This is a genomic window from Streptomyces sp. Z423-1 (assembly GCF_013009255.1).
Lineage (GTDB): Bacteria > Actinomycetota > Actinomycetes > Streptomycetales > Streptomycetaceae > Streptomyces > Streptomyces gossypiisoli.
This window is the reverse complement of the sequence record NZ_CP053109.1, coordinates 7,663,273-7,775,028: the sequence shown is the minus strand read 5'-3', so window position 1 is coordinate 7,775,028 and position 111,756 is coordinate 7,663,273. Positions and strand designations below refer to the sequence as shown.

General features: G+C 71.5%; 108 protein-coding genes and 1 pseudogene (1 of these 109 only partly in view). 28 read left to right on the top strand and 81 right to left on the bottom strand.

The features are described from left to right. Positions 1–1,025 carry the 3' portion of a serine/threonine-protein kinase gene (locus HJD23_RS35035; RefSeq protein WP_171117477.1) on the top strand. 403 nt of this gene lie to the left of the window's left edge, so only the last 1,025 of its 1,428 coding nucleotides appear in the window; its start codon lies beyond the left edge, outside the window; it ends in the stop codon at positions 1,023–1,025. Between the two features lie 3 nt (positions 1,026–1,028). On the opposite strand, the pseudogene HJD23_RS35030 reads toward HJD23_RS35035, so the two are convergent. The 10 genes and pseudogenes from HJD23_RS35030 to HJD23_RS34985 all read right to left on the bottom strand — a co-directional run. After that, positions 1,029–1,148, bottom strand: a pseudogene (locus HJD23_RS35030) (rRNA methyltransferase); the annotation flags it as partial. 799 nt (positions 1,149–1,947) lie between these two features. Beyond that, positions 1,948–2,781, bottom strand: a complete 834-nt coding sequence (locus HJD23_RS35025) for an RNA methyltransferase (protein ID WP_171117475.1) — start codon at positions 2,779–2,781, stop codon at positions 1,948–1,950. A 64-nt stretch (positions 2,782–2,845) separates the two neighbouring features. Continuing rightward, complete coding sequence (cobA, locus tag HJD23_RS35020) at positions 2,846–4,078, bottom strand: uroporphyrinogen-III C-methyltransferase (protein ID WP_171117473.1); 1,233 nt, start codon at positions 4,076–4,078, stop codon at positions 2,846–2,848. Positions 4,079–4,215: 137 nt separating this feature from the next. Continuing rightward, on the bottom strand, positions 4,216–7,845 hold the full coding sequence (gene cobT / locus HJD23_RS35015) for a nicotinate-nucleotide--dimethylbenzimidazole phosphoribosyltransferase (protein ID WP_171117471.1): 3,630 nt from the start codon (positions 7,843–7,845) through the stop codon (positions 4,216–4,218). A gap of 365 nt (positions 7,846–8,210) precedes the next feature. Then, the gene (gene cbiE / locus HJD23_RS35010) at positions 8,211–9,422 is read right to left on the bottom strand and encodes a precorrin-6y C5,15-methyltransferase (decarboxylating) subunit CbiE (protein ID WP_171117469.1); all 1,212 of its coding nucleotides are present in this window, start codon (positions 9,420–9,422) and stop codon (positions 8,211–8,213) included. 115 nt (positions 9,423–9,537) lie between these two features. Beyond that, positions 9,538–10,176 carry a GNAT family N-acetyltransferase gene (locus tag HJD23_RS35005; RefSeq protein ID WP_171117467.1) on the bottom strand — a complete coding sequence of 213 codons (639 nt, stop codon included), beginning with the start codon at positions 10,174–10,176 and terminating at the stop codon, positions 9,538–9,540. Positions 10,177–10,311: 135 nt separating this feature from the next. Continuing rightward, positions 10,312–11,139: a MetQ/NlpA family ABC transporter substrate-binding protein gene (locus tag HJD23_RS35000; protein ID WP_171117464.1), complete on the bottom strand. Its 828-nt coding sequence runs from the start codon at positions 11,137–11,139 to the stop codon at positions 10,312–10,314. A 61-nt stretch (positions 11,140–11,200) separates the two neighbouring features. Then, positions 11,201–11,938 carry a methionine ABC transporter permease gene (locus tag HJD23_RS34995; protein WP_171117462.1) on the bottom strand — a complete coding sequence of 246 codons (738 nt, stop codon included), beginning with the start codon at positions 11,936–11,938 and terminating at the stop codon, positions 11,201–11,203. Beyond that, positions 11,935–12,969: an ATP-binding cassette domain-containing protein gene (locus HJD23_RS34990; RefSeq protein WP_171117460.1), complete on the bottom strand. Its 1,035-nt coding sequence runs from the start codon at positions 12,967–12,969 to the stop codon at positions 11,935–11,937. Before HJD23_RS34990 ends, HJD23_RS34995 begins: the two co-directional genes overlap by 4 nt. Before the next feature lie 316 nt (positions 12,970–13,285). Then, positions 13,286–13,936, bottom strand: coding sequence for an HAD family hydrolase (locus HJD23_RS34985; protein WP_171117458.1), 651 nt, complete (start codon positions 13,934–13,936; stop codon positions 13,286–13,288). Positions 13,937–14,005: 69 nt separating this feature from the next. Between HJD23_RS34985 and HJD23_RS34980 the strand changes: the two genes are divergently transcribed. Both HJD23_RS34980 and HJD23_RS34975 read left to right on the top strand, forming a co-directional pair. Further along, positions 14,006–14,365, top strand: coding sequence for a hypothetical protein (locus HJD23_RS34980; protein ID WP_171117456.1), 360 nt, complete (start codon positions 14,006–14,008; stop codon positions 14,363–14,365). Next, the gene (locus tag HJD23_RS34975) at positions 14,346–14,780 is read left to right on the top strand and encodes a hypothetical protein (protein ID WP_171117454.1); all 435 of its coding nucleotides are present in this window, start codon (positions 14,346–14,348) and stop codon (positions 14,778–14,780) included. Before HJD23_RS34980 ends, HJD23_RS34975 begins: the two co-directional genes overlap by 20 nt. Before the next feature lie 44 nt (positions 14,781–14,824). Here HJD23_RS34975 and HJD23_RS34970 read toward each other — a convergent pair whose 3' ends face one another. From HJD23_RS34970 to HJD23_RS34960, 3 genes are all read right to left on the bottom strand, one after another. Further along, the gene (locus HJD23_RS34970) at positions 14,825–15,322 is read right to left on the bottom strand and encodes a GNAT family N-acetyltransferase (RefSeq protein WP_171117453.1); all 498 of its coding nucleotides are present in this window, start codon (positions 15,320–15,322) and stop codon (positions 14,825–14,827) included. 44 nt (positions 15,323–15,366) lie between these two features. After that, positions 15,367–15,873 carry a sigma-70 family RNA polymerase sigma factor gene (locus HJD23_RS34965; RefSeq protein ID WP_171117451.1) on the bottom strand — a complete coding sequence of 169 codons (507 nt, stop codon included), beginning with the start codon at positions 15,871–15,873 and terminating at the stop codon, positions 15,367–15,369. A gap of 75 nt (positions 15,874–15,948) precedes the next feature. Continuing rightward, entirely contained in the window at positions 15,949–17,121 is a 1,173-nt protein-coding gene (locus HJD23_RS34960) for a glycerophosphodiester phosphodiesterase (RefSeq protein ID WP_171117448.1), read from the bottom strand. Positions 17,122–17,453: 332 nt separating this feature from the next. On the opposite strand from HJD23_RS34960, the gene HJD23_RS34955 reads away from it, so the two are divergent. Further along, positions 17,454–18,128, top strand: a complete 675-nt coding sequence (locus HJD23_RS34955) for a lysophospholipid acyltransferase family protein (RefSeq protein WP_171117447.1) — start codon at positions 17,454–17,456, stop codon at positions 18,126–18,128. A gap of 142 nt (positions 18,129–18,270) precedes the next feature. Here the strand turns inward: HJD23_RS34955 and HJD23_RS34950 are convergent, their stop codons facing one another. The 9 genes from HJD23_RS34950 to HJD23_RS34910 form a co-directional block, all read right to left on the bottom strand. Continuing rightward, the gene (locus HJD23_RS34950; RefSeq protein ID WP_171117445.1) at positions 18,271–19,506 is read right to left on the bottom strand and encodes an ATP-binding protein; all 1,236 of its coding nucleotides are present in this window, start codon (positions 19,504–19,506) and stop codon (positions 18,271–18,273) included. Continuing rightward, a complete protein-coding gene (locus tag HJD23_RS34945) occupies positions 19,503–20,411 on the bottom strand; it encodes a DUF58 domain-containing protein (protein ID WP_171117442.1) in 909 nt (302 codons plus the stop codon). Before HJD23_RS34945 ends, HJD23_RS34950 begins: the two co-directional genes overlap by 4 nt. Next, entirely contained in the window at positions 20,408–21,382 is a 975-nt protein-coding gene (locus HJD23_RS34940) for an AAA family ATPase (RefSeq protein WP_346770347.1), read from the bottom strand. Before HJD23_RS34940 ends, HJD23_RS34945 begins: the two co-directional genes overlap by 4 nt. Positions 21,383–21,390: 8 nt before the next feature. Continuing rightward, positions 21,391–21,612 carry a hypothetical protein gene (locus HJD23_RS34935; protein WP_171117441.1) on the bottom strand — a complete coding sequence of 74 codons (222 nt, stop codon included), beginning with the start codon at positions 21,610–21,612 and terminating at the stop codon, positions 21,391–21,393. A gap of 92 nt (positions 21,613–21,704) precedes the next feature. Then, positions 21,705–23,234: an MFS transporter gene (locus tag HJD23_RS34930; protein ID WP_171117440.1), complete on the bottom strand. Its 1,530-nt coding sequence runs from the start codon at positions 23,232–23,234 to the stop codon at positions 21,705–21,707. Next, positions 23,231–23,782 (bottom strand): TetR/AcrR family transcriptional regulator, encoded by a 552-nt coding sequence (locus HJD23_RS34925; protein ID WP_221751094.1) that lies wholly within the window; start codon positions 23,780–23,782, stop codon positions 23,231–23,233. The genes HJD23_RS34930 and HJD23_RS34925 overlap by 4 nt, the downstream gene beginning before the upstream one ends. Before the next feature lie 82 nt (positions 23,783–23,864). Further along, complete coding sequence (locus HJD23_RS34920) at positions 23,865–24,836, bottom strand: aldo/keto reductase (protein WP_171117436.1); 972 nt, start codon at positions 24,834–24,836, stop codon at positions 23,865–23,867. A gap of 162 nt (positions 24,837–24,998) precedes the next feature. Beyond that, positions 24,999–26,435, bottom strand: coding sequence for an argininosuccinate lyase (gene argH / locus HJD23_RS34915; protein ID WP_171117434.1), 1,437 nt, complete (start codon positions 26,433–26,435; stop codon positions 24,999–25,001). A 101-nt stretch (positions 26,436–26,536) separates the two neighbouring features. Further along, positions 26,537–27,730 carry an argininosuccinate synthase gene (locus HJD23_RS34910; RefSeq protein WP_171117432.1) on the bottom strand — a complete coding sequence of 398 codons (1,194 nt, stop codon included), beginning with the start codon at positions 27,728–27,730 and terminating at the stop codon, positions 26,537–26,539. Between the two features lie 206 nt (positions 27,731–27,936). Here HJD23_RS34910 and HJD23_RS34905 point away from each other — a divergent pair, with 206 nt between their 5' ends. The 6 genes from HJD23_RS34905 (at position 27,937) to HJD23_RS34880 (ending at position 33,293) form a co-directional block, all read left to right on the top strand. Beyond that, on the top strand, positions 27,937–28,770 hold the full coding sequence (locus HJD23_RS34905; protein WP_171134104.1) for a hypothetical protein: 834 nt from the start codon (positions 27,937–27,939) through the stop codon (positions 28,768–28,770). Between the two features lie 113 nt (positions 28,771–28,883). Beyond that, the gene (locus HJD23_RS34900) at positions 28,884–29,468 is read left to right on the top strand and encodes a pyridoxamine 5'-phosphate oxidase family protein (protein ID WP_171113527.1); all 585 of its coding nucleotides are present in this window, start codon (positions 28,884–28,886) and stop codon (positions 29,466–29,468) included. Positions 29,469–29,541: 73 nt separating this feature from the next. Continuing rightward, positions 29,542–30,243, top strand: coding sequence for a L,D-transpeptidase family protein (locus HJD23_RS34895; protein WP_171113525.1), 702 nt, complete (start codon positions 29,542–29,544; stop codon positions 30,241–30,243). 79 nt (positions 30,244–30,322) lie between these two features. Then, positions 30,323–31,705, top strand: coding sequence for a ferredoxin reductase family protein (locus HJD23_RS34890; RefSeq protein WP_171113523.1), 1,383 nt, complete (start codon positions 30,323–30,325; stop codon positions 31,703–31,705). A 27-nt stretch (positions 31,706–31,732) separates the two neighbouring features. Beyond that, complete coding sequence (locus HJD23_RS34885; protein ID WP_171113521.1) at positions 31,733–32,500, top strand: FMN-binding protein; 768 nt, start codon at positions 31,733–31,735, stop codon at positions 32,498–32,500. Positions 32,501–32,555: 55 nt separating this feature from the next. Further along, positions 32,556–33,293, top strand: a complete 738-nt coding sequence (locus tag HJD23_RS34880) for an FAD:protein FMN transferase (protein ID WP_171118662.1) — start codon at positions 32,556–32,558, stop codon at positions 33,291–33,293. Positions 33,294–33,354: 61 nt separating this feature from the next. Here the strand turns inward: HJD23_RS34880 and HJD23_RS34875 are convergent, their stop codons facing one another. After that, the gene (locus tag HJD23_RS34875) at positions 33,355–34,191 is read right to left on the bottom strand and encodes a class I SAM-dependent methyltransferase (protein ID WP_171113519.1); all 837 of its coding nucleotides are present in this window, start codon (positions 34,189–34,191) and stop codon (positions 33,355–33,357) included. 76 nt (positions 34,192–34,267) lie between these two features. On the opposite strand from HJD23_RS34875, the gene HJD23_RS34870 reads away from it, so the two are divergent. Then, positions 34,268–34,753 carry a helix-turn-helix domain-containing protein gene (locus HJD23_RS34870; protein WP_171113518.1) on the top strand — a complete coding sequence of 162 codons (486 nt, stop codon included), beginning with the start codon at positions 34,268–34,270 and terminating at the stop codon, positions 34,751–34,753. Here the strand turns inward: HJD23_RS34870 and HJD23_RS34865 are convergent. From HJD23_RS34865 to HJD23_RS34840, 6 genes are all read right to left on the bottom strand, one after another. Next, on the bottom strand, positions 34,683–35,228 hold the full coding sequence (locus HJD23_RS34865) for an arginine repressor (RefSeq protein WP_141309301.1): 546 nt from the start codon (positions 35,226–35,228) through the stop codon (positions 34,683–34,685). The two genes, HJD23_RS34870 and HJD23_RS34865, sit on opposite strands and share 71 nt — an antisense overlap. Positions 35,229–35,235: 7 nt before the next feature. Then, positions 35,236–36,435 carry an acetylornithine transaminase gene (locus tag HJD23_RS34860; RefSeq protein WP_171113516.1) on the bottom strand — a complete coding sequence of 400 codons (1,200 nt, stop codon included), beginning with the start codon at positions 36,433–36,435 and terminating at the stop codon, positions 35,236–35,238. Continuing rightward, positions 36,432–37,340 (bottom strand): acetylglutamate kinase, encoded by a 909-nt coding sequence (argB, locus tag HJD23_RS34855; RefSeq protein ID WP_171113514.1) that lies wholly within the window; start codon positions 37,338–37,340, stop codon positions 36,432–36,434. Before argB ends, HJD23_RS34860 begins: the two co-directional genes overlap by 4 nt. Next, the gene (argJ, locus tag HJD23_RS34850; RefSeq protein WP_171113512.1) at positions 37,337–38,488 is read right to left on the bottom strand and encodes a bifunctional glutamate N-acetyltransferase/amino-acid acetyltransferase ArgJ; all 1,152 of its coding nucleotides are present in this window, start codon (positions 38,486–38,488) and stop codon (positions 37,337–37,339) included. The genes argB and argJ overlap by 4 nt, the downstream gene beginning before the upstream one ends. After that, the gene (gene argC / locus HJD23_RS34845; protein ID WP_171113510.1) at positions 38,485–39,513 is read right to left on the bottom strand and encodes an N-acetyl-gamma-glutamyl-phosphate reductase; all 1,029 of its coding nucleotides are present in this window, start codon (positions 39,511–39,513) and stop codon (positions 38,485–38,487) included. Before argC ends, argJ begins: the two co-directional genes overlap by 4 nt. A gap of 112 nt (positions 39,514–39,625) precedes the next feature. After that, a complete protein-coding gene (locus HJD23_RS34840; protein ID WP_171113508.1) occupies positions 39,626–42,100 on the bottom strand; it encodes an alpha-L-arabinofuranosidase C-terminal domain-containing protein in 2,475 nt (824 codons plus the stop codon). A 147-nt stretch (positions 42,101–42,247) separates the two neighbouring features. On the opposite strand from HJD23_RS34840, the gene HJD23_RS34835 reads away from it, so the two are divergent. Further along, on the top strand, positions 42,248–42,691 hold the full coding sequence (locus HJD23_RS34835; protein WP_171113506.1) for a DUF6314 family protein: 444 nt from the start codon (positions 42,248–42,250) through the stop codon (positions 42,689–42,691). Here HJD23_RS34835 and HJD23_RS34830 read toward each other — a convergent pair. From HJD23_RS34830 to HJD23_RS34820, 3 genes are all read right to left on the bottom strand, one after another. Then, the gene (locus HJD23_RS34830) at positions 42,673–43,266 is read right to left on the bottom strand and encodes a histidine phosphatase family protein (RefSeq protein WP_171113504.1); all 594 of its coding nucleotides are present in this window, start codon (positions 43,264–43,266) and stop codon (positions 42,673–42,675) included. The two genes, HJD23_RS34835 and HJD23_RS34830, sit on opposite strands and share 19 nt — an antisense overlap. 103 nt (positions 43,267–43,369) lie before the next feature. Beyond that, positions 43,370–43,807, bottom strand: a complete 438-nt coding sequence (locus HJD23_RS34825; protein ID WP_171113503.1) for a GNAT family N-acetyltransferase — start codon at positions 43,805–43,807, stop codon at positions 43,370–43,372. Positions 43,808–43,892: 85 nt separating this feature from the next. Continuing rightward, positions 43,893–45,329 carry a PLP-dependent aminotransferase family protein gene (locus HJD23_RS34820; RefSeq protein WP_171113501.1) on the bottom strand — a complete coding sequence of 479 codons (1,437 nt, stop codon included), beginning with the start codon at positions 45,327–45,329 and terminating at the stop codon, positions 43,893–43,895. On the opposite strand from HJD23_RS34820, the gene HJD23_RS34815 reads away from it, so the two are divergent. Beyond that, entirely contained in the window at positions 45,328–46,242 is a 915-nt protein-coding gene (locus HJD23_RS34815) for a DMT family transporter (RefSeq protein WP_171113498.1), read from the top strand. The two genes, HJD23_RS34820 and HJD23_RS34815, sit on opposite strands and share 2 nt — an antisense overlap. Positions 46,243–46,332: 90 nt before the next feature. Then, positions 46,333–46,533 carry a DUF1918 domain-containing protein gene (locus HJD23_RS34810; protein WP_171113496.1) on the top strand — a complete coding sequence of 67 codons (201 nt, stop codon included), beginning with the start codon at positions 46,333–46,335 and terminating at the stop codon, positions 46,531–46,533. A gap of 1 nt (position 46,534) precedes the next feature. Here the strand turns inward: HJD23_RS34810 and HJD23_RS34805 are convergent, their stop codons facing one another. Further along, a complete protein-coding gene (locus HJD23_RS34805; RefSeq protein WP_171113494.1) occupies positions 46,535–47,758 on the bottom strand; it encodes a family 10 glycosylhydrolase in 1,224 nt (407 codons plus the stop codon). A gap of 170 nt (positions 47,759–47,928) precedes the next feature. Between HJD23_RS34805 and HJD23_RS34800 the strand changes: the two genes are divergently transcribed. Further along, entirely contained in the window at positions 47,929–48,804 is an 876-nt protein-coding gene (locus HJD23_RS34800) for a 3-hydroxybutyryl-CoA dehydrogenase (RefSeq protein WP_171113492.1), read from the top strand. On the opposite strand, the gene HJD23_RS34795 is transcribed toward HJD23_RS34800, so the two are convergent. From HJD23_RS34795 to infC, 10 genes are all read right to left on the bottom strand, one after another. Further along, positions 48,805–49,347, bottom strand: coding sequence for an NUDIX hydrolase (locus HJD23_RS34795; protein ID WP_171113490.1), 543 nt, complete (start codon positions 49,345–49,347; stop codon positions 48,805–48,807). Positions 49,348–49,402: 55 nt separating this feature from the next. Continuing rightward, complete coding sequence (locus tag HJD23_RS34790; RefSeq protein ID WP_171113488.1) at positions 49,403–50,743, bottom strand: transcriptional regulator; 1,341 nt, start codon at positions 50,741–50,743, stop codon at positions 49,403–49,405. Between the two features lie 231 nt (positions 50,744–50,974). Then, positions 50,975–51,898, bottom strand: coding sequence for a PP2C family protein-serine/threonine phosphatase (locus tag HJD23_RS34785; RefSeq protein WP_171113486.1), 924 nt, complete (start codon positions 51,896–51,898; stop codon positions 50,975–50,977). A gap of 167 nt (positions 51,899–52,065) precedes the next feature. After that, a complete protein-coding gene (gene pheT / locus HJD23_RS34780) occupies positions 52,066–54,579 on the bottom strand; it encodes a phenylalanine--tRNA ligase subunit beta (RefSeq protein ID WP_171113484.1) in 2,514 nt (837 codons plus the stop codon). Further along, on the bottom strand, positions 54,579–55,700 hold the full coding sequence (pheS, locus tag HJD23_RS34775; protein WP_171113482.1) for a phenylalanine--tRNA ligase subunit alpha: 1,122 nt from the start codon (positions 55,698–55,700) through the stop codon (positions 54,579–54,581). The genes pheT and pheS overlap by 1 nt, the downstream gene beginning before the upstream one ends. 129 nt (positions 55,701–55,829) lie before the next feature. Next, a complete protein-coding gene (locus HJD23_RS34770) occupies positions 55,830–56,966 on the bottom strand; it encodes an ATP-binding protein (RefSeq protein ID WP_171113480.1) in 1,137 nt (378 codons plus the stop codon). A 53-nt stretch (positions 56,967–57,019) separates the two neighbouring features. After that, positions 57,020–57,868: an RNA methyltransferase gene (locus tag HJD23_RS34765; RefSeq protein ID WP_171113478.1), complete on the bottom strand. Its 849-nt coding sequence runs from the start codon at positions 57,866–57,868 to the stop codon at positions 57,020–57,022. A 192-nt stretch (positions 57,869–58,060) separates the two neighbouring features. Continuing rightward, a complete protein-coding gene (rplT, locus tag HJD23_RS34760) occupies positions 58,061–58,444 on the bottom strand; it encodes a 50S ribosomal protein L20 (RefSeq protein ID WP_141309279.1) in 384 nt (127 codons plus the stop codon). A gap of 96 nt (positions 58,445–58,540) precedes the next feature. Continuing rightward, positions 58,541–58,735 carry a 50S ribosomal protein L35 gene (rpmI, locus tag HJD23_RS34755; protein ID WP_007829094.1) on the bottom strand — a complete coding sequence of 65 codons (195 nt, stop codon included), beginning with the start codon at positions 58,733–58,735 and terminating at the stop codon, positions 58,541–58,543. A 109-nt stretch (positions 58,736–58,844) separates the two neighbouring features. Next, positions 58,845–59,483 (bottom strand): translation initiation factor IF-3, encoded by a 639-nt coding sequence (infC, locus tag HJD23_RS34750; protein WP_141309452.1) that lies wholly within the window; start codon positions 59,481–59,483, stop codon positions 58,845–58,847. A gap of 386 nt (positions 59,484–59,869) precedes the next feature. On the opposite strand from infC, the gene HJD23_RS34745 reads away from it, so the two are divergent. Beyond that, on the top strand, positions 59,870–60,217 hold the full coding sequence (locus tag HJD23_RS34745) for a DUF1844 domain-containing protein (RefSeq protein ID WP_232107523.1): 348 nt from the start codon (positions 59,870–59,872) through the stop codon (positions 60,215–60,217). Between the two features lie 13 nt (positions 60,218–60,230). Here HJD23_RS34745 and HJD23_RS34740 read toward each other — a convergent pair whose 3' ends face one another. Further along, positions 60,231–60,965: an SseB family protein gene (locus tag HJD23_RS34740; protein WP_171113474.1), complete on the bottom strand. Its 735-nt coding sequence runs from the start codon at positions 60,963–60,965 to the stop codon at positions 60,231–60,233. Positions 60,966–61,114: 149 nt separating this feature from the next. Between HJD23_RS34740 and HJD23_RS34735 the strand changes: the two genes are divergently transcribed. After that, a complete protein-coding gene (locus HJD23_RS34735) occupies positions 61,115–62,077 on the top strand; it encodes a serine hydrolase (RefSeq protein ID WP_171113472.1) in 963 nt (320 codons plus the stop codon). Positions 62,078–62,270: 193 nt separating this feature from the next. Here the strand turns inward: HJD23_RS34735 and mycP are convergent, their stop codons facing one another. Together mycP and HJD23_RS34725 are read right to left on the bottom strand one after the other, a co-directional pair. After that, positions 62,271–63,443, bottom strand: a complete 1,173-nt coding sequence (gene mycP / locus HJD23_RS34730; RefSeq protein WP_171113471.1) for a type VII secretion-associated serine protease mycosin — start codon at positions 63,441–63,443, stop codon at positions 62,271–62,273. After that, the gene (locus HJD23_RS34725; RefSeq protein ID WP_240980881.1) at positions 63,440–64,786 is read right to left on the bottom strand and encodes a hypothetical protein; all 1,347 of its coding nucleotides are present in this window, start codon (positions 64,784–64,786) and stop codon (positions 63,440–63,442) included. The genes mycP and HJD23_RS34725 overlap by 4 nt, the downstream gene beginning before the upstream one ends. Before the next feature lie 179 nt (positions 64,787–64,965). Between HJD23_RS34725 and HJD23_RS34720 the strand changes: the two genes are divergently transcribed. Then, complete coding sequence (locus tag HJD23_RS34720; protein ID WP_171113469.1) at positions 64,966–66,168, top strand: amino acid deaminase/aldolase; 1,203 nt, start codon at positions 64,966–64,968, stop codon at positions 66,166–66,168. A 4-nt stretch (positions 66,169–66,172) separates the two neighbouring features. On the opposite strand, the gene HJD23_RS34715 is transcribed toward HJD23_RS34720, so the two are convergent. Genes HJD23_RS34715 through HJD23_RS34700 form a run of 4 tightly spaced genes read right to left on the bottom strand, consistent with a single transcriptional unit; the run spans position 66,173 to position 70,648 of the window. Then, entirely contained in the window at positions 66,173–67,075 is a 903-nt protein-coding gene (locus HJD23_RS34715) for a DUF2510 domain-containing protein (RefSeq protein ID WP_171113466.1), read from the bottom strand. A 44-nt stretch (positions 67,076–67,119) separates the two neighbouring features. Then, a complete protein-coding gene (locus HJD23_RS34710; RefSeq protein WP_171113464.1) occupies positions 67,120–67,911 on the bottom strand; it encodes a 3-oxoacyl-ACP reductase in 792 nt (263 codons plus the stop codon). Next, a complete protein-coding gene (locus HJD23_RS34705; RefSeq protein WP_171113462.1) occupies positions 67,908–69,281 on the bottom strand; it encodes an aldehyde dehydrogenase family protein in 1,374 nt (457 codons plus the stop codon). Before HJD23_RS34705 ends, HJD23_RS34710 begins: the two co-directional genes overlap by 4 nt. Before the next feature lie 8 nt (positions 69,282–69,289). Continuing rightward, positions 69,290–70,648: a glutamine synthetase family protein gene (locus HJD23_RS34700; RefSeq protein WP_171113458.1), complete on the bottom strand. Its 1,359-nt coding sequence runs from the start codon at positions 70,646–70,648 to the stop codon at positions 69,290–69,292. 110 nt (positions 70,649–70,758) lie between these two features. On the opposite strand from HJD23_RS34700, the gene HJD23_RS34695 reads away from it, so the two are divergent. Continuing rightward, a complete protein-coding gene (locus tag HJD23_RS34695) occupies positions 70,759–71,493 on the top strand; it encodes an FCD domain-containing protein (RefSeq protein WP_141309270.1) in 735 nt (244 codons plus the stop codon). A 49-nt stretch (positions 71,494–71,542) separates the two neighbouring features. Continuing rightward, positions 71,543–72,226 (top strand): gamma-glutamyl-gamma-aminobutyrate hydrolase family protein, encoded by a 684-nt coding sequence (locus HJD23_RS34690; protein WP_171113456.1) that lies wholly within the window; start codon positions 71,543–71,545, stop codon positions 72,224–72,226. A 47-nt stretch (positions 72,227–72,273) separates the two neighbouring features. Here the strand turns inward: HJD23_RS34690 and HJD23_RS34685 are convergent, their stop codons facing one another. Next, entirely contained in the window at positions 72,274–73,239 is a 966-nt protein-coding gene (locus tag HJD23_RS34685) for a LysR family transcriptional regulator (protein ID WP_171113454.1), read from the bottom strand. 70 nt (positions 73,240–73,309) lie between these two features. Between HJD23_RS34685 and HJD23_RS34680 the strand changes: the two genes are divergently transcribed. Beyond that, complete coding sequence (locus HJD23_RS34680; protein ID WP_171118658.1) at positions 73,310–74,449, top strand: TDT family transporter; 1,140 nt, start codon at positions 73,310–73,312, stop codon at positions 74,447–74,449. On the opposite strand, the gene HJD23_RS34675 is transcribed toward HJD23_RS34680, so the two are convergent. From HJD23_RS34675 to HJD23_RS34665, 3 genes are all read right to left on the bottom strand, one after another. Beyond that, entirely contained in the window at positions 74,361–75,080 is a 720-nt protein-coding gene (locus tag HJD23_RS34675; RefSeq protein ID WP_171113452.1) for a helical backbone metal receptor, read from the bottom strand. The genes HJD23_RS34680 and HJD23_RS34675 overlap by 89 nt on opposite strands. Beyond that, positions 75,080–75,646, bottom strand: a complete 567-nt coding sequence (locus tag HJD23_RS34670) for an XRE family transcriptional regulator (protein WP_141309266.1) — start codon at positions 75,644–75,646, stop codon at positions 75,080–75,082. Before HJD23_RS34670 ends, HJD23_RS34675 begins: the two co-directional genes overlap by 1 nt. 317 nt (positions 75,647–75,963) lie before the next feature. Beyond that, on the bottom strand, positions 75,964–76,263 hold the full coding sequence (locus HJD23_RS34665) for a hypothetical protein (RefSeq protein WP_171113450.1): 300 nt from the start codon (positions 76,261–76,263) through the stop codon (positions 75,964–75,966). A 1-nt stretch (position 76,264) separates the two neighbouring features. On the opposite strand from HJD23_RS34665, the gene HJD23_RS34660 reads away from it, so the two are divergent. The 3 genes from HJD23_RS34660 (at position 76,265) to HJD23_RS34650 (ending at position 79,154) form a co-directional block, all read left to right on the top strand. Continuing rightward, positions 76,265–77,194 (top strand): 5'-3' exonuclease, encoded by a 930-nt coding sequence (locus tag HJD23_RS34660; protein WP_240981009.1) that lies wholly within the window; start codon positions 76,265–76,267, stop codon positions 77,192–77,194. A 127-nt stretch (positions 77,195–77,321) separates the two neighbouring features. Continuing rightward, positions 77,322–78,170, top strand: a complete 849-nt coding sequence (locus tag HJD23_RS34655; RefSeq protein ID WP_171113447.1) for a siderophore-interacting protein — start codon at positions 77,322–77,324, stop codon at positions 78,168–78,170. 36 nt (positions 78,171–78,206) lie between these two features. Continuing rightward, positions 78,207–79,154, top strand: coding sequence for an RluA family pseudouridine synthase (locus HJD23_RS34650; protein ID WP_171113445.1), 948 nt, complete (start codon positions 78,207–78,209; stop codon positions 79,152–79,154). On the opposite strand, the gene HJD23_RS34645 is transcribed toward HJD23_RS34650, so the two are convergent. The 17 genes from HJD23_RS34645 to HJD23_RS34565 all read right to left on the bottom strand — a co-directional run bounded on the left by HJD23_RS34645 (position 79,148) and on the right by HJD23_RS34565 (position 96,417). Continuing rightward, the gene (locus HJD23_RS34645) at positions 79,148–80,653 is read right to left on the bottom strand and encodes a cytochrome P450 (RefSeq protein ID WP_171113443.1); all 1,506 of its coding nucleotides are present in this window, start codon (positions 80,651–80,653) and stop codon (positions 79,148–79,150) included. The two genes, HJD23_RS34650 and HJD23_RS34645, sit on opposite strands and share 7 nt — an antisense overlap. Positions 80,654–80,713: 60 nt before the next feature. Further along, a complete protein-coding gene (locus HJD23_RS34640; RefSeq protein ID WP_171113441.1) occupies positions 80,714–81,334 on the bottom strand; it encodes an ATP/GTP-binding protein in 621 nt (206 codons plus the stop codon). Then, a complete protein-coding gene (locus tag HJD23_RS34635) occupies positions 81,315–81,764 on the bottom strand; it encodes a DUF742 domain-containing protein (protein ID WP_171113439.1) in 450 nt (149 codons plus the stop codon). The genes HJD23_RS34640 and HJD23_RS34635 overlap by 20 nt, the downstream gene beginning before the upstream one ends. Continuing rightward, positions 81,761–82,168, bottom strand: coding sequence for a roadblock/LC7 domain-containing protein (locus HJD23_RS34630; protein WP_141309447.1), 408 nt, complete (start codon positions 82,166–82,168; stop codon positions 81,761–81,763). Before HJD23_RS34630 ends, HJD23_RS34635 begins: the two co-directional genes overlap by 4 nt. Then, positions 82,165–83,766 (bottom strand): ATP-binding protein, encoded by a 1,602-nt coding sequence (locus HJD23_RS34625; RefSeq protein ID WP_171113437.1) that lies wholly within the window; start codon positions 83,764–83,766, stop codon positions 82,165–82,167. Before HJD23_RS34625 ends, HJD23_RS34630 begins: the two co-directional genes overlap by 4 nt. A gap of 368 nt (positions 83,767–84,134) precedes the next feature. Beyond that, entirely contained in the window at positions 84,135–86,939 is a 2,805-nt protein-coding gene (locus HJD23_RS34620) for a DEAD/DEAH box helicase (protein WP_171113436.1), read from the bottom strand. Between the two features lie 85 nt (positions 86,940–87,024). After that, positions 87,025–87,915, bottom strand: a complete 891-nt coding sequence (locus HJD23_RS34615; protein ID WP_171113434.1) for a diacylglycerol kinase — start codon at positions 87,913–87,915, stop codon at positions 87,025–87,027. 58 nt (positions 87,916–87,973) lie between these two features. Then, positions 87,974–88,936 (bottom strand): twin-arginine translocase subunit TatC, encoded by a 963-nt coding sequence (gene tatC / locus HJD23_RS34610; RefSeq protein WP_171113432.1) that lies wholly within the window; start codon positions 88,934–88,936, stop codon positions 87,974–87,976. 48 nt (positions 88,937–88,984) lie between these two features. Further along, entirely contained in the window at positions 88,985–89,272 is a 288-nt protein-coding gene (gene tatA, locus HJD23_RS34605; protein WP_171113430.1) for a Sec-independent protein translocase subunit TatA, read from the bottom strand. A gap of 260 nt (positions 89,273–89,532) precedes the next feature. Next, complete coding sequence (locus HJD23_RS34600) at positions 89,533–89,727, bottom strand: hypothetical protein (protein WP_141309252.1); 195 nt, start codon at positions 89,725–89,727, stop codon at positions 89,533–89,535. Positions 89,728–89,783: 56 nt separating this feature from the next. Then, a complete protein-coding gene (locus HJD23_RS34595) occupies positions 89,784–90,074 on the bottom strand; it encodes a hypothetical protein (protein WP_171113428.1) in 291 nt (96 codons plus the stop codon). Further along, complete coding sequence (locus tag HJD23_RS34590) at positions 90,071–91,120, bottom strand: WYL domain-containing protein (RefSeq protein WP_171113427.1); 1,050 nt, start codon at positions 91,118–91,120, stop codon at positions 90,071–90,073. Before HJD23_RS34590 ends, HJD23_RS34595 begins: the two co-directional genes overlap by 4 nt. A 19-nt stretch (positions 91,121–91,139) precedes the next feature. Then, positions 91,140–92,093: a WYL domain-containing protein gene (locus tag HJD23_RS34585; RefSeq protein ID WP_171113425.1), complete on the bottom strand. Its 954-nt coding sequence runs from the start codon at positions 92,091–92,093 to the stop codon at positions 91,140–91,142. 130 nt (positions 92,094–92,223) lie between these two features. Next, complete coding sequence (locus HJD23_RS34580; protein ID WP_004002537.1) at positions 92,224–92,595, bottom strand: FKBP-type peptidyl-prolyl cis-trans isomerase; 372 nt, start codon at positions 92,593–92,595, stop codon at positions 92,224–92,226. 61 nt (positions 92,596–92,656) lie between these two features. Beyond that, entirely contained in the window at positions 92,657–93,658 is a 1,002-nt protein-coding gene (locus HJD23_RS34575; protein WP_171113423.1) for an FKBP-type peptidyl-prolyl cis-trans isomerase, read from the bottom strand. 128 nt (positions 93,659–93,786) lie between these two features. Beyond that, a complete protein-coding gene (pafA, locus tag HJD23_RS34570; RefSeq protein WP_141309247.1) occupies positions 93,787–95,148 on the bottom strand; it encodes a Pup--protein ligase in 1,362 nt (453 codons plus the stop codon). A 9-nt stretch (positions 95,149–95,157) separates the two neighbouring features. After that, on the bottom strand, positions 95,158–96,417 hold the full coding sequence (locus HJD23_RS34565; protein WP_171113421.1) for an MFS transporter: 1,260 nt from the start codon (positions 96,415–96,417) through the stop codon (positions 95,158–95,160). Positions 96,418–96,533: 116 nt separating this feature from the next. Between HJD23_RS34565 and HJD23_RS34560 the strand changes: the two genes are divergently transcribed. After that, entirely contained in the window at positions 96,534–97,544 is a 1,011-nt protein-coding gene (locus HJD23_RS34560; protein ID WP_171113419.1) for a LacI family DNA-binding transcriptional regulator, read from the top strand. 65 nt (positions 97,545–97,609) lie between these two features. Here HJD23_RS34560 and prcA read toward each other — a convergent pair whose 3' ends face one another. The 6 genes from prcA to arc all read right to left on the bottom strand — a co-directional run bounded on the left by prcA (position 97,610) and on the right by arc (position 103,755). Beyond that, on the bottom strand, positions 97,610–98,359 hold the full coding sequence (prcA, locus tag HJD23_RS34555; protein ID WP_171113417.1) for a proteasome subunit alpha: 750 nt from the start codon (positions 98,357–98,359) through the stop codon (positions 97,610–97,612). Positions 98,360–98,419: 60 nt separating this feature from the next. Then, a complete protein-coding gene (gene prcB, locus HJD23_RS34550; RefSeq protein WP_171113415.1) occupies positions 98,420–99,265 on the bottom strand; it encodes a proteasome subunit beta in 846 nt (281 codons plus the stop codon). After that, positions 99,217–99,810 (bottom strand): endonuclease VII domain-containing protein, encoded by a 594-nt coding sequence (locus tag HJD23_RS34545; RefSeq protein ID WP_171118656.1) that lies wholly within the window; start codon positions 99,808–99,810, stop codon positions 99,217–99,219. Before HJD23_RS34545 ends, prcB begins: the two co-directional genes overlap by 49 nt. 38 nt (positions 99,811–99,848) lie before the next feature. Beyond that, entirely contained in the window at positions 99,849–100,067 is a 219-nt protein-coding gene (locus HJD23_RS34540) for a ubiquitin-like protein Pup (protein WP_171113413.1), read from the bottom strand. A 181-nt stretch (positions 100,068–100,248) separates the two neighbouring features. After that, the gene (gene dop / locus HJD23_RS34535) at positions 100,249–101,760 is read right to left on the bottom strand and encodes a depupylase/deamidase Dop (protein ID WP_171113411.1); all 1,512 of its coding nucleotides are present in this window, start codon (positions 101,758–101,760) and stop codon (positions 100,249–100,251) included. A 228-nt stretch (positions 101,761–101,988) separates the two neighbouring features. After that, positions 101,989–103,755, bottom strand: coding sequence for a proteasome ATPase (arc, locus tag HJD23_RS34530; protein WP_171113409.1), 1,767 nt, complete (start codon positions 103,753–103,755; stop codon positions 101,989–101,991). A 244-nt stretch (positions 103,756–103,999) separates the two neighbouring features. Here arc and HJD23_RS34525 point away from each other — a divergent pair, with 244 nt between their 5' ends. Continuing rightward, positions 104,000–104,305, top strand: coding sequence for a ferredoxin (locus HJD23_RS34525; protein ID WP_171113407.1), 306 nt, complete (start codon positions 104,000–104,002; stop codon positions 104,303–104,305). 58 nt (positions 104,306–104,363) lie between these two features. On the opposite strand, the gene HJD23_RS34520 is transcribed toward HJD23_RS34525, so the two are convergent. From HJD23_RS34520 to HJD23_RS34510, 3 genes are all read right to left on the bottom strand, one after another. Further along, the gene (locus tag HJD23_RS34520) at positions 104,364–104,933 is read right to left on the bottom strand and encodes a hypothetical protein (protein ID WP_171113405.1); all 570 of its coding nucleotides are present in this window, start codon (positions 104,931–104,933) and stop codon (positions 104,364–104,366) included. 210 nt (positions 104,934–105,143) lie between these two features. Next, the gene (locus HJD23_RS34515; protein ID WP_171113403.1) at positions 105,144–106,046 is read right to left on the bottom strand and encodes a tRNA (adenine-N1)-methyltransferase; all 903 of its coding nucleotides are present in this window, start codon (positions 106,044–106,046) and stop codon (positions 105,144–105,146) included. Between the two features lie 52 nt (positions 106,047–106,098). After that, complete coding sequence (locus HJD23_RS34510; RefSeq protein WP_171113401.1) at positions 106,099–107,886, bottom strand: site-2 protease family protein; 1,788 nt, start codon at positions 107,884–107,886, stop codon at positions 106,099–106,101. Positions 107,887–108,061: 175 nt separating this feature from the next. Here HJD23_RS34510 and HJD23_RS34505 point away from each other — a divergent pair, with 175 nt between their 5' ends. Both HJD23_RS34505 and HJD23_RS34500 read left to right on the top strand, forming a co-directional pair. After that, positions 108,062–109,120 carry a RecB family exonuclease gene (locus HJD23_RS34505; RefSeq protein WP_171113400.1) on the top strand — a complete coding sequence of 353 codons (1,059 nt, stop codon included), beginning with the start codon at positions 108,062–108,064 and terminating at the stop codon, positions 109,118–109,120. Positions 109,121–109,356: 236 nt separating this feature from the next. Then, on the top strand, positions 109,357–110,028 hold the full coding sequence (locus tag HJD23_RS34500; protein ID WP_141309237.1) for a response regulator transcription factor: 672 nt from the start codon (positions 109,357–109,359) through the stop codon (positions 110,026–110,028). Between the two features lie 78 nt (positions 110,029–110,106). On the opposite strand, the gene HJD23_RS34495 is transcribed toward HJD23_RS34500, so the two are convergent. Then, positions 110,107–111,687, bottom strand: a complete 1,581-nt coding sequence (locus tag HJD23_RS34495; protein WP_171113398.1) for an ABC transporter substrate-binding protein — start codon at positions 111,685–111,687, stop codon at positions 110,107–110,109. Positions 111,688–111,756: the final 69 nt, after the last annotated feature.

Sequence of the window (111,756 nt, the reverse complement as noted above, 5' to 3'; positions counted from 1 at the left end):
CCGGGGTCGTCCACCGGGACCTGAAGCCCTCCAACATCCTGCTCTCCCCCAAGGGCCCCCGGATCATCGACTTCGGCATCGCCTGGGCGACCGGGGCCTCCACGCTCACCCACGTCGGCACGGCCGTCGGCTCCCCCGGCTTCCTCGCGCCCGAGCAGGTGCGCGGCGCCGCGGTCACACCGGCCACGGACGTGTTCTCGCTGGGCGCCACCCTGGCGTACGCCTCGACCGGCGACTCGCCCTTCGGGCATGGCAGTTCGGAGGTGATGCTGTACCGGGTCGTCCATGAGGAGCCCCAGCTGCAGGGCGTACCGGACGCGCTCGCTCCGCTCGTACGGGCGTGCCTGGCGAAGGACCCCGAGGAGCGGCCCAGCACGCTGGAGCTGTCGCTGCGGCTGAAGGAGATCGCCGCCCGTGAGGCGCACGGCCTGATCGAGGGGCGGCCGCCCGCGCCACGCAGCGGCGAGGCGGACCGGCCCACCGGGCGGCTCGCCGACACCTATCCCGACCGCGCCGCCCCGCGCCGGCAGCAGGGCGGGCCGGTGACTCCGGCGCCTCGCAGTGCGGGCAGCTCGCGCGGTCCGGCGCCGGTACGGGGCGGGGCTCAGGGCCGGGGTGGCGGTGCCCCCTCCCGCAACGGCGGTACCCCGTCGCGGTCCGGGGCGCGGCCCACGCCCGACTCGCGGAACACGCCGGCGCGCAGCACGACCCGCTCCGGCAGCGGCAGCCGTACGACACCGCGCGGCGCCGCCGGTCGTCCGGCGCCCCGGACCTCCGGGACCGGGCGGCGGCCGGCCAATCCGCGACTGCTGCGGCAACGGCTGTTCGTGTTCGTGGTCGTGACGCTGCTCGTGGCGCTGGGCATCGGTGTGGTGCAGGGCTGCCAGGGGTCGGCGCGCGGACTCGGCGACGAGCGGGGCCGCGTGGGCGAGCGGCAGGAGCACGTGCAGCCGGACCACCGGCCGCTGGATAAGGGCGCGATGATGTCCGAGCGGTACGAGTCGACGATGAAGGCGTCCTTGTAGGGCCTACCGCTGCGGGCGGCCCGTCGCGACCGCGTAGAACGCGACAGCGGCGGCCGCGCCCACATCGAGAAAGTCGACGCCGTGAGACATCGGGATGCGGACCCACTCGTCGGCGGCGATGAGCTGAGCCGCCGGCAGCAGTGGCCACACGCTGGGCATCTCGGCCACCGAGGCCTCGATGAGCGAGGGTCTCGGACCGAACCGCGGGCAGTAGCCGGGCGTGAGGAAGGATCGGCGAGTTCGCCGGGTGACCACCCGGACTCCGGCCCTGAGAGGGGTGGCTCCGCCCGGGCAGAGGTGAGCGCGGCCCGCAGGGTGAGGTCGGCCCGGCGGGGCGGCCCGAGGTCGGCCGGGTCCGCGTTGACGAGGACGACGGCCGCTCCGGGGGCCGTCGGGCAGGGCCGTACCGCGTGGGGACACGAAGCGGCTGCCCACGGCCAGCACCACGTCCGCCGACGGCAGCAGCCGCCGTGCCGCGAGGCTGGAGAAGGCCAGCCGGTGGTGGGCCGGGACGGCGCCGCCCGCGTTGCGGCTCATGACGACCGGAGCGACAGGTTCCTCGGCCCCTGCTCTGCGCCGGCGGGCATTTCGCAGCGCGGCGGCGATCTCCGCGAGGACGCCCCGCTCTGATCCCGAGGGCTCCCTGACCTCGTCGGCCACGCCGGGCCGGACGTCGTCCCGTCCCGGACTGGCAGGCTCCCAGTCCGTTTCCGTCCGCGCGGTCAGGACATCTGCCGGGACGGACAGGGCCACCGGCCTCGGGCGGCCGGACCGTGACTGCTGTATCGCCTGGCGTACGAATCCGGGGATGCCGGCCGGGTCATGGCCGCCGGTGACGGCACGTCGTTCCTGCGTCCTGGCAGGGCATGACAGAAGACCGCGTTCTCGCGATCCTTCGAGGTGTGCTGTGCAACGTTGGGGCTTACCGGAGCCTCGTCGCGTAGAAGGCCACCGCGGAGGCTGCGGCGACGTTGAGGGAGTCCACCCCCGCGGCCATGGGGATTCGGACCCATTCGTCGGCCGCGCGTAGGGCGTCGATCGACAGTCCGTCGCCTTCGGTGCCGAGCATCAGGACCAACTTCTCGTACCGGCGGGCGGCTAGTTCGTCAATCGGGATCGACTTCTCCGACAGGCACAGGGCAGCCGTCACGAAGCCGTGCTGACGGAACAGCTCGACGTCCTTCGGCCAAGAGGTCAGCCGGGTCCAGGGGACGTTGAAGACAGCACCCATCGACACCTTCACCGCCCTCCGGTACAGGGGGTCGGCGCAGCGCGGTGTCAGGAAGACGGCGTCCACTCCCAGAGCAGCCGCATTGCGGAAGGCAGCCCCCAGATTCGCGTGATCAACTATGTCCTCGAAGACGGCGACGCGCCGACCCGGCTCCGTGATGACCTCGCGGCGGGCGGACCGGAGCAGCTCGGCGGCCGTGGGCAGGGGCTTGCGCTGCATGGAGGCGAGCGCGCCGCGGTGCACGTGGTAGCCGGTGACCTGTTCGGCGAGTTCGGGGCTGACCGCGTAGACGGGGGCCGGGAGTTCGTCGATGACGTCGCGCATGACGTCGACCCACTTGGCGGACAGCAGCATCGACCGCATCTCGTAGCCCGCGTCCTTCGCCCGCCGGATGACCTTCTCGCCCTCGGCGATGAACAGGCCCTCGGCGGGTTCGCGTTTGCGGCGCAGTTCGACGTCGGTCAGGCCCGTGTAGTCGCGCAGGCGCGGGTCGTCGGGATCCTCGACGGTGATGAGATCGGCCACAGGGTGATACTGCCTTGTCGTGCGTACGGTGCCAACGGCTCGGGACGGGTTGTGTTACCCGGGGTTACGCGGAGGTCTGCGGGCCCACGGTGACGACCTCGCCGACGACGATGACCGCCGGCGGCTTGACCTCCTGCTCGCGCACCGTCTCGGCGACCGTCGCGAGGGTCGCGTCGACCCGGCGCTGCGCCGCGGTCGTGCCCTCCTGGACCAGCGCGACGGGCGTGTCGGCGGGCTTGCCGTGGGCGACGAGGGTCTCGGCGATCTTGCCGATCTTGTCGACGCCCATGAGGATCACCAGCGTGCCGGTGAGCTTGGCGAGGGACGGCCAGTCGACGAGGGAGCGCTCGTCGTCGGGGGCGACATGGCCGCTGACCACGGTGAACTCGTGCGCGACCCCCCGGTGCGTGACCGGGATGCCGGCCGCGCCCGGGACCGAGATGGAGCTGGAGATGCCGGGCACGACCGTGCACGGGATGCCCGCCTCGGCGAGGGCCTGGGCCTCCTCCATGCCACGGCCGAAGACGAAGGGGTCGCCGCCCTTGAGCCGGACCACGGACTTGCCCTGCTTGGCGTGTTCGATCAGGGCGTTGTTGATGGCCTCCTGGGCCATGTAACGGCCGTAGGGGATCTTCGCCGCGTCGATCACCTCGACGTGCGGGGGCAGTTCGGCGAGCAGGTCGCGGGGGCCGAGTCGGTCGGCGATGACCACGTCGGCCTCGGCGAGCAGACGGCGGCCGCGGACCGTGATCAGGTCCGGGTCGCCGGGGCCGCCGCCGACCAGGGCGACGCCGGGGGTGCGGGTGCGGTGGTGCGGGGCGACGAGAGTGCCGTCGCGCAGGCCCTCGACAACCGCGTCACGGATGGCGGCGGTGTGGCGGGGGTCGCGGGACCTGGTGTCGGTCGTGAGGATCGCGACGGTGACGCCCTCGCTGTGGCCGGTGGCCGGGGTCCAGGCGGTCGCCGCGTCGGCGTCGTCGGAGCGGACGCACCAGACGCGGTGGCGCTCCGCCTCTGCCGAGGCGCGGGTGTTCGCCTCGTGGTCGCTGGTGGCGATCAGGGCGTACCAGGCGTCGGCGAGGTCGCCCTCGGCGTAGGGCCGCCGCTCCCAGGTGATCTCGCCCGCGTCCGCCATGGCCTCCACCGAGGGGGTGGCCTCCGGGGATACGAGGAGGATGTCCGCGCCGGCCGCGATCAGTGCGGGCAGGCGGCGCTGGGCGACCTGGCCGCCGCCGACGACGACCACGCGGCGGCCGGTGAGGCGGAGGCCTACGGGGTAGGCGGGGTGTTCGGCCATGAGGGTGCGGCTCCTCGTGCGGGCGTGCGGTGGGCGCTACGGCTCTGGAGCAGCCCTGACGTGCGGATTTTAGAGTGCGTTCAGCGTACGGCGGGGGCCGGGTGGGCGCGACGGAGCGCCCCACCCGGCCCAGGGCCCTACTTCTCGGTGACCCCCGCCGAGTCGAACGTCGCCACCTCGTGCATCGCCCGGGCCGTGCTCTGGACCAGCGGCAGCGCCAGCAGCGCGCCCGTGCCCTCGCCGAGGCGGAGGTCCAGGTCGACCAGGGGACGCAGGCCCAGCTTGTTCAGAGCGGCCACGTGACCGGGCTCCGCGCTGCGGTGGCCCGCGATGCAGGCCGCGAGCACCTCGGGGGCGATGGCGCGGGCCACCAGGGCCGCGGCGCCGGCGCTGACGCCGTCCAGGATCACCGGCGTCCGCAGGGACGCGCCGCCGAGGAGGAGGCCGACGAGGGCGGCGTGTTCGAGGCCGCCGATCGCGGCGAGGACGCCGATGGGGTCGGCCGGGTCGGGCTGGTGGAGCTCGATGGCACGGCGGACGACCTCGGTCTTACGGGCGAGGGTCTCGTCGTTGATGCCGGTGCCCCGGCCCGTGACCTCCGCCGGGTCCGTGCCCGTGAAGACCGAGATGAGAGCGGCGGACGCGGTGGTGTTGGCGATGCCCATCTCACCGGTGAGCAGGGCCTTGTTCCCGGCCGCCACCAGGTCGCGGGCCGTCTCGATGCCCACCTCGATGGCCTGCTTGGCCTCCTCGCGGGTCATCGCGGGGCCGGTGGTCATGTCGGCGGTACCCGGGCCGACCTTGCGCGGCAGCAGACCCGGGGTGGACGGCAACTCGGCGGCGACGCCCACGTCGACGATGCACACCTCGGCGCCCACCTGGTTGGCGAAGGCGTTGCAGACCGCTCCCCCGCCGAGGAAGTTGGCCACCATCTGGGCGGTGACCTCCTGCGGCCAGGGGGTGACGCCCTGGGCGTGCACACCGTGGTCGCCCGCGAAGATCGCGACGGCGGCGGGCTCCGGGATGGGCGGCGGGCACTGCCGGGACAGACCGGACAGCTGGGCGGAGATGATCTCCAGCATGCCGAGCGCGCCGGCCGGCTTGGTCATCCGCTTCTGCCGCTCCCAGGCCTCGCCGAGCGCCTTGGCGTCCAGCGGCCGGATCTGCGCGACGGTCTCGGCGAGCAGGTCGTGCGGCTCCTCGCCGGGCAGGGCGCGGCGGCCGTACGTCTCCTCGTGGACGACCCAGGACAGCGGGCGGCGCTTGGACCAGCCCGCCTGCATCAGCTCGGGCTCCTCCGGGAACTCGTCGACGTACCCGACGCACAGGTACGCCACGACCTCCAGGTGCTCGGGCAGGCCGAGCGCGCGGACCATCTCGCGCTCGTCGAAGAAGCTGACCCAGCCGACGCCGAGGCCCTCGGCGCGGGCGGCGAGCCAGAGGTTCTCGACCGCGAGCGCGGAGGAGTACGGGGCCATCTGCGGCTGGGTGTGGCGGCCGAGGGTGTGGCGGCCGCCGCGGGTCGGGTCGGCGGTGACGACGATGTTCACCGGGGTGTCGAGGATGGCCTCGATCTTCAGTTCCTTGAACTGCTTCGCCCGGCCCTTCGGAAGGGACTTGGCGTAGGCGTCGCGCTGGCGCATGGCCAGTTCGTGCATCGTGCGCCGGGTCTCGGCGGAGCGGATGACGACGAAGTCCCAGGGCTGCGAGTGGCCGACCGAGGGTGCGGTGTGGGCGGCCTCCAGGACGCGGAGCAGCACCTCGTGCGGGATGGGGTCGCTGCGGAAGCCGTTGCGGATGTCACGCCGCTCGCGCATGACCTTCAGTACGGCCTCGCGCTCGGCGTCGTCGTAGGGGGGCGCGGCCGGGCCGGTCGACTGGGGGGCTTCTGCCACGGGGGCCGTGCTCGTTTCTTGTGGGTGTTGCGAGTTCTGCTGGTCTTGCTGGTCTTGCTGGTCTTCCTGGTCGGCGGCCCGGGTTTCCAAGTCCTCCGCGTTCTGCACCAGTTGTACGGGTTCGGTAGCCGGTGTCTCTTCCGGTGCGGCCGTGGCGGGCGTGGCGTCGGCCTCGCGGGGCGCGGGGACCGTGGCCACGGCTTCCGGCTGTGCCGGGGGCTCGGGCAGCTGCTCCTGGGTGGGGAGGACGATCGGGTGCGGTGGGGTGGGCGCGAGGTGCGGGGTGGTCGGCACCGAGCCCTCCACCGGGACGAACTGGCCCAGCGGCTGCTCCGGCTGGGGCGCCGGGGTGGCGTCGGGCGCGGTGTCCTGCGGCTGTTCCTCGGCGGGCGCGACGGGTTCCGGTTCGGGTTCGGTGTACTCGGGTTCCGGTGCGGATGCGATGTGCTCGGGGTGCGGGACCGGCTGTGCGAGGGGCTCGTCCACGGCCGGGGCCACGCCCTGCGCTTCCATGTCCACGGCAGCGGGCTGCTGGGGCTCGGGGGCGGGCTCGGGGGCTGGTGCCGGGGCGGCCTCGGCGGCGGGCGCGGGCTCGGGCTCGGGCTCGGCCACGCCTGCGGCCTGGGCAGGCCGCGGCGCCTGCACCGCCTCAGCGGCCGGTGCCTCGTCGGCGGTCGGTGCCTCCTCCGCAGCCGGTGCCTCCTCGGCACCGTGAGCAGGCGCGCCCTCCGGGGTCCCGGGAAGCTGCTCCGGCTCGGGAACAGACACGGGCTCAGCGATCGGCTCCGCTTCCTCCGCGATGGCCGGAGTGGCCGGGGTCTCCCCGGCGTCCGACGGCAACGGCTGTGCGTCAACGGCCCCGGCATCGGCAGGGACATCCGCCGGAACCGCCGCGTGATCGCCCGTCCCCGCGTCCGGGCCGAGCGCCTGGTCGGCAGCGGCCCCCGCCTCCCCGGCGTCAGCCTCGCCCTGCCCGGAAGTCCCGGACGCCACAGCCTCCGAGGCGATCCGCGCCACCGCGGCCTGCGCCGCGTCCACCGGCTCCGGCCCGCCGTGCGCCTGCGCCTGCACCTGCACCTCGGCGGGTACCTGCGCCTCAGCCTGCGCGTGCACCTGTACCGGTGCGGGCGCCTCCACCTGGGCCTGCACCTGCACCTGCGCCGGTGCGGTCGCCTCCACCTGGGCCTGCGCCTGCACCTCTGCCGGTGCCTGCACCTCCGCCTGGGCCTGCGCCTGCCCCTGTACCCGCCCCGCCGGAACAACCGTTTCCGCAGGCGTCGCCTCCGCGCTCACCGGCGTCTGCACCGCGGCAGGCTGCGTCGCGGCAGCCTGGGCGCCACCCCATGGCACCGCCCCCTGCGGCACCGCGCCCTGCGGCACCGCCCCCTGCGGCGGCATCTCGCGGACGCGCGGGACGTCGAGGTACTCGGGCCCGGTGGTGGGCGGCCCCGGCTGCCGTACCGGCGCGCCCGCGGGGCCGCGGTCGGCGAGGGAGCGGACCGGGCTGGCGGAGACGTCGGGGATCGGCGGGCCCAGGTGCAGCGGGCGGCGCGGCGCGGCGGCGGGCGCCGGTGACGGCGGGGGCGGCGTCGGGCCCGGCAGGCGGACGCCGGTCAGGTCGACGGAACCGCTGTCGCGGCCGGACATCTCGTGCGCCCCGGGTTCGTGGACGGCCTCGACGACCGGCTCGGGCGGGGGCGGGGCCACCTCGTTGCCCCAGGCGCCCTGCGCGCCGGGCAGCAGCAGGTCTTCGTCCTCGGCGGGCGTCTCGGAGACATAGGTGTACGCGCCGGGAACGGGAACGCCCGGCTGTTCCACCAGGCCTGCGTTCTCCGGCAGTCCCTCGCCCGGGACCTGGCCGGTGTCGGTCATGCGTACCCCTCGCCCATCGGTTGATGCTCCTACGACCAGCTCGCCCGGAACGGCGCACCGACCGCCCCGCTGTGAAGAACGAGCGTGTGTGCCCAGCGGCACGAACGACCCGCCGGAAAAGGCGACAAAGCCATTCAGTGGCATTGTCGCGGCCCTTCCGCCGTCACGTCAGCTTCATTCGCGACGGCCCGCTGTGGACTGCGCCACGTTGCGCGTCCACGGGTTCTGCCGTACCACACTCAGCCCAAAATGGGCGTGCTTTCCGGACATTGACCGACGAAGCGCCGGGCGTCCCAGTGCGGTACAACGATCGGCCAGCCTACCGCGCGCGGTACGACAAACGGATCACGGGGACGGCAACGGGATCAGGACGCACGGCCAGGCAGTACGCCGCTGAGCAGGAACGCGACGCTCCGCTCCTTCTCCGTCCAGGCCCGGGTGTCGAGTTCGACGGACTGCAGCAGGGCGCACTCGACGTCGTAGCCGTGCTCGGTGAGGTCACGGCCGATGAGTTCGGCCGCGTCGCGGGTGGCGGCGTGCGCGACGATGCGCTGCGGGCGGCGGTCGGCGACCGCGGAGACCACGGCCGCTCCCCCGCCGCCGACGCGGACGACGTCGGGTTCGGGCAGGTTCTCCAGGACGTACGGGGCGGTGCCGTGGACGATCTGGAGCTGGACCGCGCGACGGCGTGCGGCGGCGTCGGTGCGGGCGCAGGCGCCGGGGTCCCGGTCGACGGCGATGACGGCGGCGCCGGCGCGGGCGGCCTCGGTGGCGAAGGCGCCGCTGCCGCTGCCGATGTCCCACACCAGGTCGCCGACGCGGGGTCCGAGCCGGGCGAGTTGGGCGGCGCGGAGCAGCTCGGTCTCGCCTTCGCCCAGTTCACCGTCGTACGCCTCGGGGGGCAGGGTCCAGCCGCGGGGGCCGGTGCCCGGGTCCCGTCCGGCGATCCAGCCGCCGCCCTCCTGTGCCCCGACGGGGCCGCCGATGACGATGACGACGTTGGGGTCGCGCCAGGTGTGGTCGGCGGCCTTGTCGGAGGTGACGACGGTGACCTGCTCGCGGGCGGTGCCGAGTTCCTCGCAGATGACGAAGGTGCGGTGGATGCCGTCGAGGAGCAGGCCGAGTTCTGCGGGGCCGGCGCCGGGTGAGGTGAGGACCGCGACCTTGGTGTGGGCGCGGCATACGTTCACCGCGCGCCGCAGGGTGCGAGGGTGTGCGACGACCACGTGGGCGTCGTCCCAGGGCATGCCCGCGCGCGCGAAGGCGGCGGCCACAGAGGAGACGGCGGGGACGACTTCGACCTCCAGGCCGAACTCGGGTGCGCGCAGGGTCCGTACGACGCCGAAGAAGCCGGGGTCGCCGTCGGCGAGCACCACCGCGGTGCCGCGATGGGCGGCGATCCGGCGGGCGGCGAGGGCGAGGCTGCCGAGCCGGATGCGCTCGGCGGTGGGCGGCACCTCGGGCAGCGCCAGGTGGTGGGCGGCACCGGCGACCAGGGTGGCGGCGCCCAGAGCGGCGCGTGCCGCGGTGGTCAGCGGAGAGCCGTCCCAGCCGATCACCGTGACCCGGTCGGCCATCGTCGTCAGTCTCCAGGGGGTTTGCGCAGGTCGTCGGGGGCAGCCCGCGGGCGGGCAGGCTCCGTGAGAGTACCTGGTGCGGCCCGGGACCGCGCGGGCGGCGTCGCCCGTGCCGTCAGTTCCAGTCGGAGTACGAAGCGAAACCGCCCGTGTCGGCCAGCTGGTCCCCCGCACCCTCGATGTCCTCGGGCAGCAGGCTCCACACGATGTAGTCGGTGCGCACCTCGGCCCAGGCTCCGTCGTCGGTGCGGGTGCGCGCTATGCAGGCGCCCCGCAGCACGCCCTCGCTGATGCACCCGATCTTCTGGGCGACCTGCTGCGAGGCCGTGTTGTCGGCGGCCGTGCGCAGCTCGATGCGTTCGAATTTCTGGTCGCCGAACAGCCATTGGGCGGTGGCCAGGGCGGCTTCGGAGGCATAGCCCTCGCCGCGGGCCCAGGGGGCGATGATGTACGACATCTCGGTGGAGCGCACATGCCAGTTCGTCTTGCCGAGCTGGATGATGCCGACCAGGCGCTGGGTGAGGAACTCGGTGACGGCGAGGTCGAGGCCTCGACCGGCGGCGCGCTCGGTGGGGGCGTCCTCGGTGATCCAGGTGCGGGCGCCGTCCTCGGTGAAGGGCTGGGGGACGTCGGTCCAGGCGACGACCTGCTCGTCGTTCATCATCTCGGCCAGGGCGGGGATGTCGTCCTCGTCGAGGGGACGCAGCACCAACCGCTCCGTGCTGATGGAGATGGTGGGGAAGGTGCTCGTCATGTAGCCGCTCCGTAACCTTCGAACCGTCAGGGCCTGCTGAACTGCCCAGCATGCAGCATGAAAGCACTGAACCACACACCCGGGGTCCACTCTTCGTAATGAAGTGAACCCCGGGTGCGAACAAAGCGGCGTCGCTCAGAAGGACGCGATGACCGAGCCGTCGTACTCGTCCTCGATGAACTTCTTCACCTCGGCGGACGTGAGCAGCTCGGCGAGCTTCTTCACGCGCGGGTCGTCCTCGTTGCCCTCCTTCACGGCGAGGAAGTTGCCGTACGGGTTGTCCTTGGCGGATTCCAGTACGAGGGCGTCCCCGGCGGGCTTGAGGTCGGCCTCGATGGCGTAGTTGCCGTTGACGACCGCGGCGTCCACGTCGTCCAGGGAGCGCGGGGTCTGGGCCGCCTCCAGCTCCTTGAACTTGAGGTTCTTCGGGTTCTCGGTGATGTCCGCGGGGGTCGCTTCGTTGCCCACGCCGTCCTTGAGGGTGATCAGGCCGTTGTCGGCGAGCAGCTTCAGCGCCCGCGCCTCGTTGACCGTGTCGTTGGGGACGGCGACGGTGGCACCGCTCTTCAGGTCGTCGGCGCTCTTGACCTTGTGGGAGTAGAGGCCGAGCGGCTCAAGGTGGACCGTGACGACGGGCACGATGTGGGTGCCGTTCTTCTTGTTGAAGTCGTCGAGGTACGGCTGGTTCTGGAAGTAGTTGGCGCCGACCGAGCCGTCCTCCGTCGCCGTGTTCGGCGTGACGTAGTCGGTGAACTCCTTGACCTCCAGGTCGAGGCCCGCCTGCTGCGCCAGGTTGTCCCTGACGTAGGTGAGGATCTCGGCGTGCGGGGTCGGGCTGGCGGCGACCACGAGCGGGCCGTCGGTGGAGCCGGAGCCGGAGTCGGAGGAGCCGCAGGCGGTGAGCCCGAAGGTGAGGGCTCCGGCGGCGAGGGCGGCGGTGGTGATCTTGGCGGTGTTACGCACGAAAAGTGCCTTTCCTTCTGGGTGGTGCGACCCCGTCGTGGGTGGACGGGGGGTAGAGGGGTTACGCGACCTTGGTGACGTCGGTCGCGGCCGGCTGCTTCGCCTTCAGCAGGCGGAGCTTGGGGCCGGGGCCGGAGCGGCCGCCGCGGCTGTGCAGGGAGCGGGCCGCGTAGCCGCCGGCGAACTGGATGAGGGAGATGACGACGGCGAGGATCGCCACGGTGATCCACATCAGGCCGGTCTCGAAGCGCTGGTAGCCGTAGCGGACGGCGAGGTCGCCGAGGCCGCCGCCGCCGACCGTGCCGGCCATGGCGGAGTAGCCGATGAGGGCGATGATCGTAGTCGTCGTGGAGGCGATCAGGGACGGCAGCGCCTCGGGGACGAGGACCTTGCGGACGATGGTCCAGGTGTTGCCGCCCATCGACTGGACGGCCTCGACGAGCCCGTGGTCCACCTCGCGGACGGCCGTCTCGACCAGGCGGGCGAAGAACGGGATGCCGCCGATGGCCAGCGGCACGATCGCGGCCTCGCTGCCGATGGTGGTGCCGGTGACCCAGCGGGTGAAGCTCATCAGCGCGACCATCAGGATGATGAACGGCAAGGAGCGGCCGACGTTCACGATCTGCCCGATGACCTTGTTCACCACGGTGTTCTGCAACAGGCCGCCCTTGTCGGTGAGGACGAGCAGCACGCCGATGGGCAGTCCGGCGACGACGGCGATCAGGGTGGACCAGCCGACCATGACCAGCGTCTCCGTACACGCCTGCTGAAGCAGCGGCTGCATGTCGGACCAGGTCACCGGACACCTTCCTTCACCAGTACCGGCTCGGCGCCGACGACATCGATCTGCAGGCCCTGTTCGCGCAGGAAGCCGATCGGCACGACGTTGTCCTCGTAGCGGCCGGGCAGTTCGATGCGCATCCGGCCGACCTGGAGGCCGCCGACGGTGTCGATGGCGGCGCCGAGGATGGAGATGTCGATGTTGTAGGTGCGGGCCAGTTGCGAGATGACCGGCTGGGTGGCGGACTCGCCGTGGAAGGTGACGTCGAGGACCGTCCTGTCGTCGCCGGTGGCCTCGCCGCCGACCGGGAAGAGCGCGGCGGCCAGCTCCGAGCCCGGGGTGGCGAGCAGCTCGCTGACGGTGCCGGACTCGACGATGCGGCCCTTGTCCATCAGGGCGGCCGAGTCGCAGATGCTCTTCACGACGTCCATCTCGTGCGTGATGAGCAGGACGGTCAGGCCGAGCTGCCGGTTCAGGTCACGCAGCAGCTTCAGGATCGAGCGGGTGGTCTCCGGGTCGAGGGCGCTGGTGGCCTCGTCGGAGAGCAGCACCTTGGGGTCACCGGCCAGGGCGCGGGCGATGCCGACGCGCTGCTTCTGGCCGCCGGAGAGCTGGGCGGGGTAGGCCTTGGCCTGGTCCGCCAGACCCACCAGGTCGAGCAGCCCAAGTGCCTTGCGGGAACGTTCCTTCCCCGACGTGCCGAGGATTTCCAGCGGCAGCTCGACGTTGTCCTGCACGGTCCGGGAGGACAGCAGGTTGAAGTGCTGGAAGACCATGCCGATACGGCTGCGCGCGCGGCGGAGTTCCCGGCCGGCCCGCGGGCCCCGCCCGGCGAGGGCGGTGAGGTCCTGGCCGGCGACGGTGACCGTGCCGGAGCTGGGGCGCTCCAGGAGGTTGATGCAGCGGATGAGCGAGGACTTGCCGGCGCCGGACTGGCCGATGACGCCGTAGACCTCGCCTTCGCGGACGTGCAGATCGACGCCGTCGAGGGCGGTGACCTCGCGGCCGCGGGAGCGGTAGACCTTGGTCAGGCCCGAGGTGGTGATCACGTGGGTTCCGTCACTGTCGAGTACGCGGGCGTGGATGTGCCCTGGTACGGAGGTAAAGAGGTGCGCGGGGCTGCTGGGTCACGTACGGGCAGAGGGCGTACGGACATGCCACGGCGGCTCGCTTCGGGGCGCGAGGCTCAAGGGGTACAGGGGCCCTCTAGAAGGCGCACATTCGACACATACAGCGAGCACCGGGCGTCATGGTCGCCTCGGTCGCAGGGATGCGGCTGCTCGTCGTGGTCATGCGATCAGTAAAGCAGACGTATGAAGCCGACCAAGAACCGCTGTCCGCATTGCGGACAGCGGTGGACAGTCGTCAGTCCCGGGTGGAGATCTCCACGCCGTCGGCGGTGACCAGGGCGGACAAGGCCGACAGGTCCTCGACCACCAGGTCGGCGGCCAGCTCGTGGGCGGGGTGGGTTGTGGCCAAGGCCACGGTGATCATCCCGGCGGCGCGGCCGGCCCTCAGTCCGGCGGGGGCGTCCTCGAAGACGACGCACGCGGCCGGGTCGACGCCCAGTGCGCGGGCGGCGAGCAGGTACGGCTCGGGGTCGGGCTTGCCGTGGGTGACGTCGTCGGCGGCGATCAGGGTCTTGGGGAGGATGCCGACGGCGTCCAGGCGGGCCTCGGCCAGGCGGCGGGTGGCCGAGGTGACGACGGCCCAGCGGTCGGCGGGCAGGGCGGTGAGGAAGTCGTGCGTGCCGGGGAGCAGATGTACGCCGCCGTTGGGTACGTCCGCCACCTCCAGCATCTCGATCCGCGCGACGGCCTCCGGGACGATCTCGGGCGGCAGCAGGTCGGCGGCTATCTCGGCGGCGGTCCGGCCGTGCAGCTCGATCTGCGCGAAGCGCTCCGCGGTGATGCCGTACTCCCCCGCCCAGCGGGTCCAGCAGCGGTGGACGGATTCGAGGGAGGAGACGAGAGTGCCGTCGTTGTCGAACAGGAGGGCTTGCGCGCGGATCTTCATGCCCTCGACCCTACGGGGCACCGCGGGGGCGGCCGCATCAGGCCTTTTGGCCCGTAATAGGGTCGCTGCATGCTTGATGCCCTGACGGTGGCGACCGCGGTCGCCGCGCTGTTGCTCGGCGCGTGGTGCGGGTGGGCCGCGTACCGTGACGAGCCGACCAAGGACTGGCACTTCATCGGGATGGCCGTGGTGTCGGTGCTGGCGTTGGTGCAGCTGGTGGTCGGCGTGGTGCAGCTGGCGCGCGGCGAGCGGCCGGAGCAGGGGACGACCATCTTCGTGGCGTATCTGCTGGGGGCGTTCGCGTGCGTCCCGGCCGCCGGGTTCATGTCGCTGGCCGAGCGCTCCAAGTGGGGTTCGTTGACGGTTGCCGCCGGCGGTGTGGTGCTGGCTGTCCTGGAGGTGCGGCTCTATGACATCTGGGGAGGCTGAGGTGGCGAGCGCGGCGAAGTCCCGGCTGATCAGCGGGCCCGGGATGCTGCTGGTGTGGCTGTACGGCGTGATGGTCGTCGGGGCGGTGTCGCGATCCGTGTTTCAGATCGCGACGGAGTTCGACAAGGCGCCGCTGGCTTATTCGCTGTCGGCGGTTGCCGGTGTCGTGTACGGGTTCATCACGTACTCGTTGGTGCGGGGTGGGGAGACGGCGCGGCGGGCGGCGTTGGTGTGCTGCGGGGCCGAACTGCTCGGGGTGTTGACGGTGGGTACGTGGACGCTGGTGGAGCCGTCCGCGTTTCCTGACGCGACTGTGTGGTCCGACTTCGGCATGGGGTACTTGTTCATTCCCGTGCTTTTGCCGGTCACTGCGATGTTCTGGTTGCGGAGGGCGCGGGCCGAGCAGCCTGGTTGAGCCGCATATCGATACAGCCCCGCGCCCCTGAAGCCGGCTGTGGTTCACGCCGTTTGCACGAAGGAACCCGCGGGCTTCTCCAGCACGATCATCGGGACTCCGTCCGCGCCCTTCGACGTGCCCACCGTCTCGTAGCCCACCTTGCGGTACAGGCGGAGGTTGCCCTCGCTGCGGTGGCCGGTGTGCAGGCGGAAGCGCTTGGCGCCGTGCTGCTCCGCGAGGGCCGTTTCAGCCGCGCGCAGCAGCCTCGCGCCGATGCCGTGACCCTGGAGGCGGGGGTGGACGCAGAGGCGGCTGATGGAGGCCGCGCCGTCCTCGGTGATCGTGCCGCGCACCGAGCCGACCACCTCGTCGCCGAGCCGGGCCACGAAGACGCAGTCCTCGGCGACCTCCTGACGGACCGAGTCGAGGGGCTGGACGAGCGGGTCGATGCGGTAGTTGCCGTACAGCGCCGCCTCGCTCTGGAAGCACAGGTACTGCAGCTTGAAGATCTGCTCGACGTCCCGATCGGTCGCCTCGGAGATGATCACGCTCATGCCCATGTGTGCACGCCTCCCGCTCACCTGTTGCTTGTTGTCCCTCACTCCTATCCCCGTGCTCCGCGAGCCGCAACCTCCGAGGCCAGCAATCGCCGCAGACATCCCAGACATCTGGAACGTTCCGGCCCGAGACTCCCCTGTGAGATACCCAACTCCCCCGCGATCTCCCGGTATGTGAGGTCGTTGGGGGACATCAGGGCTTCCAGGAGGGCGGGGCAGCGGCCGGGCAGTCGGCGGACCGCCGCGCGCAGGACCCGGGCGCGGGCCGCGGTGAGGGCGAGCTGTTCGGGGGTGCGGGCGGCCTCGTCGGCGGGTTCGGTGTCGTACGGCCGTTCGCGCCGGGTCGTACGACGGGAGCGGCGGGCCTCGAAGCGGACGGCGCGGCGCAGCCAGCGCTCGGGGTCGCGGGGCGGGCCGTCGGCGTCGAGGAGTTCGAGGAGGCGGAGCCAGACCGCCTGTTCCAGGTCGCCGGGCTCGGTGCCGGCGGCGTGCGCCTCGGCGGAGGCCTCGGCGGCGAGCAGGGGGCGCAGTGAGGTGAGCAGGTCGTGCGTCATATGCGGCACGACGCGGCCGCCCGGGCGGTGGGTTGCCCGGGCGGCCGACTGTCACCCCGACCGGGGTGGGATGGTTCAGTTGTTGACGAAGTCCTCGCGGGCCAGCAGACCGGTGTCCGGCTGGTCGGTGAAGATGCCGTCGATGCCGGTGGCGAAGTACACCTGGTAGGCCCCGAAGACATCGCCGTAGGCGTCCGCGTCGGTGCCCTTGCGGAAGTTCGCGGGCAGGAACGGGTTCTCGTTGCGCAGGGTCCAGGGGTGCAGCTTGAGGCCGACCTTGTGGGCGTCGGCGACGAGGGTGGTCGGCCGGGTCAGGCGGCCCGCGCTGTCCTTCGGGATGATCAGGTCGAGGGTGGGGCCGATGCCCTGGGCGTAGGAGGCGATCTCGCGCAGACCGGCCGGCTTGATCAGGTCGGCGACGGTGCGCGGGTCACCGTTCTCGACGAAGTCCCAGGGGCGGGTGCTCGCGCCGGACAGCAGCACGACGAGCGGGTTGTCGACCAGCTTGTGCAGGCGCTGGATGCTGGTCGGCTCGAAGGACTGCAGGATGACCGGCGAGTTCCACCGGTCCTTGCGGTACTTGCGCAGCAGCTTGGCGACCCGCTCCTCCAGGGAGAGGCCGAGCTTGCGGAAGTACGTGGGGTGCTTGAGCTCGGGGTAGATCCAGACCTGCTTGCCGCGCTCGCGGGTCTGCTCGTCCTGCCACTGGAGCACCTCTTCGAAGGTGGGGATCCCCCAGCGGCCGTTGTAGAGGGTGTTGTGCGGGCGGTTGGCCGGGATGCGCTCGGTGGCGCGCAGGGTCTTCAGCTCGGCGAGGGTGAAGTCCTCGGTGAACCAGCCGGTGGTGGAGACGCCGTCGAGGACCTTGGTGGTCTTGCGGTCGGCGAACTCGGGGTGGTCGGCGACGTCCGTGGTGCCGCCGATCTCGGGCTCGTGCCGGCAGACGAGGTGACCGTCCTTGGTGGGCACCAGGTCGCCGGCCTCGACGATGTCGGCGCCCATGTCGAGGGCCAGCTGGTAGGAGCCGAGGGTGTGCTCGGGGCGGTAGCCGCTGGCGCCGCGGTGGGCGACGATCGTCGGCACGGGCAGGCTCTTCATTCCTCGGCCTCCATGACGCACATCGGCTCTCGCCGTGCCGGACAGACCGAGGACGGCTCCGCCCGCGCCGAGCACGGCAGCGCCGAGGAGCGCCCGTCGCCCGGTGTGCGCCTGCTCCTGCGGCTGCTCGTTCGACTTGTGCGTTCCCATCAGCGGCCTCCCTGCCGTGCATGTCATCGGTGCTGGCAGATCGTAGGGGTGTCGATATGTCAGCCGGGAGGCCGCATTTCGAACGCGTGGCTGACGATGGATGACGATGGATGTCGTGGCCTGGACGCGATGTCGGTCACATCGTCGCCGCCGGGTTACGCGTAGGCTGCGGGACGCCACCGCAGGTAAACGTACGTCAACAGTGCGTAAGACCTCGGTGAACCCGATGTCCCCGATGTGCGTTTGTCCGGGGGCCGCGAGTATCGTCCTCACCTGCACAGACTCACAACCTGCACAGACTCCTACCGAGTCCGTCGACCCCGGAGGGCCCGTTGTCCCGCTTCGCGCTCATCAAGGCAGTGCTCGGTCCGATCATGCGCCTGATGTTCCGCCCCCGGGTGGAGGGTGTGGAGCACATTCCGGGCGACGGCCCGGTGATCCTGGCCGGCAACCACCTCACGTTCATCGACTCGATGATCCTGCCGCTGGTCTGCGACCGTCAGGTGTTCTTCATCGGCAAGGACGAGTACGTCACCGGCAAGGGCCTCAAGGGCCGGCTGATGGCGTGGTTCTTCACCGGCGTCGGCATGATCCCGGTCGACCGCGACGGCGGCAAGGGCGGGGTCGCGGCGCTGATGACCGGGCGCCGGATCCTGGAGGAGGGCAAGGTCTTCGGCATCTACCCGGAGGGCACCCGCTCCCCCGACGGCCGCCTCTACCGGGGGCGCACCGGTATCGCCCGGCTCACCCTGATGACCGGCGCGCCCGTCGTCCCGTTCGCGATGATCGGCACGGACCGGATCCAGCCGGGCGGGGCGGGCTTTCCCCGGCCGGCCCGGGTGACGGTGCGCTTCGGTGAGGCGCTGGAGTTCTCCCGGTACGAGGGGATGGACCGGGACCGGTACGTGCTGCGGGCCGTGACGGACTCCGTGATGACGGAGGTCATGCGGCTGTCCGGGCAGGAGTACGTGGACATGTACGCCACGAAGGCGAAGGAAGCGGCGTAGCTCCGCTGGTTGCGCCGGGGGCTCGGGGGCTGCGGGTAGTCCTTTGTCTGCGGATTCGTTGTGGCGGGTCGCGGCCGCGCGGCGGAACCGCGTGTTCAACACAGCCCCGCGGCCCCTGATGGGCTCATCTGAAGGGGCGCTTTCAAAGGGGCGCCGTCTGCGGTGGTCCACCATTCCCGCGGCCGTCTTCCGTCGTCGGGAACCACAGGACGAACGTCGAGCCCTCCCCCACGCGGGAGAAGAGGCGTACCTGGCCGCCGTGGGACTCGACGATCTGGCGGACGATCGCCAGGCCCAGGCCCGCGTGGCGGTCGCGGCTGCCGCCGTTGCCCCGGGCGCGCCAGAAGCGGTCGAAGACGCGGGTCTGGTCGTCGTCGAGGATGCCGGGGCCCTCGTCCCGTACGGCCGTCCACAGCCAGCCGTCCGAGCGGCCGGCCGCGACGGTGATGCGGGTGCCGGGTGGGGCGAGTCGTACGGCGTTGGAGAGCAGGTTGCCGACGGCGCGGCGCAGGGCGTCGTGGTCGCCGATGACGGTCAGGCCCGGGGTCAGCCGGCGGTGCAGGGTGAGGCCGCGTTCGGTGGCGAGCGGGGCGAACTCCTCGCAGGCCTCACCGGCGGCCGCCGCCAGGTCGACGTCGGTGTCGGCGAGGGCGGGGGCGTTGCGGCGGGCGGTGGCGAGCAGGTCCTCGACCAGCCGGGTCATCCGGGTCGTCGCCCGGTCCACGCTCCGCGCGGCGGCGCGCCGTTCCTCCTCGTCCGACTCCTCGGAGGTCAGTACGGCGTCCACGTTGGCGCGGATGATCGCGAGGGGGCTGCGCAACTCGTGCGAGGCGTCGTCGACGAGCTGGCGCTGGGCGCGGAAGGCCTCGTCGAGGCGGTCGAGCATGGAGTCGACGGTGTCGGCGAGTTCGCGCAGCTCGTCCTTGGGGCCGGTCAGCCGGATCCGCTGGGACAGGTCGGTGGCCTGGATCTCGGCGGCGGTGCGGGAGATGGCGCGTACGGGGCGCAGCACACGGCCGGAGAGGATCCAGCCGATGACCAGGCTGGCGATGGCGAGTCCGCCGAGCAGGGCGAAGGTGGCCTCCATGGAGGCGGAGACGTCGAAGGCGACGACGATCGTGGCCCGTTCCCTCGGCACCTGGACCTCGGCGGTCGGCCGGGCGAACCCCACGACCAGCAGCGCGAGCATGGCGCAGAAGGCCGCGGCCGGGACATGCCGCCGCCGGCCGGGCCGGTTCGGGGCGACCTTGTCCAGCAGGTCGAGGTTGGTGAAGCGGACGGCGTACCGGCTGCGCCGGCGCTGTGTCAGCACATACGCGGCGATCAGCGCGGCGAGCGGCAGGAGCAGCAGCAGCCAGCCGGGGGAACGCAGGCTCATGCCGCGCCTCCTCCCGTGCGCCGGCGCTGCGCCGCCACGTGCCGCACGATGTCCCGCACCCAGTCCCGGTCCGTGCGCAGCCGCAGATGCGCGGCGCCCGCCCGGCGGACGGACTGCCGGATCAGCGCCCGCTGCTCCAGCGCGGCCGCGGCGTAGCGCTCGCGCAACCGCCGTGCGTGAGTGGGGACTTCGCGTCGCCGCCCGGTCTCCGGGTCCACCACCGTGAGCAGCCCGACGGCGGGCAGTTCCAGCTCCCGTGGGTCGACCGTCTCGACGGCGAGGACCTGGTGACGGTGGGCCACGGTGCGCAGCGGCCGCTCCCAGCCGGTCTCCAGGAAGTCGGAGACGACGGCGACCAGGCCCCCGGAGGGCAGGGCACGCAGGGCGTGCAGCGCGTCGGCGAGGGTGTGCTCGGGGACGCCGGGCGCGACGCGGGGGCGGTCGAGGGCGGCGCGCAGGATCGCCAGCAGGTGGCGGCGGCCGGTACGGGGCGGGATGCGCTGGATGCCGTAGGGGCCGGTGATCTGTGCGCCGAGTCGGTTGCCGGCCCGTTCGGTGAGGAACGCGACGGCCGCCGCCGCGCCCACCGCGAGGTCCCGCTTCTCCATCCGCGCGGTGCCGAAGTCCATGCTGGCGGAGGCGTCGAGGACGATCCAGGTGGTGAGTTCGCGGTCGGCGAGGGTGCGGCGGACGTGCGGGACGGTGGTGCGGGCGGTGGCGTTCCAGTCCATCCGGCGGACGTCGTCGCCGATGACGTACGGACGCGTCTCGGAGATCTCGCTGCCGGGCCCCGGCACGAGGGACGCGTGATCGCCCTGGAGGAGTCCGTCGGGGCGGCGGGTGAAGAGCAACTCCAGGTGCCTGAGTGCCTGCTCGGGAGTGAGTTCGCGCAGCGTCGGGGTCATGCGACCGCCTCCTCGGCCGCCTGGCGCGGGCTGATCCTGGGCTGCTCCACCACCGCGAGCACCTCGTCGACGATCTCGCCCGCGGAGATGCCGTCGGCGAGGGCGTCGAAGGAGAGGACCAGGCGGTGCGCGATGACCTCGTGCGCCAGGTCGTGCATGTCCTCGGGCAGGACGTAACCGCGGCCGCGCAACAGGGCCAGCGCCCGGGCCGCCGCGACCAGGCCGAGCGTGGCGCGCGGGCCCGCGCCGTGCGCCACGCGGCTGCCCGGTCCGGCGAGTTCGCGGGTGGCGACGACGAGACGTACGGCGTACTCGGCGACCGCGTGGTGCACGAACACCTCGTCGGCCGTGCGCTGGAGCGCGACCAGGCCGTCCGGGGTGAGGACGCGGCGCGGCCGGGGCGGGTCGACGCTCATCCGGTAGAGGATGGCCAGTTCCTCCGACTCACTGGGCGCGGCCACGTCCACCTTGAGCAGGAAGCGGTCGCGCTGGGCCTCGGGTAGCTGGTAGACGCCCTCGGACTCGATGGGGTTCTGGGTGGCGAGCACGAGGAACGGCTGGGGGACGGGGAGGGTGGTGCCGCCGATGGAGACCTGGTGCTCGCCCATCACCTCCAGGAGCGCGGACTGCACCTTGGCGGGGGCGCGGTTGATCTCGTCGGCGAGCACGACGTTGGCCAGCACCGGGCCCGGCTCGATGTCGAACGCCTCCTGGGAGGGGCGGTAGATGCGGGTGCCGGTGATGTCGGAGGGGACGAGGTCGGGGGTGAACTGGAGGCGGGCGAAGTGCCCGCCCGCGACATGCGCGAGGGTCTTCGCGGCGAGCGTCTTGGCGACGCCGGGGACGCCTTCGAGCAGGCAGTGGCCGCGGGCCAGGACCGCGGTGAACATCCGCTCCACCATGCGGTCCTGGCCGACGATCACCCGCTTGACCTCGAAGAGGGCCTCTTCGAGGAGCTTGCCCTCCGGGATCCGGGCGGTCACAGCGCCGAGGCGGGGTCGGACGTGGGGGTCACGGTGCTGCCGTCCTTCCAGGGGCAGTCCTCCCGGTCCGCCGCCGCGCCGCCCTCCTCGACGACGAACCTGATCTGCTCACGCGGCGCCTCGTCACCGTCGGCCGCGAGCGCGACACCGCCCCCTGCGAGGCCGGCGACGGCCAGGACGGAGGCGGTGACGAGGGCCTTCTTCGTACGACGTGTCATGGTCGGTGGCTCCTTCAGCCGTGGGATACGACATCGGGTACGGAGCCAGACCATCAGGCGAAGCCGAAAACGGACTTAAAGCCTTACGGCCGTCAGTGCTCGACCGCCCCCTCCAGCCGCTGCCCCCGCAGCAGGAACCACCCCGCCACTGCCGCCCCCAGCAACACCACGGCACCCACGCCCGACGCGAGCGTCAGACCGTCGACGAAGGACTGGCGGGCCGCGTCCAGCAGCTCGCCGGACGTGTGGGCGGGCAGGCCCGCGGCCACCTCGACCGCGCCGCCCAGCGACTCGTGCGCGGCCTGCGGGGTGCCCTCCGGCGCGGCGAAACCCTTGTAGACGCCGGTCACGATCGAGCCGAGCAGGGCGATACCGAGGGCGGCGCCGAGTTCGTACGCCGTCTCGGACACCGCCGACGCGGCGCCCGCCTGCTCCTTGGGCACGGACGCGAGGATCACGTCGGCGGTCACCGTGAACGAGAACCCGGCACCGACACCGACGACCAGCAGCGCGGCCCCGAGCAGCGGATACCCGGTGTTCTGGCCGACCAGGGTCAGCGCGCCCAGCGCCAGGCCGACGGCGGCGAGTCCGCCCGCCACCACGGCCCGCACCGAGTACCGGCGGGCCGCCCGCCCGGCGACCAGACCGGCCGCCACCGCACCGAGCGCGGCGGGCAGTTCGGCCAGGCCCGCCTCGAACGGCCGCCGGTCCTGGACCAGTTGCAGGAACTGCGAGAGGAAGAAGACCAGGCCGGACATGCCGAGGATGGTCAGCAGGTCGGCCAGCACCGCCCCGCTGAAACCGCGGTTGCGGAACAGCCGCATGTCCAGCAGCGGCGCCGGGAGGGTGAGCTGACGCCGTACGAAGCCGTAGAGCGCGCCGGCACCCAGCAGGCCCGCGGCGAGCGCCTCCCAGCCGAACCCGTGCGTGGCGGCCTCCTTGACCGCGTACACCACACCGATCATGCCGACCAGCGACAGCACGACGCTGAGCAGGTCCCAGGGGCCGGGGCTCGCGTTCTTCGACTCGGGCAGCAGCTTGATGCCGACGAGGACGAGGACCACCATCACGGGCAGGTTGATCAGGAAGACCGAGCCCCACCAGAAGTGCTCCAGCAGGAAGCCACCGGCGATCGGACCGACCGCCGTACCGGCGGACGCGGTGGCGCCCCAGATGCCGATGGCGAGACTGCGCTCGCGCGGGTCGTGGAAGAGGTTGCGGATCAGGGCGAGCGTGGCCGGCATCAGCGTCGCGCCCGCGACTCCGAGCAGCGCCCTGGCCACGATCAGCAGCTCCGGCGTGGTCGCGTAGGCGTTGAGCACGGAGACCGCGCCGAACGCCGTGGCGCCGATCAGCAGGATCCGCTTGCGGCCGATGCGGTCGCCGAGGCTGCCCATGGAGACGAGCAGACCGGCGATCACGAAGGAGTAGACGTCACCGATCCACAGCAGCTGGGTGCCGGACGGGCGGAGGTCCTCCGATATGTACGGGGTCGCGAGGCCGAGCACGGTGGCGTCGACGGCCACCAGCAGCACGGCGAGCACGAGCACGGACAGCGCGAGCCAGCGGCCGGGGCGCTTCACCGCCTCGTGCGCGTTCGCCGACTGCAGGGTGCTGGTCATGATTCCTCTCTCCGTGTCGCACCGCCGAGCAGCAGCTCGACGATCATGTTCTGGAAGTCGTTCGCGGCGACCTTGCCGTCATGCACCGACCAGGCCCCGGCGGCGATCAGGCCGTAGAGGGCCTCGGTGAGCCAGGCGGGGGTCAGGTCGATGCGGAACTCGCCGCTGTCCTGGCCGCGCCGGAACAGTGCCGAGACCCGGGCGTCGAGCCGGGCCCACCCCGCGTTCTGCTCCTCGCCCTCGAACAGCTGGTTCTCGGTGTAGAGGAAGGAGAGGAGTCCGGCCGCGGGCTCGATCTCGCGCACCAGCCGCCGTACGGCGTCACTGGCGCTGCCCTCGTCCAGCCGGGCCGCGTCCAGCGCGGCCTCGCACTCGGCGATGCCGAGCGCCTCCAGCGCCCGGACCAGCGCGTCGCGCCCGGCGAACTGGCGGTGCAGCGTGGCCCGGCTGATCCCGGCGGCCTTGGCGACCTCGTCCATGGTCGCGGTGGATTTGCGGGTCAGCAGTGCTGCGGCACTGCGCAGTACGTGCTCTCGATCGACGGCCATGAGACAACCATAGCCCACATGAGACATCCATGTCTCACCATAGGCATGCGGGGCTCACAATCCGTCGTCCGGGTGGTGTGTCTCAGTGCCAGGGCAGCTGCCCGCGGCGCTCCCAGTACGCCCGCGGTTCCTCGACGAGCGCGGCGAGCCGCGCCAGCTGGTCGTCGTCGAGGTCCACGACGGCGGCGTGCAGGTTGGAGGCGAGCTGGACGGTGGTCGCGGCGCCGGAGAGGACCACGCCGGCCCAGGGCTCGCGCAGGATCAGGGCGAGGGCTACGGCATCACAGCCGAGTGACGTTTCCGCCGCTACGGCCTTCAGCGCGTCCGGCGCGTACGGCTCGGCGAGCCGCCCGTTGGCCATGCCCTCCTTGACGATCACCGTGAGCCCGGCGTCGTGGGCCTCGGCGAGGGCGGGGGCGGCCGAGGTCTCCAGGGCGTTGTAGGTGGACTGGACGGTACGGAAGGGACGCTCGCCGTCGACCGTGACCTCCAGCGCCGCCCGGATCGCGTCGGCCTGCGCGGGGCCGCTGGTGGAGAAGCCGATGGTCAGGCCCTGGGCGGCGGCCTCGGCGAGCCTGGCGTGCAGGTCCTTGTCGGTGAGGGCGGGGCTGTCGGGGGTCACCGAGTGGATCTGGTAGAGGTCGAGCCGGTCGCCGAGCAGTGCGGTGCTCTCGGCGCGCTGCCGTTCGAAGGTGGCGAGGCTGTGGTCCTTGACCTCGTGCTGCTCGGCGGTGGTGGACCAGTCGGCGGTGTAGGTGTATCCCCACTTGCTGCCGACGACGATGTCGTCGATCTCGGGGTGGGCGTTCAGCCAGTCGGCGAGGAACTCCTCGGAGCGGCCGTAGGAGCGGGCGACATCGAAGTAGCGCACGCCCTGGGCGTAGGCGGCGTCCAGCAGCTCGTGGGTGCGGGTGCGCAGCGTCTCGACGCTGCGGTCCTCTCCGAGGTCGTGGTCCCGGCCGAGGTTGATGTAGCCGGGGCGGCCGATTGCGGCGAGGCCGAGGCCGATGTGGCAGGTGGCGGTTGTTGCTGAGGCCAGGCGGGCGAAGGGCATCGCGGGCTCCGTCGTGTCGGCTCCTGTTCGGCTTGCGACCAACGTAACCCGTGATGACCTTCGCTTCAGTGCTCGGTTTGTGCGGTGGTTCGGCGGGTGCGGGTTGTGTGTGGCTTGTCGCGCCCGCGCGGCGGAGCCGCAAATCGATACAGCCCCGCGCCCCTAGAGGGCGCTCCCCTTGGCGTTCGCCCATTCGTGCTGGGCGGCCACGTCCGCCTTCACCTCGGCCAGCTGCACCGCGACCGCGCTCGGTGCCGTACCACCGCGGCCGTTGCGGGACGCGAGGGCGCCCGGGACGTTGAGGACCGAGCGGACCTCCGGGGTGAGGTGGGCGGAGATCTTCGCGAACTGGTCGTCGGTCAGCTCGTCCAGTTCCTTGCCCTCGGCCTCGGCGGCCTTCACGCACTCACCGGCGACCTCGTGCGCGACCCGGAAGGGCACGCCCTGCTTGACCAGCCACTCGGCGATGTCCGTGGCGAGCGAGAACCCGGCCGGGGCCAGTTCCTCCATGCGCTCGCGGTGCACGGTGAGGGTGGCCATCATGCCGGTGAAGGCGGGGAGCAGGATCTCCAGCTGGTCGATGGAGTCGAAGACCGGCTCCTTGTCCTCCTGCAGGTCGCGGTTGTACGCGAGCGGGAGGGCCTTGAGGGTGGCCATCAGGCCGGTCAGGTTGCCGATCAGGCGGCCGGACTTGCCGCGCGCCAGCTCCGCGATGTCGGGGTTCTTCTTCTGCGGCATGATCGACGAGCCGGTGGAGAAGGCGTCGTGCAGGGTCACGAAGGAGAACTCCTTCGTGTTCCAGATGATGACCTCCTCCGCGATCCGGGAGAGGTTCACGCCGATCATCGCGGTGATGAAGGCGAACTCGGCGACGAAGTCCCGGGAGGCCGTGCCGTCGATGGAGTTGGCGGCGCTGCCGTGCTCGAAGCCGAGGTCCTTCGCGACCGCCTCCGGGTCCAGGCCGAGGGAGGAACCGGCCAGGGCGCCCGAGCCGTACGGCGACACGGCCGTCCGCTCGTCCCACTGGCGCAGGCGTTCGGCGTCCCGGGACAGGGACTGCACATGCGCGAGGACGTGGTGAGCGAAGAGCACCGGCTGGGCGTGCTGGAGGTGGGTGCGGCCCGGCATCGCGACGTCCGGGTGGGCCTCGGCGAGGCCGATCAGGGCGTCCTGGAGGTCGGCGATCAGGCCGCCGATGGTGCGGGCGTGGTCACGCAGGTACATGCGGAAGAGGGTCGCCACCTGGTCGTTCCTCGACCGTCCCGCGCGCAGCTTGCCGCCGAGGTCGGGGCCGAGGCGCTCCAGCAGGCCGCGCTCCAGGGCGGTGTGGACGTCCTCGTCGGCGATGGCACCCACGAACGAACCGTCGGCGACGTCCGCTTCGAGCCGGTCGAGCCCGTCGAGCATCCGGCTCAGCTCGTCGTCCGTGAGCAGGCCCGCCTTGTGCAGCACGCGCGCGTGCGCCCGCGAACCGGCGATGTCGTAGGGCGCGAGTCGCCAGTCGAAGTGGACCGACGCGGACAGCTTCGCCAGGGCCTCGGCGGGACCGTCGGCGAAACGGCCGCCCCAGAGCCGTACGTCACCGCTGTTGCTGCTCACTTGCGTTGCTCCTCAAGGCTGTCGATGTGCGACCGCCTCCCCGGCCCAAGGGGTCGAGGAGGCGGCTGTCAGGCTAGTGCGTGCGAGGGGTCGTCGGCCGGTTACGCCAGGTCGCGCTTGGCGGCGATCTTCGACGACATGCTGTAGATGTCGATGAAGCCCTTCGCCGCGGACTGGTCGAACGTGTCGCCGGTGTCGTAGGTCGCGAGGTTGAAGTCGTACAGCGAGGACTTCGAGCGGCGGCCCGTGACGACGGCGCGGCCGCCGTGCAGGGTCATCCGGATGTCGCCGGAGACGTGCTGGTTGGCCTCGTTGATGAAGCCGTCCAGGGCGCGCTTGAGCGGGGAGAACCACAGGCCGTCGTAGACCAGCTCGCCCCAGCGCTGCTCGACCTGCCGCTTGTAGCGGGCGAGTTCACGCTCGACGGTGACGTTCTCCAGCTCCTGGTGGGCGGTGATCAGGGCGATCGCGCCCGGGGCCTCGTACACCTCGCGGGACTTGATGCCGACCAGGCGGTCCTCGACCATGTCGATCCGGCCGATGCCCTGGGCGCCGGCGCGCTCGTTGAGCTGCTGGATGGCCTGGAGCACGGTGACGGGCTTGCCGTCGATGGCGACCGGGACGCCCTCCTTGAAGGTGATGATCACCTCGTCGGGCTCGCGCGGGGTGGCCGGGTTCTGGGTGTACTCGTAGATGTCCTCGATCGGGGCGTTCCAGATGTCCTCCAGGAAGCCCGTCTCGACGGCGCGGCCGAAGACGTTCTGGTCGATGGAGTACGGGGACTTCTTGGTGGTCGCGATCGGGAGGTTCTTCTCCTCGCAGAACGCGATGGCCTTGTCCCGGGTCATGGCGTAGTCGCGGACCGGGGCGATGCACTTCAGGTCGGGGGCGAGGGCGACGATGCCGGCCTCGAAGCGGACCTGGTCGTTGCCCTTGCCGGTGCAGCCGTGGGCGACCGTGTCGGCGCCGTGCTTCTTGGCGGCGGCGACGAGGTGCTTGACGATCGTCGGCCGGGAGAGGGCGGAGACCAGCGGGTAGCGGTCCATGTAGAGGGCGTTGGCCTTGATCGCCGGGAGGCAGTACTCCTCGGCGAACTCGTCCTTGGCGTCCGCGACCTCGGCCTCGACGGCACCGCAGGCGAGCGCGCGCTTGCGGATGACGTCCAGGTCCTCGCCGCCCTGGCCGACGTCGACCGCAACGGCGATGACCTCGGCGCCCGTCTCCTCGGCGATCCAGCCGATGGCGACGGAGGTGTCCAGACCGCCTGAGTAGGCGAGTACGACGCGCTCGGTCACGGGGTTTCTCCTCACACTGCATTCGCTGACATGCATGAGTATGCAGGAGTCTGCATGGTTCGTCAATCTCCGGGTTCCGGGCAGTGTCTCCGGGTGCCGGGCAGGGAAATCCGCGCGAGCGTTGAACGCCTGAAACCGCTTACCCGTACTCCTCACCGAACGCCGGCGCCCCATCAGTCACACCACACCCCTAGTGAGGCTTTCGCATGTCCAGGGCTCTTCCGAAGTACCACAAGCGCCGCATCGCGATGATCGGCGGCGCTTCCGCGGTGGTGTTGTCCGGGGCGTTGATCGCCGGCTCCGCCTTGGCCGGGGAGACGTCCAAGAACAACGCGGCCCAGGCATCGACGAAGGCGGCGGCCGGCACCATCAGCTGCCCGGCGGTGGCGCCCAGCCTCCCGGCGGTCCCCGCCTCCGCGAAGGCCGAGGTCGACCGCAATCTCGCCCTGCTCAACACCCAGATCGCCGAAGCCAACAAGCGCCTGCGCGAGACCGTCGGACAGGGCGGACCCAACTTCGTCCAGAACGCCATCCTCGGCCCGCTCAAGGACAAGCGGGTCGCCACCATCAACCGCATCGCCACGGCGATCGGCCGCACCGCCGCCCGGCCGCAGGGCCTGGACTCGCTCGCCCCCTGCACGCTCGGCGCGGGCGGAGCGACGAACAACGCGGGCGGCAACGCGGCCCCGCCCGCCGCACCGGCCGCCGGTCAGGCGAACGGCGGCAACACCGGCGGCAACACCGGCGCGGGCACCATCTCCTGCCCCGACGTGGCGTCCCGCCTCCCGGCGGTCCCCGCCTCCGCGAAGGCCGAGGTCGACCGCAATCTCGCCCTGCTCAACACCCAGATCGCCGAAGCCAACAAGCGCCTGCGCGAGACCGTCGGACAGGGCGGACCCAACTTCGTCCAGAACGCCATCCTCGGCCCGCTCGCCTCCAAGCGGACGGCGGCCATCGACCGGATCGCCATCTCCATCGGCCGTACGGCCGCCAAGCCCCAGGGACTCGCCTCCCTGGCCTCCTGCACGCTCACCAAGTGACGTGACAGGCGCTGTGGCCGCCCCGTTGGAGCGCCGGCCGGGGCGGCCACAGCGGAACAGCCGTACGGAAATCTCTTAGGCAGGTGAACTACCTTCCCGGATAATCACGTGCCATGGGAAAGACGTATGAGCGCATCGACGGCAGGCTCCGTTCGTTCATCGAGGAGCAGCCCCTCTTCTTCACCGCGACCGCCCCGCTCTCCGGCGACGGCACGGTCAACCTCTCCCCCAAGGGCCTCAAGGGCTCGTTCGTCGTGCTCGACGAACTCACCGTCGCCTACCTCGACTTCGCCGGTTCCCACGCCGAGACGGTCGCGCATCTGCGGGAGAACGGGCGGATCACCCTCATGTGGTGCGCGTTCCAGGGCCCGCCGAACATCGTCCGGGTGCACGGCCGCGGTGAGCCGGTGTTCCGTGACGATCCGCGCTTCGGGGAGCTGCTCGCCCGCTTCCCGGACATCGACGCGAGTGTGCACGGGCTGCGCGCGATCATCGTCGTGACGGCCGAACTCGTCCGGGACAGCTGCGGTTTCGCGGTGCCGCTGATGACGTACGACGGCGATCGCGAGCTGCACGGGCGGCGCTTCGCGCGGGAGGACACCGCATCGCTGAGCGCGTACTTCGCGGGCAAGGAGCACATCGCCACGAGCATGGACGGGCTGCCCGGGGTGCCGCTGCCGCTGGCTCCCTATGCCTGAACCCGTTCGCGCCCGAGCGCCCGAACGGACCATCCGAACTGCCGGTGCGGAAAGCCGCCGTTAGCGTCGGGGCATGCGCCCCGCACTCGCCGCCGCCGTGTCCGTCCTCGTCTGCGCCTCCCTCCTCGGCGCCGCCCCCGCCGAGGGCACCCCGCTGCCCGACCGTATGGCCGACACCGGCCCCGGCAGTCAGCTGATCACCGCCGTGGCGCCCGAGGCGGGCTCGACGACGGGGACGGTGACGTGGTGGGACCGGCGGGACGGACACTGGGTCAGCGCCGGTTCGGCACCGGCCCGGTTCGGGGCGAACGGGCTCGTCGAGGGGGCGGCACGCAAGCAGGGCACGAAGACCACACCGACGGGGCTGTTCACCCTGCCGTACGCCTTCGGCATCGAGGCGGCGCCGCCCGGGACGACGTACACATACCGGCCCGTGCGCGAGGACTCCTGGTGGTGCCAGGACGACGACTCCCGCTCCTACAACCGCTGGACCGAGCCCCGCCCCGCCGACTGCCGGGCGCAGGAGGCCGAACACCTGATGTCGTACGGGCCGCTGTACGCCCATGCGCTGGTCATCGGCTTCAACTACCACAAGCCGGTGCGCGGGCGCGGAGCCGCCATCTTTCTGCACGTCAGAGGAAAGGGACCGACGGCCGGTTGTGTGTCGGTGCCCGAGGACGCCATGCGGCGGATCCTCGTCTGGGCGAAGGCCCGGGGCAGACCGCACATCGCGGTGGGGACGGAGAGCGGGCCCACCGCGATCACCCGGTACTGACTGAACACACGGCCGCCACCACACGTATCTCTGGGCCAAGGGACCACGACATTCCGTTGCCCCCGTCCCCGGAGGAACCGTGACCACCACGCTCGCAGGCGGCCGCGCCGCCCGGCGCCAGACCATGCGCCGTATCCGCCCGCGCCGCTCCCCCGCCGTCCCACTGCTGCTCGCCGTGTGGGCCGGTGCGGCCGCGGTGCTGTGGCTGTGGTGGCAGAACACCCCGTCCGTCGCCGACACCACCGGCCGGGTCCTCAACGCGGGCCGGATCACCGGGCTGCTCGCCGGGTATCTGATGGCGCTGGTGGTGCTCCAGATGGCCCGGGTGCCCGCGCTGGAGCGGCGGGTGGGCTCCGACCGGGTCGCGCGCTGGCACGCGATGACCGGCCGCTACACCCTCTGCCTGGTCGTCGCGCACGTCTTCCTCATCATGTGGGGCTACGCGTTGCAGGCCGGCAAGACGCTCGGTGACGTCGTCCAGCAGACAATCGACTCCGTCAACCAGCTGCCGGACATGGGCAAGGCCGCCATCGGCACCGGCCTGCTGGTGCTCATCGGCCTGGTCTCGATCGGCCCGGTCCGCCGCAGGATGCCGTACGACACCTGGTACCACGTCCACCTGATGACGTACGCGGCCGTGTACCTGACGTTCTGGCACCAGATCGGCACCGGCAACGACTTCGCCGTCGAGCCCGCCGCCAAGACGTTCTGGTACGGGCTGTACGGGGCGGTCACCGCGCTGGTGGTGTGGTTCCGGATCATCACCCCGATCAGGCTGAACCTGAGGCACCGGATGCGGGTCGAGGCGGTCGTCGAGGAGACGCCCGGGATCGTGTCGGTACTGGTCGGCGGGCGGAAACTGCACCGGATGGGCGCGGAGGCGGGGCAGTTCTTCCGGTGGCGGTTCCTGGCGCCGGGCATGCGGTTCAGCTCCCACCCGTACTCGCTGTCGGCGGCGCCCCGCCCCGACATGCTGCGGATCACCGTGAAGGCGATCGGCGACCACAGCGCCCGGCTGCGCGCGCTGGAGCCCGGCACCCGGGTGTGGGCCGAGGGGCCGTACGGCGCGCTGACCGCCCAGCGCCGCAGCCGCGGCAAGGTCCTGCTGGTCGCGGGCGGCGTAGGCATCACGCCGATGCGGGCGCTGTTCGAGACGCTGCCCGGCGCCGCCGGTGACATCACCCTGCTCTACCGGGCCAACAGCACCCAGGACCTGGCCCTGTGGGACGAGCTGGCGAAGATCGCCGACGAGCGGGGCGCCCGGCTGATGTACGCGGTCAACAGCCCGGACGGGGCGCGCCCCGACATCTCCGCGGAGTCGCTGCAGCGGAAGATCCCGGACATCGACCGCCACGACGTCTTCCTGTGCGGGCCGCCCGGCTTCGCACAGTCCGTCTACGAGGCACTGCGCGGCGCGGGGATCCCCGCCCGCCGTATCCATCACGAGTCGTTCGAGATGTGAGCGACGGGTCACCAGGAGACCGGCAACATGAAGAAGAGTCACCCCATCCGGCGTGCCGTGCTCGCCACCGCCGCCACCGTGTCCGGCATCGTGCTGCTGCTGTCGCTGAAGCCGGCCACCGACCCCGGCTCCGCCGCGGCGGCGGGCGGCGCGGCACCCCCCGCGGGGGCGGCGGCGCCCCAGGGCGGAGCGCAGGCCGCGGGCACCGCCACGGTCACCGGCACCGTGGCCCAGACGCAGTACGGTCCCGTGCAGGTCCGGCTGACCGTGAGCAACGGGAAGATCACCCAGGCGGAGGCCGTGCAGGCGCCGAGCGGCGGCCAGAGCAGCCAGGTCACCGCCGACGCCGTGCCCAGGCTCAACCAGGCCGCCGTCGCGGCGCAGAGCGCGGAGATCGACGCGGTGTCCGGGGCGACGTACACCAGCACCGGCTACAAGGAGTCCCTCCAGTCGGCCCTGGACCAGGTCCGGGCGAGCGGCGGCGGCTCCGCCGACCAGGGCGGCTCGGGCGGCGCCCAGGCCGCGCGTACGGTGACCGGGGCCGTGGCCCAGACCCAGTACGGGCCCGTCCAGGTCCGGATCACCGTCAGCGGCGGGAGGATCACCCAGGCCGAGGCGGTGCAGGCGCCCAGCGGCGGCCAGAGCAGCCAGGTCACCGCCGACGCCGTGCCCAAGCTCAACCAGGCCGCCGTCGCGGCGGGCAGCGCCGACATCGACGCCGTGTCCGGGGCCACGTACACCAGCACGGGGTACCGGCAGTCGCTGCAGTCGGCCCTGGACCAGGCCGGTGGCTGAGCCGGTGACGGAGTCCGCGCAGGCTCCCGCCGCGGAACGCCGGGCGGAGGAGGTGATGGGGACCGTCTTCTCCTTCGACGTCCGCGGCGGGGATCCCACTGCCGTGCGAGCGGCCCTCGACGAGGCCGTCGACGGGCTGCACCGGGTCGACGCGGTGTTCAGCACCTACCGCGAGGACAGCCAGATATCCCGGCTGGGCCGTGGGGAGCTGACCGTCGGGGAGTGCGATCCCGAGGTCGCCGAGGTGCTGGAGCTGGCCGCCGAGGCGGAGCGGGTCAGCGAGGGGTGGTTCAGCACGACGTACGAGGGGCGGCTCGACCCGACCGGGATCGTCAAGGGCTGGGCCGTGGAGCGGGCGGCGCGGCGGCTGGCGGCGGCCGGGGTGAGCGGGGTCAGCGTCAACGGCGGCGGGGACGTGCAGCTGCTCGGCGTGCCCGGCGGGGGGCGGCCCTGGCGGGTCGGCGTGTCGGATCCGCTGCGGCCCGGCGGGCTGGCGGCGGTCGTCTCGGCGGCCGGCGCCGACGAACTGGCCGTGGCCACGTCCGGCACGGCCGAGCGCGGCGCCCACATCGTCGACCCGCGCACCGGAAGGTCGGCGGTGACGGACCTGCTCGCGGTGACGGTCGTCGCCCCCCGCCTGACCTGGGCGGACTGCTGGGCGACGGCCGCGTTCGCGATGGGTGCGAGGAACGGGCTGGCGTGGCTGGAGTCCCTGCCGGAGGTGGAGGCGCTGCTGATCACGGCGGGGGACGAGGTGTGGGCCACGGGAGGGCTGGCGGGGTGGCTGGGGTGAGGACGCCCGAGGGCGCCCCTTACGCCGTGGCTCGGTTCTGCGCCGAGGCCCTTCATGCCCCTCACGCCGAGGCCCGCACCAGCCAGCACGCCGCCGTGAACCTGACCTCCGCCCCCTGCACGTACGGCGCGAAGGCGGTGCGCAGCACCTCGACGACCTGTGCCCGCGTCGGCTCGTCCACCTCGTGCAGCACGCGGCCCACGGGGCCGAGCAGCGTGAAGTAGCGCTCCATCTCCTGCGCCGGCATCGCGCACGGCACGTCCAGCGGCTCGACGGTGATCCCCGTCCAGCCGCTCTCCTCCAGCACGCCGCGCACCCGGTCCGCCCGCGCGAAGGCGAACTGGCCCGGCGCGTTTGGGTCACGCGGCGGCAGGTTCGGCAGCAGCGGCCCCGCGGCCCGTTCGGCCGTCGTCATGAACGGGTTCTCCTCGGGGCCGCGCCAGACGATGAGCCGCAGTTCCGCGCCGGGCCGTGCGGCGTGCCGCAGGTTCGCGAACGCGGCGGCGAAGTCGTCGAAGAACATCACGCCGAACCGTGAGATGACCAGGTCGAAGCCGGCCGGTTCGAAGGCGTGGGTCCCGGCGTCGGCCTGGACGAAGCGGGCCGGCACGCCCTCCCGCTCGGCGCGCGCCCGGGCGGCCTCGATCATCGGCTCGGCGATGTCGACGCCGACACAGCTGCCCTCCGGGCCGGCTCGCCGTGCCGCGGCGACGGTGGTGGCGCCCGTGCCGCAGCCGACGTCGAGGACGTGCGCACCGGGGCCGACCGGCTCGGCGAGCAGCGGCTCGAACGGCCTGAACAGCCCGTCGAGCACGTCCTGCGCCGCGACCCAGTTGCGCCCCGCGACCCCGCTCCACAGCGCCTTCAGCGCCTCCGCGTCCCCGCGTTCCGCAGTCATGACCGTCTCCCTTCGCTCGCCCTTGAACAGCCAGTAGCCGTACGGTGCCAGTTCAAGTCGACTTGAGGTCAAGGGCATGGATGATCCGGACATAGCGGAAGTGGCGCGGCGCTCCGGCGTACCCGCCTCCACCCTGCGCTTCTACGAGGAGAAGGGCCTGATCGCCTCGACCGGCCGACGGGCCGGCCGGCGTGTCTTCGATCCCGGCGTGTTTCAGCGGCTGGCGCTGATCGCGATGGGCCGCGCCGCCGGTTTCTCGCTCGACGAGATCGCGCTGATGTTCGCGCCGGACGGCAGGCCCCGGATCGACCGGGGAACGCTGCGGGCGAAGGCGGACGAGCTGGACGAGACGATCCGCCGTCTGACCGCCATGCGCGACGGACTGCGGCACGCGGCGGACTGCCCCGCGCCGAGCCACATGGAGTGCCCGACCTTCCGCCGCCTGCTGCGGGCGGCGGAGTCGGGTGCGACGAGCGCGCCGGAGGGCCGGCTCAGTGGCCGTTCTGCGCCAGCCGCAGCAGGTGGTCGGCGAGCGCCTGTCCCCCGTCCGGCTGACGGCTGATCAGCAGCAGCGTGTCGTCCCCGGCGATTGTGCCGAGGATGTCGTGCAGTTCGGCCTGGTCGATCGCCGAGGCGAGGAACTGGGCCGCACCCGGCGGGGTGCGCAGGACCACGAGGTTGGCGGACGCCTCCGCGGAGATCAGCAGCTCCTGGGACAGGCGCCGCATCCGCTCCTCCTTCGCCGACTCCCCCAGCGGCGCGCGCGGCGTGCGGAAGCCGCCCTCGCTGGGCACCGCGTAGATGAGGTCGCCGTCGTTGTTGCGGATCTTCACCGCGTTCAGCTCGTCCAGGTCCCGGGAGAGCGTCGCCTGCGTGACGGTCAGCCCGTCGTCGGCGAGCAGCTTCGCCAACTGGCTCTGGGAGCGCACCGGTTGCCGGTTGAGGATGTCCACGATCCGGCGGTGGCGTGCGGTGCGGGTCTGCGGCACGGCAGGCCCGTTGACCCCCGCCTGTCCGTGGTCCTGCGGGTGGCTCATCGTCGTCTCATTCTCCGGCTCGTCCGTCCCCGTGACTTGCGTCGAGGACACCGGGCAGCGCCCGGAGCAGCGCCTCCACCTCGTCGTCGCCGAGGTTCAGCGGCGGCATGAGCCGTACGACATCGGGGGCGGGCGCGTTCACCAGGAATCCGGCGTCCTGAGCCGCCTGCTGCACCTGCGGCGCCAGCGGCTTGGTGAGCACGATACCCAGGAGGAGGCCCGCACCCCGGACATGGCCGATCAATCCATGGTTCAGAGACTCGATTCCGTCCCGCAACTTCTCGCTCTGCCGCTTGACGTTCTCCAGCAGTCCCTCGTTCGCGATGGCGTCTAGTACGGCGAGTCCGGCGGCGCAGGCGACGGGGTTGCCGCCGAAGGTCGTGCCGTGCTGACCGGGCTGGAGCAGCTCGGCCGCCCGCCCGAACGCCACCGTCGCGCCCAGCGGCAGCCCGCCGCCGAGGCCCTTGGCGAGCGTGACGACGTCCGGCAGGACGCCCTCGTGCGCCTGGTACTCGAACCAGTGTCCGGTCCGCCCGATACCGGTCTGCACCTCGTCGAGCACCAGCAGCGAACCGGTGGCGGCGGTGATCGCCCGGGCCGCCTTCAGATACCCGGCGGGCGGCACCACGACCCCGTTCTCACCCTGGATCGGCTCGATGATGACGAGCGCCGTCTCCTCGGTGACCGCGGCGGCCAGCGCCTGCGCGTCGCCGTACGGGACGTGCGTGACGTCACCGGGCAGCGGCAGGAACGGGCCCTGCTTGGCGGGCTGGCCGGTGAGGGCGAGGGCGCCCATGGTGCGGCCGTGGAAGCCGCCCTCGGTGGCGACCATGTGGTTCCGCCCGGTCAGCCGGCCGATCTTGAAGGCGCCCTCGTTGGCCTCGGCGCCGGAGTTGCAGAAGAAGACCTTGCCGTCCCGGCCGAACAGCTGCAGCAGCCGCTCGGCGAGCGCGACGGGCGGCTCGGCGACGAACAGGTTGGAGACGTGCCCCAGGGACGCGATCTGCCGGCTGACGGCCTCGACGACCCCGGGGTGCGCGTGCCCGAGCGCGTTGACCGCGATGCCGCCGACGAAGTCGACGTACTCCGTGCCGTCGGCGTCCCACACCTTCGCGCCCGCGCCGCGCACGAGCGGCAGTCGCGGGGTGCCGTAGTTGTTCATGAGCGCGCCCTGCCACCGGGCGGTCAGGTCCTGGTTGGCGCTCATACGGCATCCCCCTCGTGCGCGTCCGGCACGACCATCGTGCCGATGCCTTCGTCGGTGAAGATCTCCAGCAGGATCGAGTGCTGGACCCGGCCGTCGATGACGCGGGCGTTGCGCACCCCGCCCCGCACGGCGTGCAGACAGCCCTCCATCTTCGGCACCATGCCGGACGACAGCTCCGGCAGCAGTTTCTCCAGCTGGGAAGCGGTGAGGCGGCTGATCACCTCGTCGCTGTTCGGCCAGTCCTCGTAGAGTCCCTCGACGTCCGTGAGGACCATGAGGGTTTCGGCGCCCAGTGCAGCAGCGAGTGCCGCAGCCGCCGTATCAGCATTGACGTTGTAGACATGTCCGTCGTCCTGGGAACGGGCGATCGACGACACGACCGGGATCCGGCCGTCCGCGAGCAGTGCCTCGATCGCGCCCGTGTCGATGTCGGTGATCTCGCCGACCCGCCCGATGTCGACGAGTTCGCCGTCGATCCGGGGCTGGTGCTTGGTGGCGGTCATGGTGTGGGCGTCCTCGCCGGTGAGGCCGACGGCGAGCGGCCCGTGCTGGTTGAGCAGCCCGACCAGCTCCCGCTGTACCTGCCCGGCCAGCACCATGCGGACGACGTCCATGGCGTCCTCGGTGGTGACGCGCAGGCCCGCCTTGAACTCGCTGACGATGCCGTGAGTTTCGAGCGCCCGACTGATCTGGGGACCGCCGCCGTGCACGACGACCGGCTTGAGGCCGGCGTGCCGCAGGAAGACGACGTCCTGGGCGAAGGCGGCCTTCAGCTCCTCGTTCACCATGGCGTTGCCGCCGAACTTGATGACGACCGTCTTGCCGTGGTGCCGGGTCAGCCAGGGCAGCGCCTCGATGAGGATCTGCGCCTTGGGCAGCGCGGTGTGTTTGCGTGTCGTGGTCATGAGGAGTACGCGCTGTTCTCGTGGACGTAGTCGGCGGTGAGGTCGTTGGTCCAGATCGTGGCGGTCTCGGACCCGGCGGCGAGGTCGGCGACGATGTGCACCTCGCGGTAGCGCATGTCGACCTTCTCGCGGTCCTCGCCGACGCCGCCGTTCTTGCAGACCCAGACACCGTTGATGGCGACGCCCAGCCGGTCGGGCTCGAAGGCGGCGGATGTCGTACCGATGGCGGAGAGCACGCGGCCCCAGTTGGGGTCCTCTCCGTGGACGGCGCACTTGAGGAGGTTGTTGCGGGCGATGGAGCGGCCCACCTCGACGGCGTCGTCCTCGGTCGCGGCGTTGATCACCTCGACCTTGATGTCCTTGCTGGCGCCCTCGGCGTCCCGGATCAGCTGCTGCCCGAGGTCGTCGCAGACCTGCCGTACGGCGTCGGCGAACTCCCCGTACTCCGGGGTGACCCCGGAGGCGCCGGAGGCGAGGAGCAGCACGGTGTCGTTGGTGGACATGCAGCCGTCGGAGTCGACGCGGTCGAAGGTGACCTTGGTGGCCGCCCGCAGCGCCTTGTCCAGCGTCGCGCTGTCCAGTTCGGCGTCCGTGGTGAGGACGACGAGCATGGTGGCGAGGCCGGGGGCGAGCATGCCGGCGCCCTTGGCCATGCCGCCGACGGTCCAGCCGTCCTTGGTCACGACGGACGTCTTGTGCACGGTGTCGGTGGTCTTGATGGCGATGGCGGCCTTCTCACCGCCGTGCTCGGAGAGCTGGGCGGCGGCGGTCTCGACGCCGGGGAGCAGCTTGTCCATCGGCAGAAGTACGCCGATCAGTCCCGTCGAGCAGACGGCGACCTCGATGGCGCCCCGGCCGAGCACCTCGGCAACCTTCTCGGCGGTGGCGTGCGTGTCCTGGAAGCCCTTCGGGCCCGTGCAGGCGTTGGCGCCCCCGGAGTTGAGGACGACCGCGGACACCTGGCCGCTCTTCAGCACCTGCTCCGACCAGAGCACGGGGGCGGCCTTGACGCGGTTGGAGGTGAAGACGCCCGCGGCGGCGCGGCGGGGCCCGTTGTTGACCACGAGGGCCAGGTCGGGGTTGCCGTTCTCCTTGATTCCGGCGGCGATGCCCGCCGCCGTGAATCCCTTTGCTGCCGTCACACTCACGGCGCAACTCCGATCGTCGTCAGCCCGGTGGTCTCGTCGAGCCCCAGGGCGAGGTTCATGCTCTGGACGGCACCGCCCGCGGTGCCCTTGGTCAGGTTGTCGATGGCGCTGATCGCGATGATCCGTCCCGCCGCCTCGTCGTACGTGACCTGGACCTGAACGGCGTTGGAACCCTGGACGGAGGCCGTGGCGGGCCACTGGCCCTCGGGGAGCAGATGGACGAAGGGCTCGTCGGCGAAGGCCTTGTCGTAGGCGGCGCGGACGGACTCGGCGGTGACGCCGGGCTTGGCCGTGGCGCTGCACGTGGCGAGGATGCCGCGGGGCATCGGGGCGAGAGTCGGGGTGAAGGAGACCCTCACGGGCTCACCGGCGGACGCGGAGAGGTTCTGGATCATCTCGGGCGTGTGCCGGTGCACGCCGCCGACACCGTACGGCGACATGGAGCCCATGACCTCGGAGCCGAGCAGATGCGGCTTGGGCGCCTTGCCCGCGCCCGAGGTGCCGGACGCGGCGACGATCACGGCCTCGGGCTCGGCGAGCCCCGCGCCGTACGCCGGGAACAGCGCGAGGGAGACGGCCGTGGGGTAGCAACCGGGCACCGCGATGCGCTTGGACCCCTCCAGCGCGGCGCGGCAGCCCGGCAGTTCGGGGAGGCCGTAGGGCCAGGTCCCGGCGTGCGGGGAGCCGTAGAACTTCTCCCAGTCGGCGGCGTCCTTCAGCCGGAAGTCGGCACCCATGTCGACCACGAGCACATCGGGCCCGAGCTGCTCGGCGACGGCGGCGGACTGGCCGTGCGGCAGCGCGAGGAACACCACGTCGTGCCCGGCGAGCACCTCGGCCGACGTCTCGCTCAGCACCCGGTCGGCCAGCGGCAGCAGATGCGGCTGGAGCGCGCCGAGCCGCTGGCCGGCGTTGGAGTTGCCGGTCAGGGCGCCGATCTCGATCTCGGGGTGCGTCAGGAGCAGACGCAGCAGCTCTCCGCCCGCGTATCCGCTCGCTCCGGCCACTGCCGCACGTACCGTCATGGACCCTCCTCCTGGATGGCATGACTATACGTTTCGCTGCACGTTTATGCAATCCCGCACCTGGGAAGCGCGGGCGGCCCGGGCGTACCGCGAGCCGGGGCCGCCCGGCAGGTCACCTCTGCTTGATCCGCAGGAAGGTGACGGAGTTCGCGGGGAAGGTGTACGTGAAGGTGTCCGCGACTCCCGAGAAGGTGGACCTGACCGGGGTGACCGGCGTGTCCGTCTCGGTGTTCACGTCGTCCGGCGCGGCGGCCAGGGTGGTCACCCGGGCCCTGGACGCGACCTTCGCGCCGCCCAGGTCGATGGCCGTGCGCGCGGCCGAGGACTGGGCGTTGACGACCTTGACGATCAGGTCACCGGTGCGGTCGTCCTCGGTGACGACCTGGCGGAAGGGCTCGGCCGGCTTGTTGTCGGTGAAGCTGCTCCACAGCCGGCCGTCGAGGTAGAGGCTCACCTGCCGGCCGCGCACCTTGATGTCGACGTCGTACGCGCGGCCCGTCTCGATCGACCCGGCCTTGGAGACGATGGTCGTCTTGCCGCCGTCCACGGCCTTCTCGACGGCGGACTGGGTGTTGTTCCAGCCGCCGAGGTTCCACCAGTAGTAGTTGCCGGTGTCCTTGACGCCGAAGGCGACCAGGAAGCCCTCCTTGCCGGACTTCTTGGTGGCCTTCACCTGCAGGTCGTAGTCCTTCCAGGCCGGGTCGCCGGCGGTGACCAGGGTGTTCTCGGCGGCGTCGTCGGTCTGGACGTAGGCCCCGTCCTGGACACTCCAGCTGCCGCCGCCGACGTGCTTCCACTGCGAGGCGTCACCGGAGAAGTCGTCGCTGAGCAGCGTGGTGCCGTCGGCGGCGGTGACCTTCACATCGTCGTACGCCGCGCTGGTCGCCCACGTCGACAGGCCGACGGCGCCGGTGATGGGGCCGCTGGTGTCCGGCGTGGTGGTCGCCCTCGACGGTACGACCCGGTCGCCGACGTTGTTCATGAACAGCTTCTGGACCTCGTAGCTGGCCGAGCCCCAGGAGGCGTGGTTGTTGAACCAGATCATGTCCGGGCGCCACTGCACATAGTCCTCGTTGGCGAGCAGCGGCGCGTACGAGGCGAGCTTGACGACGTCCGCGTTGCGCTCCAGGCCGGTCATGTACGCGGCCTCGGCGAGGGCGTTGTGCCAGGCGTTGCCCTGGGAGGCGTACTCACCGAGGAAGACCTTGGGGCCGCTGCGGTCGTAGCTGTCGTAGCGGTCGTTGTTCTGCAGGAACCACTGCGGGCTGTTGTAGTAGTGCTCGTCGACCATGTCGACGTTGCCCTCGCGGTTGAGCTTCCAGGCGGTGTCGAAGGTCGTGCCCGTGTCGTCCGGGCCGGAGTTGGAGATGACCGTGATGTCCGGGTACTTGGCCTCGATCGCGGCGCGGAACTTCTGGAAGCGGGCGAAGAACTCGTTGGGGAGGTTCTCCTCGTTGCCCACGCCGATGTGGGTGAGGTTGAAGGGCTTCCGGTGGCCCATCTCGGCGCGCACCTTGCCCCACTTCGAGTTCGCCGGGCCGTTGGCGAACTCGATGAGGTCGAGGGTGTCCTGGATGTGCCGCTGGAGCAGCGCCTCGTCGTTCGTGGCCCGGTTCTGGCCGCAGCCGGTCACCAGGGCGGGAACGACGGGCAGCGGCATGGCGCCGATGTCCTCGGCGAAGCGGAAGTACTCGTAGTAGCCGAGGCCGTAGCTCTGGTTGTAGCCCCAGAAGTTGGCGTTCGTGGCGCGTTGCTCGACCGGGCCGATGGTGTCCTTCCACTGGTACGACCGCTTGCGCTGCCAGCCGGACGCCTCGCTGTAGTCCTCCATGGAGCCGGTGTTGACCAGGCAGCCGCCGGGGAAGCGCACGAAGGCGGGGTCGAGGGCCTCGATCTTCTCGGCGAGGTCCTTGCGCAGGCCGTTCGGCTGGTTCTTGAAGGTGTCGCGCGGGAACAGCGACACCATGTCGAGCGCGGCGGCCTCGGTGGCGGCGACGGTGAGGCGGCCGCGGTTGCTGGTGCGGGACGCGGTGAAGGTGGCGGTGTACTTCTTCCAGGCGCCCTGCGCGGCCACCTGGCGGGCACGGGCCAGTTCGCCTGCGGCGTCCTTGAGGGAGACGGTGAGCGTCGTGCCGGACGCTGCGCGGGCCCACACCGAGAAGTCGTACCTCTTACCCTTCTCGACCCGGATGCCGGTGTTGTACCCGGCGTTGGTCACAGCCGAGGCGGCGCCCAGGGAGAGGTAGTTGCGGTTGCGCTCGTTGAGCCGTCCGTCGTCATTGACGACCTGCGCCGTGCCGTCGACCGCCCAGGAGGTCAGCGGGGTGTAGGAGCCGTTGTCGGCGGTGGAGTACTCGAAGGAGCGGTTCTGCACGAGCTCGGCGTACAGGCCGCCGTCGGCGGCCCGGTTGATGTCCTCGAAGAAGACGCCGTACATCGTGTCGTCGATCGCCGCGCCCGTCGCTGTCGGGTCGAGGGCGATCTCGTAGTCGGTGACGGCTTCGGCGTGCGCGGGGGCGGGGATCATGGCGGCGGCCACCAGACAGGCGGTGACCGTCAGGCCGAGTCTCCAGCGGGTGCGTGACATGGATACTCCGCGGCTCGGTGGGGAGATACCTGGATGCGATGTTCGATATATCGGACATTGGTCAGCACTTCGAACGGCAAGATAGGGAGGGGGCGGGGGCGCGTCAATGGGTCGCGCAGCAACGGACCGGACGGAGAGCGGGACGGGATGGGCGAGTTCTGGCCAGTGCCGGATGTGCTGGGGTATCTGGCCGGGCGCTGGCGGGTGGAGCGGTCGGTGCGGGATCTCGCGAGTGGGGACGAGGGGCGGTTCGAGGGGACGACGGTCTTCCGGCCACTTCAGGGCGGCGGTCTGCTGCACGAGGAGTCCGGCACTTTCGTCTGGCGGGGCGAGTCCCGGCCGGCCGAGCGGACGCTGCGCTACCTGCCCGGACCGTCGCACGGCACGACGGAGGTCCGCTTCGCCGACGGCCGCCCCTTCCACGACCTCGACCTGACCACCGGCCGGCACGTCGCCGACCACCCCTGCTCAGCCGACCTCTACCGGGGCGAGTTCGCCGTCCGGGACGCGGACCACTGGCGGACGGTATGGCGGGTGCGCGGCCCGGCGAAGGACCTCGTCCTGACGACGGACTACACGCGCGAAGCCTGAGCCGGGCCGCTTTCGAAGCGCAGGTTCCAGCGGCCCGCGCGGCCCGCGACGGTGGTGGTGGACAGGGAGCAGACGTCGAGGCTCCAGAACGTCGAGGGCGGTGCCTTCAGGGCGTACACCAGGGCCGCGCGGATCACCGAGGGCTCGGCCACGGCGACGATCCGGCAGCCGTCCTCGACGGGACGGGTGTCGAGCCAGCCGCCGACGCGGGAGATGAAGGCGAGCAGTGACTCACCGCCGTGCGGTGTGGAGCGGGGGTCGGCGAGCCAGGCGTCCACCGCCTCCGGCTCCCGGGCCATCGCCTCCCCCAGCGTGAGCCCGCGCCAGCGGCCCATGTCGCAGTCGCGCAGGGCGAGTTGCGCCAGCGGGGCGTAGCCGAGGGCGTCGCCGGTGGCGCGGCTGCGGGGGGTGGGCGAGCAGTAGCGCAGCTCGGCCGCCGCGAGCGGCACCAGGTCGCGGGCGACGCGCTGCACCTCGTCCCAGCCCGCCTGGTCCAGCGGCCGGTCGTCCTCGAAGCGTTCCGCGAGCAGCGAGGCGCTGCGCGCGGCGGCGACGAATGTGACCCGAAGTGCCATGCGGGGATCGTGTGCCCGGAGAGTGGGCAGGTCAAGAGGTGTTACGGCTGAGTTATGGATGCGCCGCGAATCCTTACCGGAAGGTCAGGATCAGCCGGACAACTCACTCGAAATACAGCGCCATCCATTCCTCCGGCCGCTCCAGCGGGGCGAACCCGAGCTTCTCGTACACGCCGTGCGCATCGTGCGTGGCCAGCAGGATGCGACGCAGCCCGTGCGGCCGCAGATGCTCCCGCACGGCCTCGACGAGCGCCGTGCCGATGCCCTTGCCGCGCACCGACGGATCGACATACACGTCGCAGAGCCACGCGAAGGTCGCCAGATCGGTCACGACCCGCGCATACGCGACCTGCTCCCTCGAAACGCTGTCATACACCCCGAAGTTGAGCGAACCGGCCATCGCCCGCTCATGCTTCTCGCGGGGCCGCCCCATCGCCCAGTACGCGTCGGTGGACAGCCACCGGTGCACCCGCTCGGCGTCGACGCGGTCGGGGTCGGTGGAGATCTCGTAGCCCTCGGCGAGGGGCGGCAGGTCGGTCATGGCGGGATGCTCGCAGGTCGGGCGCACGGCCGTCGACGGATTATCCGAGGACCTCTTGTCCGAGGACCTCTTATCCAAGGACCTCTTATCCGAGGACCTCGGCACAGGCGGTACGCAGCCGCCGTACCCCCTCCGTGATCTCCCCCTCCCCCGCCACCGCCGCGAAGCTCAGGCGGACGTGGCCCGCCGGGGGCTCGGCGCTGAAGTAGGGGCGGCCGGGCGCGAGGGCCACGCCCGCGCGGAGGGCGGCCGCGGTGAAGGCGGGCTCGTCGGTGCCGTCGGGGAGGCGGAGCCAGAGGTGGTAGCCGCCCGAGGGGATGTGCGGGAGGGTGAGTTCGGGCAGGTGCAGGCCGAGCGCCGCCGTCATCGCGTCTCTGCGGGCCTTCAGTTCCGTCGAGACCGTGCGCAGATGGCGGGGCCAGGCGGGCGAGCCGACCAGCTCCAGGGCCGCCTCCTGCAGCGGCCTGGGCACGAAGAAGGTGTCGACCACCTGGATGGCCCGCAGCCGCTCCAGCACCGGCCCGCGCGCGGCCAGGGCGCTCACCCGGAAGCTGGGCGAGGTCACCTTGGTGAGCGAGCAGACGTGCACCACCACGCCGTCCGGGTCGTCGGCGGCCAGCGGACGCGGCAGCGGCCCGGCGTCCGCGTGCACCAGCCGTCGTACGAAGTCGTCCTCGATCACGAACGCCCCGGCCGCCCGCGCGATGCGCAGCACCTCACCGCGCCGCTGCGGGGCGAGGACCGCGCCGGTCGGGTTCTGGAAGAGGGGCTGGCAGACGAAGACCCGCGCCCCGGTGGCCCGGAACGCGTCGGCGAGCAGCGCCGGCTTCACGCCGTCCGCGTCCACCGGCACCGGCACGGGGCGCAGGCCCGCCGCGCGGGCGATCGCCAGCATGCCCGGGTACGTCGGCGACTCCACCAGCACCGGCGCGCCGGGCGGGGCGAGCGCGCGCAGGGCCGTCGTCAGTGCCGACTGGCCACCCGAGGTGATCAGCACCTCGGCGGCCGTGACGGTGTCGCCGATGTTGCGCGCGAACCACTCGCGCAGCTCCGGCAGCCCCTCCAGCGGCGGCCGCCCCCACGCGCCCGGACGCCGGCCCGCCCGGGACAGCGCCGCCGCCATGGCCTTCTCCGGCTGGAGCGACGGATGCAGATAGCCGCCGTTGAACTCGATCACCCCCGGCGGCGGCACGGCGAGCGAGACGGTGACCCCGGAGGCGTCCACGGTGCGCGGTACGAGTTCGGCGGCGCTGTCCGCGCTGAGCGTCACCTCCTGCCACGAGGTGTCGCCCACGGGAGCGCCCCCGGTACGCGGCCGCGCCCGGAACGCGCCGGCGCCCGGCCGGGTCACCACCAGACCTTCGGCGGCGAGTTGGGCGAGGGCCCGGGAGACGGTCACCGGGCTCACCCGGAACCGTTCCACGAGTGCCCGGCTGGACGGGAGCTTTCCACCCGGAGAGTAGTGGTCGAGCTCCCTTCGTAGTTGGTTTGCCAGTTCCCCGACGCTGCTACTCTGCTGCATGAGAACAGAGAGTAGCGCTATCACACTGACCGGGATAGCAGTCAGCGGTGCGCCGAAGCCCACCCTGGGCACCCTCCAGGCCGCCCTGGGCGTCACCGTCTTCTCGCTCACCTTCCCGGCCACCGCGTGGGGCCTGGAGGGCTTCGGGCCCTGGTCGCTGGTCGCCGTGCGCACCGTGCTCGCGGCACTGATCGCGGGCGTGTGTCTGCTGGCGCTGCGCGTCCCGCTGCCCGCCCGGGAGCACTGGACGGGCCTCGCGGTCGTGGCCGGCGGCGTGGTCTTCGGTTTCCCGCTGCTCACCACGCTCGCCCTGCAGACGTCGACCACCGCCCACGCCGCCGTCGTGGTCGGCCTGCTGCCGCTGACGACCGCGCTGCTGTCCGCCCTGCGCGTCGGCAGCCGCCCCTCCCGCACCTTCTGGGCGGCGGCGCTGGTGGGCGCGGCCGCGGTGCTGGCGTTCACGATCCAGCAGAGCGGCGGCGCCCTGACCACCGCCGACCTGTATCTCTTCGCGGCGCTGCTGGTGTGCGCCGCCGGCTACACCGAGGGCGGGCGGCTGGCGCGGGTCATGCCGGGCTGGCAGGTGATCGGCTGGGCGCTGGTGCTGTGTCTGCCGCTCACCGTGCCCGCCACCGCGCTGGCGCTGTCGTACGAGCCCGTGCAGCTCACTTTGCACAGCGTGACCGGTGTGCTGTGGGTCGCGGCGGGCTCGCAGTTCCTGGGTCTGGTCGTCTGGTACCGGGGTATGGCGGCCATCGGCATCCCCAAGGCCAGCCAGTTGCAGTTGGCCCAGCCGCTGCTCACACTGGTGTGGTCGGTGCTGCTGCTGGGCGAGCACCTGACAGTGGCCGCCCCGTTGACGGCCGCGGCCGTGCTCGTCTGCATCGCCGTCACGCAACGGGCGCGAGGCTGAGCGGGGTTCCGCGCCGGTACCGACCGGCGCTGTCCGCCGTAGACTCAAAGCCACGGACCGCTGCTCCCGCACATCGTGAGGAGGCCCCAGATGCGCGCAAGCGTGGGCGACCAGCTTGTCCAGCACGGCAGGGTGGTCGGACAGCACGACAAGGTCGGCGAGATCGTCGAAGTGCTGGGCCAGAAGGGCGAACCCCCGTACCGCGTCCGCTTCCAGGACGGGCACGAGGGGCTGTGCTCACCGGGCCCCGACACCGAGATCCGGCACAGGGAAACCACACCCGGGCAGTGATTCAGCGCGGGGGTGTCGCCGGCCGCTGGTAGTGGTCGGCGACCACCCGCGCCATGGCCCCGAAGTCGTCCGCCGCCACCTCCTTGGCGGCGAAGTAGACGTGCCCGCGTACTTCCGGGTGGTCCCGGGCGTACGTCAGATGCCGGGACAGCTCGGCCGGGTCCTGCCAGGCTGCGGCCTGCGCCGGGTCACCGGCCCTGTAGAGCGCCTCCCCCACGTACAGCTGTGTTTGGGTGCCCCGCGCCACCTCGGCCCACCAGGGCACGAGCTTGGCGTAGTCGGCGGCGGAGTTGCCGATGTGCCAGTACAGCTGCGGGCAGATGTAGTCGATCCAGTTCTCCCGCACCCACCTGCGGGTGTCCGCGTAGATCTCGTCGTACGACTGCAGCGCCCGCGTGTCCGAGCCGCGCGGGTCGGTGGAGGCGTTGCGCCACACCCCGAAGGGGCTGATCCCGAAGCGGGTGCCGGGGCGGATCTGCTTGATGCGGGCCGCCATGTCGCGCACCAGCCGGTTGATGTTGTCCCGCCGCCAGTCGGCGCGGTTGGAGAAGGCGCCGCCGTGGGTGTCGTAGGCCTCGTTGTCGTCGAAGGCGTGGCCTGCGATCGGGTACGGGTAGAAGTAGTCGTCGAAGTGGACGGCGTCGATCGGGTACTTCGCCACCGCGTCCAGCATCGCGTCCTGCACGAAGGTGCGGACCTCCGGCAGCCCCGGGTTGTAGTAGAGCTTCCCGCCGTACGGCACCACCCAGTCGGGGTGCCGCCGGGCCGGGTGGGAGGCGATGAGGCGGCTCGGGTCGGGGTGCACGGCGACGCGCAGCGGGTTGAACCAGGCGTGCAGCTGAAGTCCGCGGGCGTGCGCCTCGGCGACGGCCGTGCCGAGCGGGTCCCAGCCGGGGTCGCGGCCCTGGGTGCCGGTGAGGTACTGCGACCACGGCTCGTACGGCGACGGCCACAGCGCGTCGGCCGTCGGCCGCACCTGGAGGATCACCGTGTTCAGACGGCGCCGGGTCGCCGTGTCGAGGTGGGCGAGCAGCTCGGCGCGTTGCTGTGCGGCGGTCAGGCCGGTGCGCGACGGCCAGTCCCGGTTGGTGACGGTGGCCAGCCACACCCCCCGCATCTCGGTGGTGGCGTTCTCCCGCCGCGCGGGGGCCGCGCCCGCGTCGCCCGTCATCGCCAGCGTCGACAGTGCGGCCAGCGCGAACGCCCGACGTGACAGCCGTCCCATGGACAAACCCCCAGTACGCTGCGGATCCACTCGGTCACGGATCGTCTCCGCGGCACAGCATGCCCGGCCCCGGACGATCGATCATCGATACTTACGGGTAACGTGCACGAACGGAGCAGGCACCGAACCCGGCGGACCTGCCGGAGCCGGAGAACAGCGAAGGGGACGATGTGACGGGCATCCCAGCGGGAGATATCGCGCGCGTCGGAGTGGTGGGCTGCGGCCAGATGGGGGCGGGCATCGCCGAGGTGTGCGCCCGCGCCGGACTGGACGTGAAGGTCGCCGAGACCACCGGCGAGGCCCTGGAGATCGGCCGTACCCGGCTGTTCAACTCCCTGTCCAAGGCGGCCGAGCGCGGCAAGATCAGCGAGGCGGAGCTGGCGGCGACGCAGGCGCGCCTGAGCTTCACCACCGACCTCGGCGAGTTCGCCGACCGCGACCTGGTGATCGAGGCCGTCGTCGAGAACGAGCAGGTCAAGACCGAGATCTTCCAGGTGCTCGACCAGGTGGTGACGCGTCCGGACGCCATCCTGGCCTCGAACACCTCCTCCATCCCGCTGGTGAAGCTGGCGGTCGCCACCTCGCGCCCCGACCAGGTCATCGGCATCCACTTCTTCAACCCGGCACCGGTGCAGCAGCTGGTCGAGCTGATCCCGGCGCTGACCACCTCCGAGGGCACGCTCGGCCGGGCCCAGCTGTTCGCCGAGAAGACGCTGGGCAAGCACAGCATCCGCGCCCAGGACCGCTCCGGCTTCGTGGTCAACGCGCTGCTGATCCCCTACCTGCTCTCCGCGATCCGGATGTTCGAGTCGGGCATCGCCAGCCGCGAGGACATCGACAACGGCATGGAACTCGGCTGCGCCCACCCGATGGGCCCGCTGAAGCTGTCCGACCTGATCGGGCTGGACACGGTGGCCTCGGTGGCGCAGAGCATGTACGAGGAGTACAAGGAGCCGCTGTACGCCGCTCCCCCGCTGCTCCAGCGGATGGTCGACGCGGGGCGGCTGGGCCGCAAGAGCGGCTCGGGTTTCTACACGTACGGCTGATCACGGGGCGTCCTGGCCGAGCCTGAGGTGGTGCAGTAAGAGGAGCGCGGCCGCCATGTTGGCGGCCGGCACCTCGCCGCGGGCGACGAGGTCGGGGACCACCTTGAGGGGGACCCACTCGCGGCGGTCCGACTCGAAGTCGTCCACGGGGTGTCCGACGTACTCGCCCTCGTCGGACCAGTAGATGTGGTGCCGGGCGTCGGTGAGGCCGTTGGACGGTTCGACGCTCATGAGGTGGTGCAGCGGCCCCGGCCGCCAGCCCGTCTCCTCCTCCAGTTCCCTGGCGGCCGCGCGGGCGATGTCCTCGCCGTCCTCGACGACCCCCGCGGCCAGTTCCCACCCCCAGCTGTCGGTGATGAAACGGTGCCGCCACAGCAGGAGGACCTCGTTGGCCTCGTTGACCACCGTGGCCACCGCGACCGGCCGCAGCCGTATCAGGAAGTGGTCGAGATGCCGTCCGTCCGGCAGCTCCACGTCTGCGAGGTTGACGCTGAACCAGCGGTTTTCATACACAGTTTGTTCGTTCTGTTTCGTCCACTGCACGGTTCTGCCACCTTCCGTCGAGTAAGTGGCAATATCCCAGCAGGGACCAGGCAACCTACAGCGGTACGCGCAGTGCTCCGTCGATGAGTTCGGCGGCCTCGGCCGTGCCCGCGCCGCCGCTGCGGGCCAGATGCTCACGTACCGCGCGGAGTCGGTCGCGCAGCCGCTGGGACTCCATGCCGCGGGCCTGCTCGGCCATCCGCACCGCGGTGGCCACCGCCTTCTCCGCGTTGCCCTGGCGCAGTTCGATGGTGCTGAGCATGGCGAGCCGGTGCACCCGGCCCCGGTCGTGCGCCGGGGTGTCCACGGCGGCCGCGGCGTGCTCCCCGGCGGCGGCCAGCTCACCGAGGCTCAGCAGCGCCTCCGCCACCTGGACGTTGACCAGGCCCGGCTGGACATAGCCGGTCTCGTCGGGTTCGTACCCGCGCCGGATGCGTTCGGCGGCCTGCTCGGCCCGCCGGATGCAGGACAGGGCACTCGTGCCGTCGCCGAGGTGGGCGTACGCCTTCGCCTGCATCGCGTACAGATCGGAGGCGAGGGCCGGGGTGATGTGCTTGCCGGCGGCGCGCAGCGCGGCCTCGGCGAAGGCGACGGCCTGGCGGTACTCCCGCATGAACAGCGACTGGTTGACCAGCAGCGCGATCACATACGCGCCAAGTCCGCGGTCGCCGCTGGCCTTGGCGAGCCGGAGCGCCTGGTGGAAGTAGCGCTGGGCGAGGCCGTGCGCGTCGGAGTCGTACGCGCAGATGCCCGCGATCGCCACCAACCCGCCCGTGGCCCGGTGCAGTTGGCGTCCCGTGGCATCGGTGTAGCTGCCGCGCAGCAGCGGCGCGGCCTCGGCGTTGAGGAAGCCGACGATCCGGGCGCGGGTCGCGACGCCGCCGGCCTTGCGGTACATCTGCTCGTAGTGGGCGCGGGCGGCGCGCAGCGTCTCGATGTCGGCCGGGGTGACCCGGTGCCGGCCGCCGCGGGAGACGTCCACGTCCTCGGGCGGGTTCTCCCACTCCCACACCGGCATCACGGCGGGCGTCCCGGTCACCGCGGGCGCGCCGAGCACGTGCGGGCGCTGCTGTTCGTCGGAGCGCCACAGGGCGGTGGCGCGTTCGACGAACCCGGACAGCGAGCCGGCGTGCGCGGTGGCGGGCCGGCCCGGGACGCCGAGGCCGATGTCGTCGAGGGTGACGGGCCGGTGCAGGCGGGCGGCGAGCACCTCGCAGATCAGGTCGGGCACCTGCCCGCGCGGCCGCTGGCCCTTCAACCACCGCGCCACGGCGGTGTGTTCGTAGCGCAGCGCGAGCCCGCGTGCGCGTCCGGCCTGGTTCACATGGGCCGCGAGACCGGCGTGCGACATCCCCGCCTCGTCCAGGATCGCGTCGAGCAGAGTGTTGGGCTGCATGGAAGGCCCCCCGGATGGCTCGGTGTCGACAGCGTAGTGAATCCGGCTTCACACGGGGTGTGAACGGAATGCGCGAATCCGCGCTGTGTGCGCGATGTTGCGGAGAGTTTCCAACCGGTTGACTGAAATGCCTCGAAAGAGGCCGACCGGGCCGCCGGCTCCCCCTCGTACAGTGCGGCGGCCCGGCCGGGGGCTCGGCCCTGCCGGGGGCTGGGCGGGGGGACCGTGGGGCTAGCGGTGCGTTGTCGGGTGCGGGTGCGGTGTGGCTGGTCGCGCAGTTCCCCGCGCCCCTGGAGGGCGTCTTAGGTGGCGTTCGTTGCGTAGTACCAGGAGGGCTACGTCATCGCGTGGGCTGCCGCTGGTATGTCGTAACAGGCGTGTGAATACGGTGGCCAGGACCGCCTGCGGGGACAGGGGGCCGTCTCGCAGCGCATCCCTCAGCACGTCCGGCAGTGGGAAGAACCGGCCCTGCACGTCCCGGGCGTCCTCGGCGCCGTCCGTGTAGAAGAACAGGGCCTCGCCTGGGCGCAGTTCGCCGTGGCGTACGGCGGGCAGGTCGGCCGGGAGCGGGAACGGGCCGAGCGGCGGCAGCGGCTCGGCGCGGGCAAGGGCCTCGACGCCGGTCTCGCGCAGCCAGTACGGCCAGGGGTGCCCGCAGTTGAGCGCCCGTACCTCGCCGTCCCCGGCGATCTCCAGCAACAGGACGGTGACGAACTCCTCGGCCTGCTCCGCCCGCGCACCCTCGCGCAGATGCCGGGCGAGGGCGCGATCGAGTCTGCGCAGTACCCGGCCGAGTTCCGGCTCGTCGTGCACGGCCTCGCGGAAGCTGCCCAGCACGGCCGCGACCGTCCCGATCGCGTCCAGCCCGTGCCCCCGTACGTCGCCCATCACGACCCGCACACCGTGCTCGGTGGCGATGACCTCGTACAGATCACCCCCGATGGAGGAACCACGGTCGGCGGACAGCTGGGCCGCGGCGACGTTCAGCCCGTCGATGCGCGGGGGCAGCGGCCGTAACAGCACGCTCTGTGCGGCACCCGCGACCCGGCGGGCCTGCCTCAGCTCGCGCAGCAGTGTCCGGCGGACATGGAGGACGAGCCCGGTGCCGACGGCGAAAAACACGGCGGGCAGCCCGAGGGCCCTGATACGGATCATGCCGGTGGCCCCCCATGTAGGCCGTGACAGCGCAGACCGGCCCCGAAAGGCCGGTCCGATTCTGTCCACGAGATGGCCCGGTAGGACCAGATCACCGGGAACATCCCACCCGAACGAGTGAGGTGCCCGATGGGGGGTGTGGGGGGCATGCCCCACACACGAGGCGATCAACCCCTCAGAACCGCCCCCGTACGCTCGCCCGCAAGGGCAACCGCAGCGTCCCGAGCCGCCGAAGCCTCATCAACGGTCAGCGTCCGATCCCCCGCGCGGAAGCGCAACGCATATGCCAGCGACTTCTTCCCGTCACCGAGCTGCTCGTCATTGACATACACGTCGAACAACCGGATGCCTTCAAGGAGTTCACCCGCCCCCTCCCGCAGCGCGGCCTCGACCTCCGCGGCCGGCACCGGCTTGTCCACCACGAGGGCGACATCCTGCGTCGCGACCGGGAACGTGGAGATGCTCGGCGCCTGCGGCACCCCGTCCCCGACCTGCTCCAGGGCATCGAGGTCGAGCTCCATCGCACAGGTACGGGCAGGCAGACCCAGCGCCTTGAGCACCCTCGGGTGCAGCTCCCCGGCGTGGCCGACAACCCGCTCCGCACCGTCGACGGTGATCGCCAGCTCGGCGCACCGACCCGGGTGCCAAGGCCCGTACTGCCCGGCCCGCACGGTCAGTTCGGCCCCGGCCTCACGGGCGACGAGCCGCGCCGCCTCGACCGCGTCGGCCCACCCGGCCGGACGGCCACCGCCCCACCAGCCGGCCTGCTCACGCGCACCGGCGAGGACCACGGCGACGTGCCGGGGCTGCCCGGGCAGCACAGCGTTCAGCGCGGCGATCTCCTCATCGGTGGGACGGCGATCGACCGGCAGATGCCCGGCGACGCCCTGCTCCTCACGCGGGTGGAAGACCAGGCCCGTCTCGAACAACGCGAGATCGTGCGAACCGCGCCCGTCATTGCGCCGCAAGGCACCGAGCAGGCCCGGCAGCAGCGTCGTACGAAGGGCGGGCTCCTCGTCGTTGAGCGGGTTGACCAGCTTGACCACGCGACGGGCGGGGTCGGCGGCGTCGAGGCCGAGCTGGTCGAAGATCTGCTCGCTGATGAAGGGGTAGTTGGGCGCCTCGACGTACCCGGCACCGGCCAGCGCCCGCCCGACGCGGCGGTGCAGCCGCTGCCGGTGGGTCAGGCCCCGGCCCGACGGGGGCTTGGGCAGCGTGGACGGCAGGTTCTCGTAGCCCTCCAGGCGGATGACCTCTTCGGCGAGGTCGTTCTGCTCCAGGAGGTCGGGCCGCCAGGACGGGACGGTGACGATCAGCTCGTCCTGCCCGTACACGTCACAGCCGATCTGCTGCAGCCGCCGTACGACGGTCTCGCGGCCGTACTCGACGCCCGCGACCCTGTCCGGGTGGTCGGCCGGGACGGTGATGGTGTGCGGCGCGGAGGGGGTCACGACCTCGGTGACACCGGCGTCGGCGGTGCCGCCCGCGAGCAGCACCAGCAGGTCGACCGTGCGCTGCGCGGCGGCGGACGCGGCCTGCGGGTCGACGCCCCGCTCGAAGCGGCGGGAGGCCTCGGAGGACAGCTTGTGGCGGCGGGCCGTGCGCGCGATGGACACCGCGTCGAAGTGCGCGGCCTCGATCACGACGTCGGACGTGGCGCCCTCGGTGTCCTCGTGATCGGCGATCTCGGTGTTGGCGCCGCCCATGACGCCCGCGAGGCCGATGGGACCGCGGTCGTCGGTGATGACCAGGTCCTCGGCGTGCAGCTTCCGCTCGACGCCGTCGAGGGTGACGATCTTCTCGCCCTCCTCCGCCCGGCGCACGCCGATCGTGCCCTGGACCAGCCCCCGGTCGTAGGCGTGCAGCGGCTGGCCGAGCTCCATCATCACGTAGTTGGTGACGTCGACGGCGAGCGAGATCGGTCGCATGCCGACCTTCTGCAGCCGGCGCTTCAGCCAGATCGGGGAGCGGGCCTCGGGGTGCAGGCCGGACACCGTGCGGGCGGTGAAGCGGTCGCAGCCCATCGGCTCGGAGACCTTCACCGGGTAGCCGTAGGCGTTCGGCGCCGGTACGTCGAGCAGCGCCGGGTCGCGCAGCGGCAGGCCGTAGGCGATGGCGGCCTCGCGGGCGACGCCGCGGATGGACAGGCAGTCGCCGCGGTTGGCGGTGACGGCGATGTCCAGCACCTCGTCGACCAGCTCCAGCAGCTCGATCGCGTCCTTGCCGACCTCGGTCTCCGGCGGCAGCACGATGATGCCGTGCGTGCCGTCGTCGCCCATGCCCAGCTCGCCGCTGGAGCAGATCATGCCGTGCGAGACGCGGCCGTAGGTCTTGCGCGCTGCGATCGCGAAGCCGCCGGGCAGCACGGCGCCCGGGAGGACGACCACGACCTTGTCGCCGACCTGGAAGTTCCGGGCGCCGCAGATGAGCTCCTGGGGCTCGCCGGTGCCGTTGGCCTGGCCGACGTCGACGGTGCAGAAGCGGATCGGCTTCTTGAACTCCGTCAGCTCCTCGATGGTGAGCACCTGGCCGACGACCAACGGGCCCTTGAGGCCGTCGCCGAGCTGCTCGACGGTCTCGACCTCCAGACCGGCCGAAATGAGCTTGGCCTGCACGTCACGACCGGTCTCCGTCTCCGGCAGGTCGACGTACTCCCGCAGCCAAGAAAGCGGGACCCGCATCAGATCTCCATCCCGAACGGCCGGGTGAACCGGACGTCACCCTCGACCATGTCTCGCATGTCCTCGACGTTGTGGCGGAACATCAGCATCCGCTCGATGCCGAACCCGAAGGCGAAGCCGCTGTACTTCTCCGGGTCGACGCCGCAGGCGGTGAGCACCCGCGGGTTGACCATGCCGCAGCCGCCCAGCTCGATCCAGCCCTCGCTGGAGCAGGTGCGGCAGGGCCGGTCGGGATTGCCGACGGACTCGCCGCGGCAGACGTAGCACACCATGTCCATCTCGGCGGACGGCTCGGTGAACGGGAAGAAGTTCGGCCGCAGCCGGGTCTTCATGCCCTCGCCGAACAGCGACTGGACCATGTGGTCGAGCGTGCCCTTGAGGTCGGCCATGGTCAGGCCCTCGTCGACGGCGAGCAGCTCGACCTGGTGGAAGACCGGGGTGTGCGTGGCGTCCAGCTCGTCGGTGCGGTACACGCGGCCCGGGCAGATGACGTACACCGGCAGCTCGCGGTCGAGCAGGGAGCGGATCTGCACGGGCGAGGTGTGGGTGCGCAGGACGACGCCGGACTCGCTGCCGCCGCCCCGGCCCTGCACGAAGAAGGTGTCGGCCTCGCCGCGGGCCGGGTGGTCCGGGCCGATGTTGAGGGCGTCGAAGTTGAACCACTCGGCCTCGACCTCGGGGCCCTCGGCGACCTCGTAGCCCATGGCCACGAAGATGTCCTCGATGCGCTCGGACAGCGTGGCCAGCGGGTGGCGGGCGCCGGCCGGTACGCGGTCGTACGGCAGCGTGACGTCCACCGCCTCCTCGACCAGCACCCGGGCGTCCCGCTCGGCCTCCAGCTCGGTCTGGCGGGCGGCCAGGGCCTTGTTGACGGCGCCCCGGGCCTGGCCCACGCGCTTGCCGGCCTCGGCCTTGGCGTGCGGGGGCAGGGCGCCGATCTCGCGGTTGGCCAGCGCCAGCGGGGAGGTGCCGCCGGTGTGGGCGACCTTGGCCTCCTGGAGCGCGTCGAGGGAGTCCGCGGCGGCGAAGGCGGCGAGCGCCTCGTCCCGCATGCGCTCGATCTCTTCCGGTTTCAACGCCTCGACCTCGACAGGGTCGTACGACTTATTCGGTGCCGACATCTCTTCCCGTGCTTCCGATTGGCTGGCTGAAGGTCCCCGTGACCGGCTCGTGGGTCGTCGTGCGTGGGACACAAAGGTGCCAAAGGCCGAGTCTAACGGGGTGAGGGTGTACGAATGCGCCCGTGGCCGCTAGGCGAGATACGCCGGAGCGCTCACGGGCAACGTAAATCGGAATTCCGCGCCGCCGCCGGGGGCGCGGCCGACCGTGATGGTGCCGCCGTGGGCCTCGACGATGCCCTTGACGATGTACAGCCCGAGGCCTGTGCCGCCGCGCTTGCTGCCCCGCCAGAAGCGGGTGAAGACGCGGTTCATGGACTCCTCCGGGATGCCGGTGCCCTCGTCGCTCACGGTGACCGACGTACCGATGTCCTCTCCTTCGCGCGGGGACGCGGTGGGCGTGACGTCAATCGTGACGGTTCCCTCGCCGTGCCGCACGGCATTTTCGATGAGGTTGCTGAGCACCTGGTCGATCTTGTCGGGGTCGGCCCACAGCGCGGGCAGCGGCTGCTCGACGCGGAGCAGGAACCGGTCGGCGGGCTGGCCCGCCGCGACGTACGCCTGGATGTGCCGGCCGACGGCGGCACCGATGTCGACGGGCTGGCGGCGCACCTCCAGCCGGCCCGAGTCGATCCGCGAGATGTCCAGCAGCTCGGCGATGAGCCGGGTGACGCGGTCGGCGTCGGCGTCGACGGTCTCCAGCATCAGCCGTTTCTGGTCGTCCGTGAACCGCGCCCACTTGGCCAGCAGCGTGGCCGTGAATCCCTTGACGGAGGTGAGCGGCGAGCGCAGCTCGTGGGCGACGGTGGCGATCAGCTCGGCGTGACTGCGCTCGGTGCGGCGCCGGGCCTCGGTGTCCCGGAGGGAGACGACGACGCGGCGGACGGGTCCGGTGGGTTCGGTACGGATGTACCGGGCCGAGACGAGCACTTCACGCCCGCCCGGCAGCAGCAGGTTCCGTTCGGGCTGCCGTACCCGGATGGCGAGGCCGCCGTAGGGGTCGGTCAGCTGCCACCAGCGCCTGCCCTCCAGGTCCTCTAACGGCAGCGCCTTGTCGAGCCGCCGGCCGAGTACGTCGGCGGCGGCGACGGCGGTGATGCGTTCGGCGGCGGCGTTGAAGCAGATCACCTGGCCGTGCTCGTCGGCGACGACGAGGCCGTCGGGCAGTTCGTCGGGGTCGATGCCGAGCTCGGCGAGATCGCCGTACCGGGACGCGGGCGGGCGCCGCACGTCCCGTCCCCCCGGAGCGCTGCTCGTGCCGACGCTCATCCGCGTACCCCACCTCTCAGACGGCGCAGGAGGCCCCCGAGCTGGTCACCCTACTAGGCCTCGGTGACGGAGCGGCAGCCTCCGGGGGCGCGCTGTGCACGGGCCGACGCGTAGAGGCATACGGCCGCGGCGGTCGCGAGGTTCAGGCTCTCGGCCTTCCCGTGGATCGGGACGCGTACGACGGCGTCCGCGAGCGCGCGGGTCTCCTCGGGCAGGCCCCAGGCCTCGTTGCCGAAGACCCAGGCGGTCGGGCCGCCCATGGTGCCCTTGTCGAGCTCGTCGTCGAGGTCGTGCTGCCCGGCCCCGTCGGCGGCGAGGATGCGTGCCCCGGCCGCCTTCAGCCCCGCCACGGCCCGCTCGACGGGCACCCCGACGGCGACCGGCAGGTGGAACAGCGACCCGACGGAGGCGCGCACGGCCTTGGGGTTGTACAGGTCGACGGAGGCGTCGGTGAGGACGACGGCCTCGGCACCGGCGGCGTCGGCGCAGCGCAGCACGGTCCCGGCGTTCCCCGGGTCGCGCACGTGCGCGAGCACGGCGACCAGCTGCGGCCGGGCGGCGAGGATCTCCTCGAACGGTGTGTCCAGGAACCGGCAGATCCCGACCAGCCCCTGCGGGGTCACGGTCGTGGAGATGTCGGCGATGACCTGCTCGGCGGCGAGGTGCACCCGGGCGCCGGTGTCCCGGGCCTCGCCGATGATGTCGGCGTACCGCTCGGCCGCCTCCACGGTCGTGAACAGCTCCACGAGCGTCCCCGGCTGCGCCCCGGCCTCCCGCACGGCCTGCGGCCCCTCCGCGAGAAACAGCCGCTCCTTCCCCCGGAAGTTCCGCTTCGCCAGCCGCCGCGCGGCGGCGACGCGGGGGGAACGGGGGGAGATCAGCTCGGGGCTGGCGGGGGGCATGCAATTCACCTTCGTCAAGAAATGTCCGCCGCAACGGCGATCAACCACGACGGCGGATCTGGGGGTCCCCCCACGCCCTTAAGGCAGTGGGGGAGGTGCCGAACCAACCGTCACTCACACGGCAACGGACCCGCAGGCACAACCCACGGGTCCGTCCAGTCACGTCGGCATCGGCTCAAGCCGGCGCGAGCGTCACGCAGCCTTCGGCGCGTTGACGTCCTCCGGCAGCGCCTTCTGCGCGGCCTCGACGAGCGCGGCGAACGCGGTGGCGTCGTTCACGGCGAGCTCGGCCAGGATCTTGCGGTCGACCTCGATGTTGGCGGCCTTCAGACCCTGGATGAAGCGGTTGTACGTGATGCCGTTGGCGCGGGCAGCGGCGTTGATGCGCTGGATCCACAGCTGGCGGAAGTCACCCTTGCGCTTCTTGCGGTCGTTGTAGTTGTAGACCAGCGAGTGGGTGACCTGCTCCTTGGCCTTGCGGTACAGGCGCGAACGCTGACCGCGGTAGCCGGAGGCCTGCTCGAGGATCGCCCGGCGCTTCTTGTGGGCGTTGACTGCCCGCTTGACGCGTGCCACTTGTTAACTCCTTGTAGCGGGGCCGTGGTTGTCCTCACACGGCCCGGAATCGATTGGGTCCCGGTCCAGACGTACGGCGCTCAAGGGCGCCGCGCGTCACTTGCCGAGAAGCTTCTTGATCTTCTTGGCGTCGCCCGGGGCCATCTCGGCGTTGCCGGTGAGGCGACGCGTCAGACGGGACGACTTGTGCTCGAGCAGGTGGCGCTTGCCGGCGCGCTCCCGGAGCACCTTGCCGGAGCCGGTGACCTTGAAGCGCTTGCTGGCACCGCTGTGCGACTTGTTCTTCGGCATAGCGCCGTTCTCTCCTCGTCGGTGGCGCTCCTGTGCCCGGTCACGAAAACCGGGCACGGTGGAGCGTCGCTCTTGTTTCGGTTACGTCCTGGGACTGTCGTCCCGGGGATCACGCCTCGGCGGGCTCCTCGGCGGGCGCCTCTGCATCGGCGGGGTTCTGCGAGCGACCGGGGTTGGCCTTCGCGGACGCCTTGCGGGCCTCCTGCGCCTGGCGAGCCTCGGCCATCGCCTCGGTCTTCTTCTTGTGCGGACCGAGAACCATGATCATGTTGCGGCCGTCCTGCTTCGGGTTCGACTCCACGAAACCGAGGTCCTGGACGTCCTCCGCGAGCCGCTGCAGCAGTCGGTAGCCCAGCTCGGGGCGGGACTGCTCACGGCCACGGAACATGATCGTGATCTTGACCTTGTCGCCCTGCTTGAGGAACCGGACGACGTGACCCTTCTTGGTGTCATAGTCGTGCGGGTCGATCTTCGGCCGGAGCTTCATCTCCTTGATGACCGTGTGCGCCTGGTTCTTGCGCGCCTCACGGGCCTTCATGGCCGACTCGTACTTGAACTTCCCGTAGTCCATGAGCTTGCACACGGGCGGACGGGCGTTCGCCGCGACCTCGACCAGGTCGAGGTCGTACTCCTGGGCAAGCTCCAGTGCCTTCGCGAGCGGCACGATGCCGACCTGCTCGCCACTGGGACCGACAAGTCGCACCTCGGGAACGCGAATCCGGTCGTTGATGCGGGGCTCGGCGCTGATGGATCCTCCTCGGTAGCACCACGCGACGGTCTGGCGGACAGCCGCGTAACGTCTGTATTCGTTAGACCTAACCGCGCCGAAGCAGAAAAAATGCCCCGGACGATCACAGGCGGGGCTCCTCGAACTACCGGAGCGACCGCCGCGGTGACCGCGGGGCGCACTTTCGGGCGGGTGCCGCCGCTGGGGACGGGGCCGCCTGACCGGTGACCCGCCGCCCCGGAGAGCGGCCAGGTGGGAGTTCGAAAGCCTCCACTTGTAGGTCGGGCTCGTGAGCCGTGAGGCATACGTGTCCGACCGGTCGTTACACAAGGTTAGCAGCTCGGCCCCGGAACGGCTAACCGAGGCCAGCTGGGGCCGGTCGCCGCTCTGCCCCTATGGTGAACGGCATGAGTGAAGAGACGCCCGACTTCAACGCCATGACCCGCGACATCGCCGAGGTCCCCGCGGTCGAGGTGATCGTGACGGTCGCCGTCAACCTGATGAGCGCGGCCGCGGTGAAGCTCGGTCTGACCGACGAGGGCGAGAAGCACAAGGACCTGGACGAGGCCCGCAAGCTGATCCACGCCCTCGCGGGTCTGCTGGACGCGAGCACGACCGAGATCAGCTCGTTCCACGCGGCCCCGCTGCGGGACGGCCTGAAGTCCCTCCAGCTGGCGTTCCGCGAGGCGTCCGTCGTCGCCGACGAGCCGGGCCAGGGCCCGGGCGAGAAGTACACAGGCCCGATCTACGGCTGATGACCGGCCCTGGCTAGTTGCCTCGTACGTACAGGGGCTCGCCCGGTGGCATGGTCCCGGCCGGCAGCAGTGCCAGGTCGAGGCCGCGCACCAGGCGGGCCCTCAGTGTTTCGTCGGCTGCCATGCGCCGCGCCACCGCGCGGGCGGCCTCGGCGGGGGCGGCGGCCGGGTCGAGGACGAGGGCCAGGGTGCCGTCCGCCTCTCCGGGCCCGAGGTGGGCGCGGAGCACGGCGGGCTCGGCGGCGACGGCGGCCCGTACCGCCGCGACAACCGCGGGGTCGGCGAGCGGGTCGGTGCTGGTGCGCCCCTCCGCCAGCGCCAGCAGCGCGGGACCGGTCAGCTCGAACGGCACGGGCCCGGCCAGGTCCAGCACGACCGTGTCCGCCTTCTCGTGCGCGGCGGCCTGCAGGGCCTGGTGCAGCGGTACGGCCACGGGGCGGGCCTGCGGGTCCCAGCGGGCCAGCGCGTCGGTGGACGTGAAGGCGGGCAGGGCGGTGCGGCCGCCGGCCTTCAGGGTCGGTACGGCCATGTCGCTGGTCTTCTCGCGGCGCAGCCCGTTCTCGTCCTCCTCGACCTCGCCGAGCACGGCGACCACGGGGACGAGCAGCCGGGCGCCCTTCAGCGCGGCCAGCACGGGCCCCACGGCGGTGCGGTCCTCGGCCCAGGCCGCGAGCGCCGCGCTCAGCCGGGGGTCGGCGGAGCCGTCGTCGTCGGAGAAGCCGGGGTCGGGAATGTTCTTGTTCGCCACGGTCACCGACCCTATAGGGGGGATGCTGCTGGGCGAGTGCGGGCCCGGTAACGCGGCCGTGACCCCGCTCACCGGTTTCTCAGCCATCCCTGACACACATCTAACGTCCGTCTAACAGCCCGCACAGACACCGCCCCCAGCATCGCGGCATGGAGTCTCCCCGCGCCCGCCGCGCCCTGCTCTGCGCCGCCGTCGCGTCCGCCGTCGCCCTGGGCGGTACGGCGGCGGGGACGGCGTATGTGAAGGCGCGGGCGCAGCCCGGGGTGCGGGCCGTATCGTCGGCCGTGCCGCCGTCGGCCTCGGCGTCGGTGCCGGGGAGCGGGGAGGCAGGGGTGGAACCTGTGGCACGGCCGACGGTGGACCGTGAGGCGCTGCTGGCCGAGGCCATGGCGGAGGTGCCGGTCGGGGACGGTGCCGAGGTGTCGGTGGCGGTGCTCGACCTGGGCTCCGGGGAGAGCGCCTCGTACGGCGACGGTGTCTTCGACACGGCGAGCATCGTGAAGGTGGACATCCTGGCGGCGCTGCTGCTCCAGGCGCAGGACGCGGGCCGGGAGCTGACGGCGACGGAGCAGTCGTACGCCACCGCGATGATCGAGCACAGCGACAACGACTCCGCGTCGGCCCTGTGGCGGACGATCGGCCGGGCGGAGGGGCTGGACGCGGCGAACGAGCGGTTCGGGCTGACCGGGACCGAGGGCGGCGACGGGATGCTGTGGGGGCTGAGCCAGACCACGGCGGCCGACCAGCTCGCCCTGCTGCGGCAGGTGTTCGGGGCGGACTCGGAGCTGAGCGCGGCCTCGCAGTCGTATCTCCAGGGGCTGATGGGGCAGATCGCGGTCGGTCAGCGGTGGGGGGTGTCGGCGGCCGGGGACGGAGCGGCGTGGGCCCTGAAGAACGGCTGGCTGCCGCGGACCGCGACCGGGCTGTGGGACATCAACAGCATCGGCCGGGTGACCGTCGACGGCCGTGACTTCCTGGTGGCCGTGCTGTCGGACGGCAACGCGACGAAGGAGAAGGGCGTCTCGCTGGTCGAGGCGGCGGCGCGGGCGGCCGTGTCGGTGTTCACGAGGGAGGCGTCGGCCTCGGCCACGGCGTCCGCGACCGTCGGCTAGGGCCTGTTGCGAAAGTCCCGTCGTCCGCCCGCAGGGCAGGCGGGACTTTCGCAACAGGCCCTAGCTGTGCCGTCAGGCGGCCCGAGTGGCGGGAGTCGCCTGTGATGCGGCGTCGCCTGCGCGGACGCAGCCTGGACGGGTGAGTGGCATTCACCTGGGAAGGGGAACCGGCCGCCAGGATGCCGGGCCGGAGTTAGAAGCCGTCGTACTCGCGCCGGGCCCGCCACAGCACCACCGCGGCGACCAGGAGGACGCCGCCCACGCTGCCGGCGAGGGGGCCCGCCCAGCTCGCGGTGTCGTCGTCCTCGCGGGGCGTGTCCGGGCCGGGGCCGAAGTACTTCTCGCCGTACGACGCCGCGCGCAGGGCCTCCGGCTTGAGACGCCCGGCCTCCTCGATGGCGGCGACAGGGTCGACGAAGCCGAAGCCGCGGGAGTCGTCACGGCCGTCGGCCGGGGCGTCGCGGGCGGTGTCCTCCAGGAGCCGTTTGATCTGGGCCGGGGTCAGTCCGGGGTGGGCGGCCTTGACGAGGGCGACGGCGCCGGAGACGAAGGCGGCGGCCGCGCTGGTGCCCCAGCCCTCGTAGTACTTGCGGTCGGGGTCGGCGATCACGACATCGACGCCGGGGGCACTGACCGTGGCGTACCAGCGGCGGGTGGAGAAGGCGGCGCGGGTGCCGAACTTGTCGACGGCGGTCGCGGCGATCACGCCCGGATAGGCGGCCGGGTAGGAGATGCGGTCGCCCTTCTCGCCGCCGTTGCCGGCCGAGGCGACGACGACGGAGCCCTTCTTCAGGGCGTACTGGACGGCCTCGTCCTCGGCGGGTTCGGGGTGCGCGGAGGCGGAGTCGTCGCCGAGGGAGAGGTTGATGACGTCGGCGCCGTGGTCGGCGGCCCAGCGGATGCCGTCGGCGAGGGCGTTGCCGCGGGTCTTGCGGGCCCTGGCGCGGGCCGGGTCGCCGTCCTCCAGGATGACGCGCACGGGGAGGATCTTCGCCTCCGGCGCGACGCCCATGACGCCTTCGGAGTTGCCGACGCCGTGCCCGTGTCCGGCGATGATGCCGGCCATGGCGGTGCCGTGCCGGGCCCACGCCCGGTCGCCGCGGCCGGCGCCGAAGCCGACCATGTCCTTGGTGGGCAGGACGTTGCCGGCCAGGTCGGGATGCTCGTCGTCGACGCCGGTGTCCAGGACGGCGACGGTGACGCCCGCGCCCTTGGTGGTCTGCCAGGCCTCCTCGGTGTGCAGGGCCTTCAGCGACCACTGCTGGGCGCGGATGCCGTCGGCGTGCGCGGCGGTGGGCGGGACCAGGGCGACGGAGGCGGCGAGCAGAACGCTGAGCAGTCCCGCCCTGCGGGTCGTGGGCTTCATGAGGGCTGTTCCGAGGACGAGGTGACGGACTTGCGCAGGCTGCGCTCCACACGGTCGGCGAGGCCCTTCGCCTCGTGGCCGAGGCCCGCCTGGGCGACGGCGGTGGTGGCGCCGGAGCGCATCGCCGCCTCGGCGGGCTGCGGCTCGTCGACGGTCCGGGCGTCGGCCCAGCCGGAGACGGCGTACACGACGACCGGGGCGTCGGTGAGCACGGAGACCGTCCAGGAGGCGCGCTGCTCGTCCCCGAAGTCCGCGGCGACGGTGTCGTGCGCGGCGTACGGCCGGGGCATCAGGTCGGTACGCCGGCCCAGGCGCTCCTTCTCGAAGCGGGCGTCCAGCGAGCGCATCGCGGCGGGGTCGGCCTTGGTGAAGAGCAGGCCGACGGTGGTGACGTAGCTCTCGGTGGCGTCGGTGTAGGTGGCGCGCAGCAGGCGCTCGCAGCCGACCGGGGCGAGCGCCTTGCGCAGCAGTGGGTCGAACGCGCCGGCGCAGCCGCTGTCCGGGGCGACGGCGATACGCGTCCAGGTCCGGTCGGCGCTGCCGGGTCCGGCGCCACGGCCCTGCACGGTGGGCGGGAACAGCTGGTCGACCGGCACGCTGTGCCACAGGCTCCCGGCGGCCGCGAAGGCCCCGCGCTCGCCGCCCTCCCCGGATTCCCCGGCGAGCCAACTCCCGGTCACCGCGCCCCCGATGAGCCCGGCCCCGAGGACGAGACAGACGGCCGCCGCGAGGGTACGCCGCCGGATCAGCGCGCGGGACATGCCGGTCCGCGCGTGGTCGTCGAACGCCTCGGGCTCACCGAAGGTGACCATGGGCCGCCCCGGGCCGAACGTCCCGCCGGGCGTGTGCGGGGCGGTCCAGGAGTGGGCGGGGTTCGGGGTCACGGGGGTGGTGGACTCCAGCGAGGCGGTGGCGGGGGTACGCCGGGTCTCCGCCGGAATGGGGCGCAGCCGCCGGGTGGTCTCCGCCGGAGTCTCGGCGGGTGCCGCGGCGGGGCGGTGGCTCGGGCGCGGGGGTACGGCGCTCTGGGCGGGCGTCCGCGGGGTGGCCGCGGGGCGTCCGGGCGGCGTCGGGCGCCGGGCGGGGTACGGCGGGGTGTCCGGGAAGCGGGCCGAGGCGGGGGGCGGGGGTGGGGCGAGTGGGCCGGTGTCCTCACTGTGCGGGGCACGGAGGGCCGGGAAGCGGGTGCCGTTGCCGGGCGACGACGAGCCGCGGTCCCTCTCCCGCTCCGCCGGTGTCTGCCGCTCACCGTCCTTCGCGGGCCGGTCGGCGTTCTCCTGCGCGGCCCTCGGCGGCTGCACCGGGCGGGGAGGGCTCGGGGTGTGCTGTGCCTCCGTGCTCATGCACCCCCCGTTTCCTCGCGCCCGTGCCCGTCTCCTCGTACGCGGGCGCCTCGTTCCTCCGTGCGTGCGCGTCACTCTACGGGTTGCCCCCGCCGATACGGGAACCGGTCCACGAGCCCGGGGCATCTGCCCGGAACATCCCCCTACCCTGCGGTAATCCTGTCTGGCAGGCTTCGTTCATGACTGCGCGCGCCGCCGACCGGGCCCGTTACGACCGGGCCACCGCCCATCTCGACGCCCCACTGGCGATGGTGGACCTGGACGCCTTCGACGCCAACGCGGACGACATGGTCCGCCGCGCGGGCGGGAAGCCGATCCGCGTCGCCAGCAAGTCCGTACGTTGCCGTGCCCTGCTCGAACGCGTCCTGGCCAGGGACGGCTTCGCGGGGATCATGTCGTTCACGCTCGCCGAGTCCCTGTGGCTGGCCCGCTCCGGTTTCGAGGACGTCCTCCTCGCCTATCCGTCGGCCGACCGCGCCGGTTTCGCCGAACTCACCTCGGACCCCAAGCTCGCCGCCGCCGTCACGGTGATGGTCGACGACCCCGCCCAACTGGCCTTCATCGACGAGGCGCGGGACGGTGGCCGTGAAGTGGTGCGGGTCTGCCTGGAGTTGGACACCTCCCTGAAGCTGCTCGGCGGACGGGTGCGCGTCGGGGCCCGCCGTTCGCCGCTGTACTCCCCCGCCGACGTCGCCGACATGGCCCGGGCGGTGGTCCGGCGGCCGGGGTTCGAGGTCGTGGGGATCATGGCGTACGAGGGGCACATCGCCGGTGTCGGGGACGCGATCGCGGGGCGTCCGGTGCGCTCGCGGGCGGTGCGGCTGATGCAGGCGGCCGCCCGGCGGGAGCTGGCGGAGCGGCGCGCGGCCGTGGTGCGTGCGGTGCGGGCCGTGGTGCCGGGGCTTCAGTTCGTCAACGGCGGCGGTACGGGCAGTGTGCAGCACACCGCCGCCGAGGACGCGGTCACCGAGATCGGCGCCGGGTCGGGGCTGTACGTACCGCGGCTGTTCGACAACTACACGTCGTTCACCGGCCGTCCGGCGGCGCTGTTCGCGCAGCCGGTGGTGCGCAGGCCCGGCGTGGGGGTGGTGACCGTGCTCGGCGGCGGCTATCCGGCGTCCGGCGCGGCCGGGACGGACCGGCTGCCGGTGCCGTATCTGCCGGAAGGGTTGCGGTACGACCCCCAGGAGGGCGCCGGTGAGGTGCAGACGCCGCTGCTGGGCTCGCCGGCCGACGACCTGCTGATCGGCGACAAGGTGTGGTTCCGGCACGCCAAGGCCGGTGAGCTGTGCGAGCGGTTCGACGCGCTGCACCTGGTCGAGGGCGACCGGGTGACGGCGACCGTGCCGACGTATCGCGGCGAGGGCCGTACGTTCCTCTGACGCGTCAGCCGGTCGGGCCGATACTGGCGCCCACCCCACCACCGGTGTCGGCGTCGCCGACCGGCCGGATGCCGTCGGTGATCCGGTCCATGTCGGCGAGCGGCGGCCCGTCCGGACCGGCGTCGAACACATAGCGCACGATGACCGGTGCCTCGGTAGCGACGCTGGAGTGGAAGGCGAGGGACTGCACATAACCGCCGGGCCCCTCGGCGGTGTTGACCCGCCAGCGCACGAAGTACCCGGCGCGGCCCGCCACCGCGACCGGCCCGGACGTGACGACCTGGTGCGACTCGATACCGCCGTAGGGGCGTCGGCCGACGGCGTCACGGTCGTAGGCCTCGTCGGCAGCGTCCGCGATGTCCGCCTTGGCCAGCGCCTCGGGGGACGTCTCGTCGGTGGCGCCGGCCGTGCGGGAGATGACGAGGTTGTGCCGGCAGATTCCGCCGTCGCCCGGGCAGTCGTACGTCCCGTCGGTGGTCATCATGACGTTGTCCACGCTGATGTTCACCGGCCGGACCCAGCCGTCGAGCAACGGCAGGGTGATGCCGTTGAGTTCGTCGACGACGACGGTCGGGTCGTCGGGCGGGGGTGCCGGGGAGGTGGTGGGCGCCGCTGTGGTCGTGGTGGTCGGCGGTGCGGTGTTCGCCTGTGGACCGCCGCCGTTGTCGTCGCCGGTGGTGAGGACGACCGCGCCCGTGACGAGCGCAGCCAGCAGGAGCGCCGCTGCGGCGGTGAGGGCCACGGCCCGCGCCCGCGAGGACGACGCGTCAGCGCCGCCGGCCGGGGGCGGCGGGCCGGGGGGCTCGGGCGGGCGCCGGTGCTCGGTCCAGGCCGTGCCGTCCCACCAGCGCTCGACGTACGGGGCCGACGGATCGCGGTACCAGCCGGGCGGGGGTGTCGTACTCACCCCCGCACTGTAGGCCGAGTTCTCCAGGGTTCTGCAGCGTGGTGCTACAGCGGCGTGACGTACGCCCCGGAGATGCCCCCGTCCACCAGGAAGTCGGTGGCGTTGACGAACGAGGAGTCGTCGCTGGCCAGGAACGCGACGGCGGCGGCGATCTCCTCGGCCTCGGCGAACCGGCCGAGCGGGATGTGGACGAGACGGCGTGCGGCGCGCTCGGGGTCCTTGGCGAACAGCTCCTGCAGGAGCGGGGTGTTGACCGGGCCGGGGCAGAGCGCGTTGACGCGGATGCCCTCGCGGGCGAACTGCACGCCGAGTTCACGGGACATGGCGAGGACGCCGCCCTTGGACGCGGTGTACGAGATCTGCGAGGTGGCCGCGCCCATCCGGGCCACGAAGGACGCCGTGTTGATGATCGAGCCCTTGCCCTGGCGGCGCATGTGGGGGATCGCGGCCTTGCAGCACAGGTAGACGGAGGTGAGGTTGACCTCCTGGACGCGCTTCCAGGCCTCCAGGCCGGTCTCCAGGATGGAGTCGTCGTCGGGCGGGGAGATCCCGGCGTTGTTGAAGGCGATGTCGACGCTGCCGTACGTCTCGTACGCCGTCCGGAACAGCGCCTCGACCTGCTCGGGGTCGGTGACGTCGACGTTCACGAAGATCCCGCCGACCTCCTCGGCGGCCGCCTTGCCGCGCGCCTCGTCGACGTCACCGCAGACGACGTGCGCGCCCTCGGCGGCGAGCCGGCGGGCGGAGGCGAGACCGATGCCGCTGCCGGCTCCGGTGACGACGGCGGTACGGCCGACCAGGCGGCGGCAGACGGCTTCCTGGGTTGCTTCGGTCACTGTGCGGGGCCTTCCGTGCTGATGAAGACGTTCTTGGTCTCGGTGAACGCGGCGAGCGCGTCCGGGCCCAGCTCGCGGCCGATGCCGGACTGCTTGAAGCCGCCGAACGGGGTCCAGTAGCGCACGCTGGAGTGGGAGTTGACGGACAGGTTGCCCGCCCGGACGGCCCCCGAGACGCGCAGGGCGCGGCCGACGTCCCGGGTCCAGACGGAGCCGGAGAGGCCGTAGTCGGTGGCGTTGGCGAGACGGATCGCGTCGGCCTCGTCGTCGAAGGGCAGGACGACGGCGACGGGGCCGAAGACCTCCTCGACGGCCACGCGCGCCACCGGGCCGACACCGGTGAGGACGGTGGGCGGGAACCAGAAGCCGGGGCCCTCGGGGGCCTTGCCGCGGATGCCGGGGGCGTCCGGGTCGACGTACGAACGGACCCTGTCCAGCTGGGCCTTGGAGATCAGTGGGCCCATGTCGGTGGTCTCGTCCGACGGGTCGCCGACGCGCACCGCCTCGATCGCCGGGCCCAGCAGCTCCAGGAAGCGGTCGTACGCCGTCCGCTGGACGAGGATGCGGGTGCGGGCGCAGCAGTCCTGGCCCGAGTTGTCGAGGAAGGACATGGGCGCGGCGGCCGCGGCGGCTTCGAGGTCGGCGTCGGCGAAGACGATGTTGGGGCTCTTGCCGCCGAGTTCGAGGGTGACGCGCTTGAGAAGCTCCGAGCCCTTCGCCAACACTCGTTTGCCCACGGCCGTTGACCCGGTGAAGACGATCTTCGCGACGCCCGGGTGCTCGACGAGCGCGTTGCCCGCGACGGGACCGCGCCCGGGGAGCACCTGGAACAGGCCTTCGGGAAGCCCCGCCTCCAAGGCGAGTTCGGCGAGGCGGAGTGCCGTCAGCGGAGTCGTCTCGGCGGGCTTCAGGATCACCGCGTTGCCCGCCGCGAGCGCCGGAGCCGTGCCCCACGCCGCGATCGGCATCGGGAAGTTCCAGGGCGCGATGACGCCGACCACGCCCAGCGGTTCGAGGATCGTGACGTCGAGACCGCCGGGGACCGGGATCTGGCGGCCGGTCAGCCGCTCCACTCCCCCGGCCGCGTAGTCGAGCAGGTCGCGGACGTTGCCCGCCTCCCAGCGGGCGTTGCCGATCACATGCCCGGCCTCGCGGACCTCCGACTGGGCCAGTTCTTCGAGGTGCTCGTCCACCGTGACGGCGAAACGGCGCAGCAGCCGGGCGCGGTCGGCGGGGGCGAGGGCGGCCCAGCCGGCCTGCACGCGAGTGGCCCGTACGACCGCCGCGTCCACCTCCTCGACCGTCGCGCCGGGAACGGTCGCGACGACCTCCTCCGTGGCCGGATTCAGTACCTGGAGTTCGTACGACAAGAAGGGCCTCACATGCGTTCGAAGGAGCGGCGCAGCTCCCAGTCGGTCACCGCGGCGTCGAAGGCCTCCAGTTCGACGCGCGCCATGTTGCGGTAGTGGGCGACGACCTCGTCACCGAAGGCGGCCTTGGCGATCGGGCTGTTCTCCCACAGCTCGGCGGCCTCGCGCAGCGTGGTGGGCACGTGGGCGAAGTCGGCGGTGTAGGCGTTGCCGGGGCACGGCTCGGGCAGCTGAAGCTTCTGCTCGATCCCGTACAGGCCCGCCGCCACCATCCCCGCCACCGCCAGGTGCGGGTTGACGTCACCGCCGGGCACCCGGTTCTCGAACCGCAGGGAGCGGCCGTGGCCGACGACCCGCAGCGCGCAGGTGCGGTTGTCGTACCCCCAGGCGACGGCGGTCGGCGCGAAGGACCCCGGCTGGAAGCGCTTGTACGAGTTGATGTGCGGCGCGTACAGCAGCGAGAAGTCCCGCAGCGCCGCGAGCTGACCGGCGAGGAAGTACCGCATGACCTCGGACATGCCGTCGTCGCCGGGCATCACGCTGCCGCCCTTGTCGTCGGCCAGCGACAGATGGACGTGGCAGGAGTTGCCCTCGCGCTCGTTGTACTTGGCCATGAAGGTGACCGACACGCCCTCCTGGGCGGCGATCTCCTTGGCGCCGGTCTTGTAGATCGCGTGCTGGTCGCAGGTGACCAGGGCCTCGGCGTAGCGGAAGGCGATCTCGTGCTGGCCGGGGTTGCACTCGCCCTTGGCGGACTCGACGGTCATGCCGGCGCCGGCCATCTCGTTGCGGATGCGGCGCAGCAGGGGCTCGATGCGGCCGGTGCCGAGGACCGAGTAGTCGATGTTGTACTGGTTGGCCGGGGTGAGGCCCCGGTACCCGGCGTCCCAGGCCTGCTCGTAGGTGTCCTTGAAGACGATGAACTCCAGCTCCGTGCCGACCTGCGCGGTGAGGCCGAGCTCGGCGAGGCGCCGCAGCTGACGGCGCAGGATCTGCCGGGGCGCGGCCACGACCGGGGAGCCGTCGGCCCAGGCGAGGTCGGCGACGACCATGGCGGTGCCCTCGTTCCACGGGACGCGGCGCAGGGTGCTCAGGTCGGGGTGCATGGCGAAGTCGCCGTAACCGCGGTCCCAGGAGGACATCTCGTAACCGTCGACGGTGTTCATCTCGGTGTCGACGGCGAGGAGGTAGTTGCAGCCCTCCGTGCCGTGCTCCAGCACCTCGTCGAGGAAGTAGCGCGCGGCGAACCGCTTGCCCTGCAGCCGCCCCTGCATGTCCGGGAAGGCCAGGACGACGGTGTCGATCTCACCGCCCGCGACGAGGGCGTGCAGCTCCTCGACGCTGAGCGGAGGTGTGCGGTCTGCCACGGGAAGGGCCTCCTTCGGGCTTCTTCGGGCTTCAGCGCGCTGTGTCGGTGCCGGGCCGAGAGTCATAAGGTATTGCTGAGAACCATTGCTTGGGAAGGGGGCACGGCCATATGTCGGTGGATCCGGTGGGCGAGGCGGGCGACCCGCTGACTCCGGTACTGCGACCGGTCCGCGCCGGCAACGGCTTCGAGGAGGCGCTGGAGCAGATCCTCCAGGTGCTGCGGCTCGGCCTGGTACCCGGCGGTGAGCGGCTGCCCGCCGAGCGGGAGCTGGCGGAGCGGCTCGGGATCAGCCGGGTGACGCTGCGCGAGGTGCTGAAGGTGCTCCAGGACCAGGGGCTGGTTCAGGCGCGCCGCGGGCGGTACGGCGGAACGTTCGTGCTGCCCCGCACCGACGGCGGTGGCCAGGACGAGCTGCGCCGCCGGGTCGCCGGGGTCGACATCGAGGACGTGCTGCGCTTCCGGGAGGTGCTGGAGGTGGGCGCGGCCGGGCTGTGCGCGGCGCACGGGCTCACGGACGAGCAGGCGGAGCGGCTGCGCGCCGCGCTGGCCCGCACCCACGACGCACCCCTCGCCGACTACCGGCGCCTGGACACGCTGCTCCACCTCACGCTCGCGGAGCTGTGCGGCTCGCCGACGCTGACCGCGCAGTACGCGGCGGTACGGGCCACGGTGAACGACCTGCTGGACTGCATCCCGCTGCTGGTGCGCAACCTGGAGCACTCCCAGCGCCAGCACACGGCGCTGGTGGAGGCGGTGCTCGACGGGGACGCGGACGGGGCGCGGGAGATCATGCGGGAGCACTGCGCCGGGACGGCGGCGTTGTTGCGGGGATTCCTGACGTGAGAACCTGGTAAAGGTTCGCTTGCGATCCATTGGCGGTATGGGAGGGCTCATGACGGAAAGGCCGTTGATCGGCGTCAGTACGTATCTGGAGGCCCGGGCGCGCTGGGGCGTGTGGGAGCTGGACGCTGTGCTGCTGCCGGCCGGGTATCCGCGGCTGGTGCAGCGGGCGGGTGGGCTGGCGGCGATGCTGCCGCCGGATGCGCCCGAGCATGCAGCGGCCACGGTTTCTCGCCTCGACGGTCTGGTGATCGCGGGCGGTCCGGACGTCGAGCCGTCCCGCTACGGCGCGGAGCGCGACGCCCGTACGGGGCCGCCGGCGCGGGAGCGGGACGCCTGGGAGCTTGCCCTGATCGAGGCCGCGTTGGGGGCGCGGGTGCCGTTGCTGGGCATCTGTCGGGGGATGCAGCTGCTGAACGTCGCCCTGGGCGGGACGCTCGTACAGCACCTGGACGGGCATGCGGAGGTGGTCGGGGTCTTCGGGCGTCACGGCGTCAAGCCGGTGCCGGGGACGTTGTATGCCGGTCTCGTGCCGGAGGAGACCTCTGTTCCGACGTATCACCATCAGTCCGTGGATCGCCTCGGTGCGGGGCTGGTGGCTTCGGCGTATGCGGGGGACGGGACCGTGGAGGCCGTTGAACTGCCCGGGGAGCACTGGGTGTTGGGGGTGCAGTGGCATCCGGAGATGGGGGAGGATGTGCGGGTGATGCGGGGGCTGGTGGAGGCGGCCGGGTAGTTGGTGTGCGCAGCGGCGGAGCGCAGATTGATACAGCCCCGCGCCCCTTAGGGCGTTGTCCTCCCGCCTGTTTTCGATTTCCGCGTCAGCCCCAGCAGTTCCCGCGCCGGGCCCGCCGGGCGGTGACCCGTGCGCCACACCGCACGCAGGTCGCGTCGTAGGCGTACGCCGTCCACGGGGACGCTCACCAGGCGGCGGGTCGCCAGTTCCTCGCCGACCGCCAGTTCGCTGAGCACCGCCGGTCCCGCTCCGCCGACCGCCGATGCCTTCACGGCCGTCGTCGAGGACAGCTCGATCAGGGGACGGGCCAGGCCGCCGAGTGCCGCGTCCAGGACCTGGCGGGTGCCCGAGCCCTTCTCGCGCAGGACCAGCGGGGTCGCCGCCAGTTCGGCCGCCGGCAGCGGGCGGCGCCGGCGGGCCCAGGGGTGGCCGGGTGCCGTCACGACGACGAGGTGGTCGTGGGCGACGACCACCGAGTCCAGTCCCGTCGGAACCGTCAGCCCCTCCACGAAGCCCAGGTCGGCCTCGTCGGACAGCAGCCGCTCGGCGACGGCCGCCGAGTTGCCCGCGAGCAGCGACACCGCCGTGTCGGGGCGCCCCGCGCGCAGCGCCAGCAGCCAGCCCGGCAGCAGATACTCGGCGATGGTCATGCTCGCCGCGACCCGCAGCCGCGAGTCTCGCCGGTCGCGCAGCGCCTGCGCCCCGGCGTCGAAGGCCTCCGCCGCCTCCACGACCCGCCGCGCCCAGTCCGTCACCAGCACACCGGCGTCGGTGAGCCGGGAACCGCGCGGCGAACGGTCCACCAGCGCCACCCCCAACTGCCGTTCCATGGAACGGATCCGGCTGCTCGCCGCCGGCTGGGTGATACCGACCTCCCGGGCCGCCGCGCCGAGGCTGCCCAGCCGCGCCACGGCCAGCAGCAGCTCCAGCGCCCCGAGATCCGGCACCCGGTGCGCCAGCGAACCCGCGCCCGGGGACGTCCGCCCGTTCTCCTGCCCCTCCGACCTGCTCATAACCCCACCTTATGCCCCCATAGAGACGTGGTCCCTGGTGGCAGCCCCGGACCGGCGGGACCGTCAGCACATGGTCACCGCCGCCCACCCCGTGTCACGCCCCACCCGGCGTGTCCCCGCCGTCCGTCACCTCGGACCGAACTGGTACGCGTCCGTCATGGGCACCGCCATCGTCGCCTCGGCCGGCGCCGCGCTCCCCGTGCACCTTCCCGGACTGCGCGCCGCCTGCACGGCCGTCTGGGCCCTCTCCCTGGCCCTCCTGGCGGTGCTGCTCGCCGCCCGCGCCCTGCACTGGATCCACCACCGCGACCAGGCGCGCGCCCACCTCCTGGACCCGGCGACGGCTCCCTTCTACGGCTGCCCGGCCATGGCCCTGCTGGCCGTCGGCGGCGGCACGATCACCGTCGGGCGGGACTGGATAGGCACCGAGGCGGCGGTGGCGCTCGACGCCGTGCTGTTCACGGCTGGGACGGTCCTCGGGCTGGCGGCCGCCGTCGCCGTCCCGTACCTGATGGCCGTACACCACCGGCCGGATCCACGGCAGGCCACTCCCGTCTGGCTGCTGCCGCTGGTCGCGCCCATGGTGTCCGCGGCCCTCGGGCCGCTCCTCGTGCCGTATCTGCCGCCCGGGCAGGCCCGGGAGACGCTGCTGCTGGGCTGCGTGGCGCTGTTCGGACTGAGTCTGCTCGCCACCCTGATCACGCTGCCGGTGGTCTTCGCCCGGCTGCTCACCGCCGGGCCGCTGCCGCTCGCCCTCACGCCGACGCTGTTCCTGGTGCTGGGCCCGCTGGGGCAGTCCACGACAGCCGTGGGCAATGTGGCCGACGCAGCGCCCTACGGCGAGAGTGTCCTCGTCGTGGTGTACGGGGTGCCCGTGATGGGCTTCGCGCTGTTGTGGTGCGCGCTGGCGACGGCGCTGGTGGTGCGGGCCCGCCGGCAGGGCATGGGGTTCGCGATGACGTGGTGGGCGTTCACCTTTCCCGTCGGCACCTGCGTGACCGGCGCGGAAGCCCTGGGGCGGCACACCGGGCTCGCCGTCTTCGACTGGCTCGCCGTCGGTCTGTACGGCGTCCTGGTCGCCGCCTGGGCCGTCGTCGCCGTGCGGACGGCGCGCGGCCTGCTCAGCGGAGCGCTGCTCGCAGGGCCTCGGCCAGCACCCGTGGCGCCTCGGCCAGTGACGGCCCGTACCACGTCAGGTGCCGCCCGCTGACCAGCGCGCAGGGCAGGCCCTCGAAGGACTCCGGGCCGTCGTCGGCGGTGAAGCGGTAGGGCTCGTCGGGCAGGACGACCACGTCGGGGGCCGCGGCGCGCAGGTCGTCGAGCGGGATGCGCGGATAGCGGTCGGCGTGGCCCGCGTAGCGGTGGTCGACGCCCAGGCGGGCCAGGACGTCGCCCGCGAAGGTGGCACGGCCCAGCACCATCCAGGGCCGCCGCCAGATCGGCACGACGGCCGTTCTGCGCGGGTCCAGGACGGGTGGCCGTGCCCAGGCCTGCTCCGCGTCCCGCAGCCACGCCGGGCGCGGCTCGGCCCCGCAGGCGTCCAGCACCCGCGCCAGCTCCCGGAAGGCCTGCGGCACGTTCCGCACCTCGGTCACCAGCACCTCCACGCCGGCCGTGCGCAGGGCGTCGAGGTCGGGGGCGCGGTTCTCCTCCTCGTTGGCGATCACCAGGTCGGGGGCGAGCGCGAGGACGCGGTCGACCTTGGGATTCTTGGTGCCACCGACGCGGGTGACGTCGAGGTCCGCCGGATGGGTGCACCAGTCCGTGGCGCCGACCAGGACGCCGGGGGCGGACACCGCGACGGCCTCCGTCAGCGACGGCACCAGTGAGACGACCCGCACTACCGGGGCCTGTCGTGGACGGCCTCGATGTGCTCCGCCACGGCGACCACCAGGACCCGCGTGTCCGGCTCGGCGGCCCGCCAGCGGTGCCGGACGCCGCCCGTGAGGTACATGGTGTCGCCGCGGCCCAGGCGATAGACGCGGCCCTCCGCCTCGACCTCCACCGCGCCGTCCGCGACGTACATCAACTGGTCGTTGCGGTACTGGAACTCACGGCCCGCGTCGTGGTCGCCGGTGAACTCCGAGGCGTGCATCTGGTGGTGACCGCGCACCAGGGGCCGCACCTGCGGTTCGGGCGTCGGCTCGATGCTCTCGCAGCGCACCACGTCGACGCTGCACGCCGGGTCGGCGGCGGCGAGGAGTTCGACGGCGGTGGTGCGCAGGGCGTCGGCGACCTTCTCCAGGGAGGTCTGGCTGGGCCGTGCGCGGTCGTTCTCGACCTGGCTGAGGAAGGGGACCGACAGGCCGCTGCGCTCGGCCACGACGGCGAGGGTGAGCTCCAGGGCACGACGACGCCGCCGCACGGCCGCGCCCACCCGAAGGGGCTGCTCTTTGTGGTCGCCCATCGCTCCGGCTCCCTCCTTCGCTCGTCGGTCGGTCCGTGTACGCCGCTGTCCGGGCGCACTCCTTTCTGATGAGTTCTCTGCACCCTACGCATGTTCGGCAAACCGTTTCATGCGCCCGTCACATAGCCGTCACCCAGCGTGGCCCGGGACCTCACAGTTCGCGCCACTGCATCGGCCTCCCGGCGGTGGCGGCCGCCGACTCCGCCCTTCGGGGCGAACGGGCTGACCAGCGGGCCGGAACCGTCCTCGGCCGCAGGGTCGCGCGGGTACGCCCGCGACCCTGACCGTCGATCAGTACGAGCCTGACGCTGTTCGGTTCAATGCGCGAGCGGACCCCGTTGTTCCCGCCGCGAGCCCGAGCCGACCAGGTGGTCGGGCGCCGCGCAAGTCGGGGTCTGCGCCGCGCAGTTGACGACCGGGTTCAGGTGCAGGCGTAGCGCTGCGTGGTTGTCCGGATCCTTTTCGTACGGACGGTGCACCTCGGGTGGCCGCCATGCAACGAGGGCCCGTCCCTCGCCGGCCGGGGCCCGGTCGTCGACCAGGCCGGCGCTCGGCTCGATGCCGACGATCTTGCCGTCGGGGTCGGAGGCGTGGTTACTGTCGGTGGGGTACGGCATGATGCGGGACGTGACCGGACGACTGATGCTCCTCGACACCGCCTCGCTCTACTTCCGCGCCTACTTCGGCGTCCCGGACTCCGTGAAGGCGCCCGACGGCACGCCGGTGAACGCCGTGCGCGGACTGCTCGACTTCATCGACCGGCTGGTCAGGGACCACCACCCCGAGCACCTGGTGGCGTGCATGGACGCCGACTGGCGCCCGAAGTGGCGGGTCGAGCTGATCCCGTCGTACAAGGCGCACCGCGTCGCCGAGGAGCACGAGCTCGGACCGGACGTGGAGGAGGTGCCGGACACGCTGTCACCGCAGGTCCCGGTCATCGAGGCGGTCCTCGACGCGCTGGGCATCGCACGCGTGGGGGTCGAGGGGTACGAGGCGGACGACGTCATCGGCACGTTCACCGCACGGGCCACGGTCCCGGTCGACATCGTGACCGGCGACCGGGACCTGTACCAACTGGTGGACGACGCCCGCGGCGTGCGGGTGCTGTACCCGCTGAAGGGCGTGGGCACCCTGCAGCTCACGGACGAGGCGTGGCTGCGCGAGAAGTACGGCGTCGACGGCGGTGGGTACGCGGATCTGGCCCTGCTGCGCGGCGACCCCAGCGACGGTCTGCCGGGCGTGCCGGGCATCGGCGAGAAGACGGCCGCGAAGCTGCTCGCCGAGTTCGGCGACCTGACCGGGATCCTGGCCGCGGTCGACGACCGCACGTCGAAGCTGACACCGGCCCAGCGCAAGCGGCTGGACGAGGCGCGGCCCTACCTGGCGGTGGCGCCGACGGTCGTGCGGGTGGCGTCCGACGTGCCGCTGCCGGACGTCGACACGGCCCTGCCGCGCACGCCGCGCGATCCGGCGGCCCTGGAGGCGCTGTCGGGGCGCTGGGGGCTGGGCGGCGCGCTGCAGCGGCTGCTCAGCACGCTCGAATCGTGACAAGACCGGCAATGCGGACTCATACACTTGAACACCGAAGAGACTCACTTGAGCAGCTGAGCGGCATCGGCGGGGCGAAAGTGCTAGCTTAGGTAAGCCTAAGTTATTCGGGATCAGGGAGGCCGTCATGGCAGAACGTCCGGCCCGCCAGCCGCGCAGGGCTCACTCCGCCCAGGTCGTCCGCGCCGAGCGGCTGACCCCTCACATGCAGCGCGTGGTGCTCGGCGGCGACGGCCTCGCCGAGTTCGCGGCGGGTACGTGCACCGACCACTATGTGAAGCTGCTGTTCCCCCCGGCCGAGGGCGTGACCTATCCGGAGCCCTTCGATCTTCAGCGGATCCGCGAGGAGTTGCCGCGCGAGCAGTGGCCGGTCACCCGGACCTACACCGTGCGCGCCTGGGACCCCGAACTGCGCGAGCTGACGCTGGACTTCGTGCTCCACGGCGACGAGGGCCTGGCCGGTCCCTGGGCGATGCGCGCCCAGCCCGGCGACACCCTGCGCTTCATGGGCCCCGGCGGCGCCTACGCCCCCGACGCGAGCGCCGACTGGCATCTGCTCGCCGGTGACGAGAGCGCGCTGCCCGCGATCGCGGCCGCCCTGGAGTCGCTCCCCGACGGCGCCGAGGTCCGGGCCTTCGTGGAGGTCGCCGGGCCCGAGGAGGAGCAGAAGATCGACTCCGGCGCGGAGGTCGTCTGGCTGCACCGCGGCGACCGTCCCATCGGTGAGGCGCTGGTCGAGGCGGTCCGGGCGCTGGAGTTCCCCGAGGGCCGGGTGCAGGCGTTCGTGCACGGCGAGGCTGCGTTCGTGAAGGAGCTGCGCGGGCTGCTGCGCATGGAACGCCAGATCCCCCGCCAGGACCTGTCCATCTCCGGCTACTGGCGCCTCGGCCACAACGAGGACGGCTGGCAGGCCGCCAAGCGGGAGTGGAACGCCCGCATCGAGGCGGAGCAGGAGACCGGGGCGACGGCCGCTTAGGCGTACGCGGGTCGTTCACCGAGATCGTTGGGCGTGATGAGACGCAGGACCCGGATTCCGCCCTCCCCGCTGCCGCAGCGTGACGGGGTGGACCCGGTGCGGGTGCGGCTGCCCTTCGAGGGGGCGTGGTCGACCGTGCGGGAGCACCTGGTGCAGCGGCTGACGGGGGCCGGTGCCGGGGTCGTCGACGGAATGTTCGAGGCGGGGCTGATCGTCGGGGCGGACGGCACGGCGGTGGCGCCGGACGCGGCGTATGTGCCGGGGATGTTCGTGTGGTTCCACCGGGAGCTGCCCGACGAGGTGCCCGTGCCGTTCCCGCTGCGGGTCGTGCACCGCGACGAGCACATCGTCGTCGTCGACAAGCCGCACTTCCTCGCCACCACCCCGCGCGGCGGCCATGTCGCCGAGACCGCGCTCGCCCGGCTCCGCCGCGAGCTGGGCATCCCGACGCTGACCGCCGCGCACCGGCTGGACCGGCTCACCGCCGGGCTGGTGCTGTTCACGGTGCGGCCCGAGGAGCGGGGCGCGTACCAGACGCTGTTCCGGGACCGGCGGGTGCGCAAGGTGTACGAGGCGGTGGCGCCGTACGACCCGACGCTCGCCCTGCCCCGGACGGTGCGCAGCCGGATCATCAAGGAGCGCGGGACGCTGACCGCCCGGGAGGTCGAGGGCGAGCCGAACGCGGTGAGCCGCGTCGAGCTGATCGAACACCGCGCGGATCTGGCCCGGTACCGGCTGGTGCCCGGCACCGGGCAGACACATCAGCTGCGGGTGCATATGAACGCGCTGGGCGTCCCGATCCTCGGCGATCCGCTGTATCCGGTGGTGACCGACCCCGTGCCGGCCGGTGACTTCCGGTGCCCGCTGCAACTGCTGGCGCGGGAGCTGGAGTTCACCGATCCGGTCACGGGGCGGGCGCATGTCTTCCGCAGCGGGCGGACGCTGACGGCCTGGTCCGGGGACCCGGAGTGGGCCGGTCAGTAACCCCGCCACCAGCGCAGGAACCTCTTCCAGACGCCCGGCTTGCGGGTGCCTGCCGGTTCCGCGGCGGGCGCGGGCTGCTGGGGCGCCGCGGTGGCGGTGCCCGCCTGCTCAGGGGCGGCCTCGGGCAGGGGCGCCGACTCGGGTGCCGGGGTGCCGACCTGCCAGGAGCTGCGCTGGCGGGGCACCGCCTGCAGGCCGGGCTTCTCCATCACGTCCTGCGGCGGCTTGGGATCGAACCGCACCGGCAGTTCCACCAGGTGGCGTGAGGAGATCGACTCGGACCAGTTCAGGTCCTCCTCGTCGCAGTCGAGTTCGACGTCCGGCAGCCGCATCAGCAGCGCGTCCACACCGATGTCCGCGATGGCACGGCCGATGTCCTGACCGGGGCACTCGTGCGGGCCGCCACCGAAGGCGAGGTGGGAGCGGTTGCCCTGCATGTTGGCGGTCAGGTCGGGCCGTACCCGCGGATCGACGTTGCCCGGCGCGGGGGCGAACAGCAGCCCGTCGCCCTTGTGGATCCGCTGGCCGCCCAGCTCCGTCTCCTGCTTGGCGAAGTAGGCGAAGACCGCGCTGAACGGCGGCTCGTCCCACAGGGACTGCTCGACCGCCTCGGGCACGGTCATCTGTCCGCCGTTGAGCTGGGCACGGAAGCGCGGGTCGGTGAGCACCGTGCGCAGCACGTTGGCGAGGAGGTTGGCGGTGGCCTCGTAGGCGGCGATGAGCACGACCCGCAGGTGTTCGCGGACCTCGTCGTCGGTGAGGCCGGCCGGGTGGGTGACGAGGTGGCTGGTGAAGTCCTCCTCCGGCTGGGCGCGGCGCTTGGCGGCGAGCCGCCCGAGGGCGTCCACGATGTACTGGTTGCTGGCGATCGCGGTCTCGGTGCCCTTGAGCATGTCGCGGGCGGCGTGCACGATCCGGTCGCCGTACTCGTCGGGCATGCCGAGGATCTCGCACATCACGGCCATCGGCAGGTGGTCGGCGTACTGGCTGACGAGGTCGGCCTCGCCCGCCTCGCAGAAGCGGTTGACCAGGAGCTGGGTGTAGCGGGTGATGTGCCGGCGCAGGCCGCGGAAGTCGATGGTGGTCAGGGCGCCGGTGACCGCGCCGCGCAGCCTGAGGTGCTCGTCGCCCTCGGCGTGCGAGCAGATGGGCTGCCAGGCGATGTGCGGCATGAGGGGGTGGTCGGGTTTGACCATGCCCTCCAGCAGGGGCGACCAGATCCGGCTGTCCCGGGTGAACTGCGTGGGCGAGCGGACCATGTGCAGGTTCTCGGCGTGGCCGAGGACCACCCACATCGGTACGTCGTCGTGGAGCAGCACGGGCGCCACGGCACCGTGCTCGGCGCGGAGCTTCTCGTACAGGGCGCCCAGGTCCTGTGCCTGGGGGCCGTAGAGCCGGTGCAGTCCGCCGGGGCCGAGGGTGTTGTGGGCGGGGCAGCCGGGGGGCGGGCTGACGGAGACGTCGTCGGTGCCGGTCGCGGAGTGGGATTCAGGCGTCACAGCGAGTCGCTTTCGGAAACTGTGGGGGAACCGTTGTCTGGGAAGTGGGGCTGGGGCGGGTCAGGTGAGCTGGCCCGTCATGGAGAGGGAGTGCAGGAAACGCATCAGCGTCATCAGGACCTCCTTGCTGGAGGCACGGCGGCGGGCGTCGCACTCCAGGATCGGGATCTCCTCGGACAGGTCGAGCGCCGTGCGCAGCTCCGGGATCGGGTAACGAGGGCCGTCCGGAAAGGTGTTGACGGCGACCACGAAGGGCACGCCGCACTCCTCCAGCCGGCCCATGACGTCGAAGCTGACCTCCAGCCGCCGGGTGTCGACCAGGACCACGGCGCCCAGCGCGCCCTCGAACAGCCCGTTCCACAGGAACCAGAAGCGTTCCTGGCCGGGCGTGCCGAAGAGGTACAGCACGAGTTGGTCGGTGATGCTGATGCGGCCGAAGTCCATCGCCACGGTGGTGGCCGTCTTGGAGTCGGAGCCGTAGTCGTCGTCGACACCGACGCCGGCCTGCGTCATGGTCTCCTCGGTGGTCAGCGGTTTGATCTCGCTGACCGAGCCGACCATGGTGGTCTTGCCGACCCCGAAACCGCCCACAATGACGATCTTCACCGCGGCCTGTGCCGTGTGCGGCAGGTGGTCCTCGGTGCGTGGGCCCGGGACGGTGTCAGAGCTTTTGAAGTCCATGCATCACCGCTTCGAGGATGGAACGGTCAGGGAGCGCCTGGCGAACGACTGGGGCGCGCGCCTGCACGAGTTCGGCCGTCAGCATCTCGGTCAGCAGGACGGTGATCACGCTGAACGGCAGACTGAGGTAGGCCGACAACTCGGCCACGGACAGCGGGGCGGCGCACAGCCGGAGCACCGCCGCCTGTTCCGGGCTGGTGGACGGCTTCGGCTCGGCGCGCGCCACGATCAACGTGACCAGGTCGAGCTCCGCGCGATCGCCGTCCACCTCACCGATCACGAACAGGCGCTCGGGGTTGGAGGGTTTGCCGTCCTTGCCCTGTGTGCCGTCCGTGCCGTCGTGGCCCGCGCCGCCCTCCTGGGGGGCCGGCTGCGGCTGGGGTGAGGGCTCCTCCCTGGGGGAGCGCCGCTTGCGTTGCGGAGGAGTCATACGGCCTTCCCGTTGCGCCTCGGCGGACTGGTCAGGTGGGGACCGATCCGGTCGACGAGGTCGCGCATCTGGGCGCTCATCAGGCCCGGTTCGGCGACGATGTTGGACAGCACCGCGAGGTAGGCGTTGGGCCCGGCGGCCATCAGGTAGAAGTAGCCGCCGTTGACCTCGATCAGGATCATGCGCATCTGACCGTCGCTGGTCGGGATCTCGTCGGCCACGGCGCTCGCCAGGCTCTGCAGTCCGGCGCAGGCCGCGGCGACCCGGTCGGCGGTGTCCGGATCGCCGCCGTGGCGGGCGATGCGCAGTCCGTCGGCGGAGAGCACCACGATCATCTGGATGCCGGGTACGCCCTTGGCGAGGTCCTGGAGCATCCAGTCGAAGTTCGCTCGGTACGCCATCAGTTGGGGTCCCTCTCGTCGTCGGCCTGGGCACGGGCCGGCTCGTTGGTCGGCTGGGTGGACGAGGTCGGCTTCGGTCGTTTGAGCCCCTCCATGAACGCCTCGACCCACATTCCGGGCGGCGGCTGGTCCTTGTCCTCGGGCTTGGGTTCGGGGGCGCCCCAGACGGACCGGGGTTCGCGCCCTTCGCGTTCGGCGGCTTCCTTTTCGGCGCGTTCGGCGGCGTACTGCTCGCGGATCCGCTGGCTGAGCGGGGTCTTCACCCGGCTGCGGCGCTGCGGCAGGCCGTTGGCGGTCCACTCGGTGACGACCGGGACGTCGTCCTCCATGGAGACCGTGGCCGGGACCTTCGGGCTGGTCGGGCGGCGCCGCTTCGGCGGGCGCTTGGGGCCCTCCAGCGCGTCGGGCGAGACGGTGGGCACGGAGGTGGCGCCGATGCCGTGGGCGAGTCCGACGCCGGGCTCGTCGGTCAGCATGTTGCTCGGCACGATGACCACGGCCCGGACCCCGCCGTACGCCGAGGAGCGCAGCGCCACCTGCATGTTGTACGCCCGGCACAGACGGCCCACGACGGCGAGGCCGAGGCGCGGGGCGTCACCGAGGTCCTGCAGGTCGACGCCGGCCTTGGCGCGCTCCAGCATGCCCTCGATCCGGGCGCGGGCCTCCTCGCTGAAGCTGACGCCGGCGTCCTCGATCTCGATGGCGACGCCGGTCTGCACCTGGACCGCGGTGACGTGCACCTTGGTGCTCGGCGGCGAGTAGCGGGTGGCGTTGTCGAAGAGCTCGGCGCAGGCGTGGATGACCGGCTCGACGTAGATGCCCTTGACGCTGATGCGGGCGATGTTGTCCAGCTTGATGCGCCGGTACTCCAGGATCCGCGACATTGCGCCGCGCAGCGTGCTGTACAGCGACACCGGCAGCGGCCACTGGCGGCCGGGGCGGCCGCCGCCGAGGACGGAGATGGAGTCGGCGAGACGGCCGATCAGCGCGTTGCCGTGGTCGATGCGCAGCAGGTCGTCGAAGACCTCGGGGTTGCGGCCGTGGTCCTCCTCCATCTCCCGCAGCTCGTTGGCCTGTTGGTGGACGATCGCCTGGACACGCCGGGCGATGGTGACGAAGGAGCGGGCCGCGGAGTCGCGCAGGGTTTCCTCGTGGTCCACGATGCGCATCAGCTTCTTCAGCAGCTGGCGCTGTGGGTCGGGCATGTCCCGGAAGGCGGGATCGACCAGGCTCAGTTGGCGGATCACCTCGACGGCGCTCACACCGCCGGCCATCCGTCGCAGCGCGGTGGGCACGATCTCCTCGCCGAAGCGGACCCAGTCCTCGTGGTGGTCGGCGATGCGCCGTTCCAGATACGCGCTGTGACGGGCGTGCTCGGCCTGCGCGTCCCGCAGCGCACGGCCACGGCGTACCGCCTCGGCCGCGGTGGCGATCACCAGGAGCGTGGCGACGGCGCCGCAGATGCCGACCGCGGTCCGGGCCGAGGGTGCCACCAGGGCGACGGCCGTTCCGGTCGCCGCGGCCATCAGTATCGCGGGGAGCAACAGCACGCGCGCGTAGGGAAGTTCACGGCGTGCGGGTGGGGATTGAACACTCACCATGTGGGCCCTCTGAAAGCAGTCGGCGGGGAGTCGGGGGAGCTGGCGGGGGTATGCGTCATGGGACTGTTGGGATCATCAGGATTTTTGGGAACAGGCGCACGAATACACCGCAACTCGGTGCGCTGCGGGCGAGCTTAGTCCGACCGGATCATCGCCGTGTCATATTCAGCAACCGCCTGAAACGGGACCCGCAACAGGAGTACGCTCGACTCCATTTACACGCTGGGATCACATTCGCACACGGTGCGTGACGGCAAACAGGCATGCGACAGCAACTCACCGTGATGAGTGAATAAGCGGCTATTTATGGACCACCGGAGCAGCAACGCCCCTCAGGGGCGCGGGACCCCGCACCCGCCGAACAACCGTCACCCCACCGACGAGTAGGCGACAACCCCCCGCAGCAGCCCCTCAACAGCCTTCCGAGCGTTCTTCACAACCGTCGACCCCACAGGCGCGGCCGCACTGATCTGCCCCAGCACATCAATGACCTGCTTGCACCACCGCACAAAGTCCCCCGCCGGCATCTCCGCCTCGCGCAGCACCTCGTCGAGCCCCTTGCCCGAGGCCCACATGTACGCGGCCCAGGCGAACCCGAGATCAGGCTCCCGCTGCCCGACCCCCTCGGTCTGCGTGATCCGGAACTCCTCCTCCAGCGCGTCCAGCCGCCCCCAGATCCGCACCATCTCACCGAGCGCGGCCTTCGCCTTGCCGGAGGGCAACTTCGGTGCCAGCGCATCGTCACCGACCCGCGCCTCGAACACCAACGCCGAGACACACGCGGCGAGTTCCGCCGGGGCCAGCCCCTCCCAGACGCCCGCGCGCAGACACTCGCTGGCGAGCAGATCCAGTTCGCCGTACAGCCGCGCCAGCCGCTTGCCGTGCTCGGTGACCTCGTCGTCGTGCAGATAGTCCAGCTCGGTCAGCAGCGCGACGATCCGGTCGAACGTCCGGGCGATCGTGTTCGTCCGCCCCTCGATCCGCCGTTCCAGCTGCGAGGTGTCCCGCATCAGCCGGTGGTACCGCTCGGCCCACCGCGCGTGATCCTCGCGGTCGTTGCACCCATGACACGGATGCGCCCGCAGCGCCGCCCGCAGCCGTGCGATCTCCCGGTCGTCCGCGGCCTGCGACCGCCGCTTGCGCTGCCGCTCCGGCGCGATGTGCCCGGCCTTGCTGCGCAGCGCCGACGCCAGGTCCCGCCGGGACTGCGGCGAGCGCGGGTTGAAGGACTTCGGGATCCGCATCCGCTCCAGCGCCTCGACCGGCACCGGGAAGTCGATCGACGCCAGTCGCTTGACCTGCCGCTCCGCGGTCAGCACCAACGGCCGCGGCCCGTCGTGGTGTTCGAACCCCCGGTGTCCGTTGGACCGCCCGGCCGGCAGCCCCGGATCGAGCACCAGCGCCAGCCCGGCGTACTTTCCGCTCGGCACATGGATGACGTCACCGGGCCGCAGCCGTTCCAGCGCGACAGCGGCCTCGGCCCGCCGCTCCGCTGCCCCCTGCCGGGCCAACTCGGTCTCGCGGTCCTTCAGTTCGCGCCGCATTCGCGCGTACTCCTCGAAGTCCCCGAGGTGGCAGGTCATGGACGCCTTGTAACCGGCGAGCCCCTCCTCGTTGCGCTGCACCTGACGCGAGATCCCCACGACCGACTTGTCGGCCTGGAACTGCGCGAACGACGTCTCCAGCAGCTCCCGCGAGCGATGCCGCCCGAACTGCGCGACCAGATTGACCGCCATGTTGTACGACGGCTTGAAGCTGGACCGCAGCGGATACGTCCGTGTCCCGGCCAGTCCCGCCAGGTGCTCGGGGTTCATCCCCCGCTGCCACAGCACCACGGCATGGCCCTCGATGTCGATGCCGCGCCGCCCCGCACGCCCCGTCAACTGCGTGTACTCGCCCGGGGTGATGTCGGCGTGCTGCTCGCCGTTCCACTTGACCAGCTTCTCCAGCACCACCGACCGGGCGGGCATGTTGATGCCCAGGGCCAGCGTCTCGGTGGCGAAGACCGCCTTCACCAGCCCCCGGACGAACAGCTCCTCGACGACCTCCTTGAACGTCGGCAGCATGCCCGCGTGGTGGGCGGCGATGCCGCGCTCCAGGCCCTCCAGCCACTCGTAGTACCCGAGCACGTGCAGGTCCTCGGCCGGGATCGAGGCCGTGCACTCCTCCACGAGCGCCCGGACCCGCTCCCGGGCCTCCTCGTCGTTCAGCCGCAGCCCGGCGTACAGGCACTGCTGGACGGCGGCCTCGCAGGCGGCGCGGCTGAAGATGAACGTGATCGCGGGCAGCAGGCCTTCCGCGTCCAGCCGCTCTATGACCTCGGGCCGGCTCGGCGTCCACACCCGCGACCGCTGCCGCCGCTCCCGCTCCCGGTCGGCCTCACGCATCGCGCGGCCGCGCCTGCGGTCCTGGAAGGACGGGCGGCTGGCCTCCATGCGGGCCATGCGCATGAGGTCGGGGTTGACGGCCTTCTTGTGGCCCTCGCCCTCCTCGAACAGGTCGTACATCCGGCGCCCGGCGAGCACGTGCTGGAACAGCGGCACGGGCCGGTGCTCGGCGACGATCACCTCGGTGTCGCCGCGGACGGTGTCGAGCCAGTCGCCGAACTCCTCGGCGTTGGACACGGTCGCGGACAGTGACACCAGGGTCACCGACTCGGGCAGGTGAATGATCACTTCCTCCCACACGGCGCCGCGGAAGCGGTCGGAGAGGTAGTGCACCTCGTCCATGACCACATGGCCGAGGCCGAGGAGGGTCTGCGAGCCCGCGTACAGCATGTTCCGCAGCACCTCCGTGGTCATCACGACCACCGGGGCGTCGGAGTTGACGCTGTTGTCGCCGGTGAGCAGGCCGACCTTCGCGGTGCCGTAGCGGCGGCACAGGTCGTTGTACTTCTGGTTCGACAGCGCCTTGATGGGTGTCGTGTAGAAGCACTTCCTGCCCTGTTGCAGGGCGAGGTGGACGGCGAACTCGCCGACGATCGTCTTGCCCGAGCCGGTGGGAGCGGCGACCAGCACGCCCTTGCCCGCCTCAAGTGCCTCGCAGGCCTCGATCTGGAAGGGGTCGAGGCCGAAGTCGTACATCTCGCGGAAGGACGCGAGCGCGGTGGCCTGCTCGGCGGCGCGCCGACGCGCCGCCACGTACCGCTCGGCCGGTGAGAGGTCCTCAGTCATCGTGCTTTCGAGCGTACCGGTCCGCACTGACAACAGGACGATCTTTATCCGGATCCGCTGCTGTGAATCCGGCGATACCCGCAGCTCAGCGGCCCACGACACGCACCGCCCCGGGCACGCACCGCACGCTCACCGGCAGCGGCCCGAGCGGCTCCCCGTCGGCGTATCCGGTGATGCCCTCCGCCGCGATCTCGACCCGCGCCGCCCGGTGCACGGTGACCTTGGGATGGTCCACGTGTCCGCCCCGGTACACCGTCGGAAACACCCGCAGGAGGGTCCTGCGACCGCAGTCGCCGACCACCGTGATGTCGAACAGCCCGTCGGTGAGATCGGCACCCGGGCAGATGCGCATGCCGCCGCCGTACGACGATCCGTTCCCGACGGCGACGAGGGTCGCCTCGATCTCCCGGACCTCGCCGTCATCGAGGGTGAGCCGATAGGGGAACGGGCGGAACGCGGCCAGTTCGGCGATCATCGCCAGGTCGTACCTGAAGCGGCCGACCGGCATGCGCATGCGGTTGCCCCGGTCGTTGACGCGCGAGTCGAAGCCGGAGGCGAGGACGGTGCCGAACCAGCGGTCGCCGACCCGGCCGAGGTCGATGTCCCGCACCCCGTCGCCCTTCAGTCCCTCGGCGATCATCCGGCCCGCGGCGGCCGGGTCGCGCACGGGCAGGCCGAGGGCGCGGGCGAAGTCGTTGCCGGTGCCGACGGCGACCAGGCCGAGCGGGGTGTCCGTGCCGGCGACGGCCTGGAGGGCCAGATGGGCGATGCCGTCCCCGCCGACGGCGACGAGCGCTCCGGTGCCGTCCGCGACGGCGGCACGCGCGCGTACCAGTGCGTCACCGGGGTCCTGCCCGATGACCGTACGCACCGAGAATCCGGCCGCCCGCAACGCGGAAGCGGCCGACTGCGCCGCGTGGGCGCCCCGGCCGCGGCCCGCGGTGGGGTTGACGAAGAGAGTGATCTCGCTGGTCACGCCAGTGACCCTACGAGGTGCCTGGCGATCTCCGGATCACGCCGTGATAACCGTTGCGTCAGGTCACGTCGTCGTACCCGTTGACCCGGTCCTTGCTCGACTGTTCGGGCAGGGCGCGGCTCGCGCTGACGGTCTCCACCTCGCCGATGTCCTCGGGCGTGAGGTCCAGCTCGGAGGCCTCGTCGTCGGCGGGGCCCAGGGCCTCGCGGCGGCGTCGGCGCCGGTCGTTGGCGAGGGAGACGATCACCGCGGCGAAGTACAGGATCCAGATCGGTCCGGCCAGCGCCATCATGGTCAGCGGGTCGGTGCTGGGCGTGGCGATCGCCGCGAACACCGTGATGCCCATGATCATCGCCCGCCACCAGCCGAGCATCCGCTTGCCCGAGATGGCGCCGGTGAAGTTGAGCATGACCAGCAGCAGCGGCAGCTCGAAGGAGAGGCCGAAGACAATCACCATGCGTGTGACGAGGTCGAGCAGGTCGTCCAGCGGCAACAGGTTGTTGACACCGAACGGCGTGAACTCGATCAGCACGTTCGCGGTGGTGGGCAGCACCCGGTAGGCGAAGAAGGCGCCGCCGAGGAAGAGCGGGAAGCCGGTGGCGACGAACGCGTAGGCGTACTTCTTCTCGTGCTTGTGCAGACCGGGGGCGACGAAGGCCCACAGCTGGTAGAGCCAGACCGGCGAGGCCAGGACGATACCGGCCATCAGGGACACCTTGAGCGCCAGGGTGAACGGGGTGAGCAGGCCGTTGATCGTGATCTGGGCGCACGGCTCGGTGTTCCTGGCGTCGTCGGCGGCCGCGCGGGCCAGTTCTTCGAACGACTGCGAGCAACCGACCGAATCGAGGATCGGCTCGGTGAAGAAGTTGATGATGTCGTTGTAGAAGAAGGCGGCGACGATCGTGACGGCGACGATGGCCAGCAGTGCCTTCGCGAGCCGGTTGCGGAGCTCACGAAGGTGCTCCGCGAGGGGCATCCGCCCCTCGGGATCCTTCTCCTTGTTGCGGGCAGGCTTCAGCAACCCACGTTCCCATCTCGTGCGGCAGGCCGGGGGATCACCGGTCCTGCGTCAGCGCTTGGTCGTGTCCGTCGGCTCGTTGACCGGGCGGGAGCTGGACACGTCGCCGGGCGCGGCCTGGATGATGCGCTGAGCCTGGGGCTGCTGGTCGTCGGTGTTCGGCGGGTCGGCCGGGGCGGAGGACTTGTTGTCGTCCTTCATCGCCTTCGCCTCGCTCTTCAGGATGCGCGCGGACTTGCCGAGGGAGCGGGCCATGTCCGGAAGCTTCTTCGCGCCGAACAGCAGGATGATGACGACGAGGATGAGAATGATCTCGGGGGCTCCGAGCCTTCCGAACATAAGTCTTTACCTTCTCACCGAGGCGGGTGGGTGGGGTGCTGTCCGACCGGTCGGACAAGTGTCCGAACGACCGTGCTGGCAGCGATCGTAACGCCCAGGGGTGAACGTGAGGCAATCCCCGTGCGTACTCCCGGTCCACGGCCCGGGCCTCGTTTTCCGGGCCGCGACCAGCAGCGTACCTTCCGCATGGGGGAAGTTGACAGGGCGAAGCGACCCAAAGGCCCATCAAGCGCAGGAATCACAGGGGCTGACCGGGCGGCTCACAGCGCGTCCACAGACCGGGCCGTGCTCACCGCCGCCCGCTCCAAATCCTCCGCGGCCCGGTTGATACGGCGCGCGGACTCCGTCACCTGCCTGCCGAGGCGCTGCGCCTCCACGAAGACCCGCACGGCGAGCACGCCGAGAACGGCGATTCCCAGAAACCCCACAGCTACCGCGAACATCGGCCAGAACATGCCCCTGAGCCTAGGGCCTGCGCGGCGGCCACTGTGCGCAGGGTGAGCGTGGGGCGCTACAGCGTGGAGTGCAGTCGCAGGGTGCGGACCCCGCCCCCGGTGAGCAGCTCGACGATGCGCTCCCCGGCCGGCTTGCGGACGGACGCGCCGCAGTCGGGGCAGGTGAAGGAGTAGAAGGTCGTACGGCTGGTGGCGCCGATGGCCAGGCGCAGGGCGCTCGCGGCGAGCTCGAAGCGGCCGCGGCAGTCCGGGCAGCCGGCCTTGAACACCACGGGGGTCACGCTTCTCATCCCCGCGAACGCGGACGCCACCGTCATCTCCCGCACGCCAGACGCCGACTCGCTCACAGTCCCTGCTCCTGCCTGTCGTGTCCTGTGTTACCCGGGGTGACGGCCCCGGGGGCCTCCGCCTCGATCCCGTCGTACGCCGCCAGCGCCTCGCGGGCCGCCTGCCGGGCGCTGTCGGCCAGCTCCCGTGGGGCGACGATCCGCCCGTCCCGGCCGAGGCGCAGGGCGAGGCGGCGCAGCGACGCCGGGTCGGGTGTACGCAGGGTGATACGCAGCCCGCCGTCGGCAAGCTCATCCGCGCTGTCGTGCGGGTAGTACTCGGCGACCCAGCGGCCGCCGGGGCCGACCTCGACCACGACCTCCGGATCCTCGGCCGCGGGCTGCACCAGCCCCTCGGACAGGTCCCGCAGCTCGATCTCCGGCGGGGCGGACGGCTCGTCGAGGACCCTGATCTCGGCGACCCGGTCGAGGCGGAAGGTGCGGCGCGCCTCGGAGCGGTAGCACCAGCCCTCGACGTAGGTGTGGCCGACGCTGACCAGTCGGATCGGGTCGACCTCGCGCTCGGTGACCTCGTCGCGGGCCGGTGAGTAGTAACGGATCCACAGCCGGCGGCGCTCCGAGATCGCCCGGTCGACGTCGGCGAAGACGCCCCCCTCGGACTCGAAGGTCACCGACAGCCGCGAGCTGGCGCCGGCCGCCTCACCGGCGGCGGCCTCCACCTTGGCGGTGGCGCGCAGCAGCGCCTGCCGGTCGCTCTCGCGCAGTCCGGGCAGCGTGGACACGGCCCGGGCGGCCACCAGCAGGGCGGTCGCCTCGTCGGCGGCGAGCCGCAGCGGCTCGGCCGCCTCTGCCCCGAGGGCGGCGGGGTTGTGCCACCAGATGCGCTCGCCGTCGGTGTCGATGTCGAGCAGATCGCCGCCGCGGAAGCTGGTGCCGCACATGGGCAGCACGTCGAGGTCGGAGACCAGCTCCTCCTCGGTGATGCCGAAGGCGCGGGCGACGTCCTCGACCCGCGCTCCGGGACGCTCCTTCAGATACGTCACCAGGGAGAGCATCCGCCGGGTCTGGTCGATGGCGTTCGCGGGCCTGATCGGTTTGCCGGCCACTGTCTTCTTCCGCTCCCCCTCAGCCCTTGGCCACGGCACGCAGCCGGTCCACCACGTCGGCCCGCAGCTCGGCGGGCTCCAGGACCACCACGTCCGGCCCGAACTCCACCAGCCAGGCGTCCAGCCCGTGGCCGTACGGAATCTCCAACTCGTCCCAGCCGTCGCCGAGTTCCCGGACCGCCGTCGCCTTCGCCCGCAGGGGGTACCCGGCGCCCGAGCGCAGCCGGATCCGCGCGCTGCGGTCGGCGGTCTCCCCGGCCCACCCGGCGACGGTCTCCCGCACGGTGACGACGTCGGGCACGGGCGCGGTGTACCGGCCGCTGCGGGTGCGCACCTTGCCGGTGATCCGGGACAGCCGGAAGACCCGCTCGGCACCGCGGTCGCGGTCCCAGCCCGCGAGATACCAGTGGCCGCGCCAGCACTCCAGCGCCCAGGGCTCCACGTGCCGGGTCTCGGGGTGGGCGGCGGTGGCCTTGCGGTACTCGAAGGCCACCGGGCGGCGGTCGCGGCAGGCCAGCATCAGCGGCTCGAAGGCGGCCTCGTGCACGGGGATGCGCGGCTCCAGGGCGCCGTGCGCCTCGTACGGGTCGACGCCCTCGGGGAGCCCGGCGGCGCGCAGCTTCTGCAGGGCGCCGCTGGCCGCGCCCGCGAGCCGGGCCTGCTGCCACACCTTGGCGGCCAGGCCCAGGGCCGCGGCCTCCTCGGCGTCGAGGGTGATGGGCGGCAGCCGGTTGCTGTCGCGGCGGGCGAGGTAGCCGACCTCGCCGTCGAGGTTCTCGACGGTCTCGATGACCAGGCCCAGCTCGCGCAGGTCGTCCTTGTCCCGCTCGAACATCCGGTTGAAGGAGTCGTCGCTGCCCGCTTCGAGATAGGCCTCGATGGACTCTCGAAGCTCGCGCTTGCTGAGCGGCCGCCGCGTTCCCAGCAGACACAGCGCCAGGTTCATCAGCCGCTCGGCCTTGGCAATGGCCATCGACGCCCTTCGCCTTCCCTATGGTGCTTCCGACCGATGACCGTACCGCTCCGCGGGGCCCTGGCAAAAGCCGAGGGCCCATGCCCGAACAGGCATGGGCCCTTGGGTGATCGGCTCCGGTCGGTCCCGCTCAAACGCCGAGCAGGTCGACCACGAAGATCAGCGTCTCGCCGGGCTTGATCGCCGGGGTCGGGCTCTGGTTGCCGTAGGCGAGGTGGGCGGGGATGGTCAGCTGGCGGCGGCCACCGACCTTCATGCCCTGCACGCCCTGGTCCCAGCCCTTGATGACGCGGCCCGCGCCGAGCGGGAAGCGGAACGGCGTGCCGCGGTTCCAGCTGGCGTCGAACTCCTCGCCCGTGCTGAAGGCGACACCGACGTAGTGCACGGTGACCGTCTGGCCCGCCTGCGCCACGGGGCCGTCGCCTTCCCAGATGTCCTTGATCTCGAGGTCCGCCGGGGGCTCGCCGCCCGGGAAGTCGATCTCGGGCTTGTCGATGCTCACGTCTTCAGCTCCTGCATGTCTGTGGATAGGCGAACACACACAGTCTTACATTCCCGAACGATCACATCTTCGCCAGGATGTCGACCGAGAAGACCAGCGTGGAGTCCTTCTCGATGCCGCTGCCCTGCGGCGGATTGTCTCCGTACCCCAGCTCCGGCGGGATGACGACCAGCACGCGGCTGCCGACCTTCTTGCCGGTCAGGCCCTGCGCCCAGCCCTTGACGACCTGCTGCAGGGAGAACGACGTCAGCGCCTTGCGGCTGTACGACGAGTCGAACTCCTTGCCGGTGTCCCACAGCACGCCCTTGTACTGCACCAGCACGGTGCTGTCGGCGCCGACCTCCTCGCCGTCGCCCTCGATGACGTAGTTCGCCACCAGCTCGGTCGGCGCGTCGGCCTTGGGGATCTCGATGGAGGGCGCCTTGCCGTCGGTGTTGGTGCCGACCTTGGGCAGGTCCACGCTGTCCTGCGCGACGTCGGTGCCCTTGGCGGAGCTGCGGGCGTTGTACGTGTCCTGGACGTCGACGACGAAGACGAGCGTGTCGGTGCCCTTGATGCCCGCCTGGGCGTTGCCCTGCTCGCCGTACCCCCAGGTGGGCGGCACGGCCATCGCGACTCGGCTGCCGGTCTTCTTGCCGGTCAGGCCATAGCGCCAGCCGTCGATGATGCCGCCCTGGGCGAGCTGGATGAGCAGCGGCGTCTTGCGGTCGTAGGAGTTGTCGAAGACCTTCGCGCTGTCCCAGATCTGGCCCAGGTAGTGGGCCACGATGTAGTCGTTCTCCGCGACCGTACGGCCGCCGCCCGCGATCAGGGTCTTCACGGCGAGATCCTTCGACGGATCGCCGCTGCCCTTGGCCACCGTGGGCTTCTCGCCGAACTTCGTGCCCGCGGTGATCGCCGGCAGCGGGCCGTCGACGATCTTCGGCGTCGGCGCGGCGGAGGTCGCCGGGGCCGAGGGCGACGCGGTGTCGCTGGCCTTGCCGGAGTCGGACCCTTCGTCGCCGCATGCGGCGAGCGTGACCAGTCCAGCGGGAACGGCGATGAGGAGTGAGCGTCGGCGCACGGTGGGGGCCTCGTAATCGGTCGATCTTGTTGATTGGCGTGCGCGCAACTCTACGGCGTGAGAAGGGCGCCGTACGGGTAACGTACGGCGCCCGTGTTGCGTTCCGCGATGGCCGCGAAACATTTCGCTCACATACCGGCGATCAGCTTCTCCACCCGGTCGTCCACCGAACGGAACGGGTCCTTGCACAGGACCGTGCGCTGGGCCTGGTCATTGAGCTTGAGGTGGACCCAGTCGACGGTGAAGTCCCGGCGCTGTTCCTGCGCCCGCCGGATGAAGTCGCCGCGCAGCCGGGCCCGAGTGGTCTGCGGCGGAACCGACTTGCCCTCGAAGATCTTCAAGTCGTTGCAGATCCGGGCGGCTTGGCCCTTCTTCTCCAGCAGGTAGTACAGGCCACGACGGCGGTGGATGTCGTGGTAGGCGAGGTCTATCTGCGCGACCCGCGGATGCGACATGGTCATATTGTGCTTGGCCCGGTACCGCTCCAGGAGCTTGTACTTCATGACCCAGTCGATCTCGGTGCCGATCCGGTCCAGGTCCTCGGCCTCGATCGCCTCCAGCGTACGGCCCCACAGCTCCAGCACCTGCTCTACGGTGCCGGTGCGGATGCCGCGCCGCTCGCAGAAGTCGACGGCCTTCTCGTAGTACTCGCGCTGCACCTCCAGCGCCGAGGCCTCCCGGCCACTGGCCAGGCGCACCTTGCGCCGGCCCGTTATGTCGTGGCTGACCTCGCGGATCGCGCGGATCGGGTTCTCCAGGGTGAGGTCGCGCATCACCGTGCCCGCCTCGATCATGCGCAGCACCAGGTCGGTGGCGCCGACCTTGAGCAGCATGGTCGTCTCGGACATGTTCGAATCGCCCACGATGACGTGCAGGCGGCGGTAGCGTTCGGCGTCCGCGTGCGGTTCGTCGCGCGTGTTGATGATCGGCCGGGAACGGGTCGTCGCCGAGGAGACGCCCTCCCAGATGTGCTCGGCGCGCTGGCTGACGCAGTACACGGCGCCGCGCGGGGTCTGCAGCACCTTGCCGGCGCCGCACAGCAGCTGCCGGGTGACGAGGAACGGAATCAGGATGTCCGCGAGGCGGGAGAACTCTCCGTGCCGGGCCACCAGATAGTTCTCGTGGCATCCGTAGGAGTTGCCGGCGGAGTCGGTGTTGTTCTTGAAGAGGTAGACGTCGCCCGCGATTCCCTCCTCGTGCAGGCGTCGCTCCGCGTCCACCAGGAGGCCTTCGAGAATGCGCTCGCCGGCCTTGTCGTGGGTGACCAGCTCGATCACGTTGTCACATTCGGGTGTCGCGTATTCCGGGTGGGAGCCCACATCGAGATACAGGCGGGCGCCGTTCCGCAGAAACACATTGCTGCTGCGGCCCCATGACACGACACGGCGGAAGAGGTACCGCGCCACCTCGTCAGGCGACAGACGGCGCTGTCCCCTGAACGTGCACGTGACGCCGTACTCGTTCTCCAGCCCGAAAATGCGGCGGTCCATGACTGAACATTACGCCCGATCCCCTGAACTGAAACGGGGTTCGGCAGCACGATTTGGATCATTTTCCGATGAAGCCGCAACAACCGCCGTCCTGGCGGGAGCTGCGAGTACCCGCCCCGTGGCCAGCAGAACCACCAGCGACACGGCCCCCGCCGCGCCGGGCACAGCGAAGCCCCACAACGCCCCGCCCCACTCGACGACCGGCCCCGTCAGCCCCGTTCCGACCGAGGCACCCACGGTGAACGTCGTCACAAGCCAGGAGAACGCCTCCGTGACGGTCCCTCGCGGAGCGTGCCGGTCGACGATGACGAACGCGCACGCGATGGCGGGCGCGAGGAAGACCCCGGCCAGCGCGGCCAGCGCCGTCATCGCGACAGGACCCGGCATCAGCATCAGCGGCAGGTAACACACCGCCAGAAGCCCGACCAGCACCCGCAGTCGCCGCTCGGGAGCACCGGCCCACTGCCGCGCCCCGTAGCCGACCCCGCCGACCAGCGCGCCGAGCCCCACGGCCGCCATCAGCCAGCCGTACACCGCCTCACCGCCCCGGTCGTCCGCGTACGACACGGCGGCGACCGTGATGGAGCCGAGCGCCACGCCCACGAACAGGAACGCCGCCAGCAGCGCCAGCAGCCCCGGCGAGCGCAGCGCGCCCAGCCAGTGCGCCTCACGCGGCGCCGACCGCCACGCACGCGAGGGCGGCGACACCACCACCGAGAGCGCGCCGAGGACCCCGACGACGTTCAGCACCAGCAGCGCGGCCTGCGCCGACCACAGCGCCGCGCACAGCGTCACCAGCAGCGGCCCCACCGTGAACATCACTTCCTGCGCCACCGCGTCCATGGCGTACGCCGTGTGCACCTGGTCCTCCCGGCGCAGCACCGACGACCACAGCGCGCGCAGCCCGCCCTCCAGGGGCGGTGTGAAGAGCCCGGCGGCGCCGACGGCGACGTAGGACAGCGGCAGCGCCTCGGTGCCACTGAAGGCGAAGACGGCCATGGCGAGCGCCGACAGCAACGCGGCGGGCAGCTGGATCCGCGGCTGCCCGTACAGGTCGACCAGCCGTCCGAGCAGCGGCTGACCCACCGCGTTGGCGACCCCGTACACGGCCGCCAGGGCCCCGGCCAGGCTGTACGAGCCGCCCTCCGCGCGGATGAACAGCACGATTGCGATCGCGGCGGTGGCGTTGGGCAGCCGCCCCACGAGCGTGCCGGCCAGCAGCCTCGTGGCGTGTTTCGCCCTGAGGATCTCCCCGTATCCCGCGGCCATGTCCCACCCCTCCGCCGAAAGTTTTACGTATAACGTCCACTGTCATACGTACCATGAGCGCTGTTCACCCGTCCAGGCGGAGCCCGGACCACATCCCGACGAAGGAGCATGGCCGAGTGGCACGAACCGGCACCCGCCCCACCAGCCGGGACGTCGCCGAGGCCGCTGGGGTCTCCCAGGCCGCCGTCTCACTCGTGCTCGGCGAGAAATGGCGCGGCCGCGTCTCTGAGGCGACCGCCCAGCGGGTCCGCGAGGCCGCCCGCGACCTCGGCTACCGGCCCAACCTGGCCGCCCGCAACCTCCGCCTCGGCCACACCCGCACCGTCCTGCTGGTCGTCCCCGCCCTCACCACGGAATTCTTCGCCGGCGTCTACACCGGAGCCGCCCGCGTCGCCGCCGAACACGGCTTCGGCGTCGTCCTCTACCCCTCCCCCGAGGGCATCGGCCCCGCCCGCGACCCCTTCGCGTCCGCCCAGGCCGCCCTCGACGGCGTCATCGCCTCCTCCATGGCCGCCGACGCCCTCACCGCCATCCGCGGCGACCAGCTCCCCCTGGTCATGCTCGACAGCGACCCGGCAGGCAACCTGGGCGCCGCCACCGTCAACCTCGACATCGCCGACGGCATCCGCCAGGTCGCCGAACATCTGCTGGGCCTCGGCCACCGCCACTTCCTGCACCTCGCGGCCGACGTGCCCTCCTGGACCTTCGAAGTACGCGCCCGGGAACTCGCCGCACGCGTGAGCGCCGTCCCCGGCACGACCGTGCACACCGCCCGCGCGCCCATCGCCATCGAAGACGCCCTCACCGCCGCCGAGACCGCACTCCGGCGCCACCGCGCCACCGCGGTCGTCTGCGACGACGACAAACTGGCAGCCGGCGCCTACAAGGCCGTCCGGCGCCTCGGCCTGCGCATCCCCGACGACATCTCCGTCACCGGCCTCGACGACCTCGCCCTGGCCACCGCCATCGACCCGGAGCTGACGACCGTACGCCTGGACGCCGAACTGTTCGGGGAACGCGGGATGCGGGCCCTGCTGGCCGTCCTGGAGGGCCGGGAACCCGACGGCGGGGACATCCCGGTCGAACTGGTCGTACGGGCCTCCACGGCACCACCACCGGCCCTCTGAACGCCGGAAGCCCCGGCCGTCGACGACCAGGGCATCCGAAACGGGATGAGGTGGAGCCGGGGAGCCTACTCGTCCTCGGCGGACTCGTCCTCGGCCTCCGCGGCGGACGACGCACCGCCCGCCTCCAGCAGGCGAGCCAGCTGACGACCGGTGATCCGCCTGAACTTGCGCTTCTGCGGACGCGTCCGGTCCAGCACCGCCACCTCCAGCCGCTCGGCGGGAATCTCCCGCTGGGTGCCGTTGGTGTCACGGGACAGAGCCTGCACGGCCAGCTTCAACGCCTCGGCGAGCGTCATACCGTCCTGGTGGCGCTGGTCCAGATAGCTGCTGATCTGCTCGGCGTTGCCGCCCACCGCGACCGACCCGTGCTCGTCCACGATCGAACCGTCGTGCGGCAGCCGGTAGATCTGGTCACCCTCGGGCGTCTCCCCCACCTCGGCGACGACCAGCTCCACCTCGTACGGCTTCTCGGCCGCGCTGGAGAAGATCGTGCCCAGCGTCTGGGCGTAGACGTTGGCCAGGCCACGCGCGGTCACGTCGTCGCGGTCGTAGGTGTAACCACGCAGGTCGGCGTAGCGCACGCCACCGATGCGCAGATTCTCGTACTCGTTGTACTTACCGGCCGCCGCGAACGCGATCCGGTCATAGATCTCGCTGAACTTGTGCAGCGCGCGGGACGGGTTCTCACCGACGAACACAATGCCGTCGGCGTACTGCAGCACGACCAGGCTGCGGCCCCGGGCGATGCCCTTGCGGGCGTACTCCGCCCGGTCGGCCATGGCCTGCTGAGGTGAGACATAGAACGGCGTCGACACCGGTTATCCGTCCCTTTCTGTGGAAGTCACTCGATCACCTTCAACAAGTGCAGCCGCCGGTCACAGCAGCGCGGCCCGCGGGCCGTCCGGCTGCTCAAGCCGCCGCTCAAGGATCGAGCGGGCGATCTCGGAGGCCTCGTCCTCGGTGAGCCGACGGAAACCGTCCTCGGTGATCACGGTGACGATCGGGTAGATCCGGCGGGCGACATCGGGACCACCGGTCGCCGAGTCGTCGTCTGCCGCGTCGTACAGAGCCTGCACCACGAGCGTCGTGGCCTGCTCCTCGGTCAGGTCCTCACGGAAGAGCTTCTTCATGGCGCCGCGCGCGAAGATCGAGCCGGAGCCCGTGGCCGCGAAGCCCGTCTCCTCGGAGCGGCCGCCCGTCACGTCGTAGGAGAAGATGCGGCCCTTGTCGCGGTCGATGTCGTATCCGGCGAAGAGGGGCACCACGGCCAGGCCCTGCATGGCCATGCCGAGGTTGGAGCGGATCATCGTCGACAGCCGGTTCGCCTTGCCCTCCAGGGACAGCTGGGTGCCCTCGACCTTCTCGAAGTGCTCCAGCTCCAGCTGGAAGAGCTTGACCATCTCGACGGCCAGACCGGCGGTGCCGGCGATGCCGACGGCCGAGTACTCGTCGGCGGGGAAGACCTTCTCAATGTCGCGCTGGGCGATCACGTTACCCATGGTGGCCCGCCGGTCACCGGCGAGCACCACGCCACCCGGGAACGTCACGGCCACGATCGTGGTGCCGTGCGGCGCCTCGATCACGCCCTGGGTGGGCGGCAGTTGCCGGTTGCCGGGCAGCAGCTCCGGCTGGTGCTCGGACAGGAAGTCCATGAACGAGGAGGACCCAGGCGTCAGGAAGGCAGCTGGTAGACGCCCGGTGCTACGAGTGTTGGCTTCCACGCGATTCCTTCCAAGTAAGCGGCGGCCCGGCGGACGGCGTCGGGATCGTCTCCCAACTTGCCGATGGCCGAGTTGCAGTTGAAGCACAGTACGCCACGGACCCTACCCGTCTTGTGGCAGTGATCCACATGCACGGGCGGGGCCTTCAGGCAGATCACGCAGAGCCCCTTCTGAGAGGCGACCAGCTCGTCACGCTCGGCTTCGGTGAGGCCGTAGTGGCGCTTCAGGTGTCCGGCACGGCCCTTCACCGCTTTGCATGCCTTGCAGAGAGTCGCGAGACCGTCTGATGCGCTGCGATTCCGCGTCCACTCGCTGTGAGGTTTGATCTCGCCGCACGTACGGCAGTACTTGTGTCCCGGGGGCACATCTACCCTCGGCCGAACGTTGCGTCCCTTGGCCAGCTGCCGTTCCTGGTGGTACGCGGCCGCGTACTCCCGACAATAGGCCTGCAGCCCGTCACGCATCGCCTTGTTTCGCGCGAACGCTGCCCGCGGCTTGTGCTGCTTGCACCGCGAGCAGCGCTTCACGCCTTCTTCGCTTGACAACTCCAGCCCCCGTTCCACCTTCAATTCGAAGGAAGAACCTACTCTCCGCCCTTCTGAACGAAGGAGCGCACGAAGTCCTCTGCGTTCTCCTCGAGCACATCATCGATTTCGTCCAGGACGGAGTCCACGTCGTCGCTCAGCTTCTCGTGCCGCTCCTTGAGGTCCTCCGCAGCCTGCGCCTCTGCCGCCTGCTCCTCGACCTCCTCCGTGGAGCGCGTCGCCTTCTGCTGTCCGCCGCCGGTGTCCTTGGTCGCCATAACCCTCACCCCGCTCGGTTCGCCCGACATCTTCGGCATCGCTGCCGATCGGTCATGATCAGACCCTACAAGCCGGGTCTGACAATGGCCCCGCAGTTTCTCCAACGTACGGGGGCCACCTCGATGATTCCCGGGCGCCGGGATTTCCACCCTGCGCGCCCGGCCTCGCCCGGGTACCCGCTCAGCCGCCGCTCAGGACCCTGACCAGGTCTTCCGCGGTACGGCAGCGGTCCAGGAGCTCCTTGACGTGATTACGCGTTCCGCGAAGCGGTTCCAGGGTTGGGACGCGCTGGAGCGAGTCCCGGCCCGGGAGGTCGAAGATCACCGAGTCCCAGGAGGCCGCGGCCACGTCGTCGGCGTACTGCTCCAGGCAGCGCCCGCGGAAGTAGGCACGCGTGTCCTCCGGCGGCTTGGACTTCGCCCGCTCGACGTTCTCCTCGGTCAGCAGCCGCTTCATCCGGCCGCGGGAGACCAGGCGGTTGTACAGGCCCTTGTCGGGGCGTACGTCCGCGTACTGGAGGTCGACCAGGTGCAGCCGGGCGGCGTCCCAGTCGAGGCCGTCGCGGCGCCGGTAGCCCTCCATCAGCTCGCGCTTGGCGACCCAGTCCAGCTCGCCGGCCAGGCTCATCGGGTCGTGTTCCAGGCGGTTGAGGGTGTCCTCCCAGCGTTGCAGGACGTCCTTGGTCTGTTCGTCGGCGTCGGCTCCGAAGCGCTCCTCGACGTACTTGCGGGACAGCTCGTAGTACTCCATCTGGAGCTGGACCGCGGTGAGGGTCCGGCCGCTGCGGAGGGTGATCAGGCGCTTGAGCGTCGGGTCGTGGGAGACCTGGTGGAGGGTGCGGACCGGCTGGTCCACCGCCAGGTCCACCGCGATGAAACCGTCCTCGATCATGGACAGGACCAGGGAGGTCGTGCCCAGTTTGAGGTAGGTGGAGATCTCGGAGAGGTTCGCGTCGCCGATGATCACGTGCAGCCGGCGGTACTTCTCGGCGTCGGCGTGCGGCTCGTCGCGGGTGTTGATGATCGGGCGCTTGAGCGTCGTCTCCAGGCCGACCTCGACCTCGAAGTAGTCGGCGCGCTGGCTGAGCTGGAAGCCGTGTTCGTGCCCGTCCTGGCCGATGCCGACGCGGCCCGCTCCGGCGAAGACCTGGCGGGAGACGAAGAAGGGCGTGAGGTGGCGCACGATGTCCGAGAAGGGGGTTTCCCGCTTCATCAGGTAGTTCTCGTGCGTGCCGTAGGAGGCGCCCTTGTTGTCGGTGTTGTTCTTGTAGAGGTGGATCGGCTGGGCGCCGGGCAGCTGGGCGGCTCGCTCGGCGGCCTCGGCCATGATTCGCTCGCCGGCCTTGTCCCAGAGGACGGCGTCGCGGGGGTTGGTGACCTCGGGGGCGCTGTACTCGGGGTGGGCGTGGTCGACGTAGAGTCGGGCGCCGTTGGTCAGGATGACGTTGGCGAGGCCGATGTCCTCGTCGGTGAGCTGGCTGGCGTCGGCGGCTTCGCGGGCGAGGTCGAAGCCTCGGGCGTCCCGCAGGGGGTTCTCCTCCTCGAAGTCCCAGCGGGCCCGGCGGGCCCGGTGCATCGCCGCCGCGTAGGCGTTGACGATCTGGGACGAGGTGAGCATGGCATTGGCGTTCGGGTGGCCGGGGACGGAGATCCCGTACTCCGTCTCGATGCCCATTACTCGCCGTACGGTCATGCGGCCCTCCTTGCCCGGCGGCGGCCTCGGTCGTGGACACCGCTCAGATACCGCTGGCGCTCGGTTGCGTGTGCGGTGCCCGTCCCCGCACTGCGCGACTCGGCGGTACGGAAGAGCCTAGAACGCCTTTGCGCTGGTGGGGAGATCATTTGCTTACCTCGCGAGCGTACGCCTGAAAAGCAGTCGGCTGCGGGTACCCGGTGGGGGCACCCGCAGCCGCCCTGCCTTTTACAGGTACTGACCGGTGTTCGCCACCGTGTCGATGGAGCGTCCGGTGTCCGCGCCCTGCTTTCCGGTGATGAGCGTACGGATGTAGACGATCCGTTCGCCCTTCTTGCCGGAGATGCGGGCCCAGTCGTCCGGGTTGGTGGTGTTGGGCAGGTCTTCGTTCTCCTTGAACTCGTCCACGCAGGCCTGGAGGAGGTGGGAGACGCGCAGGCCCTTCTGGTTGTGCTCCAGGAAGTCCTTGATCGCCATTTTCTTGGCGCGGCCGACGATGTTCTCGATCATGGCGCCGGAGTTGAAGTCCTTGAAGTAGAGGACTTCCTTGTCGCCGTTGGCGTAGGTCACCTCAAGGAAGCGGTTCTCCTCGGTTTCGGCGTACATGTGTTCGACGGCAGTCTGGATCATGCTCTGGACTGTCATGGACTTGTCGCCGCCGTGCTCGGTGAGATCGTCGGCGTGCAGCGGGAGGCGCTCGGTGAGGTACTTGCCGAAGATGTCCTTGGCCGCCTCGGCGTCCGGACGCTCGATCTTGATCTTCACGTCGAGCCGGCCGGGGCGCAGGATCGCGGGGTCGATCATGTCCTCACGGTTGGAGGCACCGATCACGACCACGTTCTGCAGGCCCTCCACGCCGTCGATCTCGGCGAGCAGCTGCGGGACGATGGTGTTCTCCACGTCCGAGCTGACGCCGGAGCCGCGGGTGCGGAAGAGGGACTCCATCTCGTCGAAGAAGACGATGACGGGGGTGCCCTCGCTGGCCTTCTCCCGGGCTCGCTGGAAGACGAGGCGGATCTGCCGCTCCGTCTCACCGACGTACTTGTTCAGCAGCTCGGGGCCCTTGATGTTGAGGAAGAAGCTCTTGCCGGCGGCCTGGCCGGTGACCTCGGCGACCTTCTTGGCCAGCGAGTTGGCGACGGCCTTGGCGATGAGCGTCTTGCCGCATCCGGGCGGTCCGTAGAGCAGGACGCCCTTGGGCGGGCGCAGTTCGTGCTCCTTGAACAGGTCCGGGTAGAGGTACGGGAGCTCGACGGCGTCCCGGATGGCCTCGATCTGGTTGCCGAGGCCGCCGATGGCCTCGTAGCCGATGTCGGGGACCTCTTCGAGGACGAGCTCCTCGACCTCGCTCTTGGGCACGACCTCGTAGACGTAGCCGGAGCGGGGTTCGAGCAGCAGGGCGTCGCCGGGGCGGATGGTGACGTCCAGCAGCGGCTCGGCGAGCCGTACCACCCGTTCCTCGTCGGTGTGCCCGAGCACCAGGGCGCGTTCGCCGTCCTCGAGGATCTCCTTGAGGGTGACGATGTCCCCGACGCGCTCGAACTCCATGGCTTCGACCACGTTGAGCGCTTCGTTGAGCATCAGTTCCTGGCCGCGCCGCAGGTCGTCGAGTTCGACACTGGGGCTGACGTTCACGCGGAGCTTGCGGCCCCCCGTGAAGATGTCGGCTGTGCCGTCCTCGTTCGCCTGCAGGAAGACACCGAAGCCGGCCGGTGGCTGTGCGAGCCGGTCGACCTCTTCCTTGAGGGCCACGATCTGGTCGCGGGCCTCACGGAGCGTGTTGGCGAGTCGCTCGTTCTGTGCGGACACGCCGGCCAGGTTGGTCTGCAGCTCGACGATCCGCTCTTCGAGAATCCTCGTGTGTCGCGGAGAGTCGGCGAGCTTGCGTCGCAGGACGGCGATCTCCTGCTCAAGGTAGGCGATCTGCCCGGCCGGGTCGTCGGACCCGCGTCCCGGGCGGATGCCGCGGTTCATGTCGTCGTCGTGGGCTGCCACGGTCCTCACCTCCTCCAAGGGGAGCTGGACGCTTCCAGACCCTACCTGGGTGGGTGTCGATTGAAACCCCTAGATCACAAAGACTGTCGGGGTGTGTCCGATCTTCACCCTTGCGCTCTCCCTCACGCCAGGGGAATACCCAGCGAACGCGAGACGAAAGCGAGCGGAGGTAGAGTCGAAGCGTTCAACACCCGTCAGAGCTGGCCGGATTCCCGTACGGCCGGGCGGGCAAACGGCAGGAGAGGTGACCGTGCAGCAGGAGGCCGGAGTCGACGGCGAGGCACTGGAGGTCTGGATCGATCAGGATCTCTGTACCGGCGACGGCATCTGCGCCCAGTATGCGCCTGAGGTGTTCGAGCTGGACATCGACGGTCTGGCCTATGTGAAGAGCGGGGACGACGAGTTGTTGCAGGCCAAGGGAGCCACAACGCCCGTACCGCTGCCGCTCCTCACGGATGTGGTCGACTCGGCGAAGGAGTGTCCGGGCGAGTGCATCCACGTACGTCGAGTTTCGGACAGGGTCGAAGTCTATGGTCCGGACGCAGAGTGACCGGATCCTTACGGTTAGTTACGACTGTCTGATTTCTCACACGCGCGGGTTGCGTGCTTCACACGCTCCGGGCGTCGGCGGGTGACGAGCGGACGAACGCACCGTTGTTCCACCGCCACTTCGCGTCCTCCTCCAGGTCCGGGCAGCAGGTCGGGACGTCGGAGGAGGAATAGCCGAGCAGGGTCGCGAGGACGGCGCCGTCCCGGACGGCGAAGTCACTGATGGTGAACCGGTCCTTGGGGTCGACGAGCGTGGCCACCACCCGGGGCCTGGTCGAGTCGTCGCCCTGGGTGAGGACGTAGACGCCGTCGGGTGGCGTGCTGATGCCGGCGTCGCAGTGCACGACGGCGACCGTCTCCGGCCGCCCGTCGCCGTCGAGGTCTCCGGACGCCCTCTTGTCCACCACGGCCTGCACGGGCCCGCATTCAAGGGGGAAGTCGACGCCGTCGGTGGCGGGCGGCGCGGCGGCCGGCCGGGGCTCGCGGCCCGGCGTCTGGGCGGCGGTCGCCGTGTCCGGCTGCAGCAGGGAGGACAGGGCGACGACACCGGCGACGGCCGTCGCGGTGGCGACCCAGTGGATGGGGCGGGGGTGCGCGTGTGCCAGTTCCGGAACGGCGGATTGCTGCACTAGGAGTGTCTCCTGTGAGGGCTGTGCCGGTGGGGGTGGCCAGCATGGTGCCACACGTCACAGGGTTGGGGAACGGCGGGGTCGGCCCTGGTGAGGAAGGCGTCTGGCGGTACGTCAACGCAGCGGCGCCGTGGCCGAGTTCCGGGCGTTGTGCGGGAACTCGGCCACGGCGCCGTGACGTTGTACGTGGGTTCTACGGCACAGGGCCCCTCAGCGGCCGATGCCTCCGTCGGCGTTGGGGCCGGAGTAGTCCTCGCCGTAGGCGCCCTTGGCGGGGCGGCGGCGGCGCATGGGCGGCTCGACGCCGTCGGCGAGGCGGCGGGCGGTGAGGAGGAAGCCGGTGTGGCCGATCATCCGGTGGTCCGGGCGGACGGCCAGACCCTCGATGTGCCAGTTGCGGATCATCGTCTCCCAGGCGGTCGGCTCGTTGAAGCAGCCGATCTCGCGGATGGACTCGACGGTCCGGGCGAGCTGGGTGGTGGTCGCGACGTAGCAGCACAGGATGCCGCCGGGCACGAGCGCCTTGGAGACGGCCTCCAGGCACTCCCAGGGGGCGAGCATGTCGAGGATGACGCGGTCGACGTCGGTGTCCGAGAGGTTGTCCTGAAGGTCGCCGACGGTGAGCTGCCAGGCGGGGTGCGGGCCGCCGAAGTAGCGCTCCACGTTGGCCTGGGCGATCTCGGCGAAGTCCGCGCGGCGCTCGTAGCTGTGCAGCATGCCCTGGTCGCCGATGGCGCGCAGCAGGAAGCTGCTGAGCGAGCCGGAGCCGACGCCGGCCTCCACGACGCGTGCGCCGGGGAAGATGTCGGCGAAGGCGAGGATCTGCCCCGCGTCCTTCGGGTAGACGACGGCTGCCCCGCGGGGCATGGACAGGACGTAGTCGGGGAGCAGGGGGCGCAGCGCGAGGTAGGCGACGTTTCCGGTGGTGCGGACAACGCTGCCCTCGGGAGCGCCGATCAGTTCGTCGTGCGGGAAGGAACCCTTGTGGGTGTGGAAGTTCTTCCCGGCCTCGAGCGTGAACGTGTAGTGGCGGCCCTTGGGGTCGGTCAGCTGTACCTGGTCCCCGACCTTGAAGGGCCCGCGCCTGCGGGCGGCACCGGTCGGTTCGGACATGTGACCAGCCTACCGGCGTTTGTGAGGGCCGCGGACCACTGGGTGGGGCCCCTCAGGAGGGCCGGGCCATGGCCTTCACGAAGGCGCGTTCGACGTCGGCGGCGGACAGGACGCCGTAGATCGCGCCGGTCTCCTCGACCACCAGGTACTCGGTCGCGGGTGTGGCCCGGAGCACTTCCAGGAGGTCCTCGCCGGCCAGCTCGGCGGAGACGCGCATGCCGTCGGTGAGCTCCTGGGCGAGACCGCTGACCGCGACCCAGGGGCGGCGGTGTTCGGGTACGCCGACGATGGCGGCCTCGCGGACCAGTGACAGGGGGTTGCCCTCGGCGTCGACGACGACCAGGGCGCGGGCGCCGGCCGCGTTGGCGCGGCGCAGGGCCTCCGAGAGGGGGGTGTCGCTCTGTACCGGGACGGCACGGCGGGTGAGGGTGCGGGCACGCAGTTCGGGGAGGTGTTCGCGCAGCCGGGCGACGCGCAGGCTGTTGCCGGCGCCGGTCCAGATGATCGCGGCGAGGATGGCGGCGAGCAGGGCGTCCATGACGGTGTCCATGCCGACGTTGTCCGTGGCGTCCCTGCCGAGCGCGCCGGACTGGGTGAGCAGCGGGAGCCCGATCAGGACGGAGACGGCGAGGGCGCGGCCGACCCAGGCGGCGGCGACCGTGCCGCTCATCGGCTTGCCGGTGATCTTCCAGACGACGGCGCGGAGCATGCGGCCGCCGTCGAGGGGAAGGCCGGGCAGGAGGTTGAAGACGGCCACGATGAGGTTGGAGATCATCAGGCCGGCCAGCAGGACGCCGGGGACCGTCCCGGGCTCGACGGGCTGCATGGCGAGGTAGAACAGGCCGGCGAGCACGAGAGAGAGCAGCGGGCCGACGAACGCGAGGACGAACTCGCGGCCCGGCGTCTCGGCCTCCTTCTCGATCTCGGAGACCCCCCCGAAGAACTGCAGCTGGATACGGCGGACCGGGAGCTTGTAGCGCAGGGCGGCCACGGTGTGGGCCAGCTCGTGCACGAGGACCGAGGCGTAGAAGGCGACGGCGAAGAAGAGGGAGACCAGGTAGCGGGCGGCGCCCAGCTCGGGCAGCACACGCTCCAGCTGCCCGCCGAACACCCAGGTGATCAGCGCGGCGACGAGGAACCAGCTGGGGGCGACGTACACCGGCACACCGAAGGGCCGCCCCATCAGCAGCCCGCCGCGCGGCTCCGGGGGGCGCTGGGGGGTGGTGCCCTTGTCGGGGGTGGAGTGGGCGAGGGTGCGGTGGGACGGGTGGGAGGTGGGGGCCTGCTGCTGAAGGTGGGCGGGCGGGCGCTGGTCACCGCTCGGCGGTTCATCGTCAGCGCGTCCGCTCGGCCGCTCACCGCCCCCGAGTCCGTCGCCGCGGCCGCCACCGGCCCGCTCACCATCGCCGAATCCCTCACGGGAAGCGCGCGGCCGCTCACCGTCCCCGAGCCCCTCACGGCCGCCGCCGGGCCGCTCGGCGTCGCCGGGTTCGCTCGGCCGCTCACTGCCGACGTGCGGTCCCAGGGCCCCGTCCGGCTGCTCGCTTCGGCCGTGTCCGTCCGGGTTCCCGGTCGGCTGCTCGTCGTTGCCGCGTTCGCCCGGGACCCCGTCCGGCTGCTCACCGCGGGCTCCACGGGCAGGGTCCGGCTCGGGGGCGGGCACATCGGCGGGTACGCGGTCCGGGAGCGGTGACTCGGCCCCGGGGTGTGCGGCGGGGTCTGTCGGCCGGGGCGGGTCCGGGCGTGCGGGGTTCGTGGTCGGGGTCGTACGGCCTGGTTGGTGGCGGTCCGCCTCGTCGGTGCCCGGCCGCGGCTGTCCGCTCCCGCCGCTCTCGTCCACGGTGTCCCCTCGTTCGAAGCGTCTCCCGCGCCTGCCGGGCGGAAGGGTCTCGGGTCGATGGTATGCGTCCGTGGGGACGCGTTCCGCCCCGGCACCCCCTCCGTTTCCCCTGTCGTCGCACCTGCCACGGCCGCGGCTGGGTCACTGTCAGTGGCGGGCCGTATGGTCTGTGGACATGGACACCAGCACCGAGGGCACGGCGGAGCCCCACAGCGGCGGCAGGGCCGAGGCGGCGGATCCGGATCCGTCCGCCATGATCGAGCCTACGACGCAGAGCGCGATGACGGCGGTGACGGCGGCAGCCGAGGCCGCCGCCACGACCGTGGTCACCGAGCCCGTCGTCATACCGCCCACGTCGCTCTCCCCCTCGCGTGCCGGCGACTTCATGCAGTGCCCCTTGCTGTACCGGTTCCGGGTGATCGACCGGCTGCCCGAGAAGCCCAGCGCGGCGGCGACCCGGGGCACCTTGGTGCACTCGGTCCTGGAGCGCCTCTTCGACGCCCCCGCGGCGGAGCGCACGGCGCCGCGCGCGAAGTCCCTGATCCCCGGCCAGTGGCAGCGGCTGCGCGAGGCCAGGCCGGAGGTCGAGGAGTTGTTCGCCGACGACCCGGAGGGCGAGCGGCTGGCGGGCTGGCTGGCGGAGGCGGAGCGGCTCGTCGAGCGCTGGTTCACGCTGGAGGACCCGAGCCGCCTGGAGCCCGCCGAGCGTGAGCTGTTCGTCGAGGCGGAGCTGGACTCTGGGCTGCGGCTGCGCGGCATCATCGACCGGGTCGACGTGGCGCCGACCGGCGAGGTCCGCATCGTCGACTACAAGACGGGCAAGGCACCCCGGCCCGAGTACGCCGAGGGCGCGCTGTTCCAGATGAAGTTCTACGCGCTCGTCGTCTGGCGGCTGAAGAAGGTGGTCCCGCGCCGGCTCCAGCTCGTGTATCTCGGCAGCGGTGACGTGCTGACGTACGACCCCGTCCTCGCCGATCTGGAGCGGGTCGAGCGCAAGCTGCTGGCGCTGTGGGAGGCGATCCGCCAGGCCACCGAGTCGGGCGACTGGCGGCCCCGGCCGACCAAGCTGTGCGGCTGGTGCGACCACCAGGCGCACTGCCCGGAGTTCGGCGGCACTCCCCCGCCGTATCCGCTGCCCGTGCGCCGGACCGGCGGCGGTGAGGACGCCCGGCCCGCGTCCGAGAGGGCGCCCGAATCGCGCGGGGTGGAGCAGGGCAGAATGGGGCAGGACTAGGGCCTGTCGTTCGGGTCATGCCGCGGACGCGGGGCCTGGCGCGCGCATCTGCCGCGTTGTCGTCGGTTGTCGACTCCCCCACGCTCGAACACGCTCGCGCGGGGGACCCCCATCGTGTCGACGCCCTTCTCCGCCTCGCAGTTGCACGCACCAGACTCCGCTCACCGGTACTGATCAGGCGCCGTCGGCTCTCTTTGGCCTGATCCGGACGACAGGCCCTGGCGAAGGAGACTCACGTGGCCATCCGCGTCCTACTGGTCGACGACCAGCCGTTGCTGCGTACGGGCTTCCGCATGATCCTGGAGGCCGAGCAGGACATCGCGGTCGTCGGCGAGGCCGGAGACGGCCTCCAGGCACTCGACCAGGTGCGGGCCCTGCAGCCCGACGTGGTGCTGATGGACATCCGCATGCCGCGGATGGACGGCGTGGAGGCGACCCGGCAGATCACCGGTCCTGGCCGGGACGGCCCGGCGAAGGTGCTGGTGCTGACCACTTTCGACCTCGACGAGTACGTGGTGGAGGCACTCAAGGCCGGCGCCAGCGGCTTTCTGCTGAAGGACGCGCCCGCGGGTGAGCTGGTGCAGGCGATCCGCGTGGTGGCGGCCGGCGAGGCGATGCTCGCCCCGAGCATCACGCGCCGCCTGCTCGACAAGTACGCCACGCATCTGCCGTCCGGCGAGGAGCCGGTGCCCGACACCCTCAACACGCTCACCGAGCGCGAGGTCGAGGTGCTGAAGCTGGTCGCGCGCGGCCTGTCGAACGCCGAGATCGCCGCCGACCTGTTCGTCAGCGAGACCACGGTCAAGACCCACGTGGGCCACGTCCTCACCAAGCTGGGGCTGCGCGACCGGGTGCAGGCCGCGGTGTACGCGTACGAGAGCGGCCTGGTGCGTCCCGGCGCGCAGTGACCGTCCCGGCGAGCCGTACGGCGCCGCGGGCGCCCGTTCCCAAGGAGCGGGCGCCCGCGGCGTCGGCGTACCGGGGCCTCAGCCCTTGCTGATCTCCCAGAAGCGGAAGACGGTCGAGGCGTCGAGGCAGTACTCCAGGCCGTAGACCTCGTCGCGGACGACCGCGTACTGCTTGGCCTGCCAGACCGGCAGCATGGGGAGTTCCTCGGCGACGATGTCCTGCAGCTCGCCGTACTCCTTGTCGGTGGCGGCGCGGTCGCTCTGCGCGGCCGTGCGCGGGATGAGCGTGCCGGTGATCGTGTTGTTGCTGTAGTTGTTGCCCAGCACGTTACCCTCGCCGAAGAACGGGGCGGTGAAGTTGTCGGCGTCCGGGTAGTCGGGCACCCAGCCCTTGACGTAGACGCCGTACTTGCCGTCGGCGATGTCCTTCTCGTACTGGTCGAAGGGGACGGACTTCACGTCGGCGGCGAACAGGCCGCTGGCGTTCAGCTGCGCCGCTATGGCCTTCAACTCCTCGTCGGTGGCGGGGCCGTAGCGGGAGGGGGTGGACCAGAGGGTGAGCTTCACCTTGTCGGTGATGCCGTCGGCGCGCAGCGCGTCCTCGGCCTTGGCCTTGGAGGGGCGGGCGCCGTAGGTGTCGAAGAAGGCCGTGTTGTGGCCCGCGATGCCGGCCGGGATGATCGAGTACAGCGGGGTGGCGGTGCCCTGGTAGACGTCCTGGATGAGGGCGTCGCGGTCGATCAGGTGGGCGATGGCCTTGCGGACGGAGAGCTTTCCGGCGACCGGGTCGTCCATGTTGAAGACCAGGTGCTGGACCTCGGCGCTGCTGCCCTCGATGACCTTGACGCCGGAGTCGGTGTCGGCGTTCTCGACGTCGGCGATGTCGGCCGCGCTCAGGCCTCGGTAGGCGATGTCGATGTCGTCTGCGAGCAGCGCCTTCTTCAGCGCGTTGCGGTCGCCATGGAAGAACTTCAGGGTGACGCCGGAGTTCTGCACGTCTGCGGTGCCCTGGTAGTTCTCGTTGACCGAGAAGACGGCCTCGTTCTCGGTGAACGAGTCGAGCTTGTACGGGCCGGAGCCGATCGCCTTGCCGTCCGTGCGCAGCTTGTCGGCGTCGTACTCGCGGTGGTTGACGATGGAGCCGGCGCCGGAGGCGATCTTGCTGGGGAAGGTGGCGTCGGCGACCTTCAGGTTGAACACCACGGTCTTCTCGTCCGGCGTCTCGACGGTGTCGAGCATGGGGAACATGATGGCCGGGCCGTCGGCGTCGTCGATCTTCAGCATGCGGTCGAAGGAGAACTTGACGTCCTCCGAGGTGAGCGGGTCACCGTTGCTGAACCTCAGCCCGTCCTTCAGGGTGCACTTGTAGACCTTGGTCGAGGTGTCCGTGAAGCTGCACCCCTGGGCCAGTTCCGGCTGCGGCTCGGTGCCGCCCTTGGGGAAGCTGAGCAGCGACTGGAAGACGTTGTTGAACAACAGCCAGGAGCCGGGGTCGTAGCCGGACGCCGGATCGGTGGCCAGGACGTCGTCGGACATCCCCATGACCACGTTGGAGCCGTTCTCCCCCGTGTCGCCGGACCCGGAACCGCATCCGGTCAGCAGGCCGGAGGCCAGACCCGCCACGATCGGCAGGACCGGCCACTGGTTGCGCATGTTCACGTGCGTGCCTTACGTCGTTCTCGAAGTACCCGGGGCCGCTGTCAAGGACCCGGGGCGCGTGTGGGGAGG

Bases quoted from the DNA above. Each gene is read 5' to 3' on its own strand.
- cobA (WP_171117473.1), bottom strand. From the start codon at position 4,078: ATGGCCGAACACCCCGCCTACCCCGTAGGCCTCCGCCTCACCGGCCGC.
- cobT (WP_171117471.1), bottom strand. From the start codon at position 7,845: ATGACCGACACCGGCCAGGTCCCGGGCGAGGGACTGCCGGAGAACGCA.
- cbiE (WP_171117469.1), bottom strand. From the start codon at position 9,422: ATGGCCGACCGGGTCACGGTGATCGGCTGGGACGGCTCTCCGCTGACC.
- HJD23_RS35005 (WP_171117467.1), bottom strand. From the start codon at position 10,176: ATGACGAGCACCTTCCCCACCATCTCCATCAGCACGGAGCGGTTGGTG.
- HJD23_RS34985 (WP_171117458.1), bottom strand. From the start codon at position 13,936: ATGAAGATCCGCGCGCAAGCCCTCCTGTTCGACAACGACGGCACTCTC.
- HJD23_RS34980 (WP_171117456.1), top strand. From the start codon at position 14,006: ATGCTTGATGCCCTGACGGTGGCGACCGCGGTCGCCGCGCTGTTGCTC.
- HJD23_RS34975 (WP_171117454.1), top strand. From the start codon at position 14,346: ATGACATCTGGGGAGGCTGAGGTGGCGAGCGCGGCGAAGTCCCGGCTG.
- HJD23_RS34970 (WP_171117453.1), bottom strand. From the start codon at position 15,322: ATGGGCATGAGCGTGATCATCTCCGAGGCGACCGATCGGGACGTCGAG.
- HJD23_RS34965 (WP_171117451.1), bottom strand. From the start codon at position 15,873: ATGACGCACGACCTGCTCACCTCACTGCGCCCCCTGCTCGCCGCCGAG.
- HJD23_RS34960 (WP_171117448.1), bottom strand. From the start codon at position 17,121: ATGGGAACGCACAAGTCGAACGAGCAGCCGCAGGAGCAGGCGCACACC.
- HJD23_RS34950 (WP_171117445.1), bottom strand. From the start codon at position 19,506: ATGAGCCTGCGTTCCCCCGGCTGGCTGCTGCTGCTCCTGCCGCTCGCC.
- HJD23_RS34945 (WP_171117442.1), bottom strand. From the start codon at position 20,411: ATGACCCCGACGCTGCGCGAACTCACTCCCGAGCAGGCACTCAGGCAC.
- HJD23_RS34935 (WP_171117441.1), bottom strand. From the start codon at position 21,612: ATGACACGTCGTACGAAGAAGGCCCTCGTCACCGCCTCCGTCCTGGCC.
- HJD23_RS34930 (WP_171117440.1), bottom strand. From the start codon at position 23,234: ATGACCAGCACCCTGCAGTCGGCGAACGCGCACGAGGCGGTGAAGCGC.
- HJD23_RS34925 (WP_221751094.1), bottom strand. From the start codon at position 23,782: ATGGCCGTCGATCGAGAGCACGTACTGCGCAGTGCCGCAGCACTGCTG.
- HJD23_RS34920 (WP_171117436.1), bottom strand. From the start codon at position 24,836: ATGCCCTTCGCCCGCCTGGCCTCAGCAACAACCGCCACCTGCCACATC.
- HJD23_RS34905 (WP_171134104.1), top strand. From the start codon at position 27,937: ATGTCCAGGGCTCTTCCGAAGTACCACAAGCGCCGCATCGCGATGATC.
- HJD23_RS34900 (WP_171113527.1), top strand. From the start codon at position 28,884: ATGGGAAAGACGTATGAGCGCATCGACGGCAGGCTCCGTTCGTTCATC.
- HJD23_RS34895 (WP_171113525.1), top strand. From the start codon at position 29,542: ATGCGCCCCGCACTCGCCGCCGCCGTGTCCGTCCTCGTCTGCGCCTCC.
- HJD23_RS34885 (WP_171113521.1), top strand. From the start codon at position 31,733: ATGAAGAAGAGTCACCCCATCCGGCGTGCCGTGCTCGCCACCGCCGCC.
- HJD23_RS34880 (WP_171118662.1), top strand. From the start codon at position 32,556: ATGGGGACCGTCTTCTCCTTCGACGTCCGCGGCGGGGATCCCACTGCC.
- HJD23_RS34875 (WP_171113519.1), bottom strand. From the start codon at position 34,191: ATGACTGCGGAACGCGGGGACGCGGAGGCGCTGAAGGCGCTGTGGAGC.
- HJD23_RS34870 (WP_171113518.1), top strand. From the start codon at position 34,268: ATGGATGATCCGGACATAGCGGAAGTGGCGCGGCGCTCCGGCGTACCC.
- HJD23_RS34865 (WP_141309301.1), bottom strand. From the start codon at position 35,228: ATGAGCCACCCGCAGGACCACGGACAGGCGGGGGTCAACGGGCCTGCC.
- HJD23_RS34860 (WP_171113516.1), bottom strand. From the start codon at position 36,435: ATGAGCGCCAACCAGGACCTGACCGCCCGGTGGCAGGGCGCGCTCATG.
- argB (WP_171113514.1), bottom strand. From the start codon at position 37,340: ATGACCACGACACGCAAACACACCGCGCTGCCCAAGGCGCAGATCCTC.
- argC (WP_171113510.1), bottom strand. From the start codon at position 39,513: ATGACGGTACGTGCGGCAGTGGCCGGAGCGAGCGGATACGCGGGCGGA.
- HJD23_RS34840 (WP_171113508.1), bottom strand. From the start codon at position 42,100: ATGTCACGCACCCGCTGGAGACTCGGCCTGACGGTCACCGCCTGTCTG.
- HJD23_RS34835 (WP_171113506.1), top strand. From the start codon at position 42,248: ATGGGCGAGTTCTGGCCAGTGCCGGATGTGCTGGGGTATCTGGCCGGG.
- HJD23_RS34830 (WP_171113504.1), bottom strand. From the start codon at position 43,266: ATGGCACTTCGGGTCACATTCGTCGCCGCCGCGCGCAGCGCCTCGCTG.
- HJD23_RS34825 (WP_171113503.1), bottom strand. From the start codon at position 43,807: ATGACCGACCTGCCGCCCCTCGCCGAGGGCTACGAGATCTCCACCGAC.
- HJD23_RS34815 (WP_171113498.1), top strand. From the start codon at position 45,328: ATGAGAACAGAGAGTAGCGCTATCACACTGACCGGGATAGCAGTCAGC.
- HJD23_RS34820 (WP_171113501.1), bottom strand. From the start codon at position 45,329: ATGCAGCAGAGTAGCAGCGTCGGGGAACTGGCAAACCAACTACGAAGG.
- HJD23_RS34810 (WP_171113496.1), top strand. From the start codon at position 46,333: ATGCGCGCAAGCGTGGGCGACCAGCTTGTCCAGCACGGCAGGGTGGTC.
- HJD23_RS34805 (WP_171113494.1), bottom strand. From the start codon at position 47,758: ATGGGACGGCTGTCACGTCGGGCGTTCGCGCTGGCCGCACTGTCGACG.
- HJD23_RS34790 (WP_171113488.1), bottom strand. From the start codon at position 50,743: ATGCAGCCCAACACTCTGCTCGACGCGATCCTGGACGAGGCGGGGATG.
- HJD23_RS34785 (WP_171113486.1), bottom strand. From the start codon at position 51,898: ATGATCCGTATCAGGGCCCTCGGGCTGCCCGCCGTGTTTTTCGCCGTC.
- pheT (WP_171113484.1), bottom strand. From the start codon at position 54,579: ATGCGGGTCCCGCTTTCTTGGCTGCGGGAGTACGTCGACCTGCCGGAG.
- pheS (WP_171113482.1), bottom strand. From the start codon at position 55,700: ATGTCGGCACCGAATAAGTCGTACGACCCTGTCGAGGTCGAGGCGTTG.
- HJD23_RS34770 (WP_171113480.1), bottom strand. From the start codon at position 56,966: ATGAGCGTCGGCACGAGCAGCGCTCCGGGGGGACGGGACGTGCGGCGC.
- HJD23_RS34765 (WP_171113478.1), bottom strand. From the start codon at position 57,868: ATGCCCCCCGCCAGCCCCGAGCTGATCTCCCCCCGTTCCCCCCGCGTC.
- rpmI (WP_007829094.1), bottom strand. From the start codon at position 58,735: ATGCCGAAGAACAAGTCGCACAGCGGTGCCAGCAAGCGCTTCAAGGTC.
- HJD23_RS34745 (WP_232107523.1), top strand. From the start codon at position 59,870: ATGAGTGAAGAGACGCCCGACTTCAACGCCATGACCCGCGACATCGCC.
- HJD23_RS34735 (WP_171113472.1), top strand. From the start codon at position 61,115: ATGGAGTCTCCCCGCGCCCGCCGCGCCCTGCTCTGCGCCGCCGTCGCG.
- mycP (WP_171113471.1), bottom strand. From the start codon at position 63,443: ATGAAGCCCACGACCCGCAGGGCGGGACTGCTCAGCGTTCTGCTCGCC.
- HJD23_RS34725 (WP_240980881.1), bottom strand. From the start codon at position 64,786: ATGAGCACGGAGGCACAGCACACCCCGAGCCCTCCCCGCCCGGTGCAG.
- HJD23_RS34720 (WP_171113469.1), top strand. From the start codon at position 64,966: ATGACTGCGCGCGCCGCCGACCGGGCCCGTTACGACCGGGCCACCGCC.
- HJD23_RS34695 (WP_141309270.1), top strand. From the start codon at position 70,759: ATGTCGGTGGATCCGGTGGGCGAGGCGGGCGACCCGCTGACTCCGGTA.
- HJD23_RS34690 (WP_171113456.1), top strand. From the start codon at position 71,543: ATGACGGAAAGGCCGTTGATCGGCGTCAGTACGTATCTGGAGGCCCGG.
- HJD23_RS34685 (WP_171113454.1), bottom strand. From the start codon at position 73,239: ATGAGCAGGTCGGAGGGGCAGGAGAACGGGCGGACGTCCCCGGGCGCG.
- HJD23_RS34680 (WP_171118658.1), top strand. From the start codon at position 73,310: ATGGTCACCGCCGCCCACCCCGTGTCACGCCCCACCCGGCGTGTCCCC.
- HJD23_RS34670 (WP_141309266.1), bottom strand. From the start codon at position 75,646: ATGGGCGACCACAAAGAGCAGCCCCTTCGGGTGGGCGCGGCCGTGCGG.
- HJD23_RS34665 (WP_171113450.1), bottom strand. From the start codon at position 76,263: ATGCCGTACCCCACCGACAGTAACCACGCCTCCGACCCCGACGGCAAG.
- HJD23_RS34660 (WP_240981009.1), top strand. From the start codon at position 76,265: ATGCGGGACGTGACCGGACGACTGATGCTCCTCGACACCGCCTCGCTC.
- HJD23_RS34655 (WP_171113447.1), top strand. From the start codon at position 77,322: ATGGCAGAACGTCCGGCCCGCCAGCCGCGCAGGGCTCACTCCGCCCAG.
- HJD23_RS34650 (WP_171113445.1), top strand. From the start codon at position 78,207: ATGAGACGCAGGACCCGGATTCCGCCCTCCCCGCTGCCGCAGCGTGAC.
- HJD23_RS34640 (WP_171113441.1), bottom strand. From the start codon at position 81,334: ATGGACTTCAAAAGCTCTGACACCGTCCCGGGCCCACGCACCGAGGAC.
- HJD23_RS34635 (WP_171113439.1), bottom strand. From the start codon at position 81,764: ATGACTCCTCCGCAACGCAAGCGGCGCTCCCCCAGGGAGGAGCCCTCA.
- HJD23_RS34625 (WP_171113437.1), bottom strand. From the start codon at position 83,766: ATGGTGAGTGTTCAATCCCCACCCGCACGCCGTGAACTTCCCTACGCG.
- HJD23_RS34620 (WP_171113436.1), bottom strand. From the start codon at position 86,939: ATGACTGAGGACCTCTCACCGGCCGAGCGGTACGTGGCGGCGCGTCGG.
- tatA (WP_171113430.1), bottom strand. From the start codon at position 89,272: ATGTTCGGAAGGCTCGGAGCCCCCGAGATCATTCTCATCCTCGTCGTC.
- HJD23_RS34600 (WP_141309252.1), bottom strand. From the start codon at position 89,727: ATGTTCTGGCCGATGTTCGCGGTAGCTGTGGGGTTTCTGGGAATCGCC.
- HJD23_RS34585 (WP_171113425.1), bottom strand. From the start codon at position 92,093: ATGGCCATTGCCAAGGCCGAGCGGCTGATGAACCTGGCGCTGTGTCTG.
- pafA (WP_141309247.1), bottom strand. From the start codon at position 95,148: ATGGACCGCCGCATTTTCGGGCTGGAGAACGAGTACGGCGTCACGTGC.
- HJD23_RS34565 (WP_171113421.1), bottom strand. From the start codon at position 96,417: ATGGCCGCGGGATACGGGGAGATCCTCAGGGCGAAACACGCCACGAGG.
- HJD23_RS34540 (WP_171113413.1), bottom strand. From the start codon at position 100,067: ATGGCGACCAAGGACACCGGCGGCGGACAGCAGAAGGCGACGCGCTCC.
- dop (WP_171113411.1), bottom strand. From the start codon at position 101,760: ATGACCGTACGGCGAGTAATGGGCATCGAGACGGAGTACGGGATCTCC.
- HJD23_RS34515 (WP_171113403.1), bottom strand. From the start codon at position 106,046: ATGTCCGAACCGACCGGTGCCGCCCGCAGGCGCGGGCCCTTCAAGGTC.
- HJD23_RS34505 (WP_171113400.1), top strand. From the start codon at position 108,062: ATGGACACCAGCACCGAGGGCACGGCGGAGCCCCACAGCGGCGGCAGG.